The organism is Psychrobacter submarinus (assembly GCF_904846685.1).
Classification (GTDB): domain Bacteria; phylum Pseudomonadota; class Gammaproteobacteria; order Pseudomonadales; family Moraxellaceae; genus Psychrobacter; species Psychrobacter submarinus.
This window is the reverse complement of record NZ_CAJHBQ010000001.1, coordinates 1,036,110-1,151,452: the sequence shown is the minus strand read 5'-3', so window position 1 is coordinate 1,151,452 and position 115,343 is coordinate 1,036,110. Positions and strand designations below refer to the sequence as shown.

The following is a 115,343-nucleotide window of genomic DNA, read 5'->3' as shown; positions in this document are numbered from 1 at the left end:
CAAGCGCAGCTTAATCAGGCCAAACGTTCGGCCAAACTTGGCTACACAACGCTTAGTAAAGATGAGATTAATAGTATTAAGTCAGAGACGGTCAATTCAGCATCCAGTATGTCAGCCGACGAGCAAACGCTATCGATGTTGCCGATTGCTACAGCGGATAACGACCCGATAGATCGTCATCGGCTGCAGCGCACTCATATCGGCGCCGGTCAACGCGGCGATAATAATTATATCGAGATTGGTATGCGTGCAGGCTTTCACGATACTCTTGATCGGCCAAGCGGCTATCCACAGTTTTTTGATTTAGAAGGGCTTAAAGCTTCGCTACGGATATATGATACTGAAGACGACAATGTCAATAATGACCGAATTGAACTGCAGAATTTTACTTTGTTTCGAGGGCGCTCATTTAATCCGGACAATGCTGCCAAAGAAGGTCAGACCTGGGGCGCTAGCATAGAGGCCACGCAAGTCAACGATGGCTCGCAGCAAGATGGCGCGGCGCATTTAGTTGGTAGTGCTACTTTTGAGTACGGTAAGTCCTGGGTATTTGGGCAGTCGCCTGCTGTAGATGCTGACAGCGGCAAGCTGACAGGGGAGATGCCGCAGCAGTTATGCTATACCTTAGCGACAGGAGCGCTACAAGGTGGCCGCGGTATCAATAAGGGCTATCGTGTTGGCGCTGGTGTCAATGCGGGCTGTCGTTACCAGATTAACAATCGCTTACGCGCGCAAGCTGAACTGCAATTACCATATTGGTATCATGGCAGCGATAGCGCTGAGGTACGCGGTCACTATTGGCAGCCGATCAGCACTATCGGCATGCATTATGATATCGACAAAAACCAAGCGCTACGTATAAAGGCCAGCTACGATTGGCAAGACCGCGTTGAAGATAATGACGATATCCAACTGTCTTATATGCGCTATTTTTAAGTGTTGTCAGCAATAGTAGTGGCAAGAAACTATGCAAAAAAAAGCTATGCCAAAAAAAACTATGCCAAAAAAAGGAGACGCTATGAGTACGCAAAATTTGCTGGTTATTGGTCAAGGTGATATCGGTCTACCCGTCACCAATCAACTTGCTACAGACGGCGTATCTGTGACGGGCCTTGCTCGCAGTAAGCGCGAGCATTATGATTTGCATGATCGTGCGCAGTTTATGCAAGCCAATGCTTTGCACTTGACGAGCGATCAGCTACAAACGTTTAGCGCGATCGCCATTATTGTCACTCCTGATGAGTATTCCGCTAGCGGCTATAGCGCCAGTTATTTAGCCATTTGTAAGCATTTAGCGTCTTTAGCTGATAAGTTACCTCAGCTTAAGCGTGTAGTTTTTATCTCCTCAACAGGCGTTTATGGACAAGATAATGGCGAGTGGATTGATGAGCATACCGCGCCTATAGAGCCTGAGCGTGAGGCCTCCAAGATAATCTTGCAAGCAGAGCGAGCACTACAGCAAGGATTTAATGATAAAGCTATCATTATTCGCCCAAGCGGTATCTATGGCCGCGAGCGCCTGATGCGCGTGCGAAAATCGCGCGAATTAAATAAAGAGGCCATTGCCGCTGAGCATTGGAGCAATCGCATTATGGATCGCGATTTGGTGACGATTATTGCTAAAGTGCTAACCTTAGAGACCACAGATACTGAACAAGCAAAGCTATTAAAGCCGCTTTATATCGCAACTGATTATCTACCTGTGACCACACTTGAGCTTGATGCGTGGCTTAGTAACAAGTTAGGCGCAGCCGCTGCTAAGAGGGATGATAATAAAAGACTAACTACCGGTAAGCGCTTGCACAGCAATATTCCGTTAACTTGGCTCAGCTATCCTGATTGGCAAACTGGTTATAATGATATTTTGCAGCATCTACAAGAGTAATTTTTTATCTATTCAACTTCAATGTAACTCAACTGTTTGGAGCCGCTATGACCCAGCCATTTACTTCTGATACTCGTTTACCGAATGCTTTGATTAGTGGGGCACAAGGTAAGCTTGCAGATAGTAATGCTGAGGCCGCGCATGCCGCAAGCTGCGAGCAGCCAGCTATCGTCCATCCTAACTTTGACCCTAAGCAGACACCACTTGATCCCGCCCGTCCATTGAGCGATATTCCAGAGCCTGCACGAAGAGTCAATGGCCAGCTGCACAGGTTTTATGGTAAGTCAGCGCATTTTCGCGCGCCAAAAACGCAGTCATTATCTAAGTGGCAATTGATGGCCTCAAAACCGTTTGCAGAGCATTTATCGCTACTCAGCGCAGCTAAGCTGATAGAACTGCCGGACAGCTTTTATCGCCGTTATCCTAAGCAGGGCTGTTATCCTAAGAAAAATAGTGACCAAGCCGTATCACCATCATCGGCTAACCGTTTACTGTCGCCCCTAGATGAGATGGTTTTGCTGGATATGGCAGATATTCAAGACGCTATTACTCATTATCCCAAGCTTAGTCGTTATGGGTTTTTAGCAGAGCACTCATTTTCAAATGAGGGTTTAAATACAGCTTCAAAACCTGCTGCTTCACTACGCACCTTGGTCAAGCGTTATAATCCTGATGAGCTGCTTAGCAGTTTATATGCCGATGACTGGCAAGTGATTTTGCAGCCACAAGATTTTGAATTGGGTGAGGGCAGCTTAGCCACAGACATTATGGCCTGTAGTGTGGCGGTGCACGCTCTAAAACAATGCGCAACTCGTAAAAGCATTAATAAAAGCTATAGCGCTGAGCAAATTTGTCACTATGTGCGCAGCTATTTGTTAAGCCAGCTTTATCATGCGCCGGCTAGCCGTTCTCATTATCGGCAGATCCGCTTATTTGCCGGTCATATTATTGTCGCCGCGCATTATTTAGGCTGGGAAATCCAAGTCAGTCACGATGGCCAAGCGCATTTTAATATCTCATCGCGCTGTGGTCTGTTGACTCGCTATGCCAATATGAACGACTATATGATTAACGGCTGGTCAAGCTAGCTTTATCTACCGACTTACCGTTGACCACTTTTTTATTATGTTTAACGATTATTTATTAAGCAGTTATTACTAATTATCTAACACTAAAACAGGAATGCTCATGCCCGTTGCCAATGCCCCTGCACAACATACTACGCAAGCCTCTTTTTCAGCCCAGCAGTTTATCGAACTAGCCCTCGAGAACAAAGTGCTAAAATTTGGCGAATTTGTGCTCAAATCAGGACGAATTAGTCCTTATTTTTTTAATGCTGGATTGCTAGCATCAGGTGAGATGTTGTCATTATTGGCTCGAGGGTATGCTGATGCTTTGGTTGAGCAAATGGCGACACATAACACAGACAGTAGTGACACAGATAACGGCGATAACAGGTTAGTTATTTTCGGCGCCGCTTATAAAGGCATTCCGTTTGTGGCTGCGACTGCGCAAGCGTTATGGCTGCATCATGGTATCAACGCAGATTGGGGTTATAATCGCAAAGAGGTCAAAACGCATGGCGAGGGCGGCAATCTAGTCGGCGCTGAGGTACAAGGCAAAGCCGTTTGGATCCTCGATGACGTGATTACTGCCGGCACGGCAATGCGAGAAGTAGTAGAGATTTTGCAGCAGGCAGGCGCTAGCGTTGCTGGTATCCTTGTCGCGCTAGACCGTAAAGAAAAAGGCCAAGACGAGCAGTCCGCTATTCAAGAGTTGGCAGCCAATTTACAAGTGCCGGTACGCGCTTTAGTCGATATTGATGATTTGATCGGTTATCTGGCTGATGACCATGGCACCCAAAACAGCCAACATAAAGACGCGACCCAACTTGCAAAAATGCAGCATTATCGCGAGCAGTATGGCGTTTAGCGTTTGCGCTTAAACACCTATCTAAACAATAACAAAAATAGTGAGCCCTATTATGAGTAACGACAAGCAAAAAGCGGACAAACCTTTAAATATACTGGTCATCATGGATCCTATTGAGCGAGTCAATTATAAAAAAGATACCAGCCTTGCAATGATGTGGGCGGCGCAAGATCGCGGCCATACGTTAGGCTATTGTCAGGTTCACGACTTATGGCTAGACCGAGGTCAGCTGATGATAGATTCGCAGCCCGTCACGGTATACCGCGACCCCGAAAAATTTTATAGTCTAGGCGAGAAGACGACAGCTACGGTTAAGGATTATGATGTTATCTTGATGCGTAAAGATCCGCCCTTTGATATGCGCTTTATTTATGCCACCTATATGCTCGATCACGCCAAAGCGGCTGGCGTGCTAGTCGTCAACGACCCGCAAGCGATTCGCGATTGTAACGAAAAGCTATTTGCCACTTGGTTTAGCGAATATATGAGCCCGACGATTGTCAGCAGCAAACAAGCTCATATTCGTAAGTTTATCGCAGAGCAGCAAGACGTCATCGTCAAGCCGCTAGACGGTATGGGCGGCACTGGTATCTTCCGTTTGACCGCTGATAGCGCTAATATTGGCGTTACTTTAGAGATACTAACAGAGCTTGAGACCCTACCTATCATGGCGCAGCGCTATTTACCAGAGATTAAGGAAGGCGATAAGCGTGTACTGATTGTTGATGGTGAAGTGGTCGATTACTGCTTAGCGCGCATCCCGGTCAAAGGGGAGACTCGCGGTAATCTAGCCGCTGGCGGTAGCGGTGTAGCAATGCCATTGACCGACACCGAGCGCGAAGTGGCGCTAGCAGTTGCGCCTATCGTCAAACAAAAAGGGCTGATGTTTGTGGGCTTAGATTTGATCGGCGGTCGTATCACCGAGATTAATGTCACAAGCCCGACTTGTGTACGCGAAATCGATGATCAGTGCGGCACCGATATCGGTACTGATTTCATCATCGCGGTAGAACAAAAAGTAATAGCATAGTAGCGAAACACGCCTAAATTATAAGTGCTTAAAGTAAGCTGTTTTAGTGATAAAAAGTACTATATATGAGCGCGCGATTTCCTCTATACTAGGCAAATTTTAGTCAGCTGCTGTTGTAGCTTTATAGATATTACCAAAATAGATAGGCAGGCGTGCATGAAGACTCCGCATATATTAATGATGGCTGCTGGTACTGGCGGCCATGTGTTTCCAGCGCTCGCCGTAAGCGAAGAGTTGGCTCAGCGCGGCGCCGTTATCCACTGGTTAGGTACGCCAAATGGTATGGAAAATGGTTTGGTTAAGCCGCTTAACTATCCGTTTCATGCTATTGATATGCAAGGACTGCGCGGCAAAGGCATCGGCCGCTTATTAAAATTACCAGTGACTCTACTATCCGCGACGATGGCGGCGCTGAAAGTCATTCGTAGCAATCAGATCGATATGGTCGTAGGCTTTGGCGGTTACGTGACTGCTCCTGGTGGTATTGCCGCGCGTATGACCGGCACACCGCTTATTATCCATGAGCAAAATGCTATCGCTGGTATGAGTAACCGTTATTTGGCTAAGATGGCGAATAAGGTGTTGCAAGCTTTTGAGGATACTTTTGCGCACAGTCAAACCAGCCCCAAGCTGGAGACGGTGGGCAATCCGGTACGTAATACCATCACGGGAGTGGCAGCTCCTACTGAGCGTTATGATATTCATGATGATTCGCCGTTGCGCCTGTTAGTCGTTGGCGGCTCTTTGGGCGCGCAAGTGCTCAATGATAATGTCCCTAAAGCCCTAGCTCTGATAGACAAGCCTTTTGCGGTGCGCCATCAATGTGGTCGTAATAATGAGTCAGCCACTCAAGCAGCATACGACAATGAGGATTTGAGCCGTCATAGTACGCAAGTTCAGCCGTTTATCGATAATATGGCCGCCGCTTACAATTGGGCGGATGTGATTGTTTGCCGCGCAGGCGCGCTTACGGTGACTGAGATTCAAAACGTTGGTATCCCTGCCATATTTGTACCGCTACCACATGCTGTCGATGATCATCAGACTGCCAATGCACGCACGCTAACCGAGCATGGCGCTGCTATTTTATTGCCGCAGTCTGAGCTGACGCCTGAGCGCTTGCGTGCGGAGCTGGCATTGCTTGACCGAGCTAAATGTTTAGAGATGGCAGAAAAAGGTCATGCGCTTGCCAACCGCAGTGCTACTGAGCAAGTTGCTGATATTATTTGGCAGTCGTTGTAAGTCTGCCAGCCTTCTGACCTGTTTTCATTACAGACTTTTAGCCGTTTTAGTCTTCTAAAATATTTATATCTACTTTTTCTATTGAGAACCTTTTATGTCTACCTCTACTAAAGCTCTGCCGAAACGCCTGATTGAGATTCCAGAGATGCGCCGTATTCAGCATCTACATTTTGTTGGTATTGGCGGCTCAGGGATGTGCGGTATCGCTGAGGTGATGCATAATCAAGGCTATCAAGTCAGCGGTTCTGACATCAACGACAGTCTAGTGACTCAGCGTTTACAGAGTATTGGTATCGAGATATTTATCGGTCATGACTCAAAAAACATCTCTAATACCGATGTGGTCGTGGTGTCATCCGCGATTGACCGTAGCAACCCTGAGATTGAGGCGGCGCTAAAAGCCCGTCTGCCAGTGGTCCGCCGCGCTGATATGCTCGGTGAGCTGATGCGCTATCGTCATGGTATCGCGGTCGCAGGCGCGCATGGTAAGACTACAACGACTAGTTTGCTGACGATGATGATGGCTGAGGCGCAGCTAGATCCTACTTATGTGATCGGCGGTAAGCTCAACGCGTCAGGCAAGAACGCCGCGCTTGGCAGCAGTCGTTTCTTGATTGCTGAAGCTGACGAATCGGATGCGTCGTTTTTGACGCTGCATCCGATGTCGGCTATCGTCACCAATATCGATCAAGATCATATGGAGACTTACGAGAATAGCTTCGATAAACTCAAAGCCGCCTACATTCAGTTTTTACAGAACATGCCTTTTTATGGCTTAGCGGTCGTTTGCGGTGATGATGCTGAGTTATATGCCATGATAGATGATATTAGCCGCCCAGTACTGACTTTTGGACTTGAACCTTTTAACGATGTACAAGCGATCGATGTGGTAGCACAAGGCACTAAGACCCACTTTACCGTATTGCGCCGCGACCATGAGCCGCTGCGTTTAACGCTTAATATCCCAGGAATTCATAACGTCTATAATGCGCTTGCTGCCATTACGATGGCCACTGATGAAGGCGTGGATGATGACGCTATCAAACGTGCCCTACAGAAGTTCGCTGGCGTCGGCCGTCGTTTTGAACAACATGAAGCAGTCACCCTTGATGATGGCGATGTGTTATTAATTGACGATTATGGTCATCATCCCAAAGAAGTCGATGCCACGATCAAAGCCGCTCGCCAAAGCTTTCCTGAGCGCCGTTTGGTAATGATGTTCCAGCCGCATCGTTATAGCCGTACTCGCGACTGTTTCGATGATTTTGTGGAAGTGCTCTCTGCTGTCGATGAGCTACTATTATTAGAGGTGTACTCTGCAGGCGAGAACCATATCAATGGCGCAGACACCAAGTCGCTAGCTCGTAGTATTCGTCTGCGCGGTGAAGTGGAACCAACCATCGTTGACAAAAACAATATCGCGCCAGTGATGCAGCGTTTGTTAAAAGCCAACGATATGCTGATCACCCAAGGCGCAGGTAATGTTGGGCAGATTGCGGTTGAATTGGCTGCGAATCAATTGTACTTAAAATAGCTTCTGGAAGAGTCTGCTCTACCGCTATAGAGCGCCTCGCTTAGCCGTCAAAAGAACGTTAGGAATTCATATATGAACCGTCAAAACAACCAAAGCCTCAGCCAAGACAGCAACGAGCACAGACAACAAGACAATATAGAAAACCCAGAACCGGCACTAGCAGCCGCTCAGAGCGAGCAAGAGAACGATGATAAGCCAGCGTTGGGTAGTGGACAAATGAATAATAATGAAGCTTCCAGCAAGGATTCACAAGTCAAAGACGCCAGTGTGTTTGGTAAAGTTGCAGTGGTATATGGCGGCAACAGTAATGAGCGCACGGTTTCTTTAGATAGTGGTGCCGCAGTACTACAAGCGCTACAGAATCAAGGCGTTGATGCCGAGCATTTTGATCCAAAAGATCAAGATATCACTGAGCTGCGTGCTTATGACCGTGTGTTTAATGTGCTGCATGGTCGCGGCGGCGAAGATGGGCTCTTGCAAGGCGTATTGCAGTGGTTGGATATCCCGCAAACAGGTTCTGGCGTATTGGCCTCTGCGCTGGGTATGGACAAGGTGCGTACTAAGCAGCTGTGGCAAGGCTGTGGTCTGTCGACAGCGCCGTTTTCATTACTGACTGCGGATACCGACTGGCAGCAAGTGGTCAATATGCTCGGTCTGCCTTTGATTATAAAGCCAGTGCACGAAGGCTCTAGCATCGGCATGACGAAGGTCAATCATTTAGATGAGTTACCAGCAGCCTATGCTACTGCGGTACAATGCGGCGATGCGGTGATGGCTGAGCGCTGGATTACCGGCCGCGAATTCACTATCGTAATCATCGATGATGAAGCTTATCCGGTCATTCGCTTAGAGCCTGCTGATATTAGCAATTTTTATGATTTTGAAGCCAAGTACAATCGCAACGATACCAGCTACTATATCCCTTGCGGTTTAAGTGCTCATGATGAACAGCACTTACAAGAGCTAAGCTTAGCCGCTTTTCGAGCGGTAGATGCCAAAGGTTGGGGGCGTATCGACGCCATGCAAGATAATAATGGCAGTTTTTGGTTACTTGAGATCAATACGGTGCCAGGTATGACCAGTCATAGTTTAGTGCCTATGGCAGCCCAAGCGCGCGGTATGGATTTTGAGAGCTTATGCTGGCACATTTTGTCGCAGACATTGTAGGGTGTTGGGTTCTAGGTAATCTAAGCGAATCAGGGGCGCTAACGTGGTCTAAGCTTGCTATAGCATAGCTTAGTGTAAACTTGTGTAAATTCAACACTCACAACTCGGGTTAGGCTATTGTTTCACTAGAAAATACGTTAATATTGCAGTGATTGTGTTGTTTTTGCTAGGATTGTCGGATTTTAACCTCAGTAGTATTCAATCACGTAGCCAATAACTGTGCTTTTATAAACCACGTTAAAATAACTTTATAAACGAACGGTCTATTGACGCATGTTGCCCCAGTAGCTAGTAAAATTAAATGCATATTAAGTGTAAAATCAATCAAGTATATGGACGGATGCAATTATGGCTCAAACTGTCGATGATGTGGCTGAGCTCATGGATAGTAAAGCGGATCGTCCAAAAAGAAGCTTACCACTTCCAAATTCGGCTAAATACTTTTTTACAGCTATTGTCGTTGCGCTATTATTATTGATATTAGCGATGGGCGCTAAGGCTTTACGTGATGCGCCGCCTGCTACCATACAAGTCAGCTCTCAAGGTCTGAGTCCGGTCCAGTATCAAAGCTTACAGCAAACGATGAGTCGGCAAACCGTTAGTAGCTTTTTTGCCAATGATTTGCAGTCCCTACGTGATATTGCCATGAGACTTGCTTGGGTCGATCAGGTCAGTGTGACTCGTGATTGGCAACGCGGAATTGTAATTACCGCGCTACCAAAGCAAGCGATCGCTAATTTTGGTACTGAGCGACTAGTAGATGCTAAAGGCGAGGTGTTTGTCCCTGTTGATAATAACGACTTGCGCCAACCTCAGTTCGCAACTTTACAAGGCGATATCGAGCAAGCACCGGTCATCATGCAGCAAATGCAGCAGATTAACGACTGGTATGCGCCGCTTGAGATGCAAGTTGAAGATATTATTTTGACCCCGCGTATGACTTGGTTGGTGCGTTTTGATACTGGTCTACGAGTGATTGTAGATAATGAAAACACTGCTCAGAAATTACTGAGCCTAAGCCAGTTATTAGCCGCGCAACTGCACGACCGCCGTGATGAGATGCAGTCGGTAGATTTACGCTACAAGAACGGCTTCACTATAGCGTGGAATGTGAGACAAGAGTCTGATACAGCTAGTACCGATAGCGCTGCGAATCTTTAGCTTATATTTTATTCATCTTTGTGAAAAGGATCTTTACTTTAGAGACATCTAAAGGATAATTTAACGAAACTCGTTAGATAGATTGCTTCGCAAGTACTTTTTAATAATTAATGGGGATGTTAAATCGTTCCCTGATTAGCGATAATTTGTCTAGTAACATGAAAAATACTGAAAACCTCGTTGTTGTCCATCTAAGCGCCACTGCAGTTTATGCTGTGATTGGCAGTGTTGTCTCTGCAAAAGACATCCGTATCATGGGTATCGGCCAAGTCAAAAACAACGACTTCTATCAAGGTCGAATCAAGCATCGCGAACGTCTACAAGGTGCGATAAAGCAAGCCATTCAAGAAGCAGAAGATACCGCAAACTGCCGTGTGCATAGCGTTTGGCTGACTTTGGCGACTCCTGAGCTACTCAGTAAAAACAGTAACGGACAGGTCGATGTTGAAGAGGATGTGGTACTGGCCAAAGACATGGTACAAGCCTTGTCCAACGCAAAAGCTAAAGACCTGCCTTCTGATTATTATCTCATGCACTGCTGTCAGCAAGGTATCTATATCGACGATATGGACTCTATGGTCGATGATGCTATCGAGATGGTTGCCAAAAACATCACCGTGCTTTATCACATGATGATGATGCCAGTGGCCAGTCGCCAAAACATCCAAAAACTACTGCAAAGCTGTGATGTCGGTATCGACCATATCGTCTTTGACGCCGTTACTAGTGCCGAGTACAGTTTGATGAGTGAGGAGCGTCAGCAGGGCGTCTGCTTGGTCAATATTGGCGCAAGTACCACGAGTATTTGCGTCTATAAAGAAAACAAGCTTATCTTTACTCATTGTATCGCGAGCGGCAGTCATGAAGTCACTATGGATATCTCAGCCGATGTAGGCATCTCAATGATAGAAGCTGAGAGACTCAAGAAGTCTCATGGTACTGTCGATACCAATAGCATAGACCCTAGCGCCTTCTTTTTGTTTAAGCCACAAGGTTCAAATGATGAGATCAATATCGGTATTTATAATTTAGCCCGTATTATTGAGGCGCGATTTATTCAGATATTTACCGAAGTGGCGCGCCAGCTCCATGAGGCGGATTTGATAGGTTTTATTGATCGCGGTATCGTCCTGACAGGCGGCGGCAGCACGATTAAAGGTATGGTGCCATTTGCCAAAAAATTATTGAAAATGCCAGTCGTCATGAGTAATACTCATCCGGCAATCAGTGCTTTTAACCATTTTGACAATGAAGATACCTTTAAACAGCTCAATGCTCAGATTAACGATCGCGCTTATCATACAGCTTTTGGCGCTTTGTTATATAGTCAGAGCGAGCAGTTTCGTCATAGCGAACAAAGCGAGCCTGAAGCTATTCAAGAGAGCCGAGTAAAAGGCACCTTCCAAAGAGTCGGTCAGCGTTTTACTAACATCTTCAAAAAAATACTATGATAGTTGAAAAAGATAGTTTGAAAACGAAACTAAGCTATACTTATTTTATTTAAATACATTTATATATAGTCCGTCGATATGACAGAACCTGCCTGCACTATGACGTGTCGACCCTTACGCTATTTGCAACTGGAGAACCCTTTTTATGTCAAAATATACCATGCCAGATGATAGTCAAGTTCAAGATAACGGCCAAGCGCGCTTCACCGTATTTGGGGTAGGTGGCGGCGGCGGTAATGCGGTAGAGCACATGGTACAGCAAGGTATCAGGGGCGTCACTTTTGTCTGCGCTAATACGGATAGACAAGCGCTAGATCGTCTAACCGCTCCTAATAAGCTACAGCTAGGCGCTAAGACCAATCGAGGTCTAGGCGCTGGCGCTAACCCAGAAATCGGTCGTGAAGCTGCAGAAAGCGAAGAAGAAGCGATCCGCGAGATGCTAGACAACTCTGACATGGTCTTTATTACAGCGGGTATGGGCGGTGGTACCGGCACAGGCGCCGCTCCAGTCGTCGCTCGTATCGCCAAAGAGCTAGAAGTACTGACTGTCGCTGTGGTCACAACGCCTTTTAAATTTGAAGGCGGTAAGCGCATCAAGGCAGCTAAAGCAGGTATTGAGCAGCTGACGAACTTTGTGGACTCTATCATTACTATTCCTAATGATAAGCTGATGAGCGTGTACGGCAATATCTCTATGCAAGACGCCTTTAAAAAGGCAGATGATGTTCTACTTCATGCGGTACAAGGTATTGCTGAGACCATTGCTAGCGAAGGGGTTATCAATATCGATTTTAACGATATCCGTACGGCTATGACGGCCAAAGGTCATGCAATGATGGGTATTGGCCGTGCTAGCGGTGACGACCGTGCTCGCCAAGCCACTGAAAAAGCAATTAGATCGCCACTCCTTGACGACTTGTTATTAGAAAACGCCAAAGGTCTACTCGTTAACGTTATATCCTCTGAGTCGTTATCTTTAGATGAGATGAGCAAGATCAGTGCTATCGTTGATGAGATCACCGACATCGATGATGCTCATATTTTCTATGGCTCAGTCATAGACGAAAAAATGGGTGATGACTTACATGTTACCGTTATCGCAACTGGTCTGACTTTGAATGAGGATATCCCTGAAGTGCCAGTGCCTTCGGTGACCAGCACGCAATCAGTAGATCCGAGTACCCATACGAGCGCTTTAAACAGTCAAAAGCAGACTCAAGCACAGCAGTATCAAGACTCTACGCCGCGTACAGCACCGCAAGAGCAGCCACAGACTAAGACCAACAGTATCCAAGATTATCTAAAGCGCCAGCAGAATAAATAACGTTTTAGTCATTGGTTTGTTCAGGCCAATAAAGAAGAACCAGCATTAAGACGCTGGTTTTTTTTGCTTAATAAGTAGCTAATAGCATGAATAAATTACAAAATTATATTTTATTATTAAGGGAAAACGTTAAAACGTTGTTATGAATGGGTCGAATTATTGAATAAAAATAAGGGTTTAGATCAGGTGGGTCACTACCAGCGATAAAGCTGCAGTCCTTGACTGGCGTGCTCTCAGCCATCTTTTTATGAATAAATATAGCTAAAATAGTAGTGACAATAAGTATTATCAATGGCTTAAATATGCAAATTAGTATTTTTTGGCTATAGCGAATTAAGGGGTACTAATGGTACACTAGGGCAATTGTAACAAAATATGTGGGATTACAGCCATGAATCAGAGAACTATAAAAACAGCTTTAGCGATCACTGGTACCGGTTTACATAGTGGTCAGCCTGTGGATCTTGAGTTTCATCCACAGCCTGTTGACACCGGTGTTGTTTTTGAGCGTTCCGATATACTAGGCTCAGCACCGATTCCAGCTAGTGCCTTTTTGGTGCAAGATACCATGATGTCATCTAACTTAGTATTTGGCGGTACGCGCGTCGGTACGGTTGAGCATCTACTAAGCGCTATTGCTGGCCTTGGTGTCGATAATCTACTGATACGAGTGTCTGCAAGCGAGATTCCTATTATGGATGGTAGCGCGGCGCCTTTTGTGGGCTTATTACTACAAGCAGGCTTTGAAGAGCAAGAAGCGCCTAAGAAGTTCTTGCGGGTGGTCAGACCAGTACGAATCAAAGTCGATGACAAATGGGCTGAACTGCGTCCTTACAATGGCTTTGAGATGAACTTTGAGATTGACTTTGAGCATCCAGCCTTTGATAAGGACTTCCAGCATGCTCAGTTCCACCTTTCTACTCATAATTTCATCGAGCAGTTAAGCGAAGCGCGTACCTTTGGTTTTATGAAAGATATAGAAGCCCTGCGCAAGAACAATCTTGCTTTAGGTGGCAGTATGGACAATGCTATCGTCATTGATGAGGCAAGAGTATTGAATGCTGAAGGCTTACGCTTCAACGATGAGTTCGTTCGTCATAAGATTTTAGATGCATTAGGCGACTTATATCTTATCGGTTATCCTATTTTGGGCCGTTTTAGTGCGTACAAGTCAGGTCATGCACTCAATAACTTATTGGTTCGCGAAATACTATCTGACCAAAATAACTTTGAAATTGTAACATTTGATGACAATGTAACTTGTCCTATTGAATATTTGCCACTCTCTGGGCTAGTCGTTGAAGGATAAATACACGAATATACAGGATGTATCGCAACATTTACGCAATATTACATAGTTTACGAAATAAAAAATTCATAATTTTGAATATATTTAGTCGTTAAAATCGAATAGAATCGCTGGAAGTTAGGTAATACAAAAGCTAACAGCTATCAAAAAACGTACGATGATAATGTCAAATTAAAGACAATCTTCATCATACGTTTTTTTTTGTGCAAAATTTTTTGGATAACCAATTAATCGCGACTAATTTTTAATATGTTTTTTACATAACTTTACAATGCAATCTGCAAATTTTTAGTCACTTATTAGCCGCAAAAGTGCTTTTTGCAGCTTTTTATCCGTGGTGACATGCTCAGCTGCCTGTGATATAGTCCGTTTTGTGTTTTGGCTAAGGGCCTGATGCACATTGGTTTTATTGGATTTTGAGACCGCTAGTTGTTCTGAAACTTTAGAATCATGAGCGGCAGTATGAGCTACCACGACGCTGATTTGCTTGAGTTGTTGAAATGTAATTGACTGCTCGGTTAACACTGATAAGTAAGCATTTTGTAAATAGCGAATGTGATTAGCCGCAGTTACTGAACCTACACTGAGTGTGAGTTGCTCATCGTTCAGACCGACAACCCAGCAGGTATTAAGAATCTCTTCTGGTAGACAATCTGCCAATAGTTTTTTTATCTCAGTGGTTGCTTGCGTAAAAACACGCATATTATCGCTCAAGCTTCGAGGTAGTGCGCTACCAGCAAATGCTTGATGATCGATAAGTTGGGCAAGTCGATTAGGCTGTTTTTTTGACATCGTGTTGCTCATTGCAAGATATAAGGTTAAAGCGGACAATCTACGAGGCGAATGACAAAACTAGTAATGATGCTAGTGTCGGGCGCTTAAGACTAGAGTGTTAGCTGCTATACCTAGGATTTTATCATGATTGTTTAATGGCTATATCCTTTAAATGAATTGATGCTTCGTTATGGATGACGAGCGCTCTTGTATTAACCATAGGTAGTAAATTTATGAAACAAGCTTTATTAATTTTGTCAGTACTGGGAATGGGCATAGCACAAACAAGTGGTGCTGTCGAAACGACCTTTCAATCAAATAATACCTTGACTCATACCATCACAAATATTACGGCTGCTTCGAACTACGGTTCTAGCCAGAATATTTATAGCACCAACAGTGGCGCTCGCGTTTATAGCAATGACGAAATCAGTCAAGCTATCGATAATCTAAGCGAGCACGCCAAGCAAAAAGAATATCAGTTAGCATCACTAACTAGCCGTTTAGCGTACGAGCGCGAACAGCAAATCCGCAGTAGTATCCCAGATAGCAATTCAGCGCCAGCTCGCGCTGCAGCACGTGCAGCAAGAGCAGCGCACGCTAGAAGTACAGGCTACTGTGCCCGTTATGTGCGTAAAGCGCTACAGTCTGCCGGTTACGAGTTTACTCCAAACCCATCTGCTTATCAGTATGCGACGCGTGGCACTCTAGCGAAAGCCGGTTTTACTAAGATCAGCAACGACATGCAGCCGCAAGTAGGTGATGTCGTGGTGTTTGATCGTACCTCAAGACGCCCGCACGGTCATATTCAAATATTTGACGGTAACGGCTGGGTCTCAGACTTCCGCCAAAAAGGTATCAGCCCATACAGCGGTGTCCATAGTTATACCACATGGCGCGACTCACAATACGTAGATGATGCCTCAGATCGTGGTATCTATCTTGCGATGGCTGACGAGTAACTGCTACTATATTTGTAGTCAATTATAATCTAGCTATCGTTAGTTCAGCAAAAAACCCAGTAATGATCTAAATGACATTGCTGGGTTTTTTATGCGGCATCTCATGCTACGCCTATGAGTTTCATCACCTTTTAGATTTTCTAAGTCATTACTCTTTATCCAGCTGCAGCTTTGACCAATGCTGGCGCTGATGAAAATCGGCTGGCGTGGCGTGCTCAGTTGCAAAGTAAAGTGGCGTGCCTGAGAAGTTGAGAATGACGCATGGATGTATCAAGGCAGTCGAGTTAGAATTGAGTATGCGCGGCATAGAGTCAGGTAGCATATCTAATGCGATTGAGAATTGACGTTGTTTCAGTAACGAATCACTACTTGCTAGTGTTTTATTATGCCATTGAATATGGACGGGATGTTGACTGCCTTTTATCAATAAGGGTATGGGCGGCAGCGTAACAGGGGTACGGTAGTCCATAAACTGATAGACAGCATATTGACCATTTGGACTGGCATTTATCTCCACATAACTTGCCGCGTTATTGGTTATAAAACACTCTAAGCAAGTCTGCTGCCATAGATAATCTGCAAAGCCGACTTTTTGTTTATTCCAAAGCGGCCATTGCAACTGATCCAATAAGGTCATCGACGGCAGCTTAACCTCATAGCGGAGGCTTAAGCTGGTATTCATATCGCTACTTATTGTATTTAGCGTATCGCTGTCAGCATTCGCTGAGTCCATAATCGTAGCCGTTACTTTAACGATAATTTGCTGTAACTGGGAAACGGACACACCGATCTTTTGAGCATCACTCACTAAGCTATCGTTTGCAAGCTTAAGAATAAAAGTCTGACTCATATTATGGATTGCCTTATCGTAAATAGGTTAAATGCTGACAACTCGCTGAGCGGCCAAAAAATATAGCAAAAGTAGAAAAGTAAAAATGACAAAAGCCGCAAGTGTCATCAGCTGCGGCCTTTAAGATAAGTCTATAAAGAGTATTAAATCATCACTCTTTATGCATTACTGAGCATAACGGGCTAAGTTAGATAGCTTAGGATTGGCGTTTGGGTTTTGGCGTAATAACAGCGCCATACGGCCGATAGTGTGAATCACATTGGCATTCGCTGTAGTCGCAATCTCAGTGCTCACGATATCACGCTCATGCTTAGTGCCTGCTGGCAGCTTCACTTTAATCAGCTCGTGATCGCTCAATGCTCTATCAATCTCTTCACTAATGGCAGGGGTGATGCCTTTATTGCCGATCATAACGATAGGCTTGAGCTCGTGGCCAATACTTTTTAGGCGTTTAATGGTTTCATTATCAAGTTGCATAACATTCCTTATATCAATATAAATAAGTTTTAGTGTCTGTATCAACGACAGAGTACACCGGCGCAGTACAAACGATATCATCAAAAATTTAATGCGTATTATAAGCAATATGAGACTATCTTGCTTGAATTCATTAGGATTTTGGACGATTTTAGGTGAGGGAAATGTTAAACTAAGCGTCTTAACTTGGTTTTTGTAGCGCTTTTTTGTGATAGGTATAGGAGCAAGTATTTTGGCTACGCGTATTGAAAATAAAAAACTCTCAAAAAGTAGCCGTGCTTGGATGAAAGAGCATCTTGATGACCACTATGTCAAGCAAGCGCAAAAAGACGGCTATCGTGCGCGCGCCGCTTATAAGTTATTAGAGATCAATGACAAAACCCAGACTATCACTAAAGGGATGACCGTAGTCGATTTGGGCAGTGCGCCGGGGAGTTGGTCGCAAGTAGCGAGTAAGCTAGTAGGCGACACTGGCACCTTGATAGCTTCTGATATTTTACCGATGGATGCTTTGGTTGATGTCACTTTTATCCAAGGTGATTTTCGTGAGGCTGAGGCTTTTGACGCGATTATGGCGCAAGTGGGTGATAGCCAAGTCGATGTGGTGCTATCCGATATGGCCCCTAATACCGCGGGTAACAGCGCGGTCGATCAACCACGCATGATGTATCTGTGTGAGTTGGCAGTAGATTTTGCCTTAGCAACTTTGCCTAAAGGCGGCGCGCTGATTATGAAAGTCTTCCAAGGCGAGGGCACACAAGAGCTTAGGCAGCAAATGCAGCGCGACTTTAGTAAGGTTCGCAGTATCAAACCGGCTGCTTCTAGACCACGCTCCAAAGAGATGTTTTGGATAGCGATTCGATAGTTTTGAACAAGATTTAAGCGCTGCTAGTGTTGCTACAATAGTTAACTGAAAAGTGATATCTAGTGGTTGAATTGTACCGATTAAAACCATATATCGTGGTATATTAGCTTTGTTTTAAGCAATTATTAAAATGAAGTCGCCTTAGAGTAACGGGTTATTTATATTAGTTTTTATCTTTTAATCAAGGTGTTTAGTCACCATATACTATATATAGTCCACACAAAGACTGAAATAAATAATAGGTTAACGCTTTGAAGGCGTCACGTGTCGAGTTGACACACCAATAAGTAGGGATGGGAAAGCTTGTGAGCGACATGGTAAAAAATACCTTATTGTGGCTGGTGGTAATCGGCGTTCTAGTGCTAGTGTTTAGCGGCTTTGATCAATCATCAGAGCCTGATAACCTTAACTACTCTGAGTTTGTGACCGCAGTGTCAGAAAGTCAAGTAGCTAGCGTTGAGATCGACGGTGAACAAATCACTGGTGAGAAGAAAAATGGCTCAACATTTGAGACCATTAGACCGGCTGTGGCTGATGAGCAGTTAATGCCAATGCTGCGTGAAAATCAGGTCGAAGTAGAAGGCACAGCACCAAAACGCCAAAGCATACTAATGCAGCTATTGATTGCTAGTTTCCCGATTCTATTGATTATCGGTCTCTTCTTATTCTTTATGCGTAATATGCAAGGCGGCGCTGGCGGTAAAGGCGGTGGCCCTATGAGCTTTGGTAAGTCAAAAGCCAAAATGCTGAGCGAAGATCAGATCAAGGTTAATTTTACTGATGTTGCAGGCTGCGAAGAAGCCAAAGAAGAAGTCGTCGAAGTGGTTGAATTCTTGCGTGACCCTGATAAGTTCACTAAGCTTGGTGCGACTATTCCGCGTGGTATCTTGATGGTCGGTCCTCCAGGTACCGGTAAAACCTTGCTAGCTCGAGCTATCGCTGGTGAGGCCAAAGTACCGTTTTTCTCAATATCAGGTTCTGATTTTGTGGAGATGTTCGTTGGTGTGGGTGCTTCGCGTGTTCGTGATATGTTCGAACAAGCAAAAAAGAGTGCGCCTTGTATCATCTTTATTGATGAAATTGATGCGGTCGGTCGTCATCGCGGCTCAGGTATGGGCGGTGGTAATGATGAGCGCGAGCAGACACTGAACCAATTACTCGTTGAGATGGATGGTTTTGAAGGTAATGAAGGGGTGATTGTCATCGCCGCGACTAACCGTGCTGACGTCCTCGATAAAGCGCTACTCCGTCCTGGCCGTTTTGATCGTCAGGTACAAGTAGGCTTGCCAGATATCAAAGGCCGTGAGCAAATCCTAAAAGTACATCTGAAGAAACTGCCAAATACGATCAGTGTCGATGCGCGAGCTTTGGCTCGTGGTACACCTGGCTTTACTGGTGCTCAGCTTGCTAACCTCGTCAACGAAGCCGCACTATTTGCCGCGCGCCGTAATAAGCGCAGCGTCGATATGAATGACTTTGAAGATGCCAAAGACAAGCTCTATATGGGTCCTGAGCGCAAATCTATGGTGATACGTGAAGAAGAGCGCCGCGCCACCGCTTATCATGAAGCAGGTCATGCCTTAGTTGCTGAACTACTACCGGGTACTGATCCGGTGCATAAGGTAACGATTATGCCACGCGGATTTGCGCTTGGTGTCACTTGGCAGTTGCCTGAGCATGATCAGACAAGTATGTATAAGTCAAAAATGCTCAATGATATCGCTATTTTGTTCGGCGGTCGTATCGCTGAAGAGGTGTTTATCAATCAGATGTCGACTGGTGCTTCTAATGACTTTGAACGTGCGACTAAGATGGCACGAGCAATGGTGACTAAGTATGGTATGTCAGATGCGCTAGGTATCATGGTCTATGAAGACGATGATAGCTCGCAAGGGTACTTCGGCGGCGGTGGTCGGACGATTTCTGAAGCCACGCAGCAAAAGGTCGATGACGAAGTTCGCCGGATGTTAGAAGAGCAATATGACATCGCGCGTGAATTAATCGAGGCAAATCAAGATAAAATGCACGCTATGGTAGACGCGCTTATGAAGTGGGAAACGATTGACCGTGATCAACTGCAAGATATCTTAGCTGGCGAAGAGCCACGTCCACCGAAGATTTATCAGCACAATGAAGTCAATTTATCAAAAGATAGAGAGAAGCCTGAAGGTACCATTCCGCCGCCACTACCAGCGATGTAATGACTTGGTATAGTGGATATAAAACCATTGAAATTAAGAAGCCCTTTTCATAAAGGGCTTTTTTTGGGTTAAAAATTAGAGATGTAATACCCCAATCCTAATGTAGGAGCTGAATGTCGTAATAAAAGGTTTAGACTCCGTTCTGAGGAATTGTAAAGGTTAGACAGACTTTAGGAGTACCACTCATTTACTGATATGATAAGCTAAAAATTAATGGTGCTTAATTAATAAATTTTATCTACATGAGATCAGTTATGCCGTTGTTTCAGCCCTTACCTGCTTATAGTATCCGCATACGTCACAAAACATTAGACTTATCGAAGCCGCAAATTATGGGTATTTTAAATGTGACCCCAGATTCGTTTTCGGACGGTGGGCAGTTTAATGCTGTAGACAGTGCTCTAAAACGAGCGCAGGAAATTATCGCAGCAGGCGCCACTATTATCGATATCGGCGGTGAATCCACACGCCCAAATGCTGAGGCAGTAGCGACAGACGAGGAGATAGCTCGCGTCATACCAGTAGTTGAAGCGATTCGCTCGCACTGCGGTGATGAGATATGGTTATCGATTGATACCAGCAGCCCACAAGTGATAGAAGCGGCATTCGCAGCTGGCGCAGATATTTGGAATGATGTTCGTGCGCTCAAACGTGAAGGCGCGGCTGCCATGGCCGCTAAGTTAGATATTCCGGTGATGCTGATGCACATGCGCGGTGAGCCGGCAACCATGAACAGCTTAGCGCAGTACGAGGATGTGGTCAGCGAGGTAATGACGGAGCTTGCAGCGCGTGTAGAAGACGTGACTAGTCTTGGCGTCAAACGTGCTAATATTATCCTAGATCCAGGATTTGGCTTCGCTAAAGATTACGCACATCATTGTGCGCTGTTGACTCAGTTAGCAAGTTTGCAAAGCTTAGAGCTACCGCTGATGTTTGGTATCTCACGCAAGCGTTTTTTGGCAGAAGTACTAGATAAGAGCAATATAGCCCGTTATAAAAACTCCAAAGCTATCGAACGTGATATAGCGAGTACGGCAGCCGGTTTATTTGCACTACAACAAGGCGCGAGTATCATACGCACCCATAATGTGGCGATGATGCAGCAAGCCGTAGCACTTTGGCAGCAGCTCACAGACTATAATCATTTATCAGCTTAGCTTAAACAAACGATGCTTAACATTTAAGACGGCACTTATAGTTAAGTATGGAAAAGATGTAGCGAAACTGGGATGAATTTTTTGCAGCCTCTGTCGACGTAGGCACAGCAAGCCAGAAAAATTTATACCAGTTTCGCGTATTAGGGCGTATTGAACATTCACAAATGCGCACCGCTGATCGCTACTAGTTAATCAAAGCTGTGTTCTAGTCGCCGTTAAAATTGCAGGTAATGCTTATTGCATTGGTTAGCTGATTTTATTTAAACAGTCGCAACGACTAGGGCGATTTTAGCATCAGCCCTCACGACAACAACAGGGACAGGACTATTTTTTGCCGCTTTATTGATAAAAATAGACGCTTAGAACGACTAAACTTACCATTTTTATCTGCAAATCGCCTAAAAAATAGTCTCTGTCAGTGCCAAGGTCGAATGTTCAACACGCCCTAAATAACGTATCCATTTTATTTAGTATCGGCTATATATAAACTAAGCGTGTTTTCAATCAAACATCATATTATTAATAAGCGCTTAACCAGTAAGCGCGTTAACGACTAAAGAGTTATTTATGACTACCCAACCCGAGCCTACCGCTGAACAGCGCCGTATTATTTATCAAGCCCGTCGCGGCCTCAAAGAGCTAGATTTTTATATTGATCCTTACGTAAAAGAGCTTTATCTAGCGGCTGATACTGCCGAGCAAGCTACCTTTGCTGAGCTGCTCACATATGAAGACCCTGATTTATTAGATTATTTTACCAATCAAAGTCAGCCGGATGACGCTGCGGTTTGGGAGCTAGTCAATAAAATTAAGACTTGGCGTCATAGTAAGGACTTAACCTAGTAAGGACTTAATGCGTTAGGCACTGTGCTAAACTGTACAGGTGTGCGCTAAACTGTACAGGTATTAATCACTCGGCTCTACTTTACGCAATTTGCTGGATAATTAGATGACCATGTCGCGCTTATCGTTACGGATTGATACTCCTGTACAGCCTACTAGCTATTTGCGTGCCTTATTATATGGCAGTTTGACAGCTATTATTATTCTACTCGCTTGGTTAGCGAAATTATGGCTTTGGCAATATGTGCTCATTTTGCTAGTAGCTGCTTTAGTTGTGAGTTATTTGGCTTTATCAAGGCCAATCTTAATGCATCTTAGTCAGCCTCCAATGAGCAAACGCATCGATCTAGGTTGGCAGCTGCTGATGCGTACCGGACGCGCTGACGAGCTTTGGCAAGCTACGCTCTCTACAGCCCATCACTATCCGTGGTTGATACATTTAACCCTGATAATAACTGAACCTTATCAGCGGCCCTTTACCGTGACCATATTTCGCGATCAAGTGAGCGCTGAGCAGTGGCGACAGCTGAGCGTATTAGCTAATAGTGTCGATGGCGCTACTCAAAGCGATTAAAGTACCACGGTCGAATGTTCAGCACGCCCTAAATCTATAAGCTACTAGACGATACAAGCCATAACAAAACACCTCTCTAGCTATATAAATGGATTTGTTATATTAGGGCTGTTGAAAACAAATATAACGATAAAAGGAGAGAGTTATGAGTTTATTAGGAAATTTAGTTTCGCAAGTCGCGCGTAGTGCTATGGATCCAAATGATGCGCAGCGTAATCCGATCAATCAGCGCACTAGCCCGCGCCGTACGGGTGGTCTTGGTGATATATTGGGCAGTGTGCTCGGCGGTTCGGCAGGTGGCTATAACCCGCAGCAATACGGCCGTCAAGCAGATAATGGCTTCGGTCTAGATGATCTATTAGGTGGCTTAGGCGGCGGCGCACAGCGCGGCAGTATGAGCTCAGGTGCAGGCGGCCTTGGCGATATCTTAGGCAGTGTGCTTGGCGGTGGTCAACGTAGTAGAGGCGGCTTTGGCGGTAAGGGTATGCTAATAGCCGCGCTGATGCCGATGGTGCTAAGCTGGATACAGCGCAATGGTGGTCTCAGCGGTGCGTTATCGAAGATTACTGGTATGGGCCATGAAGCACAAGCGCGCTCTTGGATGAGCAATAGTGAGCCTAATGATAATCTAGATCCTAATGAGATCAATCGTCTATTTGACGAAAACGAGATTCAGCAAGTGGCCGCGCAAACCGGCGCTAATGATAGCGAAGTTCGCCAAGGGCTAGCAGAGCTGTTACCTGAGGTAATGAATCAGCTGACCCCAAATGGTAACTTAGATAATGAGAAAGAAGCGAATCAAGAGATTGATCAGATTATCGGTCAGCTATCGAGTCGACTAGGTACTTTAAAATAGATACTGTCAGATAAAATCCCGTTAAACCTAACTGGTCATATTTTGAAAAGAGCCTTTATTAAAAGGCTCTTTTCTATCGAAGGCTTAAAATTAAAAGCGCTCATCCAAAGTTTCTAAAGTATAGTTAAGCGCTTGAAAACAGATGTCCGTCTTAAAGCCGCGATACTGCAAAAATCGCAGCTGCTTAGCTTTTTCTTTTTGCTCCACTGGTATAGTGTCACCATACTTCTTAGTGCGAGCCTCTACCGCTAGTTTGAGCCAATCAACCCCCTCAACTAAGCTGTCATCAGGATCAACGAACTCGCGAAACTCTTCAGACTCACTATTTGCCATATCAATGAGCTCATCAATATTGCTTGGCATAGTGATTTGCTTTTTATAAAACTCCTGCTTGATACGCTGACGGCCGCGGCCTTTACGAATGTTTTCACGAATTAGCATAAGGGTAGTGCGGTAGTCACTTTGATAACCTTTCTCTTCAAATTCAGCAAGCAGCTTATTAATACTATCCGGGTCTTGCTCTTTGTCGATAAGCTTTTGTTTGAGCTCCGCCTTACCGTACTCACGCCGTGACAGATAATAAAAAGCCAACCAGCGCAAACGGCTCTCAGCTTTGATAGCATCGAGCTCGGCTTGCTTTTGTTCAGGGGTGCGCAGGTAAGCTTTAAGCGCCGAGGGTAGGTTGTCTATCTCGCAAGCCGTGAACGCCGCTGTAGACGCTTCTGTGTTCTCTTGATCAAGAGACGTCGCAATATTATCGGTTACTTGTTTGGCGGTATCGTGAGAGCTGTCTGCTTTGTCACTACTGCCGTCTGTATGATCTTCATCTGTATGTACCTTGCGCTTAACTTCAGCTAGCATCTGCTGAATGCTTTGTGAGTCTGGCGGCACGTAAGCGGGCGTATCATTGTGCTCAGCGACAAAAATTGCTGCAGCATGGAAGCGCTTTTTGCGTTTTTTTGATTTTGATTTAAGGGAATTTGATGAAGGTTTAGCTAATGATTTATTTGAAGATTGGGATAAAGCATCAAAGCTTGAAGAATCCTCTGCAAAAAAGCTTTTGTCACTCTCATCAGTGGATGTAGTATGAGTTTTCTTCTCAGAAAAAGGCTCTGCGCTTTGTTGCTTTACGCGCTGTGCTTTTTTTGATTTTCTGCGATTAAATAGCTCGGTATTTTTGGTAGTTAAGCTTTTATTATTATGACGTTTTGGTTTACTGCTAGCAGCAGAACTAGCCGAGTCGGTGTCCGACTCGGCTAGAATTTCAGCTAATGTTTTAATCTGCATTTTTAACCTATAAGCTATTCAATAGCATGAAGATTTTTGTGCTTAAGCCATTACTGTATAGGCGATGCTTCTAAGTCCTGAGCGGCGTCTATATCTTCGTCGTTAGCTTCGGGCTGTTCTTTTGTCCCTGACCCTAGCTTTTCTGCACGAATCTTAGCTTCTATCTCTTCTGCGATGGCAGGGTTTTCTTTGAGATAGAGCACTGAGTTGGCTTTACCTTGACCAATCTTTTCATCGCCGTAGCTATACCAAGAGCCCGCTTTGCCTACTGCGCCAATCTCAACGCCAAGGTTAATGATTTCAGCTAAATGGTTGGTACCTTCGCCATAAGTAATCTCAAATTCGGCTTGGCGGAACGGCGGCGCCATTTTGTTTTTGATGACTTTAACGCGAGTTTGGTTACCGATGATGTCATCACCGTTTTTGACCGCGCCGATACGGCGAATATCCATCCGCACCGAAGAATAAAACTTCAGTGCGTTACCACCTGTCGTGGTCTCTGGACTACCAAACATGACGCCAATCTTCATACGAATCTGGTTAATAAACACCACCATACAGTTGGAGCGTTTAGCATTACCAGTGATTTTACGTAGTGCTTGGCTCATCAGACGCGCCTGCAAGCCCATATGCGAATCGCCCATCTCACCCTCAATCTCCGCACGTGGCGTGAGTGCGGCGACCGAGTCAATCACGATCATATCGATAGCACCTGAGCGTACTAACATATCGGTAATCTCAAGTGCCTGCTCGCCATTATCAGGCTGGGAAATCAATAAGTCGTCCGTATTAATGCCTAACTTACGGGCATAAACCGGATCAAGCGCGTGCTCAGCATCGATAAAGGCACAAGTACCGCCTTGCTTTTGGCATTGAGCGATCGTTTGTAGCGTCATGGTGGTTTTACCTGAGCTCTCAGGGCCATAGATCTCAATGATACGGCCTTTAGGTAGGCCGCCAATTCCTAAGGCAATATCTAAGCCTAGAGAGCCTGTTGAGACTACATCGACATCCATAGCAACAGAATCGTCACCGAGATGCATAATAGTGTTCTTACCGAATTGCTTCTCGATTTGTCCTAGTGCTGCTTTGAGTGCTTTTGCTTTGTTGTCGTCCATAATGGACTCCTTGTCAGTAATGAATTTACAAGTGATGTTTTAAGATATAAGAGTGACTAAGTAAACAGGGTAAGTGAATTGGGATAGTCTTTATAAGCCTAAAATAGTCGAAACGGGTAGGGCTATGACTTAGATAGCTATCTTTACTATACAGTAAAAAAAATAGCGTTAGCAGTAAAATTAAGTTTAGAGCGTAGTCGTCAGCAGGGTAGCTACTGTACTGACTAACTCCTGATAAAACCTTTATAAGAATTACTAGGGCGTGTTGAACATTCGACCTTGGCACTGACAGAGACTATTTTTTAGGCGATTTGCAGATAAAAATGGTAAGTTTAGTTGTTCTAAGCGTCTATTTTTATCAATAAAGCGGCAAAAAATAGTCCTGTCCCTGCAGGCTGATGCTAAAATCGCCCTAGTCGTTGCGACTGTTTAAATAAAATCAGCTAGTCAATGCAATAAGCATTACCTGCAATTTTCACTTAGACTAGAACTATTTTAGCGATCAGCAGTGCGCATTTGTGAATGTTCAATACGCCCTAAGCAAATGATAGAGTTAAAAACTAAAAGCCTATAAGAATGCGCTTTTTGTTTGATTATTAGATGAGGTAATTATAACAAAATCCAAGCTAAATAATGAGTTTGTCTCACTCTAAACGACAACAGATGTCGCCTAACCTTTATAGTTTTTATAGGTTTTTATTAGCGCTCAGCTAGCCTGAATGAAGAGTAAATAATATGATTTGTGCGCTCTGAAAAAATACAGATTTGTCAAGAGCAAATATAGTTGTCCACAGCAAAATAAAATAAAATTTTGCTCGCTGTGAAACATTTGCGGCAATCAAATTTATTTTTAAAATAATTATAAATAATTTTTTATTGTTTTAAATTAAAGTAAGTAATTGATTTTATTATAAAAATAAATTGTATAAAAAATGACCAATTTTACCTAAAGCGTTAAGCTATCGACTCATATCCTTGTCAAGTACCTAGTTATCCACAGGGTTATCCACAGCTTCTGGGGAGAACTCTGCAACCCCTTATTCTATCGATGATTGCACAAATTTGAAAATTATTAGAGTCTATCGATTTTTGATATAAACACCTTAAACATATCGGCTTGAGAGTCTTTTGAGCACGAGGTTTCACGTTTAAAAAGGGAGATAATTTGTCTATTTGTTAGTAAAAATTTGAGACGTCTTAGTATTTCGCAGCAAAACCCTAAATAGAAGCGCTCAAGATGCAAAAAAGCGACTGTTGGTAGCAGTCGCTTATGGTACGTAAATAAGGTTTTAGATATTGACTATAGGGCGTCTGATAGCGACTAGGGCGTGTTGAACATTCGACCGTGGCACTGACAGAGACTATTTTTTAGACGATTTGCAGATAAAAATGGTAAGTTTAGTCGTTCTAAGCGTCTATTTTTATCAATAAAGCGGCAAAAAATAGTCCTGTCCCTGTTGTTGTAGTTAGGGCTGATGCTAAAATCGCCCTAGTCGTTGTAAAAATTTAGCTAAGGCATCTGCATTACCTGCAATTTTCCCTTAGACTAGAACGATTTTAGCTATCAGCAGTGCCTTCTTGTGAATGTTCAACACGCCCTAGTCTTTGGTATAAATCAAATCCCATACGCCATGATCACGGTCGATACCTCGGCGCTCAAACTTAGTCATCGGGCGAAAATCAGGACGAGGTGTAAAGTTGCCTGTACCGGCTTGATTGCTCAGTCCTGCAAAGTTATCGAGTACTTCTAGCATCCAAAAAGCGTAATGCTCCCAGTCCGTTGCGGTATGAAACCAGCCGCCCGGTTTTAGAGTGCGAGTGACAATCGCCATACGCTCAGCACTAACAAAGCGGCGCTTAAAATGGCGTTTTTTGCGCCAAGGATCTGGGAAGTAGAGCTGAATACGATCGATATGGTTTTCAGGGAGCTGCTTGAGCAGTTGTATGGCGTCGCCGTTGATAATTTTGATATTAGTCAGGTTTTGCGTGCCTGCCATATAAGCGCATTTACCAATACCAGGCTCATGCACCTCAACACCGATGAAGTTGCGAGTCGGATCGGCTATCGCCATCTCAATCAAAGAGTCCCCGAGCCCAAAACCTATCTCTACTGTGAGCGGTGCATTGCTACCGTTTGGACTATCATTGAATAAGACACGTAGATCATCAATGCCGTCAAGATTACCATCGCCAAAACTGTTGTTGACTAGATATTCTGCAAACTTGGGATCGGTTAACGCTTGCTCCGCGTTTTTATTCATATGCGTGCGGCGCTTCATAAAAGTATTCACAATACGCATATGCTTATCGTTATTAGCCTCCTTGTCGTCAGTTGTAGAGGCAGTACTAACGGCTTCAGAGCGGCTATCGCTGCTATTGTCTACTGAATGATCTACTGGACTGGCAACTGGAGTGTCAATAGAATGATCGGAGGGAGATTGTGAGCTCATAATATGGCTAAGACTTTATAAAGTAATAAGTAGACAGGTATTATAGGTTAAATCCATTGGGTTTTTAAGCGAAATATAGCGAGCAAAAGCGCGAACAGCATTTAAAGGCTTGGATTAGTCAAAGGCAGCTCCAACGCCGTCTTAAACTGCGAACCTAAAAGCTGGTTAGCATTTGATTAGCGGATGCATTGAGCTTAGCGATATCTTATAATAGTTATACTAATGCTAGTTAGTTTAAGCTGCATCCTAAGTTTACTATTTTTAAGTGCTCTATTTTTATTAGACAAACACGTTTAATACGACCTTTCAGCCTCTCTAAAAAAGCCCCAATGCTTAAAATAACAATAGGGCCACTACCATGCTATTTATCGAGACGGATACGCCGCCCCCTTTCTACCGAGAAGAGCTGACCGCTGCTCGGCGCAAGCAGCTAGACCAGTGGTTCATCAGCCACCGTAGCCAAGACTATTACCTCAAGCGCTTTGAGCAGTTCGATGAGCAAGGATATCTGTCTCCTAAGTGGCATTGGGCCGCCTTTTTTATGACCTTTTTTTGGCTGCTCTATCGCAAACGTTACATCGATGCGATCGTCTATAGTGTCGCCGGTTGGTCATTTATTCAGCTCACCATTACTATCGTTTTAGTCTTTGTTGAATTTGCGGCGATGTCATTTATTCCGCTGGCTTATCAGATGCCGCTGCGTATCGCGATTGCCGCTATCATTTGGTTGTTTTGGTCATTTATGGTGGCGCGCTGGACAGACGCTTATTACTACCGAATGGCAAGGCGTGAGATCGCCGATGCTTTAGACGATCATCCGCGTGATGAGGCAGCGCAAAAAGCCATACTACGGCGTGAAGGCGGCGTCAGCTTATTTGGTTTAGGACTGGGATTCGCTATTTTTGTGTTTGCCTTAACGGTCATCAAGGTGCAGTTTTTACCTATTATCGCAAAGCCAAAAGAAAACGAAGTGCTATTCGATGCTTACGATATCACCAAAACCGCACAAAATCAGGTGGCTCTAGCTTATCAGCAAACAGGCGAGTGTCCTACTCAGCTGCCGATAGCGACTAGCAACCCAAAAATACAAGTGCACATTGATACGCAAACGCCAAGCGTGCCAGAAACCGACTGTACCGTGACAGGTACTATTCAAAATGTCAGGTTTCCACTGCGCTATTTGAACGGTCAGACACTGGTGTTTTATCATCTACCAAATCAGGATAATTGGCGCTGCACGAGCTCATTAAATGAAAAGCAAGCGCCGGCCTATTGCGTGGCTGATTAAGCATTAGTTTTTTGAATGGGGTAGAGGGTCTTGATCCTTATCAACTGGCGTGGCTTGGTTTTTAAGCTCTTCATAAAACTCGCTTAAGTCCATTTTGCGCGCTTTATCTATATCTTCATCGAAGAGACTCTCAAGCTCAGCCATCGCCGACTGCGCCGATTCGATAAGGCTTGCTTCATCATCATAGATGGCCTGCTGGCGTTCGATCAAATCATCGTCGTAATCGCGGAAAGTCTGCACCGTTTCGCGCGCTTTTTCAGGGGAGATGCCCAATAACTGCAAGGACTCACGCGACATATCTAAGGAGGATAAATAAGTCTCGCGCCATATATGACGAACCCCAACCTCACGCAGACGGTAGTAATGCTGCCTATCCCGCGCTCGTGCTAAAACAATCAAATCTGGATAATTCTTACGTAAATACTCAGCAGTGGTAATAGAGCGCTCTAGATCATCGATGGCCAAAATAAATAACCTCGCTTTATTGATACCAGCGGCGCGCAGAATCTCTGGGTTTTTGGGATCGCCATAATAGACTTTATTACCAAATTTACGTACAAAATCCACGCGGTTCGCTGAGCGCTCAATGGCGGTAAATTCGATATTGTGCATGCGCAGTACCCGGCCAATAATCTGACCGACACGGCCAAAACCGGAAATAATGACTTGATGCTCGTGATCAGGAATAGTGTCGTAGTCGCGCTTGGGCTTACTTTTTGCAAATAAAGGTTCGCCTGCTTTTTCGAGTAATAAAAACGCGAATGGCGTAAGCGCCATGGAGATAGTCACTACCAGATTTAGCATATTGGCCAGCTCCGGCCTTAAGACATTCTGCGCACTTGCTACGCTAAAGAGTACAAAGGCAAACTCGCCGCCTTGCGCTAACGTCACCCCAAGCCGGATGCTCGTCGGTAAGCGGTTACCTGATACTTTGGCGATAGCCGTTACCACGCCGAATTTGATGACCATTAATGCCAAAGCACAGCCGACAATAAACACCGGCTTAGCCAGGATAAGCTTGACATCTGTCAGCATGCCTACCGACATAAAGAACAGACCTAACAGCAGTCCTTTAAACGGCTCAATACTCGCCTCTAACTCGTGACGGTACTCCGAATCTGCTAGCAATACACCGGTCAAAAATGCACCTAAAGCCATGGAAAGACCGATCTGCTCCATTAAAATAGAGACGCCCATTACGATAAATAACGCTACCGCCGTTAACAGCTCGGCTGCGCCGCTAGAAGCCACGAACTTAAAGAAAGGTCTGACAATATAACGACTCGATAAAATCAAACCAGCAAAAACCATAAATACTTTAGCAAAATAAATTAAGTCATAGCTTTGTTCGCGTACCCCTGATAAAAAGGGGATGACAGCGAGCAGTGGAATAACGGCGATATCTTGAAACAGTAAGATAGTAAAGGCTTCGCGGCCATGCGTGCTTGAGAGCTGCTGCTTTTCGGTCAATATTTGCAGCACAAATGCGGTAGAGGAAAGCGCTAAACCAAAGCCAACGATAAAAGCTGTATCAAGCTGTAATGCAAAAAACTGATATAAAATCGCCATTAACACGATACCAGTCATGCCGACTTGCAAACCGCCTAACACAAAAATAGAGCGGCGTAGCGCCCACAGACGCGAAGGCTGTAGTTCTAGACCGATGATGAACAGTAGCATCACCACGCCAAATTCAGAAAAATGCAACAAACTCTCAGCGTCGCCTGCGACGTCTAGCGCGCTTGGGCCTAATATCAAACCAGTAATCAGGTAGCCCAAAACGGTTGCAATACCGAAGCGCTTACCAAGCGGCACAAACAGTAGCGCTGCCCCCAAAAAGATAGTCGCTTGTAGCATTAAGTTTGGAGAGCCGGCGGCGGCTGCGAACATAGTAAATCCTTATCATTCAGTCTCAAGCGTATAAGGTTAAGCAAAATAACAAAAAGGCGACTTATTTTTTGCGATAAATTTTCCAGACGTCATTATCGGCAATAGGATTGCTATAAGCATCATTGCGGCGTTTGCGCGGGGTCTGCCGACTATCCACAATCTTAAAATCAGGCAACGCATGCACAATCAGACCGGTACGATAAAAACGAACGCGCTCCGGCTCTAGCATCTCACCTTTATTATCGCGGCAGAACACATAAGCGCGCAAATCAATAAACTCTCGATGCGCAACCAACCTAGCTTCATCATCTGCCTCAAATACGGCAGTCATACGCTCAATCTCTTGCGCAGTATACTCACCGCATTTATTCATCAAGGCGTTGACTGAGCCAAAGCTTTTAGATTCTTTGGCGCGGGTTTTGGTCAGATGTAAGCGCTGCACATTAAAGATAAACTGCGGTATCTCTAGGCTAGCAGGTAGTGGCAGATGATCAGGGGGCATATCTGCGGCAGGATAAAACTCCTTAGCACGGTCCAATAAGCTCTGCCAGCGCTGCTGATAAGCGTGCACCTCGCTAAGATTACCCTCAAAGATAGGCATATCGCGAATTTGCCGTAGAATATCAGGCGGAAACTGCTCATCACGGAAGCTGGCGATATCTTCTTGTAGCGTTGATAGCAGCACTTTGGCGTGCTTCTTACCGTCCTTTGAAGCAGGATCATCGATGTAGTCGGGAGCAACAAAAGGTGCTGAGCGTCTAGACATGGCAATAGCTCATTATTAAAAATTAATCGTTGATAAAGCTGCGATCTCTACTAAATAATAGCAAAAAGCGGCTCATTATAGATAAAATTATCGTCATTATAACCGCATAAGCGGCTACAGGTTTCATTTATCTACATTAAAACCTTTATAATGAATCATATAGTCATTTCACTTTTACTCTGAACTGACTATATTGCAAGATAACGTTTGTGAAGCGCTATGCCTAAAAAGAGGCTCTATTCAAACATCGATAACGCTACTCTGGTTTAGCAAGCGTTTCTGGTTTAGCAAGCGTTGGTAAAATCATCATGAATATCATCCGTATCATACTCATATCTATACTGGCATTCGCGTTTGGGTTTTGGCTCATTATGGCGTCGAATATGGGGCCCGCTTATTAGCCACAAGTTATGAATGGAAGCTTAGATATTTGGATAAGGGGGCTCTTATTAGGGCGTGTTGAACATTCGACCATGGCACTGACAGAGACTATTTTTTAGGCGATTTGCAGATAAAAATAGTAAGTTTAGTCGTTCTAAGCGTCTATTTTTATCAATAAAGCGGCAAAAAATAGTCCTGTCCCTGTTGTTGTCGTGAGGGCTGATGCTAAAATCGCCCTAGTCGTTGCGACTATTTAAATAAAATCAGCTAGCCAATGCAATAAGCATTATCTGCAATTTTAACGACGACTAGAACACAGCTTTGATTAACTAGTAGCGATCAGCAGTGCGCATTTGTGAATGTTCAACACGCCCTAGTATCTGGCTTATTTATTTGGCTATTTATTTAGTTAGCCATTATCATTTGGTGGTTAAGCATGATTTACCGCTATTTTCCAAATCCATAAAAATAATTGGACCCTTAAACTAAAATCTTTAGTTAATGATTGTGGCCGATATGGCCGCTATCACTGACGGCTCGCTCGGAGATATCACAAACAAGCGTATCACTGTGAGCCATCGTCTGCGGATGCGATAGGCTCTCCACCTGAATAGTGGCATGACTAATGCCTAAGTCTTGCAAGCGCTGTTCAAGCTCGCTAATCAGCACACTAGCCTCCGTAATACTCATCTCGCCATCGACCACCACGTGACAAGATAAAGCGTTTAGGCCACTAGTAATACTCCAAATATGGAGGTCATGAATCTTTTCGACTTGCTTGTGATCGAGCAGGCGCTCTTTGACTGCGTCTAATGAGATATCTTTTGGCGTGCCTTCCATCAAGATATGAACCGAATCGCGTACTACCCGATAACCGCTGACCAAAATCAGCACAGCGACGATGACAGAAGCGAGCGCATCCGCCCACAACCAGCCAAAGCCTATCATTAATAGCGCGGCGATAATGGCGGCCACTGAGCCCATCAAGTCACTTAAGACATGTAGATAGGCGCTTTGCATATTGAGGTTGACAGGCTCTTTAGCGTCAGAGGAGTTTTGTTTTTCTCCATGACTGTGTCCGCTATCGCCACTATGGCTACCTCGGTGCATCAGCCAAGCCACTAGGATATTAATAAGCATGCCGATAGTAGCGATGATCAGCATACCTTGAGTAGCAATATCTGGCGGCGAATTAAAGCGTTTGATCGCCTCCCAAAAAATCATAAGGGCAATAATGACTAAAGTTGCGCCATTAACGCCGGCGACTAAAATCTCAAAGCGCTTATAGCCAAAGGTTTTTTGACGAGTCGCCGCTTTTTCACCGATTTTAAAGGCTATCAAGGTCGCGCCTAACGCTACTGCGTCGCTGAGCATGTGTCCGGCATCAGATAATAAGGCTAAGCTTCCCGTGAGTAAGCCGCCAACAGCTTCGATAACCATATAACCGGTAATAATAAGGAAGCTAATCAATAAAGTGCGCTGATAGCCTTTAGTATCACTATTACTATTGGTTGCACTATTTGTAGAGGCGGCAGGGCTAGGGTTTAAAGGTGAGGACTGCTCTTCATTATACGTATGCCCTTCATTATAGGTGTGAGAGCTATGTTGACTATGGTCATGATGATCTTGCTCATGCGGATGATTATTATTTTCGCCAGTCATTATAATCCTCAAACTCAAAGTAGTTTATAAGAGAACGATGGCTAAAATCTAGCATAACTGTCGATGAGAAGCTGTAACGCTGCCGTAACGGCTAAACGTCATACAATATATAGAATAAAAAGGTATAGAGCGGACAGATAATAATAAATGTATAAAAATCACCAACCGACAGGATCGATATCTAAGGTGAGTTTAAGATACTTTGTGCTCGGTAAAGCCAGTACCGGCTGCCACCAGAGCTTGAGAATATGATGCAGCTGCGCGCGCTCTTTGGCTAATAGCAGCAGCTGTGAGTGATAACGGCTGTTCTTTTTACTCATTGGCGCATCGATAGGGCCGAGAACGGCCAGCTTATGGCCTGTGGGTAGATGAGCTACGGCATCTTTGAGCGCTTGCGTGGTCACCGCCAAAGTCTTGCCTTCACAGCGAATAAGCGCAGCATAACTATAGGGAGGTAGGCCCATCATTTTGCGCTCTTGTAGCAACGACTGCGCAAAGGAGTGATAGCCGTCTTTGACCAGCTTAAGCAGTAGTGGGTTATCCGGTTGTAGCGTTTGAATCAGTACGCGACCAGCCTTGTCACCGCGTCCAGCACGGCCCGCGACTTGAATCATCAGCTGCGCGGTATGCTCAGGCGAGCGAAAGTCTGCAGATAAAAAGCCTCTATCAGCATTAGGCAAGCAGACGAGCGTGACATTAGGAAAGTGATGACCTTTAGCGACCATTTGCGTGCCGACTAGAATCGCCGGCTTACCTTCGTTAATACGCTGATAGATATTCTCCCAGCTGTCTTTACGCCTCGTGGTGTCACGGTCAATCTGAATAATCGGGTATTGTATTTTACTGGTTTGCGGATTAGCAAACAGCGCATGTAAGTTTTCGCTAAGTCTTGTCGTCCCCATCCCTTTGGTATCTAAGTTTTGACTGGCGCAGTCCGGACAGCTATTTGGAATGTAAGCCTGCCAGTCACAGTGATGGCATTTTAAATAAGAGCTGCTTTGGTTTTGGCGACTATAATGCACCGTTAGATGCGCATCGCAGCGTGGACAGTCTGCTTGCCAGCCACAAGCTTCGCAGAGTAATACCGGCGCATAGCCGCGACGATTTAGAAATATTAATACCTGCTCGCCGGCTTCGAGCGTTTGCCGAATAGCCTTGATGAGATCATCGGTCAGACCTGTGTCATAGTTTGCGCCATCGTCTGCAGTTTGCTGATGAGTGGTTTGCAGGCGGGCATCGATGAGCTGCATAGTCGCAGGCTTGGCACTGCCAGGACGCGTCGTTAGCTGGCACTCTATCAGCTTACCATCTGCTACAAGCTTTAGATGCTCAAGCGTTGGGGTCGCAGTTCCGAGCACGACGGGTATCTTGTATTGCAGGCCGCGATATAGCGCCACGTCGCTTGCATGGTAGCGTAGGGTGTCTTGCTGCTTATAAGAGCTATCATGCGCCTCATCAACGATGATCAGTCCTAAATTGGCAAAAGGATACAGCACAGCTGAGCGGGTACCGATGATGATTTGCGCGTGACCGGTACGGCAGTCTTGCCAACCTTGCAGACGGTAGGTGTTGGTCATACCTGAATGCAGTAGCACGATTTGCGCAGCAAAGCGGCTAGCAAAACGCGCTCGCGTCTGTGGCGTTAGGCCAATCTCTGGCACCAGTATGAGTACTTGCTTGCCAGCTTCTAATACCGCTTGCATCGCTTGCAAATAGACTTCCGTTTTACCACTACCGGTGATACCGTTGAGTAAAACACCTTTATACTGCTCAGCGCTATGAGCAGCAGTAATCGTCGCCACCGCCTGCTGCTGCTCGTCATTGAGATCAAGCGGCATCTTCGCTAAGCTCACAGGCTTAGGCGCTGATTTGTGCTCTATGTAGCGCTCAATTAAGCCCTTGTCTTCTAACGTCTTCAAAAAGCTGCGCTGCATTCCTTCGAGTAATAACACATCTTCGCTCGCACCGCGCTCGCCATGCAACTTGAGCATGTCGAACTGCTGTTTTTGCTTGACCGCATTGGCATGAAAGTCAGCATCGGTGACGTGCGGCAGGATGCGCCAATGAGTAATAAGCAAGTCGAGCGGTTTGCCTTGCCGCACAAGGCTTGGCAGCATCACAGCGAGTACATCGCCTAAAGGGTAATGATAATAACGCGCAAGCCAGTACGCAAGGCGAAGCATAGCGCTATCGACGATAGGTTCATCATCTAAGCACTGATTAATGGCTTTAAGCTTGCTTACCGGGACATCGCTATCCGCTTGAGCAATATGAGCGATGACGATACCGATCAAAGTCTGCCTACCAAAAGAGACTTCGACGCGGCTACCGATTTCGGGCAAAGATAAGTCTGCAGGCACGCCATAATCAAATACTCGATAAAGCGGAACCGGTAGAGCAACTTGAACTAACATAAATGACGCTCGCAGCCTTATTAAAAGTTAAATTCGGTGATGTTTAAAGTGTAGTGAAACATATTAATAAGTGAAGCATACCAATAGATGAGGGTACTCGTTTTATTTATGCGTAATATGAGTAGCACAAATAAGCAAGCCCAAATTGCCGTTATCGATAACCGCGCTTTGGGCTTAAGCTTTTGAGCTTGATAAAGTTGCCTTTGACTTCACGACTGTAGTCTTGAGCTATCAGATTCGATACTCTCAGACTTGACGCTATCCGTTATTCTATATACATAATTGACTCAATCTCTACCACGCCGCCTTTTGGCAAGGCTGCTACTTGTACCGCAGCGCGAGCAGGATACGGCTCACTTAGATTGGCTACAAATACCTCATTTAGTGCCGCAAAATCGCTCAAATCGGTCAAGGAGACGTTAAATTTGACCACATCATTGATAGTACCACCAGCGGCCGCGCAAATGGCTTTAATATTCTCAAATACTTGCTTGGCCTGCGCCTCAAAGCCTTCTTTTAGCTCCATAGTATCAGGATCAAAACCAAGCTGGCCTGAGATATAGACCGTATTACCAACCTTTACTGCTTGTGAGTAAGTGCCAACAGCGGCAGGAGCTTTATCGGTTTGAATAGTTTGACGACTCATAGTTATTCCTTTGAGTAAGTGAATAGTAAATAAACAGGGGTTAAGTTATTTTGATAGTTTTATAGCTGATACAGACGCATAATATTAGGGAAGCCTAATAGCGATCTTAGCTCACGGATACCTTGGGCTAAGTGCACCCGGCTGCGAACGACTACATGAACGATCGTATCACTGTGACGTACATCGATCGTCTCTACACCAATATTTAACTGGCGCAGATGATAAACCACTTCGCTGATTTGCTCATCGCTTAGCGAGATGGAGAGTTTGAGATAAGCTGGAAAGCGTATCTTATTTCCGGCATCATCAGATTCGTTTTGTTTAACTGCTTTATCATCGCGCCACTGTAGCTGAATGATTTGGTAAGGATTGTCTTTACGAATATCATCGAGCGAAAAACACTTATGCCGGTGCACGACCAACCCATGCTGTGATAAGTGGCCAACGATTGGGTCGCCATAAATAGGATGACAACAATTGGCAAAATCAAGCTCAACACCCGCAGTATTGACGATGAGCTGCTGCGGCTGCGAGGCTTCACTGACATCCGCTTGCAGACTGCTCATCTCGTCGCTAAATAAGCGTGAAACAACGAGCTGCGGCAATAAAGTGCCAGAGCTTATTTGCTCAAACAGCACGTTTTTATCATCAACACCGCGCCACTCAAGTAGGTTGTTCCACTCAGAATCGTATAAGTCCGCTAGGCTTTTATGGTACGTTTTTAAAGCGCGATCTAGCGCTTGTTGACCATGACGCTGCTTTTCACTCGTGGGTAAGTCTTTAAACCAGCGCAAGATCTCCTTACGGGCTTTATTGGTGACCACAAAGCCAAGCCATTCCGCTTTGGGCTCAGAGTCGCTATCGACTTCAATCTCGACCAGCTGTCCGTTTTTGACAACCGTCCCAAGTTTGGCTTTTTCATTATCAATATTCGCGCCGACAGCGACATTACCCACCATAGGCCCAACCGCATAAGCGAAGTCGAGCGCCGTTGCGCCTTGCGGCAGCTCATAGGCACGGCCCTGCGGACTATAGCAGAGGATTTTGCTTGAATGCAGATAGTCCATCAGCTCGTTAATCGTAGACACCGCCGCGGTAAAGTCAGGACTATTTTCATCTAAGGTCTCTTCATCGACCAGCTCTTTCATATTGCGTAGTGAGGCTTGAATCACTGATTGGCTGATATCAGAGGCATGCTCAGCACCGATCACGCCGAGTCGCGCCACCTTTTGCATCTTTTTGGTCATAATGACTACTTTGATACAATCATTGTCACGCTCATAAAGTAAAGTCAAAGATTGATTGCCGCCAGGTAGCGGCCGGCGAATATTGTCCTGAATATTCGCATCTTCGATTTGATATTTTTTGATGAAATAGTAAGCCAGCTTATCACAGGCCTCTACCGTATCGAGGACGATCTCAAAAGAGTAGTGACGAAGTAGGGCATTAATCTCGCCGCGGTTGCGAAAGAACTGACGGTACATAGCAACGCGGTTGTCTAAGATTTTAACGTGACCATTTAACTCTAAGTTGTTCAATACCACAATCAGATAGCGATGGATGGCTTCTTTTTGAAAGTTGCGTCCAAGGCCGTGCTGCAACAGCTTATCAGACAGCTTGTTATACATCTCAGAGTTAAGATTGCGGTAGCAGAGCACCTCTATGTAGTCAGCAATGTCATTGATGCCCATCAAGCGGGCGAAGGGCACATAAAAATCTAAAGTCTCTTGCGCGGTGGCGCGCTGCTTTTCAGTGCTGACCGCATCGAGCGTGGACATGTTATGCAGGCGGTCTGATAACTTGATAATCAACACGCGCGGATCTAACAAGGTTGCGGTAAGAATTTTATGAAAGGTTGCCGCTTTGTTTTGCTGCTTATTGTATTTTGAGGACTTAAGCTTGGTGACACCATCAACCAAGCGGGCGACGACTTTGCCATAACGCTGCTCAATCTGCTCGCCAGTGACTTCAGTATCTTCAACCGTATCATGCAAAATTGCGGCGATAATCGTATCACGGTCTAAACGAAAACCGGCCAAAATCTCAGCAACCGCGATAGGATGAGTAATATAGGGCTCACCTGATTTGCGCTTGTCTTTGATATGAGCGATATCACCAAACTCACATGCATCGATAATGTCGCGGCGATCGTCCCGACTTAAATACCCAACCGAGCGCAGCAAGTTATATTGGGCCTCGTCTACTAGACGATGACTGAGCTTAGGAAGGGTTTGGCTCATATAAGATTATCCTATGACTGAGCGCCTACTATGAGGCGCCTATAACTTGGCAATGGATTTAGCGGCTATTATTTAAAAAAACAAGCCAAAAGTAAATAAAATAGACTCTAATACGAGTTTGGTTTTCACTCTCTAATTAATCGTAAATAGCCTACAATGTCAACTACTAAGCACACTCAGTCTGTAAATAGCAAAAAACAGTTTTTTAAATCATAAAAACCACAGCTTAGAACTGTGGTTTTATCGCGCTACTTGAGTGCATCAGTAGCTATTTAAGCTATCTTTCTTTAGAAGCTATCTTTAAAAGCTATGATCACCTGATAGCGCTAAGTCCAATGAGCTCGTTGCAAAACTATGCTCAGGCTGGTTTAGGATATCGCGGGTGATTTTACCATCAGCAATTTCGCGCAATGCTAAAACTGTTGGCTTGTCATTGTCAACTTCAACAAGTGGCTCAGCAATACCTTTTGCCAGTTGGCGAGCGCGTTTGCTAGCGACAAGTACCAGCTCAAAACGGTTGTCTACATTCTCTAAGCAATCTTCAATCGTGACACGTGCCATAGTTCATTACCTCAGTGATTTAGGATTAGCAGGTAGTGTGGAGGTGATAAATGATACACCAATAGGGTGCCTGCTAATGTATGGGAGCAAAAATATAGAAAGATATAGGGGGAATAACTGGCTATTATAGCATTTTTTCGCCAGTCGCGTCATGGCTTTTGTACTTGATTACTCAAGCCCCAAAGTCGCTATTAGCACTTTAATAACCCTTGAATGAGTAACGCTCAAGCCACCGATACTTAGACTGTATTTAGACTGTATTTAGACTATGAGCATTTGAGCGCTACTCAAAACTGAATCTAAAGCTATTCTTCGCTCTCATTCGCCAGTAAAGCGTCGATAATACGGCGATGATGACGCTGCTGACGAGAAAGCGTTTGTCGGTCAGCGACGATGATGGCTTTAAGTTCAGTCAGTGCCACCTCGAAGTTATCATTAATAATCACATAGTCAAAATGCACGTATTGCGCCATTTCAGTGACGGCGCCGGCCAGACGCTGCTCGATTACCTCGGCGCTGTCTTGGGCTCGGCCGGCTAAGCGCTGGCGCAACGTTGAGAGGCTAGGCGGCAAGATAAAAATCATAGTGGCATCAGTAAATATCTTTTTGACCTGCAGCGCCCCTTGCCAATCAATCTCCAAAATGACGTCGATACCTGCCTCTAGCTGCGCGCGCACGCTAGCTTCTGCAGTACCATAGTAGTTGCCAAAGACCTCAGCGTGCTCTAAAAACTTGCCTTCGCCAATAGCAGAAACAAATACCTCTTTGTCGATAAAATGATAGTGATGACCATCAATCTCACCGGGACGAGGCGCACGAGTGGTGTGAGAGATGCTGACAGTCAAGTCATTAGTGGTCGCCAGTAGCTGCTTGACCAAAGAGGTCTTACCCGTACCAGAGGCCGCGGTAATGATAAACAATGAGCCCGTCATAAGTCTCCCAATAAAGTGATGATAAGTGTTTTTTAATAAAGTCGCTGATAGTGCCGGCAATTATAATACTGATGCGATAGCATTTTAAAGCGTAATGAGAATATATTATGATAAAGTAGGGGCGAGGGCGTTGAATCTATGCATTTGTGCCCAGATAACTGCTTTAAGTACTGAATTTTTCAGCATTGATTCTTTTAAATGCTGATGAGTAATCATTTAAGTGTAATAGCTCGTTTTTTAAGTACCCTTTTGTAAGTATTCGTTTTTGAGCACTGTTCTAAATATGAAGTGCTAAACCACTGATTCCAAATTATCTAATGATAGGCTGTCTTATGCAAATTTATCTTGCCAATCCACGCGGGTTTTGTGCTGGCGTGGATCGCGCCATTGCGATTGTCAACGAAGCGCTGACTCGTTTTGAGCCGCCCATTTATGTGCGCCATGAGGTGGTGCATAATAAGTTTGTGGTCTCAGATCTTGCCAATCGCGGCGCGGTATTTGTCGAAGAGCTGACCGAGGTGCCAGATGGCGCTATTGTGATATTTTCGGCGCACGGAGTGTCAAAAGCGGTCGAAGATGAAGCCAATCGCCGCGATCTCACCGTGTTTGATGCTACCTGTCCGCTAGTGACAAAAGTACATATTGAGGTGGCAAAGTTCGCCCACGAAGGCATGGATGCGGTACTGATTGGGCATGCCGGCCACCCAGAAGTTGAGGGTACGATGGGCCGTTTTAATCGAGGACATGGCGGGCATATCCATCTAGTAGAAAACGAAGAAGATGTCGCTAAACTGTCAGTAAGAGACGCTGAGCGCTTAGCCTTTGTTACCCAAACGACTCTGTCGATGGACGATACGGCTAGAGTGATAGACGCACTTCGTAGTAAATTCCCAAGCATCCAAGGGCCGCGAAAAGACGATATCTGCTATGCCACCCAAAACCGTCAAGACGCGGTCAAAGACTTGGCAGGTCGTTGTGAGGTGGTATTAGTCGTCGGCTCGCCAAACTCATCAAACTCCAATCGCTTGCGTGAGCTTGCCGAGCGCATGAACTGTAAGGCCTATCTCATTGATAATGCTAGCGAGATCCAGCAATCTTGGTTTGATGGTGTGGAGGCCGTAGGGGTCACAGCGGGCGCATCAGCCCCTGAGGTTCTCATCCAAGAAGTGCTGCAACAACTACAGGACTGGGGCGGCAAACAGCCTGATGAGCTCTCTGGAATTGAAGAGAATGTTACCTTTAGTCTGCCAAAAGCGCTACGTATTCCGGTGACTGAAGTGGGCAAGTAGCGTAGAACTATCTATCATAGGTAAAGTAAGATGAAAAAGCAGAGAAAAAGATTCGTACTAGCAGAGGCGAGTCTTAAGGAGATTGACAAACAATTAAATATCAATATGTTTGTCATTGGCGTATTGGTCATAATACTCTTCTTAGACCTAATGCATTTTATAAAAGAGTACAGCGTTTTTTATGGGGTACTTGTCGCTGTTATGATTGTTTTGCTCTTCTTTACTCTCAAAAGTCGTAGGCTTCTCAAGTTAAGAAAACAACAGCTTAGTCAATAAGGCACTGTCATAGGCATTAAGGGTACTGTGATAGGCACTAAAATACAGGTGCCGTAATCGCCAAACAAATTGCAGATAAAAATATAAATGCACATAAAAATATAGGACTACTATGTTAGCGTATTATCAGTTTAGCAAACGCGAGCAGCAGCCCGATGGCAGTTGTATCGCTTATTATCAGCCTACCAGCAATGTTCAAGGCGCTTGGAACGAGCATGAGCAGCATATGGCGCCAGCGACAGGGCTGCTCACATACGAGCTCAGCCAGTTCGCGCCGCAAGACAATATGCGTATTGCCCGTATTAGTCTTGATATTTTGGGATTGATTCCGCTGAGCGACTTTACCATTACCACACGCTGTATTCGACCTGGCAGAACCATTGAGCTTATCGAAGCGGTGATGACTAGTCGTGGCCGCGACTGTATTATTGCGCGCGCTTGGCGACTGATGACCCAAGACACTAGCGAGATCGCAGGTCTTGAGGATACGCCTGCCAAGCATCAACCCGAAGCACTGCCAGTTTGGGAAGGCATGAAACAATGGCCGGGTGGGTTTATTGAATCTATTCATTTAGTTGCCGAAGAAGATCGCCGTTCTGGAAAAGGTATGGTGTGGATCAGTAATGACGTGGACATGATCGAAGGCGAGGCGACCAGCGATCTAGTGAAGCTATTAGGGATGGTCGATACGGCGAATGGCGTGGTACAAAGACTGGGTCTTGGGCTGACAAAGCTTGAGTGGATGTTCCCTAATACTGACTTGCAAATCCATATGCACCGAGCGCCAAAAGGACAGTGGCTTGGGATTGAAGCGGTACAACAGTATGGCAGCGATGGTATTGGCTTGACGAGCGCGGTGCTGCATGATGTGCACGGCCCGTTTGGGCGTAGCGAGCAAATTCTGACCATTCGTCCGATGCCCAGCTAATTTAGCAAATGAGCTACTATTTTTCGCTCTTATTTTTACTCTATTAATACCTTAAAGGACGGCTGCTACGCTGTCCTTTTTTTGTGCGATAAAGTAAATGAGTGTTGATACTCATTAGCAAACGATCTCATGTGATGATTATTAAAACAAAACTAAAAGATGCAATTAATTTATTATACAAATGACAATAGTTCAGGTGTAATAGGCACTAGCAACGAGATCTTAAGCAAGCATGGGAAATCGTAAGAGCGCTTATACTTCGACTAACTATTTATTTAATTGACCATTAAGAACAACCCGATGAGTGATAATATGAATGACAAGAAATGCCCTTATAGTGCAACGCCGCTGACGATGAGCAATGGTGCGCCTGTTGTTGATAACGAAAATAGCAAAACCGCTGGCAAGCGTGGTCCACTACTAGCAGAAGACTTGTGGCTGAACGAAAAGCTTGCTGATCTCAACCGTGAGATTATCCCTGAGCGCCGTATGCACGCCAAAGGTTCGGGCGCGTTTGGTACCTTTACTGTGACCAATGACATCACTCGATATACACGCGCTGGAATCTTTGATGAAGTCGGTAAACAGACTCAGATGTTTGCGCGCTTTAGTACCGTCGCAGGCGAGCGCGGTGCAGCTGACGCGGAGCGCGATATTCGCGGTTTTGCCTTAAAGTTCTATACGGAACAAGGTATCTGGGACTTAGTTGGTAATAATACGCCAGTATTCTTCGTCCGTGATCCGCGTAAGTTCCCTGATCTGAATAAAGCGGTAAAACGAGATCCGCGTACTAATATGCGTTCAGCGACCAATAACTGGGACTTTTGGACACTACTGCCAGAGTCTTTGCATCAAGTGACCATCACCATGAGCGAGCGTGGTATTCCCGCCTCGTATAGACATATGCATGGTTTTGGCTCGCACACTTATAGCTTTATCAATAGTGATAATGAGCGTTTTTGGGTCAAGTTTCACTTTGTCACTCAGCAAGGTATCAAAAACTTAACCGATCAAGAGGCCGCTGATATCATCGCAAGCAATCGTGAAAGCCATCAAGAAGATCTGCTCAATGCTATCGATAATGGCGACTTTCCAAAGTGGAAAATGTACGTGCAAATCATGCCAGAAACAGAGGCCGATAATGTACCGTATCATCCTTTTGATTTGACCAAAGTCTGGCCAAAAGGCGACTATCCACTAATCGAAGTTGGCGAGTTTGAGCTTAACAGAAACGCTGAAAACTACCATCTCGATGTTGAGCAAGCGGCGTTTGCTCCGAATAATCTTGTGCCTGGTATCAGCGCCTCTCCAGATCGCATGCTCCAAGCACGTCTGTTTAGCTACGCTGATGCCCAGCGTTACCGCGTTGGCGTCAACCACAAGCAGATACCAGTCAATAAAGCGACTTGCCCTGTGCATAGCAATCACCGTGATGGTCTCATGCGCGTCGATGACAACTATGGCGGTCGTCCGCACTATACGCCAAACAGCTTTGAGCAGTGGCAAGAGCAGCCGCAGTATGCTGAGCCGCCACTAAAGATCGATGGCTACGCTGAGAATTACGACTTCCGTGAAGATGATAATGACTACTTTAACCAGCCGCGTGCGCTGTTTAACTTGATGAATGATGAGCAAAAGCAGGCTCTGTTTGATAATACGGCAAGAGCGATGGGCGATGCGCTAGACTTTATTAAGTATTGTCATATCCGTAACTGTCACTGGTGTGAGCCGGCTTACGGTGAAGGCGTGGCCAAAGCGCTAGGCTTGAGCGTCGAAGATGCGATGGCCGCTCGCGATAGCGATCCGGCTCGTGACTTGCCGAGCTGTTTGTAACTTATCATTCGATTCTGACATAAAACATGTAGTATAGTTAGCTGAATGTAAAACTGTTATGGATTTAAACGCGCTACTGGTATAAATTTTACTTGCGTGCTGCGTTCCCAGAGGCTGCGCAAAATTCATCCCAGTAGCGCTATGACATTTTTAGAGTGTATCGACTATACGTCACGATACCGCTTAAGGAAACTTAAGCGGTTTTTTTGTTTAACTTTTTATAGGGCTTTTAAACTTGAAATATTTGACCGCGACCCTATTAGTATAAACAGCCTAGCACTAATTGAGACTCTTAGTTTGAGACGCTCAGTTAGTGCTACTGTTTTACGTTAATCTCAACTTTCCAATGAAGGAGTTCTTTATGAGTGAAAACAATAACCCAGAATTAAAAAAACATAGTTTTGAGGCGGAAGTGGCGCAGTTGCTACATCTAGTGACGCACTCCTTGTACTCTAATGCCGATATCTTTGTCCGTGAGCTGGTTTCAAACGCCTCTGATGCTTGTGACAAATTGCGCTTTGAAGCGACTAATGATGACAGCTTATATGAAGATGACGGCGAGTTAAAAATCCGTATTGCCGTTGATAGTGATGCCAAAACCATCACCTTTATCGATAACGGTATCGGCATGAATGAAGCCGATGCTATCGAAAATCTAGGTACTATTGCCAAGTCTGGCACCAAAGCCTTCTTGGATAAATTATCTGAATCACAAAAGCAAGACGGTCAATTAATTGGTCAGTTCGGTGTTGGCTTTTACTCTGGGTTTATCGTGGCCGACACCATTACGGTTGAGTCGCGTAAAGCTGGTGAGCCTGCGGAGCAAGGCGTACGCTGGATATCTGATGGCAGCGGTAGCTTCACGGTTGAGACGATCACCAAAGAAACTCGCGGCACATCCATCACCTTGCACCTAAAAGAAGAATACACCGAAGGCGAGGATAACTACCTCGACCGTGCTAAGATTAAGCGCTTAGTCAATAAATACTCAGACCATATCAGCCTGCCGATTCAGATGCGTAAAGAAGTCTGGCAAGAAAATGTTGAAGATGAGAACGACGACAGTGATACGCCTGCGGGCGGCGAGATGGTACTCACCGATGAGTGGGAAACTATCAATAAAGCCAGTGCGCTATGGACACGCTCAGCATCCGAGATCGAAGATGAAGAGTATGTCGATTTTTATAAAAACATCAGCTACGACATGGATGAGCCGCTGACGTGGACGCATAACCGCGTGGAAGGCCGCGTACAGTACACTCAGCTATTATATGTACCCAAAAAAGCGCCAATGGATTTGTACACACGCGAGCAGCAGCATGGGCTTAAGCTGTATGTCAAACGTGTATTTATCATGGATGACGCCGAGCAACTACTGCCTATGTATCTACGCTTTGTCAAAGGCGTGATTGATTCAGCTGATTTGCCACTCAATGTCAGCCGAGAGTTATTGCAAGAGTCGCGCGATGTCAAATCCATCCGTGATGGTAATGCGCGCCGTATCTTGACTATGCTGGCAAGCCTAGCCAATAGTGAAGACAGCGACAAGCAAGATAAATTCGCGCAGTTTTATAGCGAGTTTGGCGATGTCATCAAAGAAGGTCTTGGCGAGGACATGGGTAACCAAGAGCGTATCGCTAAGCTGCTGCGTTATGCTACTAGCACTAATGACAAAGTCGAGACTAGCTTTGAAGACTACAAAAGCCGCATGATTGAGGGTCAAAAAGCCATCTACTATCTCACTGCGGACAATCTTGCAGCGGCCAAAAACAGCCCGCAGCTTGAACTATTTAAGAAAAAAGGCATCGAGGTCATCTTGATGACTAGCCGTGTTGATGAGTGGGCGATGAACTTCTTAACCTCATTCGATGAGACCCCACTACAAAATATCGCGAAAGGCGCGGTGGACTTAGGCGACTTGCAGGACGAGGAAGAAAAGGCGGAAGCTGAAAAGGCGCAAGAGTCTATGAAGCCTGTGGTTGAAAAGCTAAAGACCGCTCTAGATACACGCGCTAAAGACGTACGCGTATCGAACCGCTTAGTCGATAGTCCTGCGATACTCGTTACTGCAGAGGGTGAGCTGTCACCGCAGATGATTCAGATGCTCAAGCAAATGGGTCAAGAAGTGCCAGAGACGCAGCCTATCTTGGAGGTCAACCCAGAGCATCCGCTGATTAAAAAGTTAGAGTCCAGCGAGCAGTTCGACGACCTGGCTCAAGTGATCTTTGATCAAGCGCTGCTGGCAGATGGTGGCCAACTCGATGATCCAGCCGCTTATCTCAAACGCGTTAATGAGTTATTAATGCGCTAGTATAAGATTGCTTGAATCTATAGTGTTAAGCTACAGAGGAGATCTAGTAATAGGTCTCCTTTTTTTAGGTATAAATCGGAGCAGCGACTTATTGTATAGCGGTTTTACAAATCAGCCTTATCGCCTGAAGCGACAATCCGTTACAATTGTTTTAGTTTAACGGGCAAAACGAATAGATTTTGATTTTGCTTACTTTTGATTTTGCTTACTATGGTCTTGCTTGCCTTTTATTTAGGGCGTGTCCCTAATTCAAGCGTTTATGACTAAATGGGCTAAAAATTGCTAAATCTTTGGCAAACGGTGTCAAATAGCTGGTCAATATCTTGATATTACCTTCGCTATTTTCCTTGTTTGCCTGCGATTTATCTCATTTTCATCACCATTTTTAAAGTAGGGACACGCCCTAGTATATTTTTATTCAATACTGTTTTATTTAATATGGTTTTGCTAATGATTAGCTGCTAGTACACCATGCCTTCATTTTCTTGGCTCGATAGAGGTTTAAGTCTTTGTCACTCTCGTCCCTAAAAACCGTCTCCCTTCAGCGCTTCTCTCTTAATTTTGCAGCCAATATCATTGCCGCTATTTGGATGCTGATTGGCTCTACGCGTGCTTTTTCTTGGGTAAAGCCTACCTTTGTACAGTTTGCTTGTTTTGCTCTAATAGCGCTTGGGAGTAATGTACTTTTTTCTTGGCTAGCGGCAGAAAGTGGTAGCGTTTTTAATGAGCAAGGCTTAGTCAGTTACCTGATATGGCCGGTGATTATTCTGCTAGCAGGTATTATTCTAGCGCGGCGATCTGGCAATCAAAGCTTATTGTTTGTGCCAGCGGTATTATGGTTAGTGGCAGATAGTATCTCGGCGTTACTACAAAGCTTAGTGCAGTTTTTTGGCACTCAAAACTGGCTACCAGATTGGAGTTACTCGTTTTTACCGGTATTATTTTTAGTACTGTTTTTATGGCAAACTCTCGCACTGTTATGGATCTTCTCGCAGCGCTTGCGAACGCCTTGGTGGGAGCGCATTATCGTGCTGATAGGAGCTGTGGCCCTGCTGACTATTTGGCAAAAAAACGTCGCCGATCAGCCTATTTTCAAACCCATACCCGTAGAGCCAATACTAGAAGAAGCGGCTATTTATAAGCAGCCTGAGCTGCTACAAAACGCCTTAGCGAGTATTGATGCTAGCATCTTAGGTAAGACAGAATGGTACTTTATGGGCGTTGCAGGGTTCGCCGGGCAAGAGGTTTTTCGCTCTGAGATCAATCATGCTCGCGAGCTGTTTGATGTGCGTTTTGGTATAAGTGGGCGCTCGTTGTCTTTAATTAATAACCGCTATAGCTGGCTGGATGAGCCGATAGCGACGAAGACCAGTATTTTACGAGGGCTAAAAAAGATCGGTGAGCAAATGAATAGCGATGAAGATGTGTTGCTGCTCACCTTATCGTCACACGGTAACGAAGATATTCTGCAATTGGCAAACGCACCTGTAGCAATGGATAATTTAGAGTCGGCGTGGCTGCGCGAGGCTTTGGACGAGGCCGGTATTCGCTGGCGGGTTATTATCGTATCGGCTTGCTATTCAGGCTCTTTTATTGACGAGCTGACCTCACCAACCACAGTTGTTATTACCGCATCTGCAGCGGATAAGATGTCATTTGGCTGTACCAATAGCGCTGAGATGACTTATTTTGGTCAAGCGTTCTTCGCGGAGAGCCTACGTAAAAACACCAGCTTTGCCGCTGCCTTTAAAGATGCAAGCTTACGCATACAAGAGCGCGAAAGTATGATGGGGTTTGAGCCGTCAGAGCCGCAGATGGTTGTGGGCAGCTTAATGAAAACGGCGTTGCCCGCTTTTGAGCAGGTGTTATTTGATCAGCAGCGCGCACTGCCGCCATCTGCTATAGTTGACACAAACTAAAAGGGTCGCGCTTTAATGGGCTACGATATCACCACCCCTTAACAAAGCGCTAAACAAAGCCAATGGATAGTCGGCGGATAGTTTGTATAATAGAGATCAAATCTGCTGTAACTTGCTATATGAATAATAAGCTATGTGAATAATAAGTCTGCTTTTAACGGCATTTGCATAACACGATAAATATAACGTATTTTTTAATGAACAATATAACGATAACAACGGTAAATCTAAAAGGATATCAGTGATGAGTCAGTATTCTAAGCAAAAGTTATCTGTCAGCTCAAAATTGACACAAATCAGTGCTAATCGCTGCTTTGATGGCGAGCAGCACTATTATCGCCATGAGTCATCAGCGACTAACACGCCCATGACCTTTAGTATTTATTTGCCAGATGAGGCATTAGCCGGTCAGCGCTGTCCGGCGATACTATATTTATCAGGATTGACTTGTAATGCTGATAACGTCACCCATAAAGCGCACTTCCAACAAAAATGCAGCGAGCTTGGTGTCATCTTTATCGCCCCAGACACCTCTCCTCGTAGTAGCGACGATATTGATGTGGCAGATGATGAGCGTTACTTTGTCGGGCAGGGCGCAAGCTACTATGTCGACGCGGTAGAGGCGCCATGGTCAGAGCATTTTAATATGCAAAGTTACATCGTCGATGAGTTTTATGACTTAGTGCGTCAAGAGTTTCCGGTGAATAGTATCGGTATTACGGGTCACTCTATGGGCGGTCATGGTGCATTACTATTAGGCTTTAAATATCCTAGTAAGTTCGTTAGTGTCTCAGCGTTGTCGCCGGTGTGCGCTGCGAGCGAATCGGATTGGGGACAAGCGGCCTATACCCAGTATTTTGGTGACGATAAGTCATTATGGCAACAAGCTGATGCCGCTAAGGTTATAGCAAAGGCAGGACAGCAGTACGCCAGCTTATTGGTAGACCAAGGCGCTGCCGATAACTTTTTGAGTGAGGGGCAACTACAAACCGAAAAGCTGCAACAGGCTTGTAAAGACGCGCAGCAGCCTTTGACCCTACGTTATCAAGCGGGTCACGATCACAGTTACTATTTTATCCAAACGGTCATCGAAGATCACATTTGGCACCATTATCGTCAAGCGCAGCTAAGCTAAACTAAACTCATATCAAGCGCCTCACATTATCGACAAGGTAACCCTTATGACCGAAACGCCAGTCGATGCAGACGGCAATATCGTATTAGACGAAGTACAGACGTCAAGAGTCATCGAGATGGCATGGGAAGATAGAACGCCATTTGCCGCGATAGAGCATAGCTATGGTCTTGATGAGACGGCGGTAATTAAGCTGATGCGTCATGAGCTAAAGCCGTCATCTTTTCGATTGTGGCGTGAGCGGGTAACGGGCCGTAACACTAAGCATGAAGCCAAACGCGACTTTGAAGTGGGCCGCGCTTATAGCAAGACTCAGTATAAACCGCGTTAGTGCTTCTCAAATTATTTCTTATTTTAATACCCATTAAAGAGGTAGCTCTCCTATGATTTGTCCTGATAAGCAGTACTTAATCGCCCCTTCTATTTTATCCGCTGACTTTGCTCGATTAGGCGAGGAGGTCGAAAACGTCTTGGCAGCAGGGGCCGATGTTATTCATTTCGATGTCATGGACAATCACTATGTACCGAACTTAACTTTTGGTAGCATGATCTGTCAGGCGCTGCGTGATTATGGTATTGACGCGCCTATCGACGTGCACTTAATGGTAGCGCCTGTCGATGGTATGATTGAGCAGTTCCTACAAGCCAATCCTAGCGTTATTACCTTTCATCCTGAAGCCAGCGATCATATCGATCGCTCATTGCAGCTGATCAAAGACGGCGGCGCGAAATGCGGCTTAGTGTTCAATCCAGCGACACCGCTACACTATCTAGATTATGTGATGGACAAGGTCGATCAAATTTTGCTTATGAGTGTCAATCCTGGCTTTGGCGGACAGTCATTTATCGAAGGCACGTTGGATAAGGTACGACAAGTACGTCAGCGTATCGATGCAAGCGGCCGCGATATCAGGCTAGAGGTCGATGGCGGTATCAAAGCCAATAATATCCGCGCTATCGCGGAGGCAGGCGCTGATATGTTTGTTGCCGGCTCAGCTATCTTTAACCAAGACGATTATAAAGTCGCTATTGATGCTATGCGTGCTGAGCTTGCAAAAGCAGGCGAGTAGTCGCGGCTCGCTCTGTCTCTTGTTTTTAGGCCTATAAGCCTCCATCTAGATAAGACGAGATAAAAGGTCGTACCAGCTGATTTGAGCGCACTATACTATCAATTGATATGACTATTAATTGAGATGACTGTTAATTGAGGTGACTTATGACTACGCCAATCAATAGCCAAAACCCGAGTTTAAAGGCTGACGCTCCTGCGTCTAAGCGGCGCAGCTTAGTGCCCAAAGGCATTACTATTGGTTTAGCTGTTTTTGCTTTAATACTAAGCTCAGCAGGCTACGGCTTTCGCCTGATAGTAGGTCACGATGTCAGCGAGGTTATGCTTCATGCGGCAGTGCTAGTTCCCGCTTTTATCATTGGTATTCCCTTACTGTTTTGGCTCGGATCAAAGATCTTTAATAAGCTCAATGGCACGCAGATAGAGGGCTGGAATGCGATAAGTTTGGGCTATCTGACCTCTTGCATCTCATTATTATGGATCATGGGCACTTATAGCTGATCTTGTCTTACGCCATAATTCTCCTACCTTTAATAAGCTATTACTAGCTTAGATCATAAAAACGACTGAGTTTTTGTATGCAAATTATGCCCACTCGCATTGCCAATGTTATCTACCCTAAAGAGTTACCGAATGGTCTATTTACCAGTCTTATTATTGCCTGCTTATTATTAGGGCTTGCAGGATTAAGTAAAGGCACGGGCCAAGAGGGTTGGCTCAATGTGATAGAGAACTGGCTACTAATGCTGCTAATATTGCCAACGGCGACCGCTGTGGTGGCTTTACCTTTTAAATATCGCGATCCGACTTTAGAGCTCAAGCTCATGTATTACCTAGGGATGTTTGTAGCCTTCTTATTTACCATCGCCAAACTGCGCTACTGGCGTTGAATATTAGCCCTTGAAATTGAAAGCTAAAGCGTCCATTGTATGAAGTAACGAAGACTTTTCTCGAGCGCTGTAGAGGATTAAATCATTAGTTCTCAAGACAGCGAGCTACGGGATAATAAGGAAACACGAGATGCCATACGATATTGATAATGAGATAGAAGTGGAGACTGATAATACTGATCCGTTTTCAGGGTTTGCCAAAGAGACGACGCTTGAGCTGATTGAGGCTGATGATGGTACGCTATTACTGCGTGATTCGGATAAAAATGAAGAAGCGCTGATGACGATTGATTTCTCCGATAAGCTAAAAGACTTATTGGGCAGCGATACGCAATCTATCGGTCAGCACATGATTCATGCCGCTATTCAGGTCATTATGCAAAAGCAGATGAGCCAGTGGCATGCCCATGTCTACGACAAAGAGCCGACGCATTATAGTTAACGCAATACTGGGTTTGGCTTAGCTAGTATTTATTAGTTAGCATTTAACAGAACAGGTATTAAAAGGAACAGGTAATAAAAGCTAAAACGTGGCGCAAAAAAAAGGGTTTATCATGTGATAAACCCTTTTTTTATGCAAATATCAGCGATTAATATAAACGCAGATTATTTGATTTTAGCTTCTTTAAAGATCACATGCTGGCGAACTTTAGGATCAAACTTTTTGATTTCCATTTTGCCAGGCATTGTGCGCTTGTTCTTAGTCGTCGTATAGTAGTATCCAGTACCAGCAGTTGATACTAATTTGATTTTATCTCTCATGATAATTTCCTTTAAAAGTGGCAGAGCACTAAGTTTAAATGGGACTTAAACTTTTTGACCTTGTGCACGCAGATCAGCTAGCACTTTATCAATACCTAATTTATCGATGGTACGCATACCTTTGGTAGACACACGTAGACGTACAAAACGATTTTCAGACTCTACCCAAAAACGATGATGCTTTAGGTTTGGTAGGAAGCGACGACGGGTTTTGTTGTTCGCGTGCGAAACATTATTACCCACCATAGGGCGCTTTCCAGTCACTTGGCAAACTCTAGACATGGCGAACTCCTAATCTATGAGGTATGGGGTTTGTCCCATACCAGTCTGGGCAAGTTGCGCGAATATGCGGCATGGACACAGCAGCGGCATCTTTGCACCAAACAAAACTATATGAAGGTTGAGCTGGCATTACTGTTATCTAAAGGCAAATAACAGAGTGACCAATTCAGAAAATTTAAAGGCGACATTTATACCATAAAATAGTCAAATACTCAAACTATTTTACAATAATAGTCGATCTCAATGGGGCTTATTATACCTTGAATTTGCATCTACAGGGGAATGATTAAGTGACTTTAAAATCTAATTATTGATTGTAAGTTTCGACAAAATTCAGTAAAGTTACTGTGATAAAATCAATACAAACTATTAATATGTAGTATATTATTACATTCTTAGTTTATTTTTGCCTATAGCTCATAGGTACCTCATTCTTTGTGTTTGCTTTGTCAAATAAATTGTCGCTCGTGCGGAGTCCCAGATATGTTCTATAGCTCACTACCTCTTAGCTCTAAATTATTTAAGTTCACGGCGCTGTCTGTAGCGTTATCCTTAGCAGGCTGCGGCGGCGGTGGTGAGGATGGCGGTACAGATATACTTCCGCCAAAACCAGATTTAAATAATCCAGGTACAGGTGACAATGGTAATAGTGGAGATGATAATGGTGATGGTGAGGAACAAACGCCAGTTGAGGAACCTGATTTTTTTCTTCAGAAGCTCACCGTAAGCCCGAATGTTATAGAGTTAACAGATGAAGAAACCGTGTTTACGGTTACGGTCAAAGCGGTACAAACAGCAACTTCAGCGGCAATGATTAATAAAGAAGTTAGCTTAATGGTAGAAGGGTCTGAGAGTAATGGTATTACTATCGAAGGTGCCAGCACTCAGGTGACAGATAACGAAGGTAATGCAGTATATAAGCTGAAACTCAATCCGCAAGCAGTTACAGATGAAGCAGCATTGTTAAATGATGGTTTCAAATTAATAGCTACGGCTAATAAAGGTGAAGATGATCAAGTCGAGCAGACTAATACCGTGCGTGTTAGTAAGCAAGGCAGCGGCGATGGCACGCAAGTCGTCGAAAGCGAGCTTGATATCAGCACTTCGTTGGCGACTAGCTCTGTCTCTAACAATGTCTTAAATGTATACGGTGATACTGCAACGCTTAGTGTTGTTGCAAAAAATGATCAGGGCGCTCGCGTCAAAGACGTCGCAGTGGGCTTAGGCATCGCGAATGTCAAAGGCGTTGCCATCATTGGTGGCAGTAAGAAAGTTACTGATACTAATGGTCTAGCTACTTTTACCATTCAAGTAGATGATAAATTATCAGATGCTGATCGTGCGGCGCTAGTGGACAAAACCATAGCTTATACTATCAATATTGCAGAAAACAGTGGTGCAACGAAAGAAACTACAGGTGAGTTTAAAGCAGCGCTACCTATTTCTGATTATGCGATAAGCGTAACTACTAGTCCGAGTCGTCTTAGCGCTTATGGTGATAGCCAAACGATTGCTATCAGTGCTACTGCCAAAAATAGCAACGTACCAACGACTATCAATGGAGCGACAGCCACTATCAAGCTTAACGATGCAGTGACTGGAGTCAGCTTAAATACCAATAAAGTAACTCTAAATGCTCAAGGGCAAGCCAATGTAACCTTAAATGTTGCTAATACTGTGGACGCAGATGACCGCAAAACGCTTATCGAAGAAGGTATTAGTTATACGGTCGTCTTAACAGAACCTAACCGTTCAACTACTACTAAAACAGCGACTAGCGCTGTGTATTTGCCGGCTGCAGAGTACAAGATTAATTTTAATGAAAGCAGCAAAAAACAGCTATCTAGTTCAGGCGGTAGTGCCGTCATTAGCTTCCGAGTTAACGACAAACGAGGCGGCATCATTGCAGGCCAAAAAGTGACTGCAAGCTTACCCGAGGGTTTAGCTAAGGCTGGTCTATTAACACTGCAAAATAACTCTGAACAAACTACAGATAATAATGGGGAAGTCAGCTATACCGTACGCGTCCCTAACAACTTAACATTGGCACAAAAAACACAATTAGAGAATGCTGGAGCGTTTGTACTAACGGCTAGTATGACAGAGGCGTCAGGTGTATCTAGTTCTGTCAGTAGTGAAAGTATCCGTATTGGCTCTGATATAGGTCAAAGCGATATCCAATTATCAGCGCAAAGCTTACCGGCGATCGTTAGCGTCTTAGATGAGCAGTTTAAGCTACAGGTTGCTGCTAAACGTCAGGACGGCAGCGCAGCAGCAGATCGAAAAGTTAAACTAGTGTTAGATGATAAAACGAGTACCGGCATTACTATTATCGGTAATGAGCTTACTACTAACAGTAATGGCGTCGCCGAGTTCACTATTGCTATTAACCAAAACCTAACGCCTGATCAGCGTGAGAAATTGGTTGCGTCAGGAATTCGCTATACTGCCGTCCTAACGGATAATGATGGAACGCAATCTAAGACTTCTCAAGAGGTTGAGGTTCAACAACCAGTGACTAGCATTCAGTTTGCTTCTATTGCTACCCCGAGCATTAGCGAGTTTGGTGGTGATGGCAACATCAACGTCAAGCTCACAACCAAAGACAGTAATGCTAAACCAGTAACAGGTAAAAACATTACTATTCAATTAGGCGCCAAAGCACTTAGTTATGGCGTCACTGTTACGCAATCGGCGACGACAGACTTTAGTGGTAACGCGCTATTTGCGGTTAATATACCAAGCAATCTAACCGCTGCCCAGCGTGCTGATCTTAAAAAGACTGGGGTTAACTATCAACTGTCTTATGTCGAAAACGGTATTGTCTATAATTCTGCTGCTACCAAAGTCACTATCATTACGCCAGCGGTCTCCTTGAATCTGCTCAATGCTACTAATAATATCGACAATCAAGCCGGTTATATTCTAAATAACGTCGGCAGTAGTGCTAGCATACAAGCGCAATTAAACGATCAGGACTCTGGTGAGCAAATCGCTAATCAACCTATCAGATTAGAATTTACCAACAAATCTTTAGCAGGATTGCTAACGGTGAACGGTCAAATCGGCTCATCAAAAATTACTGCAACTACTAGTGCAAATGGTCTAGTTAGCTTCGATGTAGTTGTACCAAATGATCTGAATGCTGAGCAAAAAGCTGCTCTAAACAAAGCGCCACTGACAGCGATAGTGACCGAGACGCTGACTGGTAAAGAGCAACAGGTCAAAATCAAAGTGCAGTCTATGGCTTCTGCTATCTCTTTATCGTCGACTTCATCAAAACTGCTTAATTTAAATGGCGGCGAAACTCAGATTGAGGTTATCGCCAAGGATAGTAAAGGCAATGTAGTAACGGGTCAAAAAGTCTTCTTAGCGCTGCCGGCAACTGCGGCTAGTAATGGTGTGACGCTAGTGTCAGGCGGCAGCCAGACTACTGATGATTCAGGCAAAGCTATATTTACTCTTGCTGTACCTAATAATCTAACGGATAAGCAAAAGCAGGATATTGGTGGCAGTTTTGTTGTTGGTTTATCAGCCGCCGACACTAGTGGCAACATTACTGCTAAAAGCGCTACAGTCAACACGCAAACTCCAGATATCACTGGTACTCAAGAAAGTCTAACTATTGGCGCCAATAAGGTTGTCAATACCAAAGGCGATACCTTTAAGGTGTTTGTAAGACTCAAAGATAATGAAGGCAGTATTGCTGGTCGTGTTGTACGCTTGAACGTTGATAACCCTGTTGAGACTGGCGTTAGTGTCGCAGCCAATGGCACTGCTACCACTAACAGTGATGGGGTGGCTACTTTCGACTTGACTCTAGAGCCTGGCGCAAATGTTAATCAAGCGATTCTAGAGAAAGGTATTGGACTGACAGCAACGACTACGACCGCTGAAAACACTGAATTGGTACAAAGCTATATCGTAGCTGTCGACACTGCAACGATTGATAATTATCAGATTTTAGTCTCTGCCGATAAAGTGACTCTAAATACTGGCGGTGATCAGACCAATGCAACCTTCCGCGTAACTGATAGTAGTGGCGGAGTATTGGCTAACGTTCCAGTACAGTTAAGCATAGAAAATTTAGAGTCAAGTGGTGCGGCTTTAACCACCCCTAGTGTTGTCAGTACTGATGCTGAAGGCAAAATTGATGTTGGTATTTTATTAGCAGCAAACACGGTAGATGCTCGTTTAAATCACAGTGTGGTTATTAATGCCAAGATTATTACACCAAGATACGATGCCAATGGTGATGTCACATTACAAGTACGCGAAGAAAAATCACTAAGCTTATCAGCGATTGGCACAAGCATTACGCTTGAAGCTTCAGAAACTCAGCTCAAAGATGGCGAATCGACTACTATCAGTACAACTCTAGTAGATGGTGCAGGAATCGCTATAGCTAATGCTGATATAGAACTGGTTAATGCAGCTGGAGAGGTGATCTCTACTGAAGAAGTTATTACTAATGCTAGTGGCGAAGCCAGCTTTGAAATAAATGAGAGTGACTTAACGTTTGATAATAATGGTAATCTGCGTGTATTTGTTAGAGCTTTAGGTACTGTTAATACTCAGCGCAGTCTTACTAGCATTGATTTGGTTAAAGTTTCGCAAGCCGGTATCAGCTTTATAGATATCGAAGATGTGTATGATGTTAATAAGCAACAAACCATCAATGTACAGATTCGCGCGGATAGTGCAGCACAAGCACAAGCCCTTATCGGTGAGACTCTTGAAGTTCAGACCACTCTTGGACAATTTAACAACGGCAATGGTAGTGATAACGTTATTCTCACCAGAAGAATTAGAGCTACCGATATCGCAGAAAATATCATTACCATACCTGTGCGCTTACGTTCTGAATTAGCAGGCACCACAGTATTAGAAGCTAAAGTACTTGGTATATTCGCTCCGGGTACTAATAGCACACTTAAATACCAAACGACAATCGATACACGCTTCCGTGCGACGACCCCTGCAAAAATGCTGTTCCAAGCGGTTAAATCGGTCATCACTCCTGGCACCAGCACTGAAGTTGTCGCGACGGTCAAAGATGAAAATGATGTACCCGTCGAAGGGCAAACGGTCGTATTCAGTCGTGCGTCAGATTCTTCAGCGGGCCGCTTATCGGCTGCAACAGCAGTAACAGATAGTAGAGGTGAGGCGCGTGTCGTCTATCAAGCCAATGCCAGCTCGCCTATCGGCGGGGTGATTATCAACGCACGCTTATTGCAAGATGATGCCAATATCGGTAGTAAGACCACTAATATTACTGTCTCAGAAGAAGCGGTCTATACTACTTTAGCATTCGCTAATAAGTTATCTTCTGATGATATTTACTATACGGTACGTGGATCGATATCAGTCATGGATGGCTCTGGTCGTGCTGTAGCGGATCAAGAGGTATCAATTAAGTCTTATGCAACGGAATATGCTCAAGGCGTATATTGTTTATTAAATAGTACAACGACTTATCAAGCTGCTGATATCGATGAGCTTGATGAATTTGGCAATGTGATTCAAACCACTACACCTGAGCCTCAAGTATTCTCTGAAAAAACGCCAGTACCACTACGTTCTGATTGGTATCCTACTGAAGATGCCAACTATAACTACACTTTAGACCAAGACTCAGACCCTATTTTAAATGAAGATAGAAATCTAAATGGTACACTCGAAGCTATCAATCCCGTGACTATCATTGGTGGTACGCTCTCAGATGACGGTTATTCGTTTGTTACAGATGATGAAGGCCGTGCAGACTTTGAGATTCGCTACCCACTACGTTACTCTAACTGGGTGAAAGTACGGTTCGACGCCTCTACCTTTGTCAACGGAAGCGAAAACACCCAGAGTATTAACTTCCAGCTACCGGTAGCAGTAGACGACTTATCCGTTAGTGGTGACGACCTGATAACACCTTGGATTGGTAATACCAGTCCGTTTGGTGATGGTGGCGCAAGATGTACTAATAGTTTGAGCGTAACAATTAATGAGAACGAGTCACGTACTAGAGTCACTCTATCTCCTTATTCGCCAAACTATAATGTAACAATTAATGGTCAGTCATCAAGTAATCAGCCAAACGCAGGCTTCAATACTTATATTATAGACTTTAACCAAGCGTTCGAACTTGGGTCAACAGTTTCTGTTAATAGAAATGGTTTTGGCTTCTCCAAAGTTATTAAGCTAAGTGATAACTAAAGAGTTATCTAACTGATCTTTCAGTTTGTTTCGCCTAAACCCCCAACCCCGCGTTGGGGGTTTTTACATTCATAATCTAAATAACCAAATACAAGTAACTCAATCAGCAAATTTTTGCAAAATCTATTAAAATAGCCGATTTGCTATGCCATTAGAATACTTTTAACTGATGGCAGGCTACGTTTTATTTTTAATTGGGCGCACTATGTCAGACAATACCACGACTGCTACAGCAAGCATAAAGTCGAGCAAAACTTCTCAAAATGTACTATCTACTGATGTTATCGATACCGCGACGCTATTGATTAAGTGCCGCGACCAAGCGGGCATCGTCCAAGCGGTATCTGAATTTATTCATCGCTATGGCGCGAACATCATCACCTTGGATCAGTATTCCACCGCGCATGAGGGCGGGCAGTACTTTATGCGTTTAGAGTTTGCTTTGGCAGGCTTGAGCGAGATTATCGATAACTTTGAGGCCAGCTTTGCGCATACGGTTGCTAAGCGCCACAACATGACATGGCGGCTACACAACAATGCCATCAAGACCAAGGTCGGTATCTTGGTGTCAAAGTTCGATCATGCATTATTGGACTTATTATGGCGTCATCAGCGCGGCTTGCTCGATTGTGATATTACGTGTGTGGTCAGCAACCATCCTGACCTGCGCCAAGCGGTAGAAAACTTTGGCATCACTTTCCATCATGTACCTGTGACTAAAGACAACAAAGCAGATGCCGAAGAGCAGATTCATACGCTGATGGCAGGCAATGACTTATTGGTATTGGCGCGTTATATGCAGATATTGTCGTCCGATTTTGTCAAACGCTGGCCGATGCAGGTGATTAATATCCATCACTCATTTTTGCCAGCGTTTGTCGGTGCCGACCCGTATCGTCAGGCTTATGAAAAAGGTGTCAAACTTATCGGCGCAACAGCGCACTATGTCACCGCCGAGCTCGATCAAGGGCCTATCATCGAGCAAGACGTACACCGCGTCACCCATCGTCAGGGCGTGGCGGAGCTGCGCGCTATTGGCCGTGATATCGAGCGCAATGTCTTGGCACGTGCAGTCAACTGGCATGTACAAAACCGCGTGATTGTAGCGGGTAATAAAACCGTGGTGTTTAATTAAGGTATTTAATTAAATAGTGCTGAAATCACTGTAAGTCAGTAAAAAGGCCGCCAGTCATTTTCTATTATGACTGGCGGCCTTTTTATGTTTGCTGCTTGAAAATACCAACTATAGCAGCATCTCTAATACAAACTTGCTACCAACAAAGCCAATTGCCAGTAGGATAAAAGCATAAATGGTGATGTTGGCCGCACGTTTGCCGCGCCAGCCTGAGCGCCAATGACCGAATAATAAGCCACCAAATAACAACCAAGACAGCAGGCTAAACACGGTCTTGTGGACGATATGCTGCGCCATCAAGTCCTGTACGTAAATAAAGCCAATCCCCAGCGCGATACTCAGCAAGACAAAGCCAACTAAGAGCATATCAAACAACAAGCTCTCCATACTTTGTAGAGATGGCAGCTTATTGACCCAAAATCGGTGGATGGTTTTGTGCTTAAGCTCACGAATTTGTAGCCGTAAAAACAGTGCTTGCACCGCCGCCATCAAGAGCACACAATAGGCCGCCAGCGACAGTAAAATATGGGTCTCAAGCCCGAGGCTGATATCGGTAATGGGCTGATAGGGGGCACGGCCGACATAGCCTGCGGTCATACCTAGCAATGCAGTAGGCGCCGCCAAAATCCCTAAACTGATAATAGGGCGGTACAATGAGAACAGCACGTAAAAAAGTAAGAAAAACAAACTGGTTAGACTAAGGACGTTAAATAGATTAAAATTTAAACCATAAAGCGTGACAATATAAGGATATAGCAGCACTGCATGAGCAAGAATCCCGATTAATAGCAGCGCAAGGCTAGCGGATTTATGGATAACTCTATTCGTCGTCAACGCCCAGCCGATATAAAGACTGACCACAATATAAGCCGTACTGGCAATCACAAACGCAAGTAACACAGGCATGCCTCATGAAGTAGCAGCGGCGCAAAACTATCGCTATTATGACTTAGCGGCGCTCAAGTGACTGCTAAAATGATATGATTAGAATAATCGTTCAATTTATCATAAAATGGTCTCTAATTGAGAATCATCTCATTTATTATTTTTGCTATAAGTTTTGATACAGCTCATCCTAAAGACAAAGAGTACAGCTACAGTAGCACTGTATTTATCTTATAGTGGATTGGCTATACCTTTATTTTATTCTCGCTTTAGGACTATTATGTCGAGTTAAACTAGCAATGGCTCGTTACCGCTGATATACGAAGCTGGTCTATAAAGTCCAATCCCTATTTAGTAATCATTTATTTGTTATAAGCTACAGAACACAGAACACAGAACACAGAACACGTTAAAACATTCACTGAAATACGAGACATACTTATGTTTGATACCTTAACAGAACGCTTATCTTCGAGCCTACGTAATATCGTAGGATCTGGACAACTGACTGAAGACAATATCAAAGACACGCTGCGCGAAGTGCGTATGGCATTACTAGAGGCTGACGTGGCGCTACCTGTCACCCGTGACTTTGTCAAACGTGTCAAAGAGCAGGCACTGGGTGCTGAGGTGCTAAAAGAGCTGGCGCCGGGCCAAGCCTTTGTCAAAATCGTCCATGACGAGCTGACCGAGATGATGGGCAGCGCCAATCAGCAACTAGAGATGACGGGTAAGCCGCCAGTCGTTTACTTGCTCGCCGGTCTACAAGGGGCGGGTAAAACCACCACTGCCGGTAAGCTTGCCAAGTACTTACAAGAGCGGCAAAAGAAAAAAGTCATGCTGGTCTCAGCCGACGTCTATCGTCCAGCCGCGATTAAGCAACTTGAGCAAGTCGCCGGGCAAGTGAATGCTAAGTTTGTCAATTCTACGGTGGAAGAAGATCCAATTGAAATTGCCAAGCGCGCTATCGAAGAGGCAAAAATTCAATATCAAGACATCTTGATCATCGATACCGCCGGCCGCCTTGCCATCGATGAGGCGATGATGAACGAAATTAAAGCGCTGACTGCGGCGGTCAATCCGTCTGAGACGCTGTTCGTCGTTGATGCCATGACTGGGCAAGATGCGGCTAATACCGCTAAGGCCTTTAACGATGCGCTGCCATTAACGGGCGTTATCCTCACCAAAACTGATGGTGATGCGCGCGGCGGTGCGGCGTTATCAGTACGCGCTATCACCGGTAAGCCTATCAAGTTCTTAGGACGCGGCGAGCAGTTAGACGCGCTTGAGGCCTTCCATCCTGAGCGTATCGCCCAGCGTATCCTTGGCATGGGTGACGTACTCAGCCTAGTAGAAGAGGTCGAGCAAAAGATTGACCGTGATAAAGCTGAAAAAATGGCGAAAAAGATGCAAAAGGGCGGTGACTTCGACCTTGAGGATCTATTGACCCAGTTTCAGCAAATGAAGAGTATGGGCGGTATGGCAGGGTTTTTAGATAAGATGCCGGGTATGGGCGGCTCTGATATGCAAAAGGCCGTCGAAGACGCTAAGCCTGAAGAAAAAGTGCGTGAGATGGAAGCGCTTATCAATTCGATGACGCCGTTTGAGCGTAAAAACCCAGATAAGATCAACCCAAGCCGCAAGCGCCGTATTGCCGCAGGCTCTGGGCGTGAGATTCAAGACGTCAACCGTTTGCTCAAGCAGCACAAGCAAATGGCAAAGATGATGAAAATGATCTCAAAGCCAGAAGGCATCAGTAAAATGATGAAGTCGATGCAAGGGCTAATGGGCGGTGGCGGCGCAGCGGGTGGCGGTGGTCCGTTATTCGGCGGCGGTAGTGCCAAAGGGCAAGGCGGCATGAAAAATGTCAATCAAGCCGAAATGGCTAAGCAGATGGGTCTCGATCCTAACAATATGCCAAGCGCGGAAGACATGCAAAAGCAGATGGCGGATATGCAAAATCAGATGCCAAAGGGCTTTAAAAAGCGCTTTTAATAAATATTATAGTGATGCATGACAAAGCCTCAAAGCTAGCTTTAGCTTTGAGGCTTTGTGTTATGATAAGCGCTATTTATAACTACCAATTTGCTAGCAAAAAATGAAGTCTTTAACATAAGCCGAGGTCATGATGTTTTTAGCTATGGATACCGTGTTTGATCAGTGTTCGGTCGCCATATTGGATGGCGAAGGGCAAGTTGTCTTTAGCCAAACCGAAAAAGGCAAACGTGAGCAAACGCGGCAAATACTGCCGATGATAGAAGCGGCTTTGCAGGCTAGCGACTTGCCGCTTAGCGATATGCGGGCACTGATATTCAATCGTGGCCCAGGCGCTTTTAGTGGTATTCGTATCAATACTGCGGTGATACAAGCGCTATCGGTGGCGCATGATTTGCCTTGTGTCGGCGTATCGAGTTTGCAGGCTATCGCGCAGAGTGCATATCAGCAATACGGCTTAACGCACGTTTATAGTGCTCTTGATGCGCGTATGCAGCAAGTATACTTTGGTGAGTATGCGCTAGCAGATAACGACAGTCGAATTGCGATTATGCAGCCCATGCTGACTACTGCTAAAGGTAATGCGGATGAAGAGAACGGTACGGAGCGCTTATTAGATTATGAGCGTCAAACGGATAATAATTTGCCGATAGTAGGCAATGGCGCAAGCTTGCTCACTTTGCAAGATGAGCAAATCACGCATGACGATATTTGGCCAGATGCGGTGATCATTGGCCAAATTGGTATCGCAAAGTTTATGGCGGAGGGCGGTACAGAGGCGGCAGGCGCATTACCAAAGTATCTGCGTAATCAGGCTTGGAAGACTCTAAAAGAGCAAGGCAAAGCTTAAGGGGCTTAACGGCTATCTATTTGTTTTTTTAACAAAAAAATTTTCAATATAAAAATGTTGTAGCGCTACTGGGATGAATTTTGCACAGCATCGAATAAAAGCAGCACGCAAGGAGGGTTTATACCAGTAGCGCCCTTCAATTTATGACAGCATTGTTTTTAATTAACTATATCATCATATCGAGCAGGCGCTACGTCTGTGGTTAGGAAAGCGTACGTGGACATTATTTTATTTATTCAAGCCGTCATCATGGGTATCGTTGAAGGTATCACTGAGTTTTTACCCATCTCTAGCACCGGCTATCTGATTTTATCTGCTGATATCATGGGCTTTTGGACCAAAGAAAAGGTCGATCTGTTCGTCGTCGTGGTACAGCTAGGCGCTATTCTCGCGGTCATTTACGACTATTGGGGTAGACTCTGGCAAGCGCTGATGGGGCTGATAATCGGTAAATCTGAGACGATGGGCAATCCGCGTCAGCTTGGGCTTAGTTTGATTGTCGCCACTATTCCGGTGATGATCGTTGGCTTTACTTTCGCCGATCAGATCAAGGCGTACCTATTTAACCCTATTGTTGTCGCTATTATGCTCATCATCGGTGGTCTGCTGATATTTTATGTCGAAAAGCGCCCGAAAACGATTATCGCCAAAGAGGCAGAAGAGGTGAGTTTTAAGACCGCGCTAATGATAGGTCTGTTTCAATGTTTAGCGTTAATACCAGGCACCTCGCGCTCGGGCGCAACCATTATCGGAGCGCTTTGGCTTGGCGTTTCGCGTAAGGCTTCGGCAGAGTTTTCTTTCTTTTTGGGTATCCCAGTGATCGTTGGTGCAGGCTTGCTTGATTTAGCGAAGCATCATGAGGTACTGGCTAGCAGTGAAGATTGGCTGGTATTAGCGATAGGCACGGTCGTGTCCTTTATCGTAGCGCTGCTATGCATACGCTGGTTGGTTGCTTGGGTGAGTCGCCGCGACTTTACTATTTTTGCTTGGTTGCGCATTGTCACCGGCGTCATCGTGTTACTAGCGGCTTGGGTGTTTGGGTATCAGTTTGCCGGATAAAACGATAAAACTACTTTATGTTAATCACTCACAGCTTACCGCTGTTGAGCGCCTGCAGACATTAATTGCTGATAATCAACTGCCAATAACGCTCGATGTAGAGCGCATTGAAGGTAAAATAAAACAGCGGTTAGCAGCACTAAATGCTGAAGGCGAGCAAGCCGCTTTGTTATTGGATAACAAAAACAAACTATCCTTATTAAAGGATGGTCTCAGCGTAGCACCAGAGTGGGATAAATTGCAGCGGCGGGTAGTGAGCGCCGGGCGTAAGTCGGAGCTGATATTAAGGGCGGCAAAAATCAGCGCAGACAGCCAAGTGATAGACGCAACCGCAGGTTTCGGTCATGACAGTTTGATATTGGCCAGCACCGGTGCTCAAGTCACCATGCTTGAGCAGCAGCCGTTGATGGCATTGCTATTGTTGGTAGAGCAGCAGCGGATGAGTGCACAGCCCAATTGGCAAAAACTGATGGCGCGCTTAACTATTATCAACACGGACGCACTAAGTTATTTTGCTCAATTGCAAAAAAACACGACTGACCAAGCCGTAGCCGTTGATGTCGTTTATTTAGATCCGATGTTTCCAGAAGACAGCTATCAAGATAGTAAGACTGGCAAAGGCGCAAAAGTGGGCAAGCAGATGCAAGCGCTGCATCACCTAGCAAGACCGCCAACGTTAGACGAAGAAAAAGCACTACTCAATAACGCGCAGGCCGTAGTAGCTGATAATCAAGAAGGACGAGGACGGGTTATCGTTAAGCGTCCGCAGCAAGCGCCATTTTTGTCTCAGCAAAATCCCGATGAAAGTTGGCATAATGCAGCCCTCCGCTTTGATGGTTATTTCGTTTAGTGGAATATGAGTCATTATGTTTATATTGATCTTTAGTAGCAGTCAGCTTAGGAGAGAGCGATGTTAACCATCATAGTTTGGGCGGTAGGAGCCGCATTATTATTAATAAATATATTTTTGCGCACCCGTATTTTGCGTTTAGAAGCGGAGCTTAAAAAGCTACGCAGTCCGCAAGAATATATGACCTATCTACGTCAGCAAAACGTCCAAGACAATAAAGTTGCAGCAATCAAGGCATTACGTAAGCAGTATCCTGAGTTGTCGTTAATCGAAGCCAATAGTCTGTATGAGAACCTATAAAGAGCATCAAAGTTATGAGTAGTACGCCCTTAGAGTTAAGCCTAAAAGACAAGCTGCATGCCTATATGCAGTTGACGCGCTTTGATAAACCAGTCGGTATAGAGCTGCTACTTTGGCCGACGCTGTGGGGTGTGATGCTAGCAGCGATGGGGCAGGCGCAAAAGCAGGGCATGGTGGCCGGCTTGCCTAGTCTAAAAGTATTTATTATCTTTGCGCTTGGGGCGATTTTGATGCGGGCGGCAGGCTGCGCGATTAATGATTTTGCCGATCGTAAAGTCGATGGTCATGTGACGCGCACGAAAGGCAGGCCGCTTGCTGACGGTCGTCTGTCAGGTCGTGAGGCAGTCGCCGCGTTTTTAATATTGGTGACTCTCAGTGCTTGTCTATTGTTTTTTTTACCGATACAAGTGTTCTATTGGTCGCTTGGTGCAGTAGTGCTAGCGTTTATTTATCCGTTTATGAAGCGCTTCACCCATCTGCCGCAAGTGTTCTTAGCTGCCGCCTTTGGTTGGGCGATTCCAATGGCTTATGTGGCGGTACAAGGCGCGCCTGATATTTGGTGTTGGCTGCTATTTATCGCTTATATGTGCTGGACGGTGGCCTACGATACTCAATATGCGATGGCAGATCGCGAAGACGATTTAAAGATTGGGGTTAAATCCACCGCGATACTCTTTGGCCGTTTTGATATCGTTATCATCTCTATTCTACAAGTATTGTTTTTGCTGATAATGGGCGTGGTATTGTGGCATTATTTTGTCCCAACGAGCTTAAATATCATTCCTGTCTTTGGCTTAGCCTTAGTAGCAATGATGTTCGCTAAGCAAAACAGCGCCTGCGCTAGCCGTCAGCCGATACCTTGTTTCCAAGCTTTTTTGGCGAATATCTGGGTCGGGCGTTACGTCTTTGTCTTAACCGCTATCTCTTGTCTATGGACGACTTTCAATGGGTAAATTCTCTGAGTCATTAAAGCGACGCTCGACTAAGAAGCCTGTAGTTAATGAAGTACAAACAGCTTATGAGATTAATCTTGCTGAGCATGGCTTGACCCGCGAAGAGGTTATTGCTACTGAGCGTAAGCTTGCCAAATTCGCTAATACTATGGATTCGGTGGTGCGCATACCTTTCACTAAGCAGGGCTTAGGTGCGGATGCGGCGCTATCCACCATTCCATTAGCAGGTGATATAGCCGGACTGATATTGACCAGTTATGCGTTTATTTTAGGCCGGCAATTAGGCGTTCCTGCCAATAAAATGACCCCAGCGGTACAGCTGGCACTGGTTGATACGGTAGTGGGTATCGTGCCCGGTATTGGCACCTTACTCGATATCTTTATTCGCCCAAGTCGTAAGACTTTGACTATCGTTCATCAGCATTTGCAAGACGAGTATGGCATTACTGAGACCACTCATCTAGATCGGCCGTTTTTGCATCAGAGCCTAGAGGATAAGCAGCGGCAGAGTGCGATTTGGCGCAATCCAGTCGTCGCTTGGATATACTTGCATATTCCTGATATTTTGGGGCTTATTATTATTGTCTTTGTGGTGCTGGGACTTTGGACCGTGATTAGATGGTTAATCGGCTTATTTTCTTAGGCTGAAACGATGAGTCTGACTCTTTTTAAGTCAGCCAATCATAAACACTAAGTCTGAGTCACTACTTCCGCCTCAGCGCTAGTCGCTTCATAACTTGTGATAGTGCCGTTTTCTATTAGATCTATACTACTACCGCCGCCATGACTGACCAGCTCTATGCTACCATCCTTGGAGCGATAAGTAGGGTTATTACCTTGACCCTCTGGCGCGCTCAAGGTCAGTTTAGGTCTATTAGGTAGGGTAACAATCGCATTCAAAACACCTGTCGCTGATGTCTCAAAAACTACCGATAGGCTCTCACCACTAGCACTGCGATATTCTACATCAGTAATCTGCGTGCCTTTTACTGCCTGCTCTAGGTTTGGGCTGCTGGTCTCTGTGTTAGTCGTCACTCCTGCTGCGCCAAGGTCGTCCTCAAGTGACTCAAGCTCAATATCATGCTCGCTTGACGTCTCTTCTACAATTGTCGCCGATTTTTGCTCATTTTCTTCATTATTGACGTCGGTTTCTTCAACTGTTGTTGCTACAGGCGCGGCTGACTCCTCAATGACTACCGTTTCAGTTTCAGGCTCTTGTTGGCAAGCTATCAATGCGAAGCTTGCTATACCTAAAGCCATAATAGGTAGCAGGCGAGTTTTAGGCTGAGTCTTAGATAAGCTTTTCATAATAGATGCCTTATTATTGATATACAAGAGCTGTAATACGTAACAGATGAGTTAAATTTAAGCCCACCCTAAGCTAACCACTTTTTTATTTTGTATAAACTTAACTGCTGACGGTAATAACCACTCGGCGCTGACCGCCATAATTGCGGTGCTCGCACAAATAAATTCCTTGCCAAGTACCGAGTCCTAACGCGCCATTCACAAGTGGTATGGTTAAGCTCACCCCAAGCATTATGCTTTTGAAATGCGCAGGCAAGTCGTCGCTTCCCTCAAGTGTATGACGATAATGGGGCTGATCGGCGGGCGCAACTTTATTAAGCCAATCTTCAGTATCTAAGCGCACATCAGGGTCGGTATTTTCATTGATAGCAAGGCTGGCTGAGGTATGCTGCAAAAATAGATGCACTAAGCCTATTTTTGTATCTCTCGATATCAGCTTGTCGATAGCTTGGTTAATCTGCGGCGTAATAATATGAATACCGCGCGAGTAGGCGGGTAGGGTTAGGGTGGTTTGTTGATAAGGCATCAGTTGCTCTCGCTATGAGGTTAGTGGCGTCTGCAGGCGTTTACGATTCGGTGATAACTTGCTCATCATCTCGCTTGATAAAGGCGCAAACGCTCCTAACATAATATCAGCCAAAGCCTCGGCACATACCGGTGCAAAGGCATAGCCTTTTGCGCCCATCGCACTCATCACCCATAGGCGCTGACTGCCCGTTAGTTGACCAACGATAGGATGATAGTCTGGCGTTTGCGTGCGTACGCCTGCGCGCGCTTGCCAAGACTGCGTGTCGCTTGGAATAATAGCGTCAAGCTCAGGAATAGCTGTGATTAATTTATCACGGCTAACCTCATGCTCATCTGCTCTTACACTAGTATCAATATCATTACGCACAAAACTTGCACCCAATAAAAACTGCGACTCTCCTTCTGCTACAGGATTTAACTTAGCATCGCCAGCTTTTGGCGTAAATAGACTACAATACCCGCCATATTTAAGCGGTAGTTTCGGTAGACTGCCAAGCTGTTTAGCAGTCGGCGTAAACCAAGACAGCTGCCCACGTATCTTACGACAATCAAAAATACGCTCGTCTAACTGATGACTCTCAAAAGCCGCGCAAATTACTACATTTACTGCTTGTAGTGTGATTGTACTAGCGCTTTGTTCTGTATGATTGTGACCGCTAACGCTGATATGGTCTTTTTGCTCGTCTATCTGAGTCACTTCTAAGCGTTTAAAGCGAATCAGTGGATGAGCCAGAATAACGTCCTTTAATGCTTGCGGATTGATTAGACCTGACTGCGGTAGATATAAGTTCTCAGTCAAATCCTGCGCCGTTAATCCTGACAATTCACTTGCTTTGCTAGCTGGCAAGGTTGTCGCTAAATCATCAGGGTAAGCACCAATCTGACTACTGTCGATATTGGCCTTTAGTAGTAAATCAAGCGCCGCTGTCGGCTCGATAATAGGCGCGCTATGCTGCTTTTTTGCTTGCTCATTGAGCTGTTTATAGAAGCGGCTACTATAGAGATAACCGATGGTATGTAGGTGCTCATTAGCGTGATGAAGTGGCGTCATCTTCGGTGCGAGTAGGGCGCGCGGATTGCCCGATGCCCCTGCTAATGGCGCTGTTTTATCCAGTAGAGTCACTTTGATGCCGCGATTAGCCAACGACCAAGCCAGCATTAGCCCTGCAACGCCAGCACCAATAACGATATAGTGATAGTTATCTGAGGTAGAGCTTCGCTTAGAGTTATCTTGAGTAGGAGTTGTCGGCAAACTCTCACTGACTCTGGCAGTCAGCATCTCACGCTTACGGCCAAAGCCTTTGACTTTGTTTATCGTAAAGCCATGCTCTTGTAAGCCGCGTTTGACCACTCCAGCACAGCTATAAGTGGCTGCGGTAGTGCCAACAAAGGAGAGACGCTGCAATTGCGCAAAAATCGTCTCTGCCCACAATGACTCATTGCAAGAAGGGGCAAAACCGTCTAAAAACCAAGCATCCACTTGTGGTTTGCTTCCAGTTTCAGTATCTGCAGTGCTAGTAGTTCCAGTATCTGTCGCTAATTTCGCTAGACTACTCTGAGCCTCACCAAGCCAAATATCAACGGTGAGATTATCTTCCTCAAAATGCAAGCGATGACAGCCTTCGATAAGGCTAGGGTATACCGCCAAAAAACTTTCAATATTTTGTGCCAGCTCAGGGGCGCGCATGCTCCACATACCCAAGATTTGCCTTAAGTCTGTCAGGAGGATAGGGTGCTTCTCAGTAGTGATAAAATGCAGTCGCGCAGTGTCTAGATTGGGATGTTCGACTCGTAGCTGTTGCCATAATTGCCAAACCGCTAGCAGATTAAGGCCAGTACCAAAACCTAATTCAGCAATAGTAAAGCACTGATGAGCGCTAAGATTGACCAAGCGCTCAGCAAGCTGATTGCCCTGAATAAAAACATAACGCGACTCAGCTAAGCCGTCGGCATGAGAAAAATACACATCGCCAAACTCACCAGATACCGGCACTCGGTTACCGCTATCGTCACTCTGCCATGCGATATTGGCAGGGATAATCGCGTTTGCATAAGCGCTAGTGCTAGTGTTGGTAACATTAGTGACAAGAGTAGACATAGAGATCTCAACGGCTAAGAGAGATAAGAAAGGAGGTAGCTGACATAACCGACTATATCAGCTTAATTTATAAAATAACATTGTAAGGTTAGCAAGATTAGTAAGAGATAGAACAGCTTAAGGGTATCAAAACTATCAAAATTAGCAAAACTATCAAAATTAGCAAAACTACCAGCGCTCTCGGCGTACAAATACTAGCCAAGAGATAAAAATACCGACCAGTAAGCTAATCAACACTGTAAAAGCACCGTATAAAAACAGCTGACCTTTGCTCTCATAAACCAAGACATTAGCCTGTGTCTGCAAGTCATTGACTTGTCGCTGCAACTGCGCGTTACGGCTGAGTAGCTGTTGGTTGGCGGCCGATAGCGCTTGGTCTGTTGGCTGTAGTTCAGTGGCAAGCGTTGGTTTGCCATCGGCATCGGTAGTCGCCGCTGGTCGCACTGACGTTGACGTCTCAGCCGGCTCGGATTGTGCGGTTGTTGGCTCTGTAGAAGATACGGCTGATGCCGCTTGCACACTAGCAGCGCTGAACAGTAAGGCCATAGCCAGTAGAGCAAACAAAGCGCACTTGATGATATAAGTTGGCACGAAAGAGGTTTGACTCACGATGATGAAACCTTATCGCTAGGTAGGGTGTGGATAAAAGGTCTGACATCGACATGGCTATACACGCCATCGCGTAGATAAGGCTCAGCATCGACCCAAGCTTGCGCTGCTGCTAACGACTCAAAATCCGCGATAATAACACTACCTGACATCGCTGCCGCATCATGCTCAATAGGCGTGGGACCAGCGATAATTAGACGCTTGTCGCGATCTAGAGCTTGCAAGCGCTCGACGTGTTCTGCTCGCGTGATCTTACGCTGGGCACTGCTATTTGCCACATCGTGACCGATAATTACAAATAAGGGCATCAGGTTTCCTTTAATAAGAGTAATGAATAATAACGACTTATTATTATCAAAATTAGCATTTAGTAAAGTGCTGTTATTCGTATATAGTCGGTGCTCATTAACAACCTCTCATAACACGATAAGCTTCAGGGGTTGTATGAGCAAACCATTGAATAATAAGCGCTATTTAGGTTTTTGATCCGTCAAGGCCGGATTAATATGGTTTTTTAATACCGCGAACTGCGCAATAATAAATACCAGCATAATAGGTATCCAGCCGTAGGTTTTAAAATTAATCCAAGCCTCATCAGACATCGTAAATGCCGTGATATAATGAAGCACACCCATTAATACAAAAAACAAAGCCCAAGCGACGGTCAGCTTTTTCCAGCCGCTCATGGTCAGAGTGAAGACCTCTTTCATCGCCAATTGCATTAAGGGTTTATTAATAGCGGCGCTGACAAACAATGTTAAGGCAAAGATGCCATTAATAATAGGGGACTTCCAACGTAAATAAACGTCATCACGCAGCAGCAAGGTGCCGCCACAAAAAACAATGGTCAATAATAACACCACCCATTGCTGCTTATCGAATTTGCCTTTTTGGCGAATAAAGTGAATGGCATAAACGATGACAGTAGCGATAAGCAAAGCGCCCGCCGCTGCCAAAATACCATTTTGCCTAGCAACAACGAAGAAGGCAATTAGGGGAATAAAGTCTAATAAGGCTTTCATAGCAGATGAGATGTCCAACAAAAACGTAGAGTGTAGTTTACACGTCTACTGTACTAAACAAAAGCAGTCAGAGCTGCAATAACCATATATGACCACGCAGATATGGCTCTTACCTTTACTTTCTTTATTTTGATCTGACGATAACACTTTAAGGCCCGCTTTATGAAGATAGACTTACATTGTCACAGTACTTGCTCTGATGGCACTTATGCGCCTACTGAGGTGGTACAGCGTGCTCATAGCGCCGGCGTTGAGGTATTGGCTTTGACCGATCACGACACGCTGCTGGGTATCGATGAAGCAAGAGCTGCAGCTACTGCTTGTGGTATGCAGCTGATTAACGGCGTTGAGATCAGTTGTGAGCATACGCTAACGGGCGGTTATGGTAAAAACAAATCCACCAATAAGATCATTCATGTAGTGGGGCTTGATTTTGCTGATCGCGCGCAGATGCATGCCACCTTGCAGCACCTGCAAGACAGCCGTGCGACGCGCGGTCAGAAAATCACTGAGAAGCTTAGTGAGTTATTAAGTCTCGATTATGATGAGCTTTGGCAAGATGTACTGACTAAAGCAGGCGGTAATCCGCAAGCAGTAGGGCGCGCCCATATTGGGCAAGTGTTGTATGAGCGCGGTGAGGTCAAAACGGTACAAAAGGCATTTGACAAGTATCTGGCAGATCACAAGCCAGCTTACGTGGCGATTGAAGCGCTGAGTATGGCACGCGGTATCGAGCTTATTCATGCATGCGGCGGCAAAGCAGTGCTCGCGCATCCTACCCGCTATCATCTCTCAGCCACGCGAGTGCGTAAACTCATCAAAGAGTTTGCCGAGCTTGGCGGCGATGCCTGTGAGTTACCGGCTGATAGTGAGCCGGTCAGCACTCGGCGTATGGTCGATCGCACTATCGCTGAGCATCAGCTAGCCACCTCTATAGGTAGCGACTTTCACGGGAGTAACATGCCTTGGCGACGCCTTGGTGATGTACCTACTTTGCATGAAGAGCAGCGAGGGATTTGGCAATCTTTTGACTCATTATCTCGCCAGTAATAGCGAATGACTTAAAGCTATTGAGCGTTTTATGATTGAATCAAGACCTTACATTCGATAATATCAATAAAAAACTCGATTTATTTATACCAACCTGTATACGGCTGCGTATCCATGGCTATTTCGATATATCAATTAGGCTATAAGAAGCTCTCTCAGATTATATTTGAATGGCAAATAGCAGATCGTACCTCGCTACTTGCCTTATTTATTTTTATAGAAGTCGCTCTGCATTGGTTGTGGTTCTTGGTGGTATGGTTGTGCCGAGATACCGTTGAACCTTATGTCGATATGCATCTGTTTTACCCGCTTTGGTTAGGCGTTACGATCACTGGGGTGCTGCTGTGGTGGATGATTGGTTATTTATCACGCATAAAAAGCAACTATAAGCTATTACTGCGTTGGCAGCTTATATTGGTTCTACTCTACACGGTTTATATCACTTCTATCATTGTCATGGTCGGCTACAGTAGTCTAGTCGCTGGCGTATCGCTGATTGGCGGTGCTATGTTGGGGATGATGCTTATAAAGCGTCGTTATGTTTGGCGCACATTTTTATTACAGATATTTTTAGTGCTACTGGCCATTATCTCTCCTTACTTTGGTATCAGTTTGCCCAATTTGCGGCAAATGCCGGTCATCTCTCCGCTGATTGATATTTATAATTATCTCACTTATAACGAGATTATGACTATCGAAAACGCTATTGCCGCTTTTATTTTCACAAAAGAGACCTTGGATTGGGATGATATTAGTGAGCTACAGCGCTCATCGACTTTTTTTTGGCGCTCAACTCATGTCTATTTGGCACTTCCTAAAGCGCTTTTTACCGTCTATATTTTTCGTAAGCTGCTATATATCTTGGATGAGAGTAGAAAGGAGATTTTGGAGCATGCCCATAAAGATGAGCTAACGACTTTAGATAACCGCCGTTATGGCTTGACGCAAATGCAGCAGACCTTAGCAGACACTACAGCCACGCAAGACTATAGTGTGATTTTATTAGATTTAGATCTTTTTAAAGAAATTAACGACAGCTATGGCCACAATGTAGGCGATCAAGTATTACGCGAAGTGGCGCAAGTCTTAATTGATTCGCTAGCGACGACTGACGCTATCATTAGTCGTTATGGGGGTGAGGAGTTTTTGATTGTGCTACCCAATACAGCACATGCTGAGACCCTGAGTATCGCTGAGCAGTTGCGAGTAAGAATCGCTGAACACGTCATCCAAACCGAGGACAAGGATAGTGTCAAAGTGACTGCGAGTTTAGGGATTTATACCTTAACGGCTGATGAGCTCACGGTGATCAAAGACAGGCACTTCTCAAAAGAACGAGCGCTACTCAGCTCACAAGCGAAACCGACGCGCACGCGAGCAGCAGTATTTAGCCAAAACAAACCCAGCGGTTCTGCTAACGCTTTATCCGATATTCAGCAGCAGCTACCAAAGGATATCTGCCAGCACTTGATCAGTAGCGCTGATAAAGCACTATACGAAGCCAAAGATAGAGGGCGCAATGAGGTGGTCAGTGCTAATGATTTATTAGCAGTGGAAGCATAGAGGCGCAGTTGTTAACTTAATGACAGATAAATGTCTATAAGCTAGCGTACCGTTAAATTCTCAACTACACTTGCCAATACGCTAGTGGCAAAGCTGCCTGTCGTCAACGTAAAGCTCAAGACCAGCGTTTGCTCCCCATCTTGCTCATCCGCCCATCGCCAGCTCAAATCCTCAACCGGTAGTCGCAGTGCTCGTCTTTGCGCTTTTACCTCACGCTGCTCAAGTCCTGTTGCCAATGCCGCCAAAAGAGCATCTTGCTGTACGACTGTGTTCTCTAACTCAGCAGCATCGCCTGCTACTTTATCATTACCTGCGCCCCACATGACCGCGGTTGGATGAATATCACCGCTGGCCACTCGCGCTTGCAAGGTCTCATCCATGTGCTCGCTGGCAAATATCGAGCCTGAGCCATTTAGATTAAATACCTCGCCATTTAATCCTGTATTCCAGCTGCCGTCTTGCACTCTAGCGGCCAATATCTGATTAAAAATGAGGCTTCGCGCCGCCGATAACTCCATCGAGTTTTGCTCGCGTACGGCACTTTTACGTTTATTTTTCTTTTTAGCTGATGAAGTGCTTTTTAATGGTCTGGCAAATAGGTTTAGCGCTTCGCGGATATTATTACCACCAAAACCAAAGCGCTGCGGACCAAAATAGTTAGGCACGCCGGTCTTGCTGATGGTCTGTAAGTGCTGCTCTACGGATGATTTATCACCCAGCGTTTGATCTTTTGCAAACTCAATATCACGTAGAGTAATCACAAATTGATTGGCGTTATGCGTACCGCGATTTAATTTTTTATTATGCCAATGCTCAGCGATAATTTTGACCGTCTCATGCTCCTTGATATCTACAGGCGCAAAGTCGCTATCAGGCTTTTGTTTTTTAGGCAGCCGTAGACTAAACCACTGCGTCGTTAGCGCTAGGCGATCTTTAAGTCCTGAATAGCCGACATCGCGCAAAGGTATGTCCGCCCATTCAGAGAGTAATTTAGCTAAATAAGCGGTATTAATCCCTGATTTTTTGATATGTAGCCACAAGTGCTCACCCTCGCCTGTGAAGTCTACCTCTAACCGCTCATTGACCACAAAGTCTTCAGGTTTCGCTTTATAGAGCGCCTGTTTGATAGGTGGCGTCATAGGCTGAGGTAGATCAGCGGAATGGGTTACTGCCGCAAAGTCGATAGTGGCAGGGTCAAGATGTTGATTCTCTATAGCAGTCATAAGAAAGTCATTTAATAAGTGATAAAAGAATTATAGTCAGATCAGACAAAGATTGTTACAAATCTAAGCGCGCTGCTGGTATAAATTTTACTTGCGTGCTGTTGTCACAGAGGCTGCGCAAAATTCATTCCAGCAGCGCTATGTCACTCTTAAAGTGAATTGACTATAGTAAGACATTTAGGTTGATTCACTGAGTAAAGTAGCATAAACGCTTAACGCTTAACGCTTAAACTATCGAGTTTTGGATTAACCGCTGAAAAGTTACGATTTGCAACGCGCTAGATATACAAAAAAACATCGCCCGCCAAGTGGTCTTGCTACTATTAAAGATAACGCCATTTTTAATGGTACTTATTTATCTGCAATATCAAAAAAGTAGTGCTTCACAATCAGCCTAGTAGAAGCAACTAACGATCAATACCTAATAATGAAATAGCAAACGTTAAGGATAACTTATGACTGACAATAACAAAATTACTATTAGCGCAGAGGGTATAAAAGATGGCGGTATGAAGTCGTTCAAACAAGACGATGATAGTATCATTTTAATCACCCGCGATGGTGATGAGTTTAACGCTTTTGATGGTAAATGTACCCATGCAGGCGCGGACTTAGGCGAGGGACTACGCTGCGGTAATCGCGTGATTTGTCCTTGGCATCACGGCACTTTTGATAGTACTGATGGCTCGCTGATAGAGCCGGTTGCGATGAAAGGCTTGACGCGCTATAGCGTGACTAGGCAAGGCGACAGCTTAATCGTTGATACGACTAGCAATATCAACGAGCGAGCAGATAACGATCAGCTCGCTGATACGCATACCATCATCGTCGGCGGCGGCGGTGCAGGCTTTATGACCGCCAACCAGCTACGTCACACTGGCTATGGCGGCAAAATCACCCTAATCAGTGCCGACAATAAAGCGCCTTATAATCGCCCTTTGTTGTCCAAAGCCTTTCTAGCAGGTCAAATGGACGAGAGTAAACTTATTTTAGGCGGCTCAAATTGGGCTGATAGAAATAATATCGACTTGCGTCTGAATCAGCGAGTCAGCGAAGTCTTGCCCAATGAGAACGCCATTATTATCGAAAATAACAACGGCGATAATGAAAAACAAAGCGCAGACTTTTTGGTGGTGGCGACCGGCGCTGAACCTAAGATACCACCGTTTAAAGGTGCTGATCTTGCAGGCGTGTTTACGCTACGTAGCATGAGCGACGCCAAAGCCATCAAAGAGGCTAGTCAAGATAAGCAGGTGGTCATCGTGGGTACTGGGTTTATCGGCATGGAAGCTGCAGCGGCGTTATCGCAAGCAGGCGAGGCCGCCTCAATCACTGTCGTTGGTCGTAGCGCGCGGGTAATGAGCAATATCGTCTCCCAAAGCGTCAGCAATACGCTAATAAAGATGCATGAAGAGCATGGCGTAAACTTTGCCTTTGGCGCGAACGTTGCTGATATCAATGGCGATAAGGGTAAAGTCACCGGCGTTACTTTAACTGACGGCAATGAGATAAAGGCTGACGTGGTGATTTTGGGTACAGGAGTAGCACCGCGCACTGATCTGCTTGAGCAGGTCAATGATCCTGATGGCGTACAAGTCGATAACGAGTTGCAGCTGCGCGATGGTGTATATGCGCTAGGCGATATTGCCAAAGCCACCAATCAGATGGGACGTATGCGTATTGAGCATTGGCGCGTCGCCTTGCAGCATGGCATGGTAACCGCAGGCGCTATCTTGAATAATGATAACGTTAACACGCTAGAGGAGCGTATCCCGTTCTTTTGGACGGCGCAATATGGCAAAAGCCTACGCTACAGCGGACATGCCGCGACGCCAGATAAAGGCATTTTATTTGGTACGCCTGACGATTTAGATTACATTGAGTACTATTTTGATGACGAAGGAGAGAATACTCGCGCTAGTGCCGCCAGCTCCCTAGGCCGAGACAAAGAGCTGATTGCTTTTAGCGAATTATTACGCCGTGGTCATGCGCCAACCCGCGCTCAAATCAATGCAGGATTCGATATTATCGAGCAAGCCCATGCGCTATCACCATAGACTAATTAGCGGTTAATAATTACCATAAAGGCTGTCCTAGTATATTAGGTCAGCCCTTTTTATTAGCAATAATGTTTAGCCCGAGAGAGTACCCAAATGACTGATACCGCGAAAAACAAAAAAATTGACAATGACACTGCTGACAAAGCAGCAAAAGTATTTTTGCGGCAAGCGGATGCTAATGATGTGAGCGCTTTAGAGCAACTCTTAAACCTCTGCTATCGCCAAGATGAAGGCTGGACCAATGAGGCCGATTTGGTGGGCGGTATTCGCACCACGGCAGACGAGCTAGCTGGCGTCATTGCCAATCCTAAGCACTATGTTTTTGTTTATCCACAGACCGATACCGGCGAGCGCGGCGGCAAGGAGATAGGCGAGCTATTCGGCTGCATAGCTGTCGATATAAAGGTCGAGACAGGTTCAGATAAAAAATCTCATAGCAACAAAGCTTATATCGGTATGTTTGCCGTACATCCAAAGCTGCAAGGAGCAGGCATCGGTAACGTGATATTGCAGGCCGCCGAAACCTTCGCTGAAAGACATCTAAAAAGTAACAATCAACCCACCCGTCTTACTATGTCCATCTTAAGTCACCGCCCTGAATTATTGGCTTATTATCAGCGCCGCGGTTATCAGCTAAATGGTAATAGTATGCCGTTTCCTGTCGATGGCAATAATGGCGAGCCTAAGCGCGATGACTTAGTGCTATTGGAGCTTGAGAAAATCGTTAACGCATAACAGCGGACTTTACTTTATGCGCCCCAAAAGTGACCAAAAGTCATAAACAGCCCAATGCTGAGCAAGATAAACGCCACAATGATTAAGCGCTTGAACCAGTTAAAAGCAGGCAAGCGGGTCGCAGGGTCGTCAGACATCAAAAACGCAAACAAGAACAATAAACTTGCTGCTAAAGTCATAATGCCTAAGCCAACAGGTAAAATATAAAGGTAGACGGCTACCATCTTGCAACTCTCTTATCGTTTATTAGAATACTGGCATAATAACAGCAAGGATATTGAACTGTCTGCAAGTCACTTGAGGCTAAGGCATAAAAAGAGCAAGATACTAGCAAAGATAAAAGGCTATAAAAAGCAGTGCTATTGACAAAGAAATTATGTTGGGTTTTAAAGGGTGTTTAGGTATACTTTGAGCACTACCTAATCGAAACGAGAATATGATGAGAAGTATAAAAAAATTAGCAATTATCGCTGTATTGACACCGCTCTTTGCCGCTTGCTCGAGCGGCCCCTCTGATAGTGATGTAGAAGAGCTGATTCAGGCGCAGTATGACAAGGCCAATAGCATCATGGACGATGCAATGGTGCAAGCGGGTGATGATGAGATGGCAAAAGCTGTGAGCGGCATGATGGCAGGTATGATGCCAACGCTTGAGAGCGTAGACAATGTCAGCTGTGATACGACTGAGGGTGACAACACTTATCTGTGTACCGCTGATGTCACGCAAACCATCGGTGGCAATAGTCGTACTGATAGCGGCGCTTTTAAGGTCAGTGATGTCAATGGCGAATGGGTATTGACGCCATAGTGGCCATAGTGGTTGGTATGAGATACAAACGATGAAAAAAGGAGTGTCCAAGCGGCACTCCTTTTGTTATTTAACTCTATATGTTTACTCTTTATTGATCAGCTTCTACTGACAGCAATAACACTTGTTAACGCCTATAACGCTCATTTAGCGCCCATTAACGCCCATTAACGCTCGTTAACGCCCACTAACGCCCACTAACGCATTGTCACAAACTCTTCTGCACCGGTTGGATGAATAGCAACGGTATTATCAAAGTCAGCCTTAGTCGCGCCCATCTTCACTGCTACGGCAAACCCTTGCAGCATCTCATCGACACCGTAACCGATGCCATGTAGGCCAATGATTTTCTCCTCCTCACCTAAGCACACCAGCTTCATCACGCACTTTTGGCGATGCTGAGTCACGGCGCTATACATCGAGGTAAAGGTCGAGGTGTAGCACTTAATGTTGTCTTTGCCATGTAGCGCCACCGCGTCAATCTCTGACAAGCCAATCGTACCAATAGCAGGATGAGTAAAGATTACCGTTGGTACTAAATCATAAACCAAATGCTCGTCAGTCTTATCATTGAACAAGCGCTCTGACAATCTGCGACCTGCCGCGATAGCTACTGGCGTCAGATCAATGCTGTTTTCGATAATGTCACCAACTGAATATATGCCCTCAACATTGGTATTCTGGAATTTATCAACTTTAATTTTACCATTGGCAGTCGTCTCGACTCCGGTCACTTTCAAGTTGATATTGTCAGTAGACGGCGCGCGGCCAATCGCCCAAATCAGACAATCAACCGTATCTAGCGTACCATCTTTGGTAAATAGCTCTAAGCTGCCATCTTCGTTTTTATTGACCTCAGTGAGCGTAGTGTTGGTGTGCAAATGAATACCGTCTTGCTCCATCTCTATGAGCAAGGTCTCAACGATAGTATGATCAAACGAGCGCAGCGGCGAATGCTGGCGGACATAGAGATGTACCTCAGCGCCTAAGCTGTTGAGTACGCCTGCGATTTCAACAGCAATATAGCCTGCGCCTGCGATAGCGACGCGTTTGGGCAAATGAGTCAATTTAAAAAATCCATCAGAATCGATACCGTGCTCTGCGCCTGGGATATCAGGGAAAATAGGATGACCGCCCGTCGCAATCAAAATATGGTCAGCAGTGATTTGCTCGCCATTGACCTCAACCGTATTGGTATCGACGAATTTAGCAAAGCCTTTAATCACTTCCACGCCATTTTTGGCTAAGTTATTGTCATAAGAGCGATGGATATTCTCGATGTACTGCTGACGGCTTTGAATGAGTTTTTGAAAATCGAAATTCTTTAACTCAACCTCGAATCCGTAGTCTGGCGCGTACTTCTCAATCGCCTCAGCGACTTGCGCGCCGTACCACATCACCTTTTTGGGTACGCAGCCCCAATTGACGCAAGTGCCGCCTAATTGCTCCGCTTCGATAATCGCGCACTTTTTGCCATAGCTTGCTGCACGGTTAATGGAGGCAATACCGCCGCTACCGCCGCCAATGGAAATATAATCATAATGCTTTGTCATTGTTATGTCTCTTCATTAAGTTTCGGTACAGTTTTGAACTCTATTGTAATGGGTATGGATAATCCATCTTACAAGTTTTTTATCATAAGGGTGTGCCAGCTAGCATCAGTTTATAAAAGTATTTAAACAAAAATAGCCTAACACATAATAATCTCATTTAAACCCACTTAAACCTGCCTAGACTATGGCACGCCGTCTATAAAATAACAGCCCAGGAATGGACAAGCCCAGTACCAATCCTGAGGTCACAAACAAGGCTTCGAATAAATACACCATCATTTGGCTAAATAACTCGTCTGAAAAGCCAAAGTAACCAATCTGCACCATACTGACCATTGCCTTATAAGCGGCGATACCTGGCATCATACAGATGACACTTGGGGAGATTAACGCTTTGGGCGGTAGGGTGTATTTTTTAGAAAAGTACACGCCCAAAAAGCTGGCGAGCATCGCCCCAAAAAAGCTCGCTATCACCAGATGAACATGCTGATAGACCAGCGCCGTTTTTAACCCAAAGCCAAACGCCGTCATCAGCAGACACGGCAAAATATAGCGTTTGGGTACGCTAAACATCAGCGTCCAGCCAAGGGTAATGATGCAAGACAGTACGACGGTCTCAATAAACCACATCTAAAACCCCCAGTGCTGTATGCGTAGTAACACCAGCGCCATCACGATGCCCACACAGGCGGACAAAGTGAGCATATAAGTAAAAACCGCACGTCCAATACCGATATTGACATAGCCCTTTAAGATGTCGGACAACGAGTTAATCAGCGGAAAGCTTGGAATCAGCAGCAACACGCTAGAAGCCACAGCAATATCGGCATTATTGCCAATATCAAAGTAATAGGTCGTCGCCCCGATCAAAGAGGCGATAAAAGCCGTCACAATAACGGTAATAAAGGGGTTAAAATGATGCTTTGCCAAGTAGATACGGGTGAACATTGCCACCATACCAGCGATAAAGGTTACCGCCGTAATCGACCAGCTGCCACCATTTAAATAAGCAAAAGCGGCACAAGAAGCGCCGACAAATATACTGACTAGCCATGTCGGATATACGGTTTTATCCAACTCATCAAACGCAAGGGTTGTGCGGTCAATCAAATCATTATTATTGATAGTGGCTTCGGTTTTATTGACGATTTGCTGGATTTGTACCAATAAATTGACATTGATGCTCTGATTGATCGTATCTCGGGTGGTGGTAATACAGCGTTCATCACAGATGGTGGTCAGGGTAATGGCGTTAAAATTCAGCGAGCATTCGACGCTGTTCATCCCCAAGGCAAGCCCCAAGCGTTTGGATAAGTCCACCACCACGGCAGACTCAGCGCCATACTGCATGAGGAGTAAGCCGCAGCGCACGCATAATCGAGTGATGCGTTGTTGCTGTACGTAGCTGATAGAGGTCATTGGAGGAATATGCATATTGGCTGCGATATCGATATGGATAGAGGTAAAGATAGCATAACTTGCCTTGCTTATTTGCTACTATTATAAAGCGTAAACCACTGTCACAAGGAGAATAAAATGCATATCGCTATCTTAACGCTGACTTTTGCGCTACCTGGTTGTAGCTCATTAAAAGAAAAACGCCAACGTATGGGCGGCCTGCACGCACGTTTTGGCAATACGCCAAGCGGTTGCGGTGTGCGAAAGCGGTGAGCGTGATCGGCATGACGCCAGCGAATGGACGTTTGTGATCGTCGGCTTGTCTAAACGTGAGGTCGAGTCGCAGTGTAGTCAGATTGAGGAGAAGCTAGAACGGATAGTGGATGCAAGGATGATGAATGTGGAGCGGGAGTATGTTTAGGCTGTGAGCTTTAACTAGCCTATGAGCTAAGTTAGGTTTTCTGTCAAATCATTAGTATTATCTAACCACATTTTTATAGAAGGTTCGTTGTTCGGGTTATCAACAATGTTCTCTTGCAGTAGTTCCAGTATCCATAGTCTAATTTCTTCACGTTTACCATTAATCTCTCCTAGACATGGATGTAGTAAAATTGAATGGATAAATAACTTACGATTTCCTAGAAATTTATCAGTATTTATCCAAATTATCTCTCTCAATATATCTTTATCAATTAGCTCTAATATTTCTTTGTCATTACTATTGTAAGCTCTACGACTATGCTCATGAAAGTCTAAAAATATCGATGATATAGTGTTAGAGCTGATATTTTTATATTTATAGTTTGCTATCTTATCAACGGTGAAATTATAAAATCGATCATTTTCTTTTCTTCCAAAGGAGTAAAAATCATCAATAGATATTCGTATCTGATGATATTTGATACTATTTTCGATATGTCGTTTTATATGTATTTCTAACTGAATGGCTAAGTTTTTTCTATTACATGTATCAAGAATAGACCTCTTGCAAAAGTAGCAGAGAATTTTACAATAACTGAAACATTCATAACTGTCTAGGAACCATGCCAAACATAGATAAGCTACTCAAACAAAGTGACGCTGGTTTTAAACGCTACACTGGCATTCATAAAGCCACCTTTTATGACATGCTTGATGCCATGCAAGAGCATGAAGCATCTAAGACCAAATCAGGTAGACCAAGTGTGCTCAGTCTTAAGGAGCAGATACTACTAGCCCTGACTTATTGGCGTGAATACCGCACGCTTTATCATATCAGTATGGACTTTGGTATTCATGAGTCTTCTGCTAGCCGTATCATTCGTAAAGTAGAAGACACACTGATTGACTCTGGCAAGTTTGAATTGCCTAAAAAGCTGCCTAGTCGTGTCGATGAGGACATCAATTGGTCAGTCGTCATCGTCGATGCCACCGAAACCCCTATTGAGCGTCCAAAAAAAACCAAAGCGACTACTACAGCGGCAAGAAAAAACAACACACCTTAAAAGCGCAGGTTATCGTCCATTGGCAAACCGGCTTGATACTTGATGTGCAAACCTGCAAAGGGTCAATCCACGATTTTAAGCTCTATAAAGATACTTGTCCTGATTGGCTTCCTGACAATGCTAAATTACTAGCAGATAGTGGCTATCAAGGTATAGCAAAGCTACATAAGCAAACCTTCACCCCTTTTAAAAAGCCACGTGGTGGTCAGTTACTGGAGATATGCAAACAGGCCAATCACTATCTGGCAAAGTTCCGTATTGTGGTTGAGCACAAAATAGGCTTAATCAAGTTGTTTAAAATCGTGGCTCATAAATATCGCAACCGTCGTCAGCGCTATGATCTTAGAATGAAGCTGTTTGCTGGTATCATTAATTCCGAGCTTAACCTATGACTTTTGCAAGAGGTCTAATATCACAGTAAAAACTTAAGTTAGTAAGTTGTGCTCTCCCTATCTTAGCACAGGCCACATAATATAAGCGTTCTGCAAAGTTAGGTTTTAGGTCTATATTATGAAATTCGTTCAAAACCTCAGATGCTAATCTGTCGATTAATAAGACTTCTTCAGTAATCTTATCTTTTGCTATGAGATCCTTAGTGACTTCTTTATCAAAATCTAATTCTGTAATCCAAGATACAATAACTTCTCCCCAATCTGAAATTTCAAAATAATTGTAAAATGGATGAATATAATCATTAATCTTGTTGAATTTCACTATATCATCTGAAATTTCATTTTGTTCTTTATAAGCATTTTGTTTTTTGTAGCCTCTAAAGTTTTTAATATTTTTAGAGTTGAAGCTATCAACGAAAAATTTAAAGTCAATATCATTACCTAATCTTGATGGTATCTCATATATCATCCGAATTATTAAAATAAATCTTAATATTTGCTCTTTACTTAAGTGTGATAATGAAGGATATGCCTTGTCAAACAGTTTGAAAGACTTGTCCACCCGCTGATAGAACCGTAAGTTTTTTATTCCAATAATTTCATAAAACTGCTTATATACTGTGAATAGCTTACTGTCGACAATATCGTTTATGATAGATAAAGAATCATCTAAAACTAATAGCTCATCAAAAACCTTCTCTTTATACTCTTGAAATTGGTCGTTTGCTTTAGCATCATGTAAGATTACAACAACTTGACATTTTTTCTCTAACTTTAAATCGTTAATTAAACCCATGACGTCTTTAAGTGATAAGCTATCTGAAATTCTTTCAATATCATCAATGCAGATAACAGTGCTAGATACTAAGCTAGAAAGAGCACTAGTTATGAGGCTCTTACCTATATTTAGACTTAGTCCTTTCCCTTGTATGCTAGATAAATCAATAGTGTCCAAGGCTTTATTAAACAATGATTTAGCTCCTTGCATTCTGTCTTCTAACTGATTTATTGCATGAGTTTTGACAGCAATTTCGTATTTCAAAGAATCAAGTGAGTCAATGCCGAATAGAGATACATAGGCATACTTTTGTAATCTAAATTGATTGAGATTTCTTTGCTTGAAGTATTTCCAGAAATACGTTTTTCCTACACCCCATTCGCCAGTTAACGCAATAGCAAATGAGCTTTCTTCCCTAATTAAATCTACAAGTCTTTTCTCAAGATTTTCTACATTCGCCATTAATAATTACCTTACAGATGTTTTTAAAATAATAATTATATTAACACCGAACCTGAGGCTTACCCAACAAAAAAGACCACTCCCAAAAGAGCAGCCTTTAAATTAAAACCAAACAATTAACTAAACTAACCCGCCTCAGAAACCACCTGCGTAAGCATCGGCTTTAAGAACTCACCCGTATGCGAGCCTTTAACTTCTGCCACTTCCTCAGGCGTACCCTCCGCGATGATCATGCCGCCGCCTTTACCGCCTTCAGGGCCAAGATCAATTACCCAATCCGCCGTTTTGATGACATCCAAGTTATGCTCAATGACCACGATGGTATTACCTTTATCACGCAGCGCATGCAAGATATTAAGCAGCTTATCAATATCATGGAAATGCAAGCCTGTGGTTGGCTCATCCAAGATATATAGCGTCTGTCCCGTGTCGCGCTTAGCCAGCTCGCGTGCCAGTTTCACCCGCTGCGCTTCACCGCCAGATAGTGTCGGTGCAGACTGACCCAAGCGAATGTAGCTAAGCCCCACATCCATCAACGCTTGCAGGCGACGATAGATCGCTGGAATCGCCGAGAAGAACTCAGTGGCGTCCTCTACCGTCATCTCGAGCACGTCAGCGATGGTTTTGCCTTTATAGTGAATCTCTAAGGTCTCGCGGTTATAACGCTTGCCTTCACAGGTGTCACACGGCACATACATATCCGGTAAAAAATGCATCTCAACTTTGATGAGACCGTCGCCTTGGCACATCTCACAGCGTCCGCCTTTGACGTTGAAGCTAAAGCGCCCAGCTTTATAACCACGTGCGCGGGCTTCTGGTGTCTGGGCGAACATCTCACGCACGGGAGTGAAGACGCCAGTATAAGTCGCAGGATTGGAGCGCGGGGTACGACCAATTGGGCTTTGATCGATATCGACCATTTTATCCAAATGCTCAAGACCGCTAATGCTGTCATGCTTGTCCGCGATTAGCGTTGAGGCATTGTTTAATTGTGTGGCGGCGATAGGCATAAGCGTACGGTTAATCAGCGTTGATTTACCAGAACCCGATACGCCCGTGACACACGTCATCACCCCAACGGGCAGGCTCAGATCGACGTCTTTTAGGTTGTTGCCTGAGGCGCCTTTGAGCTCGATAGTCATCGGTACCTTTTTAGTTTTGGCTTTCGCTTTACCTTTACCCTCGACCTCTACGGTTTTGGCTTTATGCCGCACTTTTGGTATCTCAATGCGTTTTTCGCCCGACATATATTGTCCGGTGAGCGAGTCTGGCGTTGCCATCACTTCATCGACCGTGCCCTCGGCGATGATATGACCACCGTGTACGCCAGCCCCAATACCGATATCGATGACGTGATCCGCTTGACGAATCGCATCTTCATCGTGCTCAACGACCAGTACGGTATTACCTAAATCACGCAGGCGTGTTAAAGTTTTAAGCAAGCGGTCGTTATCACGCTGATGCAAGCCAATGGACGGCTCATCAAGGACATACATGACGCCCATCAGACCTGCACCAATTTGACTGGCCAAACGAATACGCTGCGCTTCACCGCCGGATAGGGTTTCGGCAGAGCGCGCTAGGGTTAGATAATCGAGGCCAACGCTGACCAAGAAGTTTAAGCGCTCGTTAATCTCTTTAAAGATCTTCTCTGCCACCTCACCTTTATGACCGTCAATCTTTAGAGTCTTATAATAGTCCGCCGCGTCGCCAATGGAGAGCTTGACGATTTCAGCGATGGTTTGTTCATCGACACGCACGTTACGCGAGATTTCATTGAGGCGAGCGCCATCGCAAACGTTACACGTGGTGTCAGCCAGATACTTTGCCAGCTCGTCACGCACTAAGTTGCTTTGCGTTTTGGCATAACGGCGCTCAAGATAGGGTAGTACGCCTTCAAAAGGAACGGTTTTATTGGTTTTACGTCCGCGCTCATCGGTAAAGTTAAAGGTGAGCTTCTCTTTACCTGAGCCGTGCATGATCAGCTCTTGCTGCTTTTTGGGCAGCTCCGTCCACGGCGTATCCATATCGATATTAAAATGGTTACAAACGGTGGTTAGCAGCCCAAAATAGTACGAGTGGCGCTTATCCCAACCGTTAATCGCGCCTTGATTGAGCGTCTTATCAACATGAGTAATGAGCTTTTCAGCAGCGAAATACTGACGCTTACCGAGTCCATCACAAGTTGGGCAAGCACCGTAGGGGTTGTTAAAACTAAACATGCGCGGCTCAAGCTCAGGTACAGCGCGATCACAAATCGGACAGCTGTGCTTGGCAGACATCACTTGATTATCAGAGCCGCCCTCAGTAGGATTACCATCCATAAAGTGCAGCGTCACTAGACCTTGTCCCAAACGTAGCGCGGTCTCCAAGCTCTCAGCGACGCGGTTACCTAAGTCATCACGTACTTTAAAGCGGTCAACCACCACTTCGATGGTGTGCTTTTTCTTCTTATCGAGCGTTGGTAGCTCATCAGTATCATAGACATGACCATCGACGCTTACGCGTACAAAGCCTTGACCGATCAATTGCTCAAGCAGCACTGTATGCTCGCCTTTACGCTCACGCACTACTGGCGCAAGGATCATAAGCTTGGTCTCATCGGGGAGTGCCATAACCTGATCGACCATCTCGGTCACCGACTGCGCCACCATAGGTTCGCCATGCTCTGGGCAATAAGGCGTGCCGATACGCGCGTATAATAGACGCAGGTAATCATAAATCTCAGTGATCGTACCGACCGTTGAGCGTGGATTATGGTTGGTCGATTTTTGCTCAATAGCAATTGCCGGTGACAAGCCTTCGATGCTATCGACTTCAGGCTTTTCCATCTGCGATAAGAACTGGCGCGCATAAGCGGACAAACTCTCGACGTATCGGCGTTGTCCTTCGGCATATAGCGTATCAAAAGCCAAGGACGATTTACCAGAACCGGATAAACCAGTAATCACCACGAATTTATCGCGTGGGATATCAAGATCAATGTTTTTAAGATTATGAGTACGTGCGCCGCGTATTGCGATATGGTCATGGGCCATCGGTAAGGGGTTTCCTATTTTCTAAAGTGGGTCAGCAGTTCATAAAACCAACCAACAATTGTAAATTTAAAAAGTAAATAATGTTAAGTCATAATAAAATAGATAAATAAAAGGAAAAAGCAGTCAAAGGCTTAACTATTTTTTAAACCCTATTCGCTTTCGTTAATTAACAAAAGTCTATCTTTGTCAGTTAGGGGTAAATAGCCAACCGGTATTTATATTTTTACGATAGCTATTGAGTAAGTTTGAAACTGCTGCATTTCTTAGTACACGAATAATTATCAGCAAGCCATATTCGTAGCAGAACAATAAGTAAAAGAACAATGCTATCAACGCTTTACTTTATAGTCACGATTAGGCGATTATTCAAGTCAGGGACACGTATTAAAGAAGGTTGGTAACAAAACTATAGAGATCATGACGGTAGAGCTAGCGAGTAGCGCCTAGTAATAAAAGTCTCGGCAAGAAAATGGTGAATGTCTTATACTAGGGAGCTTGATTTGAGGCTGAAGTTAGCAGATGTTATAAGATGAACCAGTGAGGCAAGTATGAATAGCGTAGAGAAACGGGCAATCTTAGGGGTAGGCGGTATTTTTGCTCTGCGCATGGTTGGTCTGTTTATGATCGTGCCAGTGTTTTCGGTCTACGGTGATAATTACGCGTATGCTACGCCGTTTTTGATCGGCCTGGCCGTTGGTATCTACGGACTGGGTCAGGCGATATTTCAAATACCGATGAGCCTTGCCGCCGATAAGTTTCCGCGTAAGCCGATTATCATGCTTGGTCTGATACTGTTTGCGGCGGGCGGTATTATTGCCGCCAATGCCACTGATATTTATCAGGTGATCATCGGGCGCGCGCTGGCAGGGAGCGGTGCGGTTTCTGCGGTGCTCATGGCATTGCTTGCCGACGTCACCCGCGAGGAGATGCGCACCAAGGCAATGGCGACAATGGGCTTGACTATTGCTACCTCCATCATGCTCGCCTTTGCCTTTGGGCCGTTATTAGTAGGCTCGCTTGGTATCTCTGGTCTATTTTGGCTGACTGCAGGATTTGCTATTTTAGCGATGCTGCTACTTTTTGTCGTACCTACGCCAATGCGCGTGCTCAAGCACAATCTGGATAACAAATCGATCGGTGAGCAGCTCGCTACTGTGCTCAAAATCGGCGACTTAAACCGTTTGCACTTTGGAATTTTTGCGCTGCATTTGACCATGACAGCGATATTTGTGATCTTGCCGCATCAGCTCACAGAGGTGATGGGTCTATCGGTACGTCAGCAAGGCTTAGTCTACTTGCCGCTATTGTTTGTCGGCTTTGCCGTCGCCATTCCCTTTATTATCATCGCTGAAAAGAAGCATAAAATGCGCCAAGTCTTTCTAGCTGCTATCGCCTTAATGACTGCAGCCTTGGCATTACTGGCCTTAGGTAGCCAAGTCGGTGTCGGTATTATTGTAGGTTTATTGCTCTATTTTATGGGTTTTAACTTACTTGAGGCCACTATTCCATCTTGGATATCCAAGCGCGCCCCAGTCGCGAATAAAGCCACGGCGATGGGGCTTAATTCATCGAGCCAGTTCTTTGGGGCTTTTGTTGGCGGAGCGATGGGCGGTTTGCTATTGACCCAATCTGACCTACTCGCTTGGGGCATTCTAGCTGCTATTATGGGAGCCGCGTTATTGATCATTCTGCCAATCTCGCAGCCGCCGTATCTATCGAGTACGACAGTAACGATACCCAAAGACGTCGATATTCAGAGCTGGTCGCAGCAGATAACCGCGATTACTGGTGTTGATGAACTGGTCGTTATGGCAAAGGAGCAAGTCGCTTATCTCAAACTGGATAAAACCCAGCTAACGGATGAAGCGAAGCAAGAGCTTGCCAAGTTAGCCCAAAGCCCTTTGAATATTTAATTGCGCCATTCAAACCTAATATTACCGAGCAGTGGTATTGTGCGGCAAAAGGGTAGAGCTTGGCATTTTAATACTGAATACACATCACAGATAATAATAATCTATAGGGCCAACTAACGTACAAATGTATCATATTAAGCGACATAGAATGTCGTCTATAAATAAGAGTAGCTAGATATTTATGCAAAAAACGTATAAAGTAAACCTATAATATTAATTGAAAAGTAGGGTTGATAATTATTGACCTTACAAAAATAGATTAAAGTAAGCAACATAGGCTTTTATATAAAAGCTTAGCGCTTATTAACAAAATCATCTATAAAAAAGGAAGACATTATGCGCGGAGTTAATAAAGTCATCATCATCGGTAATCTTGGTGCGGATCCTGAATCGCGCCAATTCAATAATGGCGGTAGTGTTACTAATATCTCAGTCGCTACCTCTGAGCAGTGGACCGACAAACAAAGCGGTGAAAAAAGAGAAGCGACCGAATGGCACCGTGTCTCACTTTTCAATCGTTTGGGCGAAATTGCCGCTCAGTACTTACGTAAAGGCAGCAAAGTCTATATCGAAGGTAGCTTGCGCACTCGTAAATACCAGGCTCCTGACGGTAGTGACCGCTATGCTACCGAAATCCGTGCCGAGCAGATGCAAATGCTAGATGGCGCAAGCGGCGGTCAAGGCGGTCAGCAAGGCGGCTATAATAGTCAAGGCGGTGGTCAAGGATTTGGCGGTCAGCAAGGCCAAGCTGGTGGCATGGCAGCAGTCGCACAAGGTGGTCAGCAGGGCGGCTATGGCAATCAAGGTACACCGGCTCAGAATAACAATCAATTCAACCAACCAGCACAGACACCGCAGTCTAAGTCTAACGCTATGCCAGACGGCCCAGTCGATGATGATATTCCGTTCTGAGGAATACAATAACAATATGTTGTATAGTGAGCTCAGTATAAAAACGATACAGTGGGACTGGGATAAATTTTACGCAGCCTCTGTCGGCGCAAGCACAGCACGCAAGGAAAATTTATACCAGTTCCACGTTGATATATAATTTATCTGTTTTATTTAGAACCGACTATATTTATAATTCTGTAGCTCATTGATAATAATATCATTGAGCTATTTTTATATCTAAAAGTATTGTATTTATATTTAATAACCAATAAAAAACAACTTATGTTGTTTTTCTAAAAAGTAACGCTATCGATAATGAATTATAAATAGCGTATTATCGTTAATAGAGTTTGATATAATAGTGAGAGTTAATGCAGTCTGTATTTAGATTGAGTTAATTGTTTTATATCTATAATCAAATAATTGCATCGCTCATTAGAGAATAAACGATTAAAGACGATGACGACTAATGGATTATAGATTTTAGGCTATTGAGTCTATTTCCTATAATGAACACCTTTATACCGAGGCTATTATGAAAAATAACAACCCTATTGATTTAGAAAACTTAGACGTCGAGCAACTGCGCGCAATCACTGAAAACGCCCAGCAGCTGATTGATCAAAAACAGCATCAACGTCTATATGATGCTTATATGCAATTTGAGCAAATCGCTGAAGACGCTGATAGCAGCATTGATGAGATTCTAAAAGCCGGCGAGAAGCTTGAGAAGAAGCGCAGCATCAAGTATCGCAACACCGATAACAGCGAAGAGACGTGGACAGGCCGTGGTCGCAAGCCAACTTGGCTTGTGGAAGCCTTAGCAGCTGGCCATGAACTAAACGAGTTTGCTATTTAATAAAGCTATAGTCGAACCACTATTAAAGTGTTACAGCGTTAGACTCGTTTAGCCTACTACTGTAGTACTTGCACTCGTCTGCCTTGTACCACTTTTAATATTGATTGACTATATCAAATCAGTACGATACTCGGCGCTAAGCTTGAGTAAGAAACCAGTATTTTTATTTAAGAATACTGGTTTTTTTATGTCACCTAGAGCGCATTATTTGCTATGATAATGAGCTTTTAACCCTTTTAAAAGAGTCTTTTATTCGTGCCAAAACTGTCTGCATCGTCCCATAAACGTCCGCGTAAGCTGTGGTGGCTGGTGGGTTTGGTGGTGTTTGCGCTATTTGCAGTACTGCAAATGCCAGCGGCATGGATCGTCGAAAAATATGCGCCTGAGTCGCCGTATGTGCAGCAAGTATCGGGCAATGTCTGGCAAGGCGCGCTTATCTGGCAATTACCACAAACGGGTACGGCGCTGACCGGCTCGGCCAATTGGACTTGGCAGCCGTGGCAGTTATTTTTGGGTAAGCTTGGCGCTGACATTGAGGTTACGACCGGCCAAACGCGCTTAGATGGACAAGTCAAGATAGGGCGCAGCGCATGGCAAGTGGATGATATGAGTGGCAAAATTGCTGCTGAAACTTTGGCCAGTGTCGTCCATTGGCAGCTACCCAACACGCCAATTCAGCTCAATAATGTCTCTATACAGCGGCAGTCAGCGGCGGGTGATAAGAGCGCCGGTTTCCATAAAGCGGATGGTCAGCTCACTTGGGTAGGCGGTGAGGTCGGCTATCCTAATGCCGGCAAGATACTCTATATTACGATGCCGCCCATGCGCGCGCAGCTCAGTAGCGAACAAAAAAACGATAACCATCTACTACATGTCAATTTATTAAATAATCAAGACAAACGCTTAGGCGACTTGTATCTAGATGGTGATAACATGTTGGATGTCAGTTTGACCCAGCGCTTACTTGAGAATATGCCAGAATATCAAGGTCAAGCGCCGCAAGATACTCCAGTCATTAGTGTGCGTCAGCCGTTATTAACCGGCTTAGGGGCAAATTGATCATGAGTATGAGCGCACGACTAAAGCCGATAATGGATACGCTCAATCGCTTCTCAGCTTGGCTGTTATTATTAGCGATTATTTGGTTGTGTTGGGTGGCAGCGCGATTATTGTGGCTGATATTAGCGCCGCCACTTGCCCCAGCTTTACCGCTGCAAGCGCTTCAAAACAACGCAAATAGCGCCGTTGACAACAGCAATTTGTTTGCCATTTTTGCAGACCCTAAGCCTGCCGCGGCAGCTGTTCAGCCGCCGCCGAATGTAGAGCTAAAAGGAGTGCTGCTCGCCATACCTGATAGCTTGTCGTCAGCGCTACTAGACGTTAACGGTGACGTCAAAAACTACCGTATCGGTGATGACTTAGCAGACAGCGGTTTTACGCTTATCAGTGTCGATTGGAATGCAGTGATTATTGCTGACGCCGCCGATCAGCAAATCGTTATCGAGTTGCCAGAGGCGCTACCACTCGATCAGCGCGGTTTAGATGACAGCGCTATTGGCAATCAGCGCCTGCCTAATACGGGTAATGCAAGCAATACGCTACCTTTGCCAACCCAAAGCCCGCCGATAGCTACTGATGATCCGCCAGCAGAAGAGAGTCAACCTGCTGACACAAGCTCTGCTATAGAGGAAGCGGTAAGCGCGCTAAAAGAAAACCCAGCCAGTTATTTAAGCCGTATGGGCGTCATGGCGTCAGGCGAGGGCTATCAGGTCACTGCAGCTATGCCATCAGGATTGCGCAATCGCTTAGGGCTTGAGGCTGGAGACAAGGTACTGACTGTCAATGGGCAAACGGTTGGTAGCAGTCCAGCGCAAGATGCGACGGTTCTGCAACAAGTGCAGCAATCGGGCGCAGCGCAGATTGAGGTGCAGCGAGGCGAGCAAGTGATTACGATTCGCCAGCAGTTTTAGGGTAGCGCGAACATTTTTATCATAATTTAGTTTTATCAGTTTATCGTACACAAGTTTTACCGCGTTAATTTATAACTGTCAGCCAGCAGTATGTTAGCCTGTAGCATCTTGTACCTCACAGTGACATCACAATGGGTAATCATGACCATGGTAAGTTTGGATAAGTTTTCAACGACAGCTTTACGTCTTTCTATACAGCGGTTACTACGTATATGCCGGCCTTTATACTTAGCGCTGCCATTATGGGCAGCCTCTTGTGGTCTGGCGAGCGCTGAGAGCTGGAAAGTTAATTTGCAAGATGCTGATATAAAAGCTTTTATCAACGAAGTGGCCACTATTACCGACCAAAACTTTGTTCTTGATCCACGTATCAACGGTAATGTCACTGTCATATCCAACCGTGCGTTGTCCCGTGATGAGATCTATCAGTTGTTTTTGAGCGTCATGCAAGTCAATGGTATAGCGGCGATAGATTCAGGTACTACCGTCAAACTAGTTCCAGATAATGTCGCTAAGCAATCGGGAGTGGCGGTCGATTTGCGCGGTGATAGTATTGGCGAGTCGTTGGCCACTCGAGTGATTTATTTGACCAACACGCAAGCGGCTGAGATCTTAGGCGTTATTCGGCCCTTGATGCCGCAGTCGGCCCACGCTGCTGCCGTACCGGGCGTCAATGCGCTGGTGTTATCTGATCGCGCCGATAGCCTCAACCAGCTCACTGCGCTGATTCGCGACTTAGATAGCAACGTCAATGATAGTCTGCAAGTGATACCGCTACGCCATGTCGACGCTGAGCGTATGATGGATCTGATTAGCGCTTTGGTGAGTACCGGCGGCGGTCAGGCAGCAGGCGGCGATCAGCTCAAAGTCATTGCCGATAGCGCAAGCGATAGGCTACTAGTCAAGGGCAGTCCGGAGATGATTGCCAAGGTACAAGAGATGGTCAATCAGCTTGATACCACGCCATCACGCCGGCTCAGCGGTTTACGCGTATTTCGCTTAAAGTATGCTAGCGCCGCTCATATTGCCGATATGCTACGCGGTTTGTTGGCCAATCAGTCTCTTAATAGCTCAGGGGCAACCTCCACTCTAGAGTCCGCCTCCCTGACTGGGGCTAGTAGTACAGGCGCTACGATCAACGGGGCTGCCAATGAGCTACTCAATAACGCGACTAATAATGCAAACAGCCCTGCTGCGACTAGTGCTGCAACAGGCGGCGCAACCAATAGCACCACAGGTCGGCCTTTTAGTATTATTGCTGATGAGACGCAAAATGCCATTATTGTCAATGCTGCACCTGAGCTGATGTTTGAGATTGAAGAGGCGGTGAACCAACTCGATAATCGCCGCGCCCAAGTGCTCATTCAAGCGGCTATCGTGGAGGTATCCGGCGATGATGCAACGCAATTGGGCGTACAGTGGGCGCTTGGTAATGCCAATAGCGGCTTGGGGGTCGTCAACTTCAACAACGTTGGGGCTAGCGCGACTTCCTTGGCGGCAGCGGCGTTGGCAGGCGGTGGCGTAGCTGGTGCTGCTGGTCTTAGCTCAGCGGCCAACTCTATTGTCGGCGCTTTGATAGGGATTGGTGATAGCCGCAAAGACAGTCAAGGCAATACCGAGTTTTATGGCGCTATCTTACAAGCGCTCGACTCTTCAACCAGTGCCAATCTATTGTCGATGCCTTCTATTTTGACCTTAGACAACGAAAAGGCGAGTATTTTAGTCGGACAAAACGTACCTTTTGTTACCGGCTCTTATACCACTACCGGTAATGATTCTACTAACCCTTTTCAGACTATCGAGCGCCAAGACATCGGTATCAATCTCAATGTCATCCCGCATATCGGCGAAAACGGTACGGTGCGCTTGGAGGTCTCGCAAGAGGTTTCATCAGTTGTGCCAGGAAGTGTCGGCAACTCAAGTGGAATCATCACTAACAAAAACCTAATCAACACCACTATCTTGGCAGACGATCAGCAGACCATTGCTCTGGGTGGCTTGATGCGTGATAATACGACGTCCCGCCAGCAAAAAGTGCCCGGTCTCGGTAACGTTCCAGTGATTGGGCGCCTGTTTCGCTCAGACAATGACAGTACGCAAAAGAGCAATCTGATTATATTTTTGCAGCCGACGATACTGCGTGATGGCGGCGCGGTGGCTAGCGTCACTGAGCGCAAATTCAATCAGATGCGCGTCTTACAATTAGTCATTGATAAAAACGGCACCATCAAGCAGCTGCCTCTTAGCGGTACTGAAGGCTGGGATGGTGAGGTCAATAAAGATTATGAGCTCATGCCGCTAAATCCACTGATTCCTAAACGCGATCAGACGCCAAATCGAATAACCCCGCCATCAGGCTTCACGCGCGTTGATAGCCCAAATGCAGGTATTACGACTTATCCTATTAGCCAGTAGCTTTGCTAGCGGGTATCAACTTACAGACTATCGTAAAGGCGCATTATGAATAAGAAAAAATGGCTTACATTAGGTTTAGTCGGTACCGCTTTACTTTTGATACCTCGGCGTAGTAGTCGGCAGACGCCGCCGACCACTGAAGGTGATTTAAAAGGGCCACATAACGATGCTCAGCCGCTCGCTAAAGACAAAAATAGTACGCAAATAACCGCACCAACAGAGAATACTACCGATTAAATCTCGCTTTTTTAGACTTATCTCAGTTTGTAGACTTATCCTAGGCAGTCATCAGAGACACGCTGAGCAGCTTTAAAATTATCACTACGTAATATTATCAAGCATTGTGTTATTCTTTTAAGCAGTTCTTTACTGTAGCTGACTCCATGAAACGCCATAACGACGCATCCATACATTTACATTCTGCCCTCATCTCTTGGATATCCTTTTTTAGAGGATATGTTTTGAAGGGGGCAGTGCTTGTGATAATGCTTGTATTGGCAAGCCAGGTTTTGTTAGGTTGTGCGCCGCAACCTGAGTCGATGTTCGAGCAGCAAGCCGAGGAAGAAGCTGCTAATGAAATCGGGGCTCATAGCACCATACAGAATTATGAACTCTCTAAGCCCAGTACTTCTAGCGCTTTGGATAAGACAGGCCATAAGCAAGCGCTCCCCATCAATGTCAGTAAACAACAGACTATCGCGCGCCAACCTAACTGTAATGGGCAGCAAACGCGCTGTCAGTATTTGGAACTCAATACCTTAGCATTTACACCGCCGCAGCCTTGGCTTACCAATATCATGTGGCAAACGGTGGCTAGAGCCTTGTCGCCAGACGCGCCTTTTATCAGTCAACAACAAGTGGCGAGAGACTCAGTATCCGCGCTGTTAAAACAAATAGAGTTTCATAGTGCAGGAGTCAGCTCGCAGCCTAAATATCAACGTATTGATACCGACTTAATCCTCAACCAAGGCTTGAGTGCTGATAGTAACGAGGTGATGACAGGTTATCTATTAGTCGAATCGACTCAGCAGCGCAGCGAGGGCCATCAGCAAGGGCATCGCGACTACGTCATGCTAGATATGCAAAAAAAGCTACAATTGACCGTAGAGGATGTGTTATTAGCAGACGCTGATACCCAAAAGCTACTATCGACTTTTAATACCATCAAAAAACAATGGCTCGCTGAGCAAGGGGTTGAGCAGCAGTATCTAGAAGAATGGCCGCTTCCCTTATCTGAGCAGTGGTATATCGATCAGCAGGGATTGCATCTGGTCTATCAATCCGGAGAGCTGCTCAATACTCAGCTGCAGCCAGTGGATTTTGTGGTTCCCTTCACTCAGCTCCAAGGTATCGTAAAGCCCAATTATATGGTGAGACTCTCAACGAGTATGACGTCATCCTAAGGCTTGTCTGATAGCTCAACTTTGATAGTTCAACGTAGTTCAACCTTAGCAATGAGGGTCGAGCCCTACAATATATACCGAAAATAACAGTGATATTAATACAAACTCACCTTGCTAAATAACCGCAGATTAGTGATAGTAAGAAGCTAGTTTCAGGAGACCATTCATGGCTGATACCATCCAGTCGCTAACGAATAGTAAAGAGGGTGTACGTTACCCTTTAATTGATACGCATACCCATTTCGATGCGCCTGTATTCGATGCAGATAGAGCGCAGCAAGCGCAGCGCGCTTATCAAAGCGGAGTTGAGCATTTAGTGCTAGTCGGCTATCTATACCGGCACTTTGACCGGCTGTGTGAGGTAAAGCAGTTTTTTGATAAGCGTAAAGTTGCAAGCGACCAAGCTGATTCAGTAGACTCAAATTTAGTAAACATCGATGCCAGCTGCATACCTACAGCGCATATTGCGCTAGGGCTGCATCCTTTTTATATAGAGCAGCATAGCCAAGACCACTTAGACTCAATGGTAGACATGCTAGATCAGCAGCGTCCGCTAGCGATTGGGGAGATTGGGCTCGACACTTTTACGCCACAGATGAAAGAGCCTGAGGTTTTTGCTAAGCAGCAGCGCTTTTTTTGCGCTCAGCTCGATATGGCGGTGGCGCATCAACTACCGGTGATGCTGCATATCCGTAAAGCTCATGCTGAAGCGTTAGCGATACTAAAAGAGCATGACTATGACGCCAAAACCTTAGGCGGTATCGCTCACAGCTTCAGCGGCGGTGAGCAAGAAGCTAAGGCCTTTGTGAAGCTCGGGTTTAAGCTCGGTGTGACCGGACAAGTGACTAACCCGAATGCCAAAAAACTACGCCGCGCGCTGCAAGCAGCCGTTGCTGAGTATGGTATCGGCTGCTTAGTGATAGAGACTGACTGTCCAGATATGACGCCGATTAACTGCCAGACTTCTCGCGATAACGCCTCCGCTTTAGGCAAAAATCAAGCTCAAAGCCCAGATGATGTTTGGGAGGGTGACGAGGGTGATGACAGTCATAATCGCAACGTGCCCGCTAATTTGCCTCTTGTGTTAGCGAGCTTAAGCGAGCTACTGGCAGTCGATGAGGCAAAACTGGCTCAGCAGCTGTGGCAAAATAGTATCGATAGTTTAGGTCAGTCTTGGTCTTATTCTGTCCCTGATTCTGGTACTATTTTGAGTACTGGCTCTAGTACTGAAAATGAAAAGTCTACTTCTAACCAGTAAAATGATGCTGAGAAGTGCTAAGCCTTTAGCATTGATACTAGAAGCATAAATCAATGCGGTGCTAGTAAATAGAATGACAATAAATATAATTTTATTAGTTATAGTTTCAATAAATATAGTGTTAATAAATATAGTATTAATAAATAGAGTTTTAATGCATGAAAGATCAATCCACCGTAACCGATAGCAAAGTCGCTGATAGCGATATACCTGAAATGATGACGACAGTAGCTGATGATAGTCAATATCAGCGCCGCTTTCAGGGCACTCAAAAGCTGTATGGCGCTGATGCTTTTGCAAGCTTTGCCGCCGCGCATGTCTATGTAATTGGTGTTGGCGGAGTAGGCTCTTGGGTGGCTGAAGCTTTGGCGCGAACCGCTGTTGGCTGCGTGACGCTAGTCGACTTGGACGTACTGGTCGCCTCTAATGTCAATCGGCAATTACCAGCGCTTGACAGCAGCTTTGGTCAGAGTAAGATTGCCACTATGGGCGCGCGTATGCGTGAGATTAATCCAAACATAGAGCTGCACTTAGTTGATGACTTTTTGACGCCTGATAATGTCGCGCAATTGTTACCTGATCGCAGGGCAGCTAAGCAAGCTATGGCGCAGAATCGGCCGATTATTATTTTAGATTGCGTCGATGATATGAGTGCTAAGCTTGCTATTGCCTTACATTGCCGCTTTAATAAGCTAAAGCTTATCTGTGCAGGCGGAGCAGGCGGCAAAATAGATCCGCGCCAGATTACGGTTAGCGACTTAAAAGACAGCTATCAAGATCCTTTACTGGCAAGACTACGTAACAAGCTGCGTCATGAAAAAGGCATCAATAGCCAAATGAAAGAAAAATTTGGCATCAAATGTGTCTATTCAACTGAGCCGCCGCGCGTCGAAAAGACAAGTCAGTCCGCCGGCTTAAACTGCGGCGGTTATGGTTCGGCAGTGGCGGTAACCTCAGTCATTGCTATGGTTATGGTAAGTGAGACTCTACTTATACTCAGCAAGCAAGCGGCGGCTACGGCGGCTACTTTATAATCGTTTTGGAGAAGGCATGTCCACTTATCCGCAAGCAAAAGATGAAAAAGCACGCATCGCGAAGCTACAAGAGTATCAAGTTCTCAACACGAATGTTGAGCCGACTTTTGAGCGCCTATCCGACTTGGTAAAGACCTTCTTTGACATGCCAATCGTTGCCATTACCTTTATGGATGAAGATACTCAGTATTTAAAATCCCCTCATGGGCTTGGGGATATTTGTACTACCACCCGCGGCGTGGCGGTTTGTAATTATACCGTGCTCTCTGACGAAGTGTTTGTGGTCGACGATCTATCGGTAGATGAGCGTTTTATCGATAATAGCTTAGTCACCACCGACCCTAATTTACGCTTTTATGCCGGCGCGCCTATTATCTTGCATGAAGATAATAAGACCTATCGTCTAGGCTCACTGTGCCTGATGGATACTAAGCCGCACTATGACTTTAGCGAAGAGCAAGCCAAGCACTTAACGCAGTTCGCTCAGATGGCAGCCGATGCGCTGCAGCTACAAAAAAAGCAGCGCCTTGCTAAGCATGCCAATGATATGAAATCAGATTTTTTGGCAAATATGAGCCATGAGATCCGTACCCCTATGAACGGCATCATCGGTATGGTCGATATGCTCGATGAGACGGCTTTGAGTGCTGAACAAAAAAACTATGTCGACAATATAAAAGTATCGACAGATCATCTGCTGGTTATTATTAACGGTATTTTGGACTTATCAAAAGTTGAAGCGGGTAAGATGGTCATCGACACGGTACCGATGAGCTTAGCTACTATCTGCAATGAAGTAGTGAATTTATTTACCACTAAGGCCACTCAGCGCGGATTGACTTTAGAGTACCACTACGATGATACTCTAAACGCCTATGTAGAAGGCGATCCTGTACGCCTTAAACAGATTTTTTCTAATCTAATCAGTAATGCCATTAAGTTCACTCGCGAGGGTGGGCACATTGTCTTTGATGTCAGAGAAGCTGAAGAACATGATTTGGAGGCGTTTGACGCTCAACGAGACGTATTGGACGCCACTAACAATCCTATTCATTATGACGATATAACGTTTTGTATTACCGTCTCAGATACTGGCGTCGGGATAAAAGCGGAGTCGCTGAATGCGATCTTTGATGCCTATAATCAAGCAGACAAGTCAACGCACCGGTTATATGGTGGGACCGGTCTTGGATTGTCGGTCTGTAAGTCACTAGTGGCGCTAATGGGTGGTCATATATGGGCGGATAGTGTCGTTGGCGAAGGCACCACCTTTAAGATATTGCTGCCCTTAAAGGCGATCGATAAGCCCCAGTATAAGTCATGGCAACAGGCCAATCATATCGATATCGAACCTGAATGGCACTATAACGGACATGTACTGTTGGTTGAGGATGATAATGTCAATGCGATGATTGCGCTAAAGGCTTTGCGCAGTAGTGGCCATGAGGTCACGCACGTCACTGATGGCCAAAAAGCTATTGATGAGTTTATAGCGAATCCTAAACGTTACGATGTGATTTTGATGGATCATCATATGCCTATCATGGACGGCATACAGGCGACCATCAAGCTGCAAGAGTTATTCGATACTGAGGACTTGCCGCCTATTATCGCTCTAACTGCTAACGCTATGGACGGCGAGCGCGAAAAATACCTGCAAGTGGGTATGCAAGACTACTGTAGTAAGCCCTTCAAAAAAGAGCAGCTCAATGCCTTAGTGCAGTATTGGCTGATGTATAAACAGTCCGTTAATACATAATTTTAGATACAACCTAAAAAAAGGCTTAATCGCAATCCGATTACGCCTTTTTGTTTTATGGTTATCAATCAAGACAATAGTGAATTAGCTCACACGAGTCTGATAGTCACCCGTACGCGTATCAACACGCACCACTTCACCTTGCTGTACAAACAAAGGCACACGTACGACAGCGCCCGTCTCTAAGGTTGCAGGTTTACCGCCGCCGCCAGAGGTATCGCCGCGAACGCCCGGATCAGTTTCGGTGATTTGTAGCTCTACAAAGTTCGGCGGGGTGATAGATAATGGCACACCATTGAACAAGGTGATCACGCAAGTGGCGTTGCTGTTTTCTTTTAGCCACTGCGGAGTATCGCCCATCGCCGTTTTGTCTGCTTGGATTTGCTCGAAGCTCTCAGCGTCCATAAAGTGCCAAAACTCACCATCGTTATACAGATAATCCATTTCCGTATCGATGACGTCAGCGGCCTCTAAGCTGTCTCCTGATTTAAAGGTTTGCTCAAGCACCTTACCGCTACGTAGGTTACGTAGCTTGACGCGGTTGAACGCTTGTCCTTTACCAGGTTTGACGAATTCATTTTCCATAATGGCACAAGGGTTGCCATCGAGCATGACCTTTAGACCAGCTTTAAATTCATTAGTAGAAAAACTTGCCATAACAACAAACTCCTAGTAGCACTGCCTTGGGTTTAAGTGATTGGATCGTAGTAGCGATTTAATAGTAACCATTCAATATTAACCATTCTATGTTAATAATTTAATAGTAACCATATATAGGCGCAAATAGATGAGAGATAATAGGGCGTGTTGAACATTCACAAATGCGCACTGCTGATAGCTAAAATAGTTCTAGTCTAAGTGAAAATTGCAGATAATGCTTATTGCATTGGTTAGATTTTCGCAACGACTAGGGCAATTTTAGCATCAGCCCTAACTACAACAACAGGGACAGGACTATTTTTTGCCGCTTTAGTGGTAAAAATAGACGCTTAGAACGACTAAACTTACCATTTTTATCTGCAAATCGCCTAAAAAATAGTCTCTGTCAGTGCCAAGGTCGAATGTTCAACACGCCCTAATATAAGCACAAATAAATAAGAGGTAATATACAGTAATTATGCTCGCTATATTTTGCTAGGTGACTAGCACGCTGCAGTGATAAGCGTATAATGGCGACTTTTAGGCATAAAGTATTAGGGTGTTATGATAAACCATTTAATCCTACAAAAAAACTGGCAAACGCAATTATCCGAAGCCATAAGCTCTATTGATGAGTTATTAGCCATATTAAAACTCGAATCGCTAAGATCTCAGATATATGTACCAACGCATTTTGAGCTTCGAGTGCCGCGCGCTTTTGTCGCGAAGATGCAAGTCGGTGATGCCAATGATCCGCTGCTTAGACAAGTGCTGCCGGATCAAAGAGAGCAGATAGCCGTGACGGGTTACGTCGCAGACCCTTTAGCTGAAAATTCACAAAATCCGCTGACCGGCTTACTGCATAAGTACCAGTCTCGAGTGTTACTGACGGTGACCGGAGCCTGCGCTATCCATTGTCGTTACTGCTTTCGTCAGCATTTTGACTATCAAAGTAACTTACCAAAAGCCTCAGCGCAGGATGGCATTATCCGCTATATCCACGAGCATCCTGAGATCAATGAGGTAATCTTGAGCGGTGGCGATCCCCTAAGCGTCTCAAACCGTCGGCTCTTTGGGTGGCTTGAGCGTTTAGAAGCTATCCCGCAGCTGACGACGATAAGGCTGCATACGCGTTTGCCAGTAGTCATTCCTGAGCGCTTAGACGCCGAGCTACTAGAACGACTGGCGAGCAGTCGTTGTCAGATCGTCATGGTTATCCACTGCAACCATGCCAATGAGATCGATGACACCACCGCGCAGCATTTACAACGAGCGCGCGTAGCAGGCATTACCTTACTCAACCAGACGGTACTGCTGCGCGATATCAATGATGATGTGGAGACGCAAGTGGCCTTAAGTCAGCGTCTGTTTGCCGCTGGTGTGCTGCCTTATTATCTACATGTATTGGATAAAGTGGCGGGCGGCGCGCATTTTGATAGCTCAGAGAACGAAGCTATCGCGCTGTACTGGACGCTATTAGAGCGGCTGCCTGGTTATTTAGTCCCTAAGCTGGTGCGCGAGTTACCCAATAGAGCGTTTAAGGTGCCAGTTGATATTTACAAACTCAGATAAAGGCTGTGTCTCTGAGCGCTTTAGCGAATATGATTTTATGCTTATTGATATTTAGTTATGCTAGTATTAGCATCTGATGTCATAAACACAGACTAGACATAGCTTATCTAGTTGCACAGAACTAGTGATAAAAATCTAGAAACCTAGAAACCTAGAAACCTAGAAAAATAAGCACCTAAAAACTTAAGTACCTCGATTGCTATCGTAAGATTTGTGAGGATTTTTTATGCGGACCAATACGACTCTGAATTTACTAGTCATAGACGATGATCAGCTATATGCTGAGGGTTTGATCAATCTATTAAAATCTTACTATGCTGAGGTGAATTTAGGGTTTTTGGACGATAAAGAAGAGCTGCTCAAGTCATTACGCCACAGCTGGGATGTCCTAGTGTTTGGTAGAGCTTATGACTTAAGCTTCACCGATGTCGTGGCTATTGTTCAAGAGCATAATATTGATCTACCTATCATTGGCCTGATGAGTGATGAGCTGGCAGACAACGGCCGCAATCAAGATGGGCTACCGGTGATTATTGACGGTACTATGGTCAAGGCGCTGGTCGCTGAGCGCGAGACACAAGTGGTGATGGCGATTCGCTTGTTGCATGCTAATTTGCTTGCCAGGCGGCAAGTTGGCAGTTTAAAACAAGTGCTAACTGAGTCAGAACAACGCGCCAATCTACTGATAAAAAACTCCAAAAGTGCGGTCGCTTACATCGATCAAGGTATTCATATTTTCGCCAACGACCCTTATCTTAAGATGTTCAACTTTGAGACGATGGACGATATTATTGGTTTACCTGTCATCGACTTGATAGCCGGGTCTGACAATGTCAAAGACTTTAAGCAGTTTTTGCGCCAGTTTGACAAAGGCAATCGACAGCAAGTCGAATTCAACTCCAACAGTAAAACCAAAGACGGTGACGTCTTTGAAGTCAAGCTGCAGCTGGCTACCGCGACCTTCGAGGGCGAGCCTGTGACGCAGATCATCATTCAGCAAAGTGGCCCAAGTAGCGCTGAGATCGACAAGCAGCTGGCCGCGGTAGAGCGTCTAGATAGCTTGACGGGGCTCAGTAACCGCCGCGGTTTTGAGGAGCGGCTTGCAAGCTTGCATCAGCAAGTCCTAAACAATAAAAGCCACGCAGGTCTGCTGTATATCCAGCTAGACAACACCGGTATGATAAGCAGTAGTTTGGGGTTAGAGGGGGTAGATGCCACCGTCAAGCAAGTCGCCGCGCTGCTCGATGACATCGCTGTCGACTATCCGGTTAGCCGTTTTAGGGACACCTCATTTACTATCCTGGCCCATGATATCTCAACCCAAGCGCTCAAGAAGTTGGCTGAGCGTGTACGGCTAAAAATCAGTGAGACGCTCATCAACGTGGACAAGCGGACGATAAGTACGACTGCCAGTATCGGCGTGGTAAAAATCGACCAAAATGCTCCTGCTCCTAAAGTGTTGCTGGAGCGGGCGCTAGAAGCCATCAACCATATCGGCATAGAGACGAGCAATCAAGGCGATGCTTATCACTTCTACGATTTGAGTAAACATGTGAGCGAAGATGACAGCGCTTTGGCTGAATATTTAGTCAATGCTATTACTGATAATCGCTTTGAGCTCATGTTCCAGCCTATCTACGATATTGATCTGGATCGCAGCGACTTCTTTGAGGTGTATCTGCGACTGCCGCTAGGTGATACCGAAAACACAATACTCACTCCAAATCAGTTTTTATCAGTAGCCAAATCTCATAATCTACTTGGGAAAATAGACCGCTGGGTACTTATCAATGCTTTTAAACAGCTAAGCACAGTACGTAAGTCGCATCCAGAAGCGCGGCTGTTAGTGCAATTAACGAGTGCCTCATTGGTCGATAAAAAACTTGCAAGCGTAGCCAGTCAAATTATCAAAGCAGTAGGAGGACCGGCAGGCGCGCTCACTATCCAGTTCAGTGAGCAAGATATTCGCAATCATCTAACGATAGCAAAATCGCAGTTTGCAGCATTAAATCAAGTCAACTGCCGACTAGGTATTAATAATTTTGGTAGCACGACAAAGTCACTCGATACCGCTGAATTTGTGCAACCGCATATGATACGTATTGCACAAAGCTACGTCACCGATATCCATACCGACGACAATTTGGATACTATAAAATCATTAATCACTGAAGTAAATAAGTTAAACATCAACGTATTAATGCCTTATATCGAAGATGCTGCCACTATGTCTGTGTCTTGGAGCGTAGGCGCACGGTATCTACAAGGCTACTATTTAGAAGAACCGAGCCGCACTATAAATGTCGTATAAACGCGGCGTATATAATCGCTACGCTCATTCGCTCATAGCGGTTGTTTAACATCAAAAGCAGTACTAACGTTTTTTATTAACAGAAGTTTTTGTTAACATGTCTATGGTTATTCGTCAAATAAGTGTTATTTTCACTGCTGCTATTTTACTTAGCGCGTGTAGTGAGCGTACCCCGCCTGATAGCCGTGCTGCGGTGACCCTACCGGTATATGAGCAAGGAGATGCAGATAATGGCGCGATAATCTACCAAGACGCTTGTGGTCAGTGCCATCAGCTTACCCCAGGGCTTAATAAAAAAGGCCCGCAGCTGATGAATATTTATGGTGCTAAGGCGGCGCAGCTCGCTGATTATGATTATAGTGAAGCGCTTAAGACCTCAGGCTGGGTATGGGATGCTGAGACGCTCGATCCTTATATCGCAGATGTTGAAACAGCGATGCCCGAATCAAAAATGCTCGCAGATCCGATGCCCGATGCCAGCGAGCGAGCTGATGTCATTGCCTATTTATCGACGCTACGTGCGCCGGACTCAGCGGATGCTCAAGTCGATACGACGAATCAATCTAGTGATCAAAATAACCAGAATAGCAATCAGCATAGTCAAATGAGTAACGATGCTGTTGTTATATCAGACGTAGCAGCAGAAAAACCCGCCGCTGATTTTCAGTAGACCTAGCAATTTTAATCGCTTTAGCAATAATCTTATTCTGAACTTATATCCTTACTGTTTTTATTATGATGCCAAGCCTATGACTGTAGAAGTAGCCCCTTTATCCAAAAGTGCAGCAGCTGATAACTATGCGCGCAATCAGCAGCAAATCGCTCATCTACTCGTGCAGCTGAACAAGGTGGTGCTCGATAAACCCCAAGTGCTCAAGCTTGCACTCAGCTGCATCCTCGCAGGCGGGCATCTACTGCTACAAGATTTGCCGGGTATGGGTAAGACGACGCTTGCACAGGGGTTAGCGCAGTTGTTAGGACTGAGCTTTAGCCGCGTGCAATTCACTAATGATATGCTGCCTGCTGATATCTTAGGTATGACACTCTATGATCAGGACAAAATGGCTTTTGAATTCAGATCCGGACCGATATTTACTCAGCTTTTATTAGCTGATGAGATCAACCGCTCAAGCCCTAAGACCCAAAGCGCGCTACTCGAAGCAATGGAGGAGCGGCAAGTCACCCAAGACGGGCAATCGTACCCTCTGCCCAAGCCGTTCTTTGTCATTGCTACCCAAAACCCGTTGCAGCAAGCCGGGGTTTATCCGTTGCCTGAGTCGCAACTGGACCGATTTTTGATGTGTTTGTCGCTCGGTTATCCCTCTGCTGAGGCGGAGCGTGCACTCTTGCGCGGGCAGGATCGCCGTGAGTTATTGCGTGAGCTACATGCCATACTCAATACCGAGGACGTGCTACTAGCGCGCCGAGGCGTCCAGCAAGTCTATGTTGCAGATGCCTCTTTAGACTATCTACAGCGCTTGGTTGCTAAGACTCGGATCAGTCAAGACTATCATGGGCTATCGCCGCGTGGCGTGCTGTCACTACAAAGTGCCGCACAAGCTTATGCCTATGTCTCAGGTCAGCAAGAGGTGACACCAGAAGATATTCAAGCGGTGTTTGCTGCGGTCACTGACCACCGGCTAGGTCAGCGCTTCGTACCTGCCAATGCCGTCAGTGGCCAAACGCCGCCAACTATCGCCCAGCGTATTATGGCGGAAGTGGCGGTAATCGTCTGACGACTGCCTTCAAGTAATAGAGTGACTATGACCATCTTTCCTCAGGCCATAAAGCAGCCATTGACCGCGATGTTCAGGCGCTGGTTTGCCAAACGCGCCCCTAGAGACGATAACGCGACTCTCAATTTGCGTAATGTTTATATCTTCTTTAGCCGCGAAGGGCTACTGTTTGTCCTGCTGCTTATTATCACTTTTATCGCAGGGGTCAATTATGGCAATAACTTGGTGCTAGGGCTGTGCTTTTATCTAATCAGCGTCTGGCTCATCAGCTTTCATGTCACCTTTGCTCATGTCTCAGGGCTACAAGTACGCTTGCTTGAAGTGACGATGGCCGAGGCAGGCAAGCCAGTTTGGGTAACCTTGCAACTGCTGAGCAATAGCCGGCACCCTAGACGGCAACTGTCTATTGGCTTTGATGCACAAGGTAAATATTCACAAGATAAAGATCTGACAAATAAAAGCTCGGTAAACGGCCCACTAGACGTCATGCAAACCACAGTGCTCCTGCCGCGTCTTGAAGATGAGCAAATCATTCGACTCCCAGTTGCAACCTACAGGCGCGGTAAACTTGAATTACCACGTTTGCATATTAAGACGGTCTATCCTTTAGGGATTATGCGCGCGTGGTCGTACGTCTACTTTGCTCGGCCAGCATGGGTATATCCGCAGCCCGAGGCGTTTGAGTGGCAAGCGCGGTATCTGAGCGCAAATAGCACAGATCTGCCCACCGGTGGGCAGTTTACCCAAGGTCAGGACGACTTTGAGCGCCTTGATAACCATGTCGCAGGCGAGTCTCTAGCGCGTGTCTCTTGGGCGCATGTGGCGCGCGGGCAGGGTATGTTTACCAAGCACTTTGCTGATCCTGTCGGCTACGAGCAGCGCTTAGCTTATGAGGATATGCCAGCGCAGGCTCATGAACAAAAACTGGCACAATTGACTTATGGGGTGCTGGCCTTAAGCAAGCTTGAGGTGCCGTTTCAGCTACAGTTGCCGCATGAAGCGCCTAGTACCGCTGAGATAGGCCAAGGCGAAGCTTTCGGGCAAGCTTGCTTATTAAGAGTGGCGCAAGCATCATGAGTTTATTGAAGCGTAACAAAAAGCAGTCAAGCTCAGCTAAGGCATATTCAAATGCAAAGCCAGATACGCGGCGTACTTCGATAACAGCTATTGATGACAGTGACGTAAGCTTTGAGAAACTGGCTTATGGTCAACTGGCATCTACTCGTCTGCCAGATAGGCAGCGACACGATAAGCCCGCTAGCATAAGCAATAGGTATCAGCGGCTATTGTCATTGCCCGCATATTATTGGGTGCTCATCGCCCAGCTGTTTGTCATCCTCCCTCATGCCGCTTATTTACCGCTATGGTTGATAGGCTTTGCCATTATCACTATTATCGCCCAGCTGCCAAGTATCAAAGCGAAGTTCAAACCCACTCGCTTAAAGCGCCTTTATCAAGTCATGCAGATGCTAGGGTTTTTATTGGGGTTAGCTGGCTTGTCGCTCACTTATGGCGCAGCTTTTGGTTTAGATATGGGCGTTGGGTTTTTAGTGCTGTGCTTAGTCAGCAAGCTATGGGAGCTTTATAAACGCCGTGATGCCTATGTGGTACTGAATTTATCATTATTTGTTATTGCAGGTTTGTTTTTATTAGATCAAGGTCTTGTCACCACTTTGCAGGCTGTCGCGGCGACTATTATCGTATTATTGGCTTTTATAACGCTCAATGATGATAGCAATACGAGCGGCGACGGGCGTATGCGCACCCTTGGCGTATTAGGCGTTTCAGCGCTACCTTTATTAGTGGTGCTGTTTTTGTTCTTCCCGCGCTTGCCGCCTTTATGGTCCGTGCAGCTGTCCTCAAGTCAGGCAACTACTGGCGTCTCTGATAGCATGTCGCCAGGTGATATTGCGAGCTTGAGTCAATCAACAGAGCTTGCTTTTCGTGTAGAGTTTACTCAAGCTCGCCCGGCACAAAGCGAGCTGTACTGGCGCGGCTTAGTCTTTAGTGATTTTGATGGCGTCACTTGGCGTCCCAACCGACGCGTGCAGCAGCAATGGCAGCCTGGCAGGCAACCCCCTAACTGGCTTGCGCGGTCGCTTGCCACTGCCAATAATAAGACTGAGCCAAAAAGCTACGAGATTACCTTAGAGCCCACTCAGCAGCAATGGCTGTTTGGCCTTGATTATCCTTTACCCCAAAATAAAGATACTCGCTTGACCTCAGATTTTACCTTAATCAAAGAGGAACCTGTCAGTGAACAGCTGCGTTATGAGGTACTACGCTATGCGCCTACGCAGATTGATCCTATCCTTGATGAGGTCAGCCGTGCGGCTAATCTAACGCTGCCTAGTGCAGGTAATCTACAAACGCAAAACCTTGCCAAGCAGCTATTTGCTCAATCAGGATCAGACCCTGAGCGTTATATACAAGCTATCCAGCGCTGGATCAATCAAACTGAGTTTCGCTATACTTTATCGCCGCCGCCACTGGATGAAGACCGTATCGATAGTTTCTTATTTGAGACCAAAGCTGGATTTTGTGAGCATTATTCCTCAAGCTTTACCTTTATGATGCGTGCGGTTGGCATACCAGCACGCGTGGTGGCCGGCTATCAAGGCGGCGAGATGAGCCGCGGCGGTAACGTCTGGGAAGTGCGGCAAATGGACGCACACGCTTGGAGTGAAGTATGGCTTGAGGGTCAAGGCTGGGTGCGCGTTGACCCGACAGCTTTTGTTGCCCCTGAGCGCGTTGAGCAAGGGATGGACGCGCTGACTCAGTCGCGAGGTGCTAGCCTGTTCGGCGAGGGCGCAGCCGCTCAAGTCAGCTATCAGCAGTATCAGATGCTACAAGCGCTAAGACGACTATCTGATCAAGCCAGCTACTATTGGCAAAAAGATGTCGTCGGCTATGATCAGGATAAACAAGCCGGATCGCTGCTCAAGTGGTTCAATATTCGTTCTATCTCTGAGCAAATCGCTTGGCTAGCAGCGAGCGCTATCACCGTGATAAGCCTACTCGTCTTTATGATCTGGTATCGTAGGCGCAAACAGTGGCATCCGGCAGATAGACCGCTGATAAAGCTCTCTAGCAAGGTAGCTAAAAACGATAGAGCTTTATCGCGTCATGATAACGAAGGCGCTTTGGCATGGCTTAAGCGTTTAGAAAATAGCCAAGCTCATGGGTTGAATGGGGAAGGTCTGCAAGAGGTTAGCCGTCATTATAGACAGCTGCGTTACGGACGCTTAAGTGACGCTGACACTCAAAGCCCAGAGTACCAACAAGTACTTAAAGAGCTCAAGCGCAGTGTTAGTCAACTGTTATAGCTACTAGCGTAATAATAAAATAGGCGATAAGGTTTTGGTGATAATCTTGGTAGTGGTGCTACCGATAAAGAGCTGTTGAAACTTCGAGTGCCCATAAGCGCCGATGACGATCATATCGATAGCATTATTAGCTTGAAACTCAACCAGTCCCTCAACGACATCATCATAAGGCAAGTGATGAGCCGTAACGGTAAATCCTGAAGAGCTGAGCTGCTCAGTCACAGCTGCTAAGCTACTTTTGGCGGTATCATTATCATTACCGACCATCACAATATAACCTTGCAGGCCCTTTAGCAGCTCGCTATTCGCCACCATCTGCGCCGCTTTTATCGCGGTTTTACTGCCGTCAAAAGCGATAAGATATGAGGCTGGTGTTTTAAATGATTCTGAGCAAATCAAGATAGGCTTATTAGAAGCGCGGGTCACCGTTTCAATCTGACTACCGATATTGACGCGATCATTTTGATGATCTTCTCCGCGTCGCCCTAGCACGATCGCACGGTTTTCGCTGTCAAAATGTTCGATGGCGGGCAGTAGTTTACCGCGGCGTCTATAAGCTTTTATCTCAACATCGAAGTGGCTACTTATATGGCTTTTTGCATCTTCGATGAGTGCGTTGCTATAGCTGTTGACCACTTTAGCTCTTTGCTCATCCAGCTGTGTCAACTCCTCTAGTAATATCTGCCGACTATCGATTCCTATCGTTCCTGATAAGTCGCGTCTAGAGGAGACAGGGACATCAACCACATTGAGTAGCGCCACCGCTAAATTGAGGCGATCGGCGTACCATGCTGCATAGCTACAAACGGACTGAGTGACGGTCGAGCCATCAACACAAGCTAAAATATGCTGTTCACTAGACATAAAGTCTCCTCAATATAAAAATCATCGGCTGTTGGCGTGGCTACTGATTGTCTTTACTATAGCAAATTATAAGATTGTATGAATAGCGCACAAAAAAGCGCTCTAGAGAAGTCCTCTAAAGCGCTTGCGCTTATCATCAATTTTGAGTTATGAGCTATGAGCCGCAGTTGCAGCACTTAGCGCACATATCACACTTATTACAAGTAGCTTCGCTAGTACAGCCGCACTTTGAGCAGCTACAAGTTTTGCTGCGAATGGATAAACCGCTTAGATGTGTATTTTGAGTCAATGACATAAGTAATCCTTATTATCGATGAGTGATAACTTATACTGTCATAGAGCAGAGACTTATTCAGTAATTATCTTGTGGGCTTGATGCAAAGGTTTGTTAGAAAAAAAGTAACAGCCTTTTAAAACTGTTGTTGTGAGTATTGATAAGAGCATACGTGCTATGAGCGCTGCATGGACTTACTGACACTCGCGATCAAAGTGACCATAAGCATACCTGTAACTACCAGTACCGCTGCCATTAGATGCGCTGTCTCATAGTTTAGCGCTTCGACTTGCTCATAAATCGCGATGGAGATGACTTTTGTTTCGCCTGAGATGCTACCGCCTATCATCAATACCACGCCAAACTCGCCAATGGTATGAGCAAAGCTTATCAGACTACCCAATATAATACCGATACGCGCTTGCGGTAACGCTATGGTGATAAAGCGTCTAAGGCGACTGGCTTCTAATAATTGCGCCATTTCTGTGACGCTTTTGGGGATTCGCAAAAACTGCGCGTAAACCGGTTGCACATAAAAAGGCAGGGAGTAAATGATAGAGCCGACCACTAGGCCTTCAAAGGTAAACACTAAGCCTGCAAGATTATGCGCGCTCAGCCATTGACCAATAAGCGAGTTCGGACTCATCAGCAGCAGTAAATAAAAGCCAATAACCGTCGGCGGCAGCACTAAAGGCATTGCTATAACGCCTAGTAAAATAACTTTGAAACGACTGACAAAACGATAACGACTGGAGCGCGCAAGCCAATAAGCAAGCGGGGTCGCGAGCAATAAGAGACATAAAGTCGTGACGCCTGCCAGCTTAAGGCTGACCCAAAATGGCATTAACAT

98 protein-coding genes and 1 pseudogene (2 of these 99 cut by a window edge) are annotated in these 115,343 nt (G+C 45.2%); 66 read left to right on the top strand and 33 right to left on the bottom strand.

Features of this window, described 5'->3' with window-relative positions; genetic code table 11:
• The 12 genes from JMY03_RS05145 to lpxC form a co-directional block, all read left to right on the top strand.
• Positions 1-936 carry the 3' end of an Lnb N-terminal periplasmic domain-containing protein gene (locus tag JMY03_RS05145; RefSeq protein WP_201601642.1) on the top strand. Its footprint begins 1,278 nt before the window's first position, so only the last 936 of its 2,214 coding nucleotides appear in the window; the start codon falls outside the window, past its left edge; its stop codon occupies positions 934-936.
• A gap of 82 nt (positions 937-1,018) precedes the next feature.
• Entirely contained in the window at positions 1,019-1,885 is an 867-nt protein-coding gene (locus JMY03_RS05140; protein WP_201601640.1) for an SDR family oxidoreductase, read from the top strand.
• A gap of 47 nt (positions 1,886-1,932) precedes the next feature.
• Complete coding sequence (locus JMY03_RS05135; protein WP_201601637.1) at positions 1,933-2,973, top strand: hypothetical protein; 1,041 nt, start codon at positions 1,933-1,935, stop codon at positions 2,971-2,973.
• A 100-nt stretch (positions 2,974-3,073) separates the two neighbouring features.
• On the top strand, positions 3,074-3,817 hold the full coding sequence (gene pyrE, locus JMY03_RS05130; protein ID WP_201601634.1) for an orotate phosphoribosyltransferase: 744 nt from the start codon (positions 3,074-3,076) through the stop codon (positions 3,815-3,817).
• A 52-nt stretch (positions 3,818-3,869) separates the two neighbouring features.
• Positions 3,870-4,847: a glutathione synthase gene (gshB, locus tag JMY03_RS05125; protein ID WP_201559236.1), complete on the top strand. Its 978-nt coding sequence runs from the start codon at positions 3,870-3,872 to the stop codon at positions 4,845-4,847.
• Positions 4,848-5,003: 156 nt separating this feature from the next.
• Positions 5,004-6,089: an undecaprenyldiphospho-muramoylpentapeptide beta-N-acetylglucosaminyltransferase gene (gene murG, locus JMY03_RS05120; protein ID WP_201601632.1), complete on the top strand. Its 1,086-nt coding sequence runs from the start codon at positions 5,004-5,006 to the stop codon at positions 6,087-6,089.
• A gap of 94 nt (positions 6,090-6,183) precedes the next feature.
• Entirely contained in the window at positions 6,184-7,623 is a 1,440-nt protein-coding gene (murC, locus tag JMY03_RS05115) for a UDP-N-acetylmuramate--L-alanine ligase (RefSeq protein ID WP_201559238.1), read from the top strand.
• Between the two features lie 216 nt (positions 7,624-7,839).
• Positions 7,840-8,790 (top strand): D-alanine--D-alanine ligase, encoded by a 951-nt coding sequence (locus JMY03_RS05110; RefSeq protein WP_227675519.1) that lies wholly within the window; start codon positions 7,840-7,842, stop codon positions 8,788-8,790.
• Positions 8,791-9,138: 348 nt separating this feature from the next.
• Positions 9,139-9,951, top strand: coding sequence for a cell division protein FtsQ/DivIB (locus tag JMY03_RS05105; protein WP_201601630.1), 813 nt, complete (start codon positions 9,139-9,141; stop codon positions 9,949-9,951).
• Positions 9,952-10,109: 158 nt separating this feature from the next.
• Positions 10,110-11,402, top strand: coding sequence for a cell division protein FtsA (gene ftsA, locus JMY03_RS05100; RefSeq protein WP_201601628.1), 1,293 nt, complete (start codon positions 10,110-10,112; stop codon positions 11,400-11,402).
• 145 nt (positions 11,403-11,547) lie between these two features.
• Positions 11,548-12,726, top strand: a complete 1,179-nt coding sequence (gene ftsZ / locus JMY03_RS05095) for a cell division protein FtsZ (RefSeq protein WP_201601626.1) — start codon at positions 11,548-11,550, stop codon at positions 12,724-12,726.
• Positions 12,727-13,117: 391 nt separating this feature from the next.
• Complete coding sequence (gene lpxC / locus JMY03_RS05090) at positions 13,118-14,035, top strand: UDP-3-O-acyl-N-acetylglucosamine deacetylase (protein WP_201601624.1); 918 nt, start codon at positions 13,118-13,120, stop codon at positions 14,033-14,035.
• 288 nt (positions 14,036-14,323) lie between these two features.
• Here lpxC and JMY03_RS05085 read toward each other — a convergent pair whose 3' ends face one another.
• On the bottom strand, positions 14,324-14,827 hold the full coding sequence (locus JMY03_RS05085) for a hypothetical protein (RefSeq protein WP_201601622.1): 504 nt from the start codon (positions 14,825-14,827) through the stop codon (positions 14,324-14,326).
• Between the two features lie 215 nt (positions 14,828-15,042).
• On the opposite strand from JMY03_RS05085, the gene JMY03_RS05080 reads away from it, so the two are divergent.
• Entirely contained in the window at positions 15,043-15,771 is a 729-nt protein-coding gene (locus JMY03_RS05080) for a CHAP domain-containing protein (RefSeq protein WP_201601620.1), read from the top strand.
• Positions 15,772-15,919: 148 nt separating this feature from the next.
• Here the strand turns inward: JMY03_RS05080 and JMY03_RS05075 are convergent, their stop codons facing one another.
• A complete protein-coding gene (locus JMY03_RS05075) occupies positions 15,920-16,621 on the bottom strand; it encodes a hypothetical protein (RefSeq protein WP_201601618.1) in 702 nt (233 codons plus the stop codon).
• Between the two features lie 165 nt (positions 16,622-16,786).
• On the bottom strand, positions 16,787-17,098 hold the full coding sequence (locus JMY03_RS05070; protein WP_025644644.1) for a YhbY family RNA-binding protein: 312 nt from the start codon (positions 17,096-17,098) through the stop codon (positions 16,787-16,789).
• Positions 17,099-17,330: 232 nt separating this feature from the next.
• Between JMY03_RS05070 and JMY03_RS05065 the strand changes: the two genes are divergently transcribed.
• The 6 genes from JMY03_RS05065 to JMY03_RS05040 all read left to right on the top strand — a co-directional run bounded on the left by JMY03_RS05065 (position 17,331) and on the right by JMY03_RS05040 (position 23,594).
• The gene (locus JMY03_RS05065; protein ID WP_201601616.1) at positions 17,331-17,963 is read left to right on the top strand and encodes an RlmE family RNA methyltransferase; all 633 of its coding nucleotides are present in this window, start codon (positions 17,331-17,333) and stop codon (positions 17,961-17,963) included.
• A gap of 305 nt (positions 17,964-18,268) precedes the next feature.
• A complete protein-coding gene (ftsH, locus tag JMY03_RS05060; RefSeq protein WP_307833136.1) occupies positions 18,269-20,164 on the top strand; it encodes an ATP-dependent zinc metalloprotease FtsH in 1,896 nt (631 codons plus the stop codon).
• Between the two features lie 254 nt (positions 20,165-20,418).
• Positions 20,419-21,321, top strand: a complete 903-nt coding sequence (folP, locus tag JMY03_RS05055; RefSeq protein ID WP_201601614.1) for a dihydropteroate synthase — start codon at positions 20,419-20,421, stop codon at positions 21,319-21,321.
• Between the two features lie 567 nt (positions 21,322-21,888).
• The gene (locus tag JMY03_RS05050) at positions 21,889-22,164 is read left to right on the top strand and encodes an FAD assembly factor SdhE (protein WP_025644638.1); all 276 of its coding nucleotides are present in this window, start codon (positions 21,889-21,891) and stop codon (positions 22,162-22,164) included.
• Between the two features lie 106 nt (positions 22,165-22,270).
• Positions 22,271-22,738, top strand: a complete 468-nt coding sequence (locus tag JMY03_RS05045) for a protein YgfX (protein WP_227675488.1) — start codon at positions 22,271-22,273, stop codon at positions 22,736-22,738.
• Between the two features lie 145 nt (positions 22,739-22,883).
• A complete protein-coding gene (locus JMY03_RS05040) occupies positions 22,884-23,594 on the top strand; it encodes a YidB family protein (RefSeq protein ID WP_201601612.1) in 711 nt (236 codons plus the stop codon).
• A 90-nt stretch (positions 23,595-23,684) separates the two neighbouring features.
• On the opposite strand, the gene JMY03_RS05035 is transcribed toward JMY03_RS05040, so the two are convergent.
• The 3 genes from JMY03_RS05035 to trmB all read right to left on the bottom strand — a co-directional run bounded on the left by JMY03_RS05035 (position 23,685) and on the right by trmB (position 28,299).
• Positions 23,685-24,881 carry a regulatory protein RecX gene (locus JMY03_RS05035; RefSeq protein ID WP_201601610.1) on the bottom strand — a complete coding sequence of 399 codons (1,197 nt, stop codon included), beginning with the start codon at positions 24,879-24,881 and terminating at the stop codon, positions 23,685-23,687.
• Between the two features lie 50 nt (positions 24,882-24,931).
• The gene (gene recA, locus JMY03_RS05030; protein WP_201601608.1) at positions 24,932-25,999 is read right to left on the bottom strand and encodes a recombinase RecA; all 1,068 of its coding nucleotides are present in this window, start codon (positions 25,997-25,999) and stop codon (positions 24,932-24,934) included.
• 1,598 nt (positions 26,000-27,597) lie between these two features.
• Positions 27,598-28,299 (bottom strand): tRNA (guanosine(46)-N7)-methyltransferase TrmB, encoded by a 702-nt coding sequence (gene trmB, locus JMY03_RS05025; protein WP_238063604.1) that lies wholly within the window; start codon positions 28,297-28,299, stop codon positions 27,598-27,600.
• A 508-nt stretch (positions 28,300-28,807) separates the two neighbouring features.
• Between trmB and JMY03_RS05020 the strand changes: the two genes are divergently transcribed.
• Positions 28,808-29,737, top strand: coding sequence for a DUF2628 domain-containing protein (locus JMY03_RS05020; protein WP_201601605.1), 930 nt, complete (start codon positions 28,808-28,810; stop codon positions 29,735-29,737).
• Between the two features lie 3 nt (positions 29,738-29,740).
• Here JMY03_RS05020 and JMY03_RS05015 read toward each other — a convergent pair whose 3' ends face one another.
• The 8 genes from JMY03_RS05015 to gmk form a co-directional block, all read right to left on the bottom strand.
• Positions 29,741-31,627 (bottom strand): monovalent cation:proton antiporter-2 (CPA2) family protein, encoded by a 1,887-nt coding sequence (locus JMY03_RS05015; protein ID WP_201601602.1) that lies wholly within the window; start codon positions 31,625-31,627, stop codon positions 29,741-29,743.
• A 61-nt stretch (positions 31,628-31,688) separates the two neighbouring features.
• Entirely contained in the window at positions 31,689-32,393 is a 705-nt protein-coding gene (locus JMY03_RS05010) for a hypothetical protein (RefSeq protein WP_201601599.1), read from the bottom strand.
• An 879-nt stretch (positions 32,394-33,272) separates the two neighbouring features.
• Complete coding sequence (locus JMY03_RS05005) at positions 33,273-34,436, bottom strand: cation diffusion facilitator family transporter (protein WP_201601596.1); 1,164 nt, start codon at positions 34,434-34,436, stop codon at positions 33,273-33,275.
• 158 nt (positions 34,437-34,594) lie between these two features.
• Positions 34,595-36,850 carry a primosomal protein N' gene (locus JMY03_RS05000; RefSeq protein ID WP_201601594.1) on the bottom strand — a complete coding sequence of 752 codons (2,256 nt, stop codon included), beginning with the start codon at positions 36,848-36,850 and terminating at the stop codon, positions 34,595-34,597.
• A gap of 265 nt (positions 36,851-37,115) precedes the next feature.
• On the bottom strand, positions 37,116-37,496 hold the full coding sequence (locus JMY03_RS04995) for a Rid family detoxifying hydrolase (protein ID WP_025644615.1): 381 nt from the start codon (positions 37,494-37,496) through the stop codon (positions 37,116-37,118).
• A 59-nt stretch (positions 37,497-37,555) separates the two neighbouring features.
• A complete protein-coding gene (locus JMY03_RS04990; RefSeq protein ID WP_201601591.1) occupies positions 37,556-39,736 on the bottom strand; it encodes a RelA/SpoT family protein in 2,181 nt (726 codons plus the stop codon).
• 300 nt (positions 39,737-40,036) lie between these two features.
• A complete protein-coding gene (gene rpoZ / locus JMY03_RS04985; RefSeq protein ID WP_025644612.1) occupies positions 40,037-40,297 on the bottom strand; it encodes a DNA-directed RNA polymerase subunit omega in 261 nt (86 codons plus the stop codon).
• A gap of 305 nt (positions 40,298-40,602) precedes the next feature.
• The gene (gmk, locus tag JMY03_RS04980; RefSeq protein ID WP_025644610.1) at positions 40,603-41,229 is read right to left on the bottom strand and encodes a guanylate kinase; all 627 of its coding nucleotides are present in this window, start codon (positions 41,227-41,229) and stop codon (positions 40,603-40,605) included.
• Between the two features lie 332 nt (positions 41,230-41,561).
• Between gmk and ispH the strand changes: the two genes are divergently transcribed.
• The 11 genes from ispH to JMY03_RS04925 all read left to right on the top strand — a co-directional run bounded on the left by ispH (position 41,562) and on the right by JMY03_RS04925 (position 53,321).
• Positions 41,562-42,518, top strand: a complete 957-nt coding sequence (gene ispH / locus JMY03_RS04975; protein ID WP_201601588.1) for a 4-hydroxy-3-methylbut-2-enyl diphosphate reductase — start codon at positions 41,562-41,564, stop codon at positions 42,516-42,518.
• 388 nt (positions 42,519-42,906) lie between these two features.
• Positions 42,907-43,722 (top strand): thioesterase family protein, encoded by an 816-nt coding sequence (locus tag JMY03_RS04970; RefSeq protein ID WP_201601585.1) that lies wholly within the window; start codon positions 42,907-42,909, stop codon positions 43,720-43,722.
• A 312-nt stretch (positions 43,723-44,034) separates the two neighbouring features.
• Positions 44,035-45,555, top strand: a complete 1,521-nt coding sequence (locus JMY03_RS04965; protein ID WP_201602169.1) for a catalase — start codon at positions 44,035-44,037, stop codon at positions 45,553-45,555.
• Between the two features lie 361 nt (positions 45,556-45,916).
• Positions 45,917-47,866 (top strand): molecular chaperone HtpG, encoded by a 1,950-nt coding sequence (htpG, locus tag JMY03_RS04960; RefSeq protein ID WP_201601582.1) that lies wholly within the window; start codon positions 45,917-45,919, stop codon positions 47,864-47,866.
• A gap of 509 nt (positions 47,867-48,375) precedes the next feature.
• Positions 48,376-49,785, top strand: a complete 1,410-nt coding sequence (locus JMY03_RS04955) for a C13 family peptidase (protein ID WP_025644598.1) — start codon at positions 48,376-48,378, stop codon at positions 49,783-49,785.
• Between the two features lie 244 nt (positions 49,786-50,029).
• Entirely contained in the window at positions 50,030-50,920 is an 891-nt protein-coding gene (fghA, locus tag JMY03_RS04950; RefSeq protein ID WP_201601580.1) for an S-formylglutathione hydrolase, read from the top strand.
• Positions 50,921-50,966: 46 nt separating this feature from the next.
• Positions 50,967-51,251 (top strand): TIGR03643 family protein, encoded by a 285-nt coding sequence (locus JMY03_RS04945; protein ID WP_201601578.1) that lies wholly within the window; start codon positions 50,967-50,969, stop codon positions 51,249-51,251.
• 52 nt (positions 51,252-51,303) lie between these two features.
• Positions 51,304-51,990 carry a ribulose-phosphate 3-epimerase gene (rpe, locus tag JMY03_RS04940; RefSeq protein ID WP_201601576.1) on the top strand — a complete coding sequence of 229 codons (687 nt, stop codon included), beginning with the start codon at positions 51,304-51,306 and terminating at the stop codon, positions 51,988-51,990.
• Between the two features lie 146 nt (positions 51,991-52,136).
• Positions 52,137-52,490: a hypothetical protein gene (locus JMY03_RS04935; RefSeq protein ID WP_201601574.1), complete on the top strand. Its 354-nt coding sequence runs from the start codon at positions 52,137-52,139 to the stop codon at positions 52,488-52,490.
• 77 nt (positions 52,491-52,567) lie between these two features.
• A complete protein-coding gene (locus JMY03_RS04930) occupies positions 52,568-52,879 on the top strand; it encodes a hypothetical protein (protein ID WP_037058780.1) in 312 nt (103 codons plus the stop codon).
• A 130-nt stretch (positions 52,880-53,009) separates the two neighbouring features.
• The gene (locus JMY03_RS04925) at positions 53,010-53,321 is read left to right on the top strand and encodes a hypothetical protein (protein WP_025644587.1); all 312 of its coding nucleotides are present in this window, start codon (positions 53,010-53,012) and stop codon (positions 53,319-53,321) included.
• Positions 53,322-53,485: 164 nt separating this feature from the next.
• On the opposite strand, the gene rpmG is transcribed toward JMY03_RS04925, so the two are convergent.
• Both rpmG and rpmB read right to left on the bottom strand, forming a co-directional pair.
• Complete coding sequence (rpmG, locus tag JMY03_RS04920; protein WP_010201403.1) at positions 53,486-53,641, bottom strand: 50S ribosomal protein L33; 156 nt, start codon at positions 53,639-53,641, stop codon at positions 53,486-53,488.
• A gap of 45 nt (positions 53,642-53,686) precedes the next feature.
• On the bottom strand, positions 53,687-53,923 hold the full coding sequence (rpmB, locus tag JMY03_RS04915) for a 50S ribosomal protein L28 (protein ID WP_025644580.1): 237 nt from the start codon (positions 53,921-53,923) through the stop codon (positions 53,687-53,689).
• Between the two features lie 483 nt (positions 53,924-54,406).
• Between rpmB and JMY03_RS04910 the strand changes: the two genes are divergently transcribed.
• Positions 54,407-60,130, top strand: a complete 5,724-nt coding sequence (locus JMY03_RS04910; RefSeq protein WP_201601572.1) for a beta strand repeat-containing protein — start codon at positions 54,407-54,409, stop codon at positions 60,128-60,130.
• A gap of 205 nt (positions 60,131-60,335) precedes the next feature.
• Complete coding sequence (purU, locus tag JMY03_RS04905; protein WP_227675487.1) at positions 60,336-61,265, top strand: formyltetrahydrofolate deformylase; 930 nt, start codon at positions 60,336-60,338, stop codon at positions 61,263-61,265.
• 108 nt (positions 61,266-61,373) lie between these two features.
• Here purU and JMY03_RS04900 read toward each other — a convergent pair whose 3' ends face one another.
• Positions 61,374-62,165, bottom strand: coding sequence for a cytochrome C assembly family protein (locus tag JMY03_RS04900; RefSeq protein WP_201601570.1), 792 nt, complete (start codon positions 62,163-62,165; stop codon positions 61,374-61,376).
• 426 nt (positions 62,166-62,591) lie between these two features.
• Between JMY03_RS04900 and ffh the strand changes: the two genes are divergently transcribed.
• The 7 genes from ffh to JMY03_RS04865 all read left to right on the top strand — a co-directional run bounded on the left by ffh (position 62,592) and on the right by JMY03_RS04865 (position 68,800).
• Positions 62,592-64,145, top strand: coding sequence for a signal recognition particle protein (ffh, locus tag JMY03_RS04895; RefSeq protein ID WP_201601567.1), 1,554 nt, complete (start codon positions 62,592-62,594; stop codon positions 64,143-64,145).
• Positions 64,146-64,278: 133 nt separating this feature from the next.
• The gene (gene tsaB, locus JMY03_RS04890) at positions 64,279-64,995 is read left to right on the top strand and encodes a tRNA (adenosine(37)-N6)-threonylcarbamoyltransferase complex dimerization subunit type 1 TsaB (protein ID WP_201602165.1); all 717 of its coding nucleotides are present in this window, start codon (positions 64,279-64,281) and stop codon (positions 64,993-64,995) included.
• Positions 64,996-65,211: 216 nt separating this feature from the next.
• Positions 65,212-66,054 (top strand): undecaprenyl-diphosphate phosphatase, encoded by an 843-nt coding sequence (locus JMY03_RS04885; protein WP_201601564.1) that lies wholly within the window; start codon positions 65,212-65,214, stop codon positions 66,052-66,054.
• Positions 66,038-66,904 (top strand): class I SAM-dependent methyltransferase, encoded by an 867-nt coding sequence (locus tag JMY03_RS04880; protein ID WP_390880002.1) that lies wholly within the window; start codon positions 66,038-66,040, stop codon positions 66,902-66,904. Before JMY03_RS04885 ends, JMY03_RS04880 begins: the two co-directional genes overlap by 17 nt.
• Before the next feature lie 60 nt (positions 66,905-66,964).
• The gene (locus JMY03_RS04875) at positions 66,965-67,204 is read left to right on the top strand and encodes a hypothetical protein (RefSeq protein WP_201601558.1); all 240 of its coding nucleotides are present in this window, start codon (positions 66,965-66,967) and stop codon (positions 67,202-67,204) included.
• A 14-nt stretch (positions 67,205-67,218) separates the two neighbouring features.
• A complete protein-coding gene (ubiA, locus tag JMY03_RS04870) occupies positions 67,219-68,157 on the top strand; it encodes a 4-hydroxybenzoate octaprenyltransferase (RefSeq protein WP_201601555.1) in 939 nt (312 codons plus the stop codon).
• On the top strand, positions 68,150-68,800 hold the full coding sequence (locus JMY03_RS04865) for a DUF4112 domain-containing protein (RefSeq protein WP_201601552.1): 651 nt from the start codon (positions 68,150-68,152) through the stop codon (positions 68,798-68,800). Before ubiA ends, JMY03_RS04865 begins: the two co-directional genes overlap by 8 nt.
• Positions 68,801-68,847: 47 nt before the next feature.
• Here JMY03_RS04865 and JMY03_RS04860 read toward each other — a convergent pair whose 3' ends face one another.
• From JMY03_RS04860 to ispZ, 6 genes are all read right to left on the bottom strand, one after another.
• Positions 68,848-69,465, bottom strand: coding sequence for a hypothetical protein (locus tag JMY03_RS04860; protein ID WP_201601550.1), 618 nt, complete (start codon positions 69,463-69,465; stop codon positions 68,848-68,850).
• Between the two features lie 100 nt (positions 69,466-69,565).
• Complete coding sequence (locus tag JMY03_RS04855; RefSeq protein WP_201601547.1) at positions 69,566-69,991, bottom strand: secondary thiamine-phosphate synthase enzyme YjbQ; 426 nt, start codon at positions 69,989-69,991, stop codon at positions 69,566-69,568.
• A 12-nt stretch (positions 69,992-70,003) separates the two neighbouring features.
• On the bottom strand, positions 70,004-72,091 hold the full coding sequence (mnmC, locus tag JMY03_RS04850) for an FAD-dependent 5-carboxymethylaminomethyl-2-thiouridine(34) oxidoreductase MnmC (protein ID WP_201601545.1): 2,088 nt from the start codon (positions 72,089-72,091) through the stop codon (positions 70,004-70,006).
• 168 nt (positions 72,092-72,259) lie between these two features.
• Positions 72,260-72,700 (bottom strand): hypothetical protein, encoded by a 441-nt coding sequence (locus tag JMY03_RS04845; protein ID WP_227675485.1) that lies wholly within the window; start codon positions 72,698-72,700, stop codon positions 72,260-72,262.
• Positions 72,697-73,008, bottom strand: a complete 312-nt coding sequence (locus JMY03_RS04840; RefSeq protein ID WP_201557398.1) for a YciI family protein — start codon at positions 73,006-73,008, stop codon at positions 72,697-72,699. The genes JMY03_RS04845 and JMY03_RS04840 overlap by 4 nt, the downstream gene beginning before the upstream one ends.
• Before the next feature lie 162 nt (positions 73,009-73,170).
• On the bottom strand, positions 73,171-73,722 hold the full coding sequence (gene ispZ / locus JMY03_RS04835) for a septation protein IspZ (protein ID WP_025644548.1): 552 nt from the start codon (positions 73,720-73,722) through the stop codon (positions 73,171-73,173).
• A gap of 162 nt (positions 73,723-73,884) precedes the next feature.
• On the opposite strand from ispZ, the gene JMY03_RS04830 reads away from it, so the two are divergent.
• Both JMY03_RS04830 and JMY03_RS04825 read left to right on the top strand, forming a co-directional pair.
• On the top strand, positions 73,885-74,772 hold the full coding sequence (locus JMY03_RS04830) for a PHP domain-containing protein (RefSeq protein ID WP_201601542.1): 888 nt from the start codon (positions 73,885-73,887) through the stop codon (positions 74,770-74,772).
• A gap of 114 nt (positions 74,773-74,886) precedes the next feature.
• Complete coding sequence (locus JMY03_RS04825) at positions 74,887-76,335, top strand: GGDEF domain-containing protein (protein WP_201601539.1); 1,449 nt, start codon at positions 74,887-74,889, stop codon at positions 76,333-76,335.
• A 41-nt stretch (positions 76,336-76,376) separates the two neighbouring features.
• On the opposite strand, the gene truD is transcribed toward JMY03_RS04825, so the two are convergent.
• Positions 76,377-77,558, bottom strand: a complete 1,182-nt coding sequence (truD, locus tag JMY03_RS04820) for a tRNA pseudouridine(13) synthase TruD (protein ID WP_201601536.1) — start codon at positions 77,556-77,558, stop codon at positions 76,377-76,379.
• Positions 77,559-78,013: 455 nt separating this feature from the next.
• Between truD and JMY03_RS04815 the strand changes: the two genes are divergently transcribed.
• Together JMY03_RS04815 and JMY03_RS04810 are read left to right on the top strand one after the other, a co-directional pair.
• Positions 78,014-79,615, top strand: a complete 1,602-nt coding sequence (locus JMY03_RS04815) for an FAD-dependent oxidoreductase (RefSeq protein WP_201601533.1) — start codon at positions 78,014-78,016, stop codon at positions 79,613-79,615.
• Between the two features lie 96 nt (positions 79,616-79,711).
• Entirely contained in the window at positions 79,712-80,353 is a 642-nt protein-coding gene (locus JMY03_RS04810) for a GNAT family N-acetyltransferase (RefSeq protein ID WP_201601530.1), read from the top strand.
• A gap of 14 nt (positions 80,354-80,367) precedes the next feature.
• On the opposite strand, the gene JMY03_RS04805 is transcribed toward JMY03_RS04810, so the two are convergent.
• Complete coding sequence (locus JMY03_RS04805) at positions 80,368-80,577, bottom strand: hypothetical protein (RefSeq protein WP_025644536.1); 210 nt, start codon at positions 80,575-80,577, stop codon at positions 80,368-80,370.
• Between the two features lie 215 nt (positions 80,578-80,792).
• Here JMY03_RS04805 and JMY03_RS04800 point away from each other — a divergent pair, with 215 nt between their 5' ends.
• On the top strand, positions 80,793-81,161 hold the full coding sequence (locus JMY03_RS04800) for a hypothetical protein (protein ID WP_201601527.1): 369 nt from the start codon (positions 80,793-80,795) through the stop codon (positions 81,159-81,161).
• Between the two features lie 197 nt (positions 81,162-81,358).
• Here the strand turns inward: JMY03_RS04800 and gorA are convergent, their stop codons facing one another.
• The 3 genes from gorA to JMY03_RS04785 all read right to left on the bottom strand — a co-directional run bounded on the left by gorA (position 81,359) and on the right by JMY03_RS04785 (position 84,133).
• Positions 81,359-82,714 (bottom strand): glutathione-disulfide reductase, encoded by a 1,356-nt coding sequence (gene gorA, locus JMY03_RS04795; RefSeq protein WP_201601524.1) that lies wholly within the window; start codon positions 82,712-82,714, stop codon positions 81,359-81,361.
• A gap of 177 nt (positions 82,715-82,891) precedes the next feature.
• Positions 82,892-83,344: a threonine/serine exporter family protein gene (locus JMY03_RS04790; RefSeq protein WP_201601522.1), complete on the bottom strand. Its 453-nt coding sequence runs from the start codon at positions 83,342-83,344 to the stop codon at positions 82,892-82,894.
• The gene (locus tag JMY03_RS04785; protein WP_201602163.1) at positions 83,345-84,133 is read right to left on the bottom strand and encodes a threonine/serine exporter family protein; all 789 of its coding nucleotides are present in this window, start codon (positions 84,131-84,133) and stop codon (positions 83,345-83,347) included.
• Positions 84,134-84,250: 117 nt separating this feature from the next.
• Between JMY03_RS04785 and JMY03_RS13260 the strand changes: the two genes are divergently transcribed.
• The 4 genes and pseudogenes from JMY03_RS13260 to JMY03_RS04770 form a co-directional block, all read left to right on the top strand.
• The gene (locus JMY03_RS13260; protein WP_265089603.1) at positions 84,251-84,385 is read left to right on the top strand and encodes a DUF503 domain-containing protein; all 135 of its coding nucleotides are present in this window, start codon (positions 84,251-84,253) and stop codon (positions 84,383-84,385) included.
• Complete coding sequence (locus tag JMY03_RS13255) at positions 84,369-84,533, top strand: DUF503 family protein (RefSeq protein ID WP_265089602.1); 165 nt, start codon at positions 84,369-84,371, stop codon at positions 84,531-84,533. Before JMY03_RS13260 ends, JMY03_RS13255 begins: the two co-directional genes overlap by 17 nt.
• Positions 84,534-85,155: 622 nt before the next feature.
• Positions 85,156-85,596: a transposase family protein gene (locus tag JMY03_RS04775; protein WP_105243994.1), complete on the top strand. Its 441-nt coding sequence runs from the start codon at positions 85,156-85,158 to the stop codon at positions 85,594-85,596.
• 8 nt (positions 85,597-85,604) lie between these two features.
• Positions 85,605-85,988: pseudogene (locus tag JMY03_RS04770) on the top strand (transposase family protein); the annotation flags it as partial.
• On the opposite strand, the gene JMY03_RS04765 reads toward JMY03_RS04770, so the two are convergent.
• Together JMY03_RS04765 and uvrA are read right to left on the bottom strand one after the other, a co-directional pair.
• On the bottom strand, positions 85,978-87,228 hold the full coding sequence (locus JMY03_RS04765) for a P-loop NTPase fold protein (RefSeq protein ID WP_201601520.1): 1,251 nt from the start codon (positions 87,226-87,228) through the stop codon (positions 85,978-85,980). The pseudogene JMY03_RS04770 and the gene JMY03_RS04765 sit on opposite strands and share 11 nt — an antisense overlap.
• Before the next feature lie 125 nt (positions 87,229-87,353).
• Entirely contained in the window at positions 87,354-90,266 is a 2,913-nt protein-coding gene (uvrA, locus tag JMY03_RS04760) for an excinuclease ABC subunit UvrA (RefSeq protein ID WP_201601518.1), read from the bottom strand.
• Positions 90,267-90,814: 548 nt separating this feature from the next.
• Here uvrA and JMY03_RS04755 point away from each other — a divergent pair.
• The 11 genes from JMY03_RS04755 (at position 90,815) to JMY03_RS04705 (ending at position 103,771) form a co-directional block, all read left to right on the top strand.
• Positions 90,815-92,179, top strand: a complete 1,365-nt coding sequence (locus JMY03_RS04755; protein ID WP_201601516.1) for an MFS transporter — start codon at positions 90,815-90,817, stop codon at positions 92,177-92,179.
• 336 nt (positions 92,180-92,515) lie between these two features.
• A complete protein-coding gene (gene ssb / locus JMY03_RS04750; protein WP_201601514.1) occupies positions 92,516-93,091 on the top strand; it encodes a single-stranded DNA-binding protein in 576 nt (191 codons plus the stop codon).
• Between the two features lie 517 nt (positions 93,092-93,608).
• The gene (locus tag JMY03_RS04745; RefSeq protein ID WP_201557971.1) at positions 93,609-93,932 is read left to right on the top strand and encodes an H-NS histone family protein; all 324 of its coding nucleotides are present in this window, start codon (positions 93,609-93,611) and stop codon (positions 93,930-93,932) included.
• A gap of 255 nt (positions 93,933-94,187) precedes the next feature.
• Positions 94,188-94,991: a type II secretion system protein N gene (gene gspN, locus JMY03_RS04740; RefSeq protein ID WP_201601512.1), complete on the top strand. Its 804-nt coding sequence runs from the start codon at positions 94,188-94,190 to the stop codon at positions 94,989-94,991.
• A gap of 8 nt (positions 94,992-94,999) precedes the next feature.
• Positions 95,000-95,902 carry a type II secretion system protein N gene (locus tag JMY03_RS04735; protein ID WP_227501929.1) on the top strand — a complete coding sequence of 301 codons (903 nt, stop codon included), beginning with the start codon at positions 95,000-95,002 and terminating at the stop codon, positions 95,900-95,902.
• Positions 95,903-96,049: 147 nt separating this feature from the next.
• On the top strand, positions 96,050-98,317 hold the full coding sequence (gspD, locus tag JMY03_RS04730) for a type II secretion system secretin GspD (RefSeq protein WP_201602160.1): 2,268 nt from the start codon (positions 96,050-96,052) through the stop codon (positions 98,315-98,317).
• Between the two features lie 45 nt (positions 98,318-98,362).
• Positions 98,363-98,554 (top strand): hypothetical protein, encoded by a 192-nt coding sequence (locus tag JMY03_RS04725; RefSeq protein WP_025645952.1) that lies wholly within the window; start codon positions 98,363-98,365, stop codon positions 98,552-98,554.
• Between the two features lie 242 nt (positions 98,555-98,796).
• On the top strand, positions 98,797-99,720 hold the full coding sequence (locus JMY03_RS04720; RefSeq protein WP_201601510.1) for a hypothetical protein: 924 nt from the start codon (positions 98,797-98,799) through the stop codon (positions 99,718-99,720).
• A 166-nt stretch (positions 99,721-99,886) separates the two neighbouring features.
• Complete coding sequence (locus JMY03_RS04715) at positions 99,887-100,978, top strand: TatD family hydrolase (protein WP_201601507.1); 1,092 nt, start codon at positions 99,887-99,889, stop codon at positions 100,976-100,978.
• 215 nt (positions 100,979-101,193) lie between these two features.
• Positions 101,194-102,012: a tRNA threonylcarbamoyladenosine dehydratase gene (locus JMY03_RS04710; protein ID WP_025645948.1), complete on the top strand. Its 819-nt coding sequence runs from the start codon at positions 101,194-101,196 to the stop codon at positions 102,010-102,012.
• Positions 102,013-102,028: 16 nt separating this feature from the next.
• On the top strand, positions 102,029-103,771 hold the full coding sequence (locus JMY03_RS04705) for a GAF domain-containing hybrid sensor histidine kinase/response regulator (RefSeq protein ID WP_201601504.1): 1,743 nt from the start codon (positions 102,029-102,031) through the stop codon (positions 103,769-103,771).
• Positions 103,772-103,855: 84 nt separating this feature from the next.
• Here the strand turns inward: JMY03_RS04705 and efp are convergent, their stop codons facing one another.
• A complete protein-coding gene (gene efp, locus JMY03_RS04700) occupies positions 103,856-104,428 on the bottom strand; it encodes an elongation factor P (protein ID WP_025645944.1) in 573 nt (190 codons plus the stop codon).
• Positions 104,429-104,974: 546 nt separating this feature from the next.
• Between efp and epmB the strand changes: the two genes are divergently transcribed.
• The 6 genes from epmB to JMY03_RS04670 all read left to right on the top strand — a co-directional run bounded on the left by epmB (position 104,975) and on the right by JMY03_RS04670 (position 113,355).
• Positions 104,975-105,982: an EF-P beta-lysylation protein EpmB gene (epmB, locus tag JMY03_RS04695; RefSeq protein ID WP_201601501.1), complete on the top strand. Its 1,008-nt coding sequence runs from the start codon at positions 104,975-104,977 to the stop codon at positions 105,980-105,982.
• A gap of 226 nt (positions 105,983-106,208) precedes the next feature.
• Entirely contained in the window at positions 106,209-108,293 is a 2,085-nt protein-coding gene (locus JMY03_RS04690; RefSeq protein ID WP_201601499.1) for an EAL domain-containing protein, read from the top strand.
• A gap of 97 nt (positions 108,294-108,390) precedes the next feature.
• Entirely contained in the window at positions 108,391-108,963 is a 573-nt protein-coding gene (locus JMY03_RS04685) for a c-type cytochrome (RefSeq protein WP_201601497.1), read from the top strand.
• Between the two features lie 79 nt (positions 108,964-109,042).
• Positions 109,043-110,029, top strand: coding sequence for an AAA family ATPase (locus JMY03_RS04680; RefSeq protein WP_201601495.1), 987 nt, complete (start codon positions 109,043-109,045; stop codon positions 110,027-110,029).
• A 27-nt stretch (positions 110,030-110,056) separates the two neighbouring features.
• Complete coding sequence (locus tag JMY03_RS04675) at positions 110,057-111,106, top strand: hypothetical protein (protein ID WP_201601493.1); 1,050 nt, start codon at positions 110,057-110,059, stop codon at positions 111,104-111,106.
• Positions 111,103-113,355, top strand: coding sequence for a transglutaminase family protein (locus JMY03_RS04670; RefSeq protein WP_201601490.1), 2,253 nt, complete (start codon positions 111,103-111,105; stop codon positions 113,353-113,355). Before JMY03_RS04675 ends, JMY03_RS04670 begins: the two co-directional genes overlap by 4 nt.
• Positions 113,356-113,358: 3 nt before the next feature.
• On the opposite strand, the gene JMY03_RS04665 is transcribed toward JMY03_RS04670, so the two are convergent.
• Both JMY03_RS04665 and modB read right to left on the bottom strand, forming a co-directional pair.
• Complete coding sequence (locus JMY03_RS04665; protein WP_025645929.1) at positions 113,359-114,219, bottom strand: universal stress protein; 861 nt, start codon at positions 114,217-114,219, stop codon at positions 113,359-113,361.
• Positions 114,220-114,668: 449 nt separating this feature from the next.
• Positions 114,669-115,343, bottom strand: partial view of a molybdate ABC transporter permease subunit gene (gene modB, locus JMY03_RS04660; RefSeq protein ID WP_201601487.1) — the 3' portion only. 27 nt of this gene lie beyond the right edge of the window; only the last 675 of its 702 coding nucleotides appear in the window; its start codon lies off the right edge, out of view; it ends in the stop codon at positions 114,669-114,671.

What these genes read in the sequence shown, in the direction of transcription:
- rpmB (WP_025644580.1), bottom strand. Translation starts at nt 53,923, where the DNA reads ATGTCTAGAGTTTGCCAAGTGACTGGAAAGCGCCCTATGGTGGGTAAT.
- mnmC (WP_201601545.1), bottom strand. Translation starts at nt 72,091, where the DNA reads ATGTCTACTCTTGTCACTAATGTTACCAACACTAGCACTAGCGCTTAT.
- JMY03_RS04935 (WP_201601574.1), top strand. Translation starts at nt 52,137, where the DNA reads ATGACTACGCCAATCAATAGCCAAAACCCGAGTTTAAAGGCTGACGCT.
- JMY03_RS04790 (WP_201601522.1), bottom strand. Translation starts at nt 83,344, where the DNA reads ATGTGGTTTATTGAGACCGTCGTACTGTCTTGCATCATTACCCTTGGC.
- purU (WP_227675487.1), top strand. Translation starts at nt 60,336, where the DNA reads ATGTCAGACAATACCACGACTGCTACAGCAAGCATAAAGTCGAGCAAA.
- JMY03_RS05050 (WP_025644638.1), top strand. Translation starts at nt 21,889, where the DNA reads ATGACTACCCAACCCGAGCCTACCGCTGAACAGCGCCGTATTATTTAT.
- efp (WP_025645944.1), bottom strand. Translation starts at nt 104,428, where the DNA reads ATGGCAAGTTTTTCTACTAATGAATTTAAAGCTGGTCTAAAGGTCATG.
- lpxC (WP_201601624.1), top strand. Translation starts at nt 13,118, where the DNA reads ATGAATCAGAGAACTATAAAAACAGCTTTAGCGATCACTGGTACCGGT.
- JMY03_RS04715 (WP_201601507.1), top strand. Translation starts at nt 99,887, where the DNA reads ATGGCTGATACCATCCAGTCGCTAACGAATAGTAAAGAGGGTGTACGT.
- JMY03_RS04670 (WP_201601490.1), top strand. Translation starts at nt 111,103, where the DNA reads ATGAGTTTATTGAAGCGTAACAAAAAGCAGTCAAGCTCAGCTAAGGCA.
- gmk (WP_025644610.1), bottom strand. Translation starts at nt 41,229, where the DNA reads ATGACGGGCTCATTGTTTATCATTACCGCGGCCTCTGGTACGGGTAAG.
- JMY03_RS05080 (WP_201601620.1), top strand. Translation starts at nt 15,043, where the DNA reads ATGAAACAAGCTTTATTAATTTTGTCAGTACTGGGAATGGGCATAGCA.
- rpmG (WP_010201403.1), bottom strand. Translation starts at nt 53,641, where the DNA reads ATGAGAGATAAAATCAAATTAGTATCAACTGCTGGTACTGGATACTAC.
- JMY03_RS05010 (WP_201601599.1), bottom strand. Translation starts at nt 32,393, where the DNA reads ATGTCTAGACGCTCAGCACCTTTTGTTGCTCCCGACTACATCGATGAT.
- JMY03_RS05045 (WP_227675488.1), top strand. Translation starts at nt 22,271, where the DNA reads ATGACCATGTCGCGCTTATCGTTACGGATTGATACTCCTGTACAGCCT.
- JMY03_RS04995 (WP_025644615.1), bottom strand. Translation starts at nt 37,496, where the DNA reads ATGAGTCGTCAAACTATTCAAACCGATAAAGCTCCTGCCGCTGTTGGC.
- JMY03_RS04775 (WP_105243994.1), top strand. Translation starts at nt 85,156, where the DNA reads ATGCCAAACATAGATAAGCTACTCAAACAAAGTGACGCTGGTTTTAAA.
- murC (WP_201559238.1), top strand. Translation starts at nt 6,184, where the DNA reads ATGTCTACCTCTACTAAAGCTCTGCCGAAACGCCTGATTGAGATTCCA.
- JMY03_RS05135 (WP_201601637.1), top strand. Translation starts at nt 1,933, where the DNA reads ATGACCCAGCCATTTACTTCTGATACTCGTTTACCGAATGCTTTGATT.
- trmB (WP_238063604.1), bottom strand. Translation starts at nt 28,299, where the DNA reads ATGCGTATTGTGAATACTTTTATGAAGCGCCGCACGCATATGAATAAA.
- JMY03_RS04785 (WP_201602163.1), bottom strand. Translation starts at nt 84,133, where the DNA reads ATGACCTCTATCAGCTACGTACAGCAACAACGCATCACTCGATTATGC.
- JMY03_RS04690 (WP_201601499.1), top strand. Translation starts at nt 106,209, where the DNA reads ATGCGGACCAATACGACTCTGAATTTACTAGTCATAGACGATGATCAG.
- JMY03_RS04675 (WP_201601493.1), top strand. Translation starts at nt 110,057, where the DNA reads ATGACCATCTTTCCTCAGGCCATAAAGCAGCCATTGACCGCGATGTTC.
- JMY03_RS04810 (WP_201601530.1), top strand. Translation starts at nt 79,712, where the DNA reads ATGACTGATACCGCGAAAAACAAAAAAATTGACAATGACACTGCTGAC.
- JMY03_RS05105 (WP_201601630.1), top strand. Translation starts at nt 9,139, where the DNA reads ATGGCTCAAACTGTCGATGATGTGGCTGAGCTCATGGATAGTAAAGCG.
- pyrE (WP_201601634.1), top strand. Translation starts at nt 3,074, where the DNA reads ATGCCCGTTGCCAATGCCCCTGCACAACATACTACGCAAGCCTCTTTT.
- JMY03_RS05070 (WP_025644644.1), bottom strand. Translation starts at nt 17,098, where the DNA reads ATGCAACTTGATAATGAAACCATTAAACGCCTAAAAAGTATTGGCCAC.
- JMY03_RS04965 (WP_201602169.1), top strand. Translation starts at nt 44,035, where the DNA reads ATGAATGACAAGAAATGCCCTTATAGTGCAACGCCGCTGACGATGAGC.
- JMY03_RS04945 (WP_201601578.1), top strand. Translation starts at nt 50,967, where the DNA reads ATGACCGAAACGCCAGTCGATGCAGACGGCAATATCGTATTAGACGAA.
- JMY03_RS05085 (WP_201601622.1), bottom strand. Translation starts at nt 14,827, where the DNA reads ATGTCAAAAAAACAGCCTAATCGACTTGCCCAACTTATCGATCATCAA.
- ftsA (WP_201601628.1), top strand. Translation starts at nt 10,110, where the DNA reads ATGAAAAATACTGAAAACCTCGTTGTTGTCCATCTAAGCGCCACTGCA.
- ftsZ (WP_201601626.1), top strand. Translation starts at nt 11,548, where the DNA reads ATGTCAAAATATACCATGCCAGATGATAGTCAAGTTCAAGATAACGGC.
- JMY03_RS04680 (WP_201601495.1), top strand. Translation starts at nt 109,043, where the DNA reads ATGACTGTAGAAGTAGCCCCTTTATCCAAAAGTGCAGCAGCTGATAAC.
- JMY03_RS04970 (WP_201601585.1), top strand. Translation starts at nt 42,907, where the DNA reads ATGTTAGCGTATTATCAGTTTAGCAAACGCGAGCAGCAGCCCGATGGC.
- gspD (WP_201602160.1), top strand. Translation starts at nt 96,050, where the DNA reads ATGGTAAGTTTGGATAAGTTTTCAACGACAGCTTTACGTCTTTCTATA.
- JMY03_RS04930 (WP_037058780.1), top strand. Translation starts at nt 52,568, where the DNA reads ATGCAAATTATGCCCACTCGCATTGCCAATGTTATCTACCCTAAAGAG.
- JMY03_RS05005 (WP_201601596.1), bottom strand. Translation starts at nt 34,436, where the DNA reads ATGACTGGCGAAAATAATAATCATCCGCATGAGCAAGATCATCATGAC.
- JMY03_RS13260 (WP_265089603.1), top strand. Translation starts at nt 84,251, where the DNA reads ATGCATATCGCTATCTTAACGCTGACTTTTGCGCTACCTGGTTGTAGC.
- JMY03_RS04990 (WP_201601591.1), bottom strand. Translation starts at nt 39,736, where the DNA reads ATGAGCCAAACCCTTCCTAAGCTCAGTCATCGTCTAGTAGACGAGGCC.
- gorA (WP_201601524.1), bottom strand. Translation starts at nt 82,714, where the DNA reads ATGACAAAGCATTATGATTATATTTCCATTGGCGGCGGTAGCGGCGGT.
- rpoZ (WP_025644612.1), bottom strand. Translation starts at nt 40,297, where the DNA reads ATGGCACGTGTCACGATTGAAGATTGCTTAGAGAATGTAGACAACCGT.
- JMY03_RS05140 (WP_201601640.1), top strand. Translation starts at nt 1,019, where the DNA reads ATGAGTACGCAAAATTTGCTGGTTATTGGTCAAGGTGATATCGGTCTA.
- JMY03_RS04755 (WP_201601516.1), top strand. Translation starts at nt 90,815, where the DNA reads ATGAATAGCGTAGAGAAACGGGCAATCTTAGGGGTAGGCGGTATTTTT.
- fghA (WP_201601580.1), top strand. Translation starts at nt 50,030, where the DNA reads ATGAGTCAGTATTCTAAGCAAAAGTTATCTGTCAGCTCAAAATTGACA.
- ispZ (WP_025644548.1), bottom strand. Translation starts at nt 73,722, where the DNA reads ATGAAAGCCTTATTAGACTTTATTCCCCTAATTGCCTTCTTCGTTGTT.
- truD (WP_201601536.1), bottom strand. Translation starts at nt 77,558, where the DNA reads ATGACTGCTATAGAGAATCAACATCTTGACCCTGCCACTATCGACTTT.
- JMY03_RS04860 (WP_201601550.1), bottom strand. Translation starts at nt 69,465, where the DNA reads ATGAAAAGCTTATCTAAGACTCAGCCTAAAACTCGCCTGCTACCTATT.
- JMY03_RS04830 (WP_201601542.1), top strand. Translation starts at nt 73,885, where the DNA reads ATGAAGATAGACTTACATTGTCACAGTACTTGCTCTGATGGCACTTAT.
- tsaB (WP_201602165.1), top strand. Translation starts at nt 64,279, where the DNA reads ATGTTTTTAGCTATGGATACCGTGTTTGATCAGTGTTCGGTCGCCATA.
- JMY03_RS04735 (WP_227501929.1), top strand. Translation starts at nt 95,000, where the DNA reads ATGAGCGCACGACTAAAGCCGATAATGGATACGCTCAATCGCTTCTCA.
- JMY03_RS04745 (WP_201557971.1), top strand. Translation starts at nt 93,609, where the DNA reads ATGAAAAATAACAACCCTATTGATTTAGAAAACTTAGACGTCGAGCAA.
- ssb (WP_201601514.1), top strand. Translation starts at nt 92,516, where the DNA reads ATGCGCGGAGTTAATAAAGTCATCATCATCGGTAATCTTGGTGCGGAT.
- JMY03_RS04825 (WP_201601539.1), top strand. Translation starts at nt 74,887, where the DNA reads ATGGCTATTTCGATATATCAATTAGGCTATAAGAAGCTCTCTCAGATT.
- JMY03_RS04725 (WP_025645952.1), top strand. Translation starts at nt 98,363, where the DNA reads ATGAATAAGAAAAAATGGCTTACATTAGGTTTAGTCGGTACCGCTTTA.
- JMY03_RS04765 (WP_201601520.1), bottom strand. Translation starts at nt 87,228, where the DNA reads ATGGCGAATGTAGAAAATCTTGAGAAAAGACTTGTAGATTTAATTAGG.
- JMY03_RS05020 (WP_201601605.1), top strand. Translation starts at nt 28,808, where the DNA reads ATGCTATTTATCGAGACGGATACGCCGCCCCCTTTCTACCGAGAAGAG.
- JMY03_RS04865 (WP_201601552.1), top strand. Translation starts at nt 68,150, where the DNA reads ATGGGTAAATTCTCTGAGTCATTAAAGCGACGCTCGACTAAGAAGCCT.
- JMY03_RS04910 (WP_201601572.1), top strand. Translation starts at nt 54,407, where the DNA reads ATGTTCTATAGCTCACTACCTCTTAGCTCTAAATTATTTAAGTTCACG.
- JMY03_RS05110 (WP_227675519.1), top strand. Translation starts at nt 7,840, where the DNA reads ATGAATAATAATGAAGCTTCCAGCAAGGATTCACAAGTCAAAGACGCC.
- JMY03_RS04875 (WP_201601558.1), top strand. Translation starts at nt 66,965, where the DNA reads ATGTTAACCATCATAGTTTGGGCGGTAGGAGCCGCATTATTATTAATA.
- JMY03_RS04815 (WP_201601533.1), top strand. Translation starts at nt 78,014, where the DNA reads ATGACTGACAATAACAAAATTACTATTAGCGCAGAGGGTATAAAAGAT.
- JMY03_RS05015 (WP_201601602.1), bottom strand. Translation starts at nt 31,627, where the DNA reads ATGTTCGCAGCCGCCGCCGGCTCTCCAAACTTAATGCTACAAGCGACT.
- JMY03_RS04840 (WP_201557398.1), bottom strand. Translation starts at nt 73,008, where the DNA reads ATGCCCTTATTTGTAATTATCGGTCACGATGTGGCAAATAGCAGTGCC.
- JMY03_RS04925 (WP_025644587.1), top strand. Translation starts at nt 53,010, where the DNA reads ATGCCATACGATATTGATAATGAGATAGAAGTGGAGACTGATAATACT.
- ispH (WP_201601588.1), top strand. Translation starts at nt 41,562, where the DNA reads ATGCAAATTTATCTTGCCAATCCACGCGGGTTTTGTGCTGGCGTGGAT.
- folP (WP_201601614.1), top strand. Translation starts at nt 20,419, where the DNA reads ATGCCGTTGTTTCAGCCCTTACCTGCTTATAGTATCCGCATACGTCAC.
- JMY03_RS04685 (WP_201601497.1), top strand. Translation starts at nt 108,391, where the DNA reads ATGTCTATGGTTATTCGTCAAATAAGTGTTATTTTCACTGCTGCTATT.
- uvrA (WP_201601518.1), bottom strand. Translation starts at nt 90,266, where the DNA reads ATGGCCCATGACCATATCGCAATACGCGGCGCACGTACTCATAATCTT.
- JMY03_RS04705 (WP_201601504.1), top strand. Translation starts at nt 102,029, where the DNA reads ATGTCCACTTATCCGCAAGCAAAAGATGAAAAAGCACGCATCGCGAAG.
- JMY03_RS04800 (WP_201601527.1), top strand. Translation starts at nt 80,793, where the DNA reads ATGAGAAGTATAAAAAAATTAGCAATTATCGCTGTATTGACACCGCTC.
- JMY03_RS04855 (WP_201601547.1), bottom strand. Translation starts at nt 69,991, where the DNA reads ATGCCTTATCAACAAACCACCCTAACCCTACCCGCCTACTCGCGCGGT.
- ffh (WP_201601567.1), top strand. Translation starts at nt 62,592, where the DNA reads ATGTTTGATACCTTAACAGAACGCTTATCTTCGAGCCTACGTAATATC.
- ubiA (WP_201601555.1), top strand. Translation starts at nt 67,219, where the DNA reads ATGAGTAGTACGCCCTTAGAGTTAAGCCTAAAAGACAAGCTGCATGCC.
- JMY03_RS05075 (WP_201601618.1), bottom strand. Translation starts at nt 16,621, where the DNA reads ATGAGTCAGACTTTTATTCTTAAGCTTGCAAACGATAGCTTAGTGAGT.
- rpe (WP_201601576.1), top strand. Translation starts at nt 51,304, where the DNA reads ATGATTTGTCCTGATAAGCAGTACTTAATCGCCCCTTCTATTTTATCC.
- recA (WP_201601608.1), bottom strand. Translation starts at nt 25,999, where the DNA reads ATGGACGACAACAAAGCAAAAGCACTCAAAGCAGCACTAGGACAAATC.
- JMY03_RS04805 (WP_025644536.1), bottom strand. Translation starts at nt 80,577, where the DNA reads ATGGTAGCCGTCTACCTTTATATTTTACCTGTTGGCTTAGGCATTATG.
- JMY03_RS05040 (WP_201601612.1), top strand. Translation starts at nt 22,884, where the DNA reads ATGAGTTTATTAGGAAATTTAGTTTCGCAAGTCGCGCGTAGTGCTATG.
- murG (WP_201601632.1), top strand. Translation starts at nt 5,004, where the DNA reads ATGAAGACTCCGCATATATTAATGATGGCTGCTGGTACTGGCGGCCAT.
- JMY03_RS04710 (WP_025645948.1), top strand. Translation starts at nt 101,194, where the DNA reads ATGATGACGACAGTAGCTGATGATAGTCAATATCAGCGCCGCTTTCAG.
- gshB (WP_201559236.1), top strand. Translation starts at nt 3,870, where the DNA reads ATGAGTAACGACAAGCAAAAAGCGGACAAACCTTTAAATATACTGGTC.
- JMY03_RS05035 (WP_201601610.1), bottom strand. Translation starts at nt 24,881, where the DNA reads ATGCAGATTAAAACATTAGCTGAAATTCTAGCCGAGTCGGACACCGAC.
- JMY03_RS04665 (WP_025645929.1), bottom strand. Translation starts at nt 114,219, where the DNA reads ATGTCTAGTGAACAGCATATTTTAGCTTGTGTTGATGGCTCGACCGTC.
- htpG (WP_201601582.1), top strand. Translation starts at nt 45,917, where the DNA reads ATGAGTGAAAACAATAACCCAGAATTAAAAAAACATAGTTTTGAGGCG.
- JMY03_RS05000 (WP_201601594.1), bottom strand. Translation starts at nt 36,850, where the DNA reads ATGTTAGTTCAAGTTGCTCTACCGGTTCCGCTTTATCGAGTATTTGAT.
- epmB (WP_201601501.1), top strand. Translation starts at nt 104,975, where the DNA reads ATGATAAACCATTTAATCCTACAAAAAAACTGGCAAACGCAATTATCC.